Origin of the sequence: Paraburkholderia sp. J12, from assembly GCF_905220215.1 — a bacterium.
Taxonomy (GTDB): Bacteria; Pseudomonadota; Gammaproteobacteria; order Burkholderiales; family Burkholderiaceae; genus Paraburkholderia.
Genome location: NZ_CAJMZC010000002.1, coordinates 169,897 through 280,784, shown reverse-complemented (window position 1 = coordinate 280,784; position 110,888 = coordinate 169,897). Strand labels below are relative to the sequence as shown.

Sequence of the window (110,888 nt, the reverse complement as noted above, 5' to 3'; positions counted from 1 at the left end):
CCAGATCGGCGATGGTGCGCGCGACCTTGAGCACGCGGTAGTAGGCGCGTGCCGACCAGCCGAAACGCTCGCCTGCTTCGCGCAGCAGCGTTTCGCCCGCCGTGTCGGGGCAGCAGACGGCGTCGGTATCGCGACCGCTCAGTTCACGATTGGTTTTGCCCTGGCGCGCCAGTTGCCGTTCGCGCGCCGCGCGCACGCGTGCGGCGACGGCGGTGCTGCGTTCGCCGGGGGCCTGGGCGCGGGATGCGAGTTCGGCGGTCGGCAACGCGGGAATCTCGATCTGGATGTCGATGCGGTCGAGCAGGGGGCCGGAGAGCTTGCGCAGATAGCGCGCAGCGCTCTCGGGCGTGCATCGGCAGCGGCCCGATGGATCGCCGCGCCAGCCGCACGGACAGGGGTTCATGGCCGCCACCAGCTGGCACGCTGCCGGGAAGTCGGTTTGCCACGCGGCGCGCGAGATCGTGATGGCCCCCGCTTCGAGCGGTTCGCGCAAAGTCTCCAGCACGTGGCGGTCGAATTCCGGGAGCTCGTCGAGGAACAGCACGCCCAGATGCGCGAGGGTGATTTCGCCGGGCTGGGGCGGATTGCGTCCGCCGATCAGCGCTGCCGCGCTCGACGAATGATGGGGTGCGCGAAATGGCCGCTGCCGCCAGTGCTGCGGCGAGAACCCGATCGGGCTGGCGGAGAGGAGTGCGGCCGAGGCGAGCGCTTCGTCGTCGGTCATGGGCGGCAGGAGACCCGGCAGGCGCGCGGCGAGCATCGACTTGCCCGCGCCGGGCGGCCCGACCATCAGCAGGTGATGACCACCCGCGGCGGCGACTTCGAGTGCGCGCCGTGCGCCGCGCTGGCCAATGACATCGGCCATATCCGGTATAGATGCCGTGCCGCCGGCGGCGCCGGCGTCCAGCCCGCAGGCGCGCACCGGCGCGAGCCGGGCGCCTTCCTCGCCGGCGAGATGCGCGCACAGCGAGCGCAGGTCGGCGGCGCCGAACACATCGACGCCCGGCACGAGCGCCGCTTCGGCTGCGTTTTCCGCCGGCAGGTAGAGCTCGGGCGTGTGAGACCCCGGAGTAGCCGCATCGTGTTGTCCGCGGGCGGTGCCGCATGCCATCGCGAAGGCGCCGCGCATCGGCCGCACGGCGCCGGTGAGCGAGAGCTCGCCCGCGAATTCGCGCTGGCCGAGCGAGGCCACGGGAATCTGCCCGCTGGCGGCGAGGATGCCGAGCGCGATGGGCAGGTCGAATCGTCCGGACTCCTTGGGCAAGTCGGCGGGCGCGAGATTGACGGTGATGCGGCGCACGGGGAAATCGAAGCCGCAGTTCGAGAGCGCGGCGCGTACGCGCTCGCGGCTTTCGCGGACTTCGAGATCGGGCAGGCCGACGATGGAAAACGAAGGCAGCCCGTTGGCGAGATGAACTTCGACGGTGACTTCCGGCGCGCGGCCAGCAGCCGGCGCGCGGCTGCGCACCACGGCAAGCGACATGGGATTCTCCGAAGGACGGCGCCGTCGAACGTGAGCGTTCGTGATGCGCCAGGCTGGTGAGGCTCGTGCCCCTTTACGGTTCCATTGCGGTCGAGCTACGACTCGCTTGCAGTGGCTGCGCAGTCAATGATCAGGACGACTGGCCAGTCACGGGCAGCTTCTGCTCCAGTTCGGCCACGCGGCGCTCCAGTTCTTCGAGACGCTGGCGCGTGCGCACGAGCACCTGCGTCTGCGCGTCGAATTCCTCGCGCGTCACGAGTTCCAGCTTCGAAAAGCCTTGCGAGAGCATTGCGCGCACGTTGCGCTCGACGTCGCGCGCGGGCGAATTCTTGAGGAGTTCGCTCACGCGATTTTGCAGATCATTGAATACGTCGTTCGGTTGTTTCATTCGATTCCCCTTCTCTGCACAAAAAATGTGCATGTTTCGTTTCGTCTGTGCCTCGCACCCTGTCATGAACGAACTTGGTGCGTCGGCGTGGAGCCGCTGGCGCTCATGAGCGCATCTGGTGCGTGCTGTCATGAAGCGCACACCTGTGTTGCCCGGCGCACGGCGAAAAGCCGCGCGCCGCTTCACGGCCGCCCGTTGCGCGGTCTTCCGGCGATGCCTTCGGGCCACAGAGCCTGAAGACACTCTAGCAACCTTCCCTACGCCACGCCACCGCCCGCGCGCCGCGTTGGCCATCCGGCCAGGCCCCGCAGGCCGGGGCTGCCGGCTTGCGGACCGGCATTGTCTCCGCCGTGCGCGATTCCTGCATCGAAGCCGGCCGGCGTCGGCGTCATGCAGATTGGCACGGGTGTTGCTAATACTGCCCCGCGCACCGAACAGCGGTTGGCTCGCGGTGCGCCGGCTGCGCGTGACCCGTCCATCCGGCGCCCGTTGCATATGCGAATAAAGGGATGAAGCAACCACAGCGAGGACTACATGAAACTTATTACAGCAATCATCAAGCCGTTCAAGCTCGATGAGGCGCGCGAGGCGTTGTCGGCCATTGGCGTCTCGGGGATTACCGTGACCGAGGTGAAGGGGTTTGGTCGCCAGAAGGGCCACACGGAGCTGTACCGCGGCGCGGAGTATGTCGTCGATTTCCTCCCCAAGGTGAAGATCGAGGCCGCCGTGTCCGACGACATCGTGGAGCAGGCCATCGAGGCCATCGAACGCGCAGCCCGCACGGGCAAGATCGGCGACGGAAAGATTTTCGTCACGCCGATCGAACAAGTGATCCGCATCCGCACCGGCGAGACCGGCGCAGACGCCTTGTGATCGCCCTGTGACCATACCTTCAGTGCATGGGACCAGAGCAAGTCGCTAAAGCGACACCTCTGGCCGACAAAGAGAGACAAGAGGAAACCGAGATGCGCAAACTTTTGATGTCCTTGCTGATGGCCGGCTCGCTGCTGGCCGGCGGCGTCGGCGCCGCGCTGGCCGACGACGCGTCCGCGCCCGCCGCTGCGTCGGCGCCCACCGCCGCGGCGTCCGCTCCGGACGCTTCCGCGGCTGCCCCGGCAACGGCCGCCGCCGCCGACTCGTCGGCAGCCAGCGCCGCCGCGCCTGCGGCCAGCGCCCCCGCCGATGCATCGGCCGCCGCCGCACCGGCCGCGCCGACCGCACCGTTCTCCGTCGATGCCTCGAAGATCAACTCCGGCGACACCGCCTGGATGCTGACCTCCACCGCGCTCGTGCTGTTCATGACGATCCCGGGCCTCGCGCTCTTCTACGGCGGCATGGTCCGCAAGAAGAACGTGCTCGCGACGCTCATGCAGAGCTTCGCGATCACCTGCGTCGTCACGGTGATCTGGACGGTGGTGGGCTACTCGCTCGCGTTCACGCCGGGCGGCTCGTTCATCGGCGGCTTCTCGCGCGTCTTCCTCGCCGGCATGAACTACATCCACGGCGACAAGGGCGTGACGCTCACCGTGAGCCACCTCGCGCCGACCATTCCGGAGACCGTGTACTTCGTCTATCAGATGACGTTCGCGATCATCACGCCGGCGCTCATCACGGGTGCGTTCGCCGACCGCATGAAGTTCTCGTCGATGCTCGTGTTCATGTCGCTGTGGTCGATCATCGTCTACTCGCCGATCGCGCACATGGTCTGGGAACCGACCGGCTGGCTCGCCGCCGCAGGCATCCTCGACTTCGCAGGCGGCACGGTCGTGCACATCAACGCCGGTATCGCCGGTCTCATGTGCTGTCTCGTGCTCGGCAAGCGGGTCGGTTATGGCCGCGAAGTGATGGCTCCGCACAACCTCACGCTCACGCTGATCGGTGCTGCGATGCTGTGGGTGGGCTGGTTCGGCTTCAACGCGGGTTCGGCAGTCGCAGCTGACGGCCGTGCCGGCTTCGCGATGCTCACGACGCAAATCGCCACCGCCTGTGCCGCACTCGGCTGGATGTTCGCCGAATGGATCTTCAAGGGCAAGCCGTCGGTGCTCGGTATCGCTTCGGGCGCTGTCGCCGGCCTCGTGGCGATCACGCCGGCTTCCGGTTTCGTCGGTGTGTCGGGTTCGATCGTGATCGGCGTCGCGGCAGGCGTGATCTGCTTCTGGTCGGCCACGTGGCTCAAGGGCAAGCTCGGCTACGACGACTCGCTCGACTGCTTCGGCGTGCACGGCATCGGCGGCATCGTCGGCGCGATCCTGACCGGCGTGTTCGCGGTCAAGGACATCAGCGGCCAGGACGCCAGCATCATCCTGCAATGCAAGGGCGTCCTCACGACCCTCATCTACAGCGGCGTGGTGAGCTTCGTCCTTCTGAAGGTCATCGACATGGTGATGGGCCTGCGCGTCACGGAAGAGGAAGAGCGCGAAGGTCTCGACGTGATCCTGCACGGCGAGCGTGTCGAATAAGCAGCATGAATCCGGACGCTTCCGGCTGCAGCCGGAAGCGTCTCTACGGGGTAAGCAGTTTTACAGCAGCGCAGCGAGTTGGGCCCGCCTTCATGGCGGGCCTTTTTCTTTTGGGCGCCGGAAAGCGGCGCGAAGGCGGCCGGCGGCTTTGGGGCGGCGAGCTCCGGGCGCCCCCATTGCGCATGCGGGCTCGCGCGGTCCAGAATGGGACGAGAGGCGCAAAGGCGGCGAACGGGGTGGCGACACCCCGATTAACCCTGCGCCGCGTAAGGGAAAAGGCATCTTGTACCGCGCGGAATCGTCCCCAGATAGACTCCCGCTTTCCCTACAATCATTGCTTTAGTCCGCGAGTACGACTTTATGGTCCCGCATCTGGTTACGGCGTTGAACGGACCGCTCCTCGAACTGGAGCAGCGCATTCTCGACGCGACGCCGGCCATCGAACGCTGGTTCCGCCTGGAATGGCAGGAGCACACGCCGCCGTTCTACTGTTCGGTGGACCTGCGCAATGCCGGTTTCAAGCTCGCGCCGGTCGACACCAACCTCTTTCCCGGCGCCTTCAACTGTCTGCCGCAGGAGGTGCTGCCGCTCGCCGTGCAGGCCGCCATGGCCGCCATCGAGAAAATCTGTCCCGACGCCAAGAATCTGCTCGTGATTCCCGAGCAGCACACGCGCAACGCGTTCTATCTCGAAAATGTCGCGCGCCTCGCGACGATCATGCGCCAGGCGGGTCTGAACGTGCGCTTCGGCACGCTCGACGAGAACATCGCCGGGCCGGTCACGATCCCGCTCGCCGACGGCCAGAAGATCGTGCTCGAGCCGCTCGAGCGCTCGGCGCGCCGCGTGGGCCTGAAGAACTTCGACCCCTGCTCGATTCTTCTGAACAACGACCTGTCGGGCGGCATTCCGCCCGTGCTCGAAAACCTGCACGAGCAGTACGTGCTGCCGCCGCTGCATGCGGGTTGGGCGGTGCGCCGCAAGTCCACGCACTTCGCCTGTTATGACGACGTGGCGAAGAAGTTCGCGAAGATGGTCGGCGTGGATCCGTGGATGATCAACCCGTACTTCGCGCACGTGGAAGGCGTGGACTTCGAGGCGCGCACGGGCGAGGAAGCGCTCGCCACGGCCATCGACGCCGTGCTCAAGAAGATTGCGAAGAAGTACCGCGAGTACGGCATCACCGAAAAGCCCTACGTCGTCATCAAGTCCGACGCGGGCACCGACGGCCGCGGCGTGATGATGGTGCACGACGCTTCCGAGGTCGCCGCACTCACGCGGCGCGAACGTGCGAAGATGTCGGCGACGAAGGACGGCCTCGAAGTGCGCGACGTGATCGTGCAGGAGGGCGTCTATACGTTCGAGCGCATCGGCGAAGAGGTGGCCGAGCCCGTGGTGTACATGATCGACCGCTACGTGGTGGGCGGCTTCTACCGTGCGCACGGCAGCCGCGAGCGCGACCAGAACCTGAGCGCGCCCGGCATGCACTTCGTGCCGCTCGGCTTCGAGCACACGGCGCTCCCCGACACGCGCGCGAAGCCCGGCGCGGCGCCGCCCAACCGCTTCTACATGTACGGCGTGGTGGCGCGGCTCGGGCTGCTCGCGGCATCGGTCGAGCTGGAAAAGACCGATCCCGAGGCAATCCAGGTTTAATCGGGCTTAGTCAGGCTTAATCAGGCGGATCAGGCAGGCGGGGCAGGCAGCGCGCCTGCCTTTTTCACGCATTCTTCAGATAACGGATAACCCGCGCCCGCGAACCGGGCGCCGCAGGGACGACATGGACATTCTTTTCATCGCCGATCCGCTCGAGCGGTTCAAGATCTACAAGGACTCGACCTACGCGATGATGGCCGAGGCCGCGCGCCGCGGCCACACGCTCTACGCGTGCGAGCCGCAGCACCTTGCCTGGGTGAACGGCCGGGTGGAGGCGGACGTGCGGCGCTTCGAGATCGTCGGCGATCTGGCGGACCTGCATCGCGAGACGTGGTTCGTCGCGCAGAACGCATCGCGCGAGCTCACGGGTTTCGACGCGGTGGTGATGCGCAAGGATCCGCCCTTCGACATGGAGTACGTGACCTCCACCTGGCTGCTCGAGATTGCCGAGCGCGCGGGCGCGAAGATCTTCAACCGCCCGCAGTCGATCCGCGATCATTCGGAGAAGCTCGCGATCGGCGAATTCCCGCAGTTCGTGGCGCCCACGCTCGTCACGCGCAGCGCCGCGCGCCTGCGCGCGTTCCACGACGAGCACAAGGACGTGATTCTCAAGCCGCTCGACGGCATGGGCGGCATGGGCGTGTTCCGCGTGAAAGCGGACGGCATGAATCTCGGCTCCATCATCGAGATGCTGAGCCACGACGGCGCGCGCAGCGTGATGGCGCAGAAGTTCATCCCCGAGATCAAGGACGGCGACAAGCGCATTCTGCTGATCGGCGGCGAGCCGGTGCCGTTCTCGCTCGCGCGTATTCCGCAGGGCAACGAGGTGCGCGGCAACCTGGCCGCCGGGGGGCTCGGCCGCGCCCAGCCGCTCACCGCGCGCGACCTCGAGATCGCGCAGACGCTCGGGCCCGTGCTCGCCGCGCGCGGCCTGCTGCTGGTGGGGCTCGATGCGATCGGCGACTGGCTCACCGAGGTGAACGTCACCAGTCCGACGTGTTTTCGCGAGATCATGGAGCAGACGGGTTTCGACGTGGCGGCGATGTTCGTCGATGCGCTGGAGCGCGCGGCGGCTTGAATCGGCGCCGGGCGCCTGCATGTAAGGTACTGAAAGGCGTAGCAGGGGCGAGACAGTGCGGTCGCGGCGCGAGCAAAAGCTCCTCGCCCGCGCGAAAATGACCCTGCTACAATGCCGCGAGCCCGCGTTCCGGGCAGGCCGGCGGGCGCTCGACACGGCGTCTGCACGACGGCTACGCGGCGTGTGTTCCGACCCTGAAGGCTCGCGGCTGGCCTCGGGATCGGCCTTGCCGGACGCGATCTACAGGATCGGCCGGGCATTTAACCCGAGCCGTTTTTTGGCAGTCAAGCTGAAATGGCAGGCATTCTGATCATCGCGCACGCACCGCTGGCCACCGCGCTACGCGACTGCATCGCGCACATCTATGGCGGTTGTCCGGCGCGTGTCGGCGCGCTCGACGTCCTTCCCGACAGCGATCCCACCGAGGTCGTCCGACAGGCCAATGCGGAAATCGAGCGGCTGCGCGAGGAAAACGGCGCGCTGGTGCTCACCGACATGTTCGGCGCGACGCCTTCGAACATCGCTTCGCGCCTCGCGACGCAGCCCCAGGTGCGGGTGCTGGCGGGCGTGAACCTGCCGATGCTGGTGCGCGCCGTCTGCTATCGCACGACGCCGCTCGACACGCTCGTCGAGAAAGCGCTGGCCGGCGCGAGCAAGGGCATCCAGGCGATCGGCCCGGCCACGCCGCCCCCGTCGACCGAGTGTGCCTGCGCGCCCACGCCTTGCGCCGAAGCGGCCTCGGATTTCGCGGCAGGCAAGCTGAAACCGGCAGGGGTCTAGGCGTTGCGCTCACTGCGAAAGACCGACGCCCGAACCCGCCACCGTCCACGTCTCATTCCAACACCTAGATAGCGCCCGGATCGAACCTATGCTGCAACAAGAAACGACCATCGTGAACAAACTCGGCCTGCACGCGCGGGCGTCGGCGAAACTGACCCAGCTGGCCGGCAACTATCAGTCTGAAATCTGGATGAGCCGCAACGGCCGCCGCATCAACGCGAAGAGCATCATGGGCGTGATGATGCTGGCCGCGGGCATCGGCAGTACGGTGGTGATCGAAACGGAAGGCCCGGACGAGGCCGATGCCATGAGCGCACTCCTGAAGCTGATCGCCGACAAGTTCGGCGAAGGGCAGTGACCGGCGCGTTTCGTCGCCGTCGTCACCGGATGCAGGAACGCCGCGGCTCGCCCGCGGCGTTTTTTTTAGCGCGTGCATAAGAGCAACGGAGAGCCCCGGCACGGCGATATTTCCCGCGCATTAAAAGGGCTTAACGCAGGGTCGGAATGAAGCATGAGGGGCGCACGGAATTTATAATTGCGTTCGGGGTCTGAGAGAGCGCATTGCAGCGGTTTGCCGCGGCATTACATAACCAGAGGAGGTGCGCGTGCCGTTCACGCTGCATGGAATTCCCGTGTCACGCGGTATTGCCATCGGGCGAGCCTATCTGATCGCCCCGGCCGCACTCGACGTCGACCACTACCTGATCGAGCCCGACAGGATCGAAGCCGAGATCGAGCGCTTTCGCGCGGGCCTCGTCGCGGTCGAACAGGAGCTCGATACGCTGCGCTCCGACCTCGCCGCCGATGCGCCCACGGAGATGGGCGCCTTCATCGGCGTGCACCTGATGATCCTCAAGGACGTGATGCTCGTCCAGGAGACCATCGACCTCATCCGCACGCGGCGCTTCAACGTGGAATGGGCGCTCACCGAGCAGCTCGAACGCCTCACGCGCCACTTCGACGACGTCGAAGACGAATACCTGCGCGAGCGCAAGGCCGACATCGAGCAGGTCGTGGAGCGCGTGCTCAAGGCGCTGGCGGGCGCGTCGCCGGCAGTGCTGCACGGCGGCTGCGACGAGATGATCGTGGTGGCGCACGACATCGCGCCCGCCGACATGCTGCAGTTCAAGACCCAGACCTTCCAGGGCTTCGTCACCGATCTGGGCGGCCGCACCTCGCACACGGCCATCGTCGCGCGCAGCCTCGGCATTCCGGCGGCGGTGGGCGTGCAGCAGGCGAGCGCGCTGATCCGCCAGGACGATCTCATCATCGTCGATGGCGATCATGGCGTCGTGATCGTCGATCCCGCACCGATCGTGCTGGAGGAGTACACGTATCGCCAGAGCGAGATGGCGCTCGAGCGGCGCAAGCTCCAGCGCCTGAAGTTCTCGCCCACGCAGACGCTGTGCGGCACCAAGATCCAGCTCTACGCGAACATCGAGCTGCCCGAGGATGCCCAGGCCGCGCTCGACGCGGGCGCGACCGGCGTGGGTCTCTTTCGCACCGAGTTCCTGTTCATGAATCACAAGGACCAGTTGCCGGAAGAGGAGGAGCAGTTCTTCGCCTACCGCCGCGCGGCCGAGCTGATGAACGGGCTGCCGGTGACGATCCGCACGATCGACGTGGGCGCGGACAAGCCGCTCGAGGCGATGACCGCGGCCGACGGCTACGAGACGGCGGCGAACCCGGCGCTCGGCCTGCGCGCGATCCGCTGGAGCCTGTCCGAGCCGCAGATGTTTCTCACGCAGCTGCGCGCGATTTTGCGCGCTTCGGCGTTCGGCACGGTCAAGATCCTGATTCCGATGCTGGCCCACGCGCAGCAGATCGACCAGACGCTCGACCTGATCCGCGAAGCGAAGCGCCAGCTCGACGACGCAGGCCTTGTCTACGATCCGAACGTGCAGGTGGGCGCGATGATCGAAATCCCGGCGGCGGCGCTTTCGCTGCCGATGTTCCTGCGGCGTCTCGACTTCCTCTCCATCGGCACGAACGACCTGATCCAGTACACGCTCGCGATCGACCGCGCCGACAACGCCGTGGCCGATCTCTACGACCCGCTGCACCCGGCCGTGCTGCAGCTGATCTCGCTCACGCTGCGCGAGGCGAAGCGCGCGGGCGTGCCGGTCTCGGTCTGCGGCGAGATGGCGGGCGACCCGGCGCTCACGCGGCTTTTGCTGGGCATGGGGCTCACCGAGTTTTCCATGCACCCGAGCCAGTTGCTGGTGGTGAAGCAGGAGATCCTGCGCTCGCAGCTGAAGACGCTGGAGAAGCCCGTGGCCGACGTGCTGGCCGCCTACGAGCCCGAGGAACTGCATGCGGCGCTCAAGCGCGTGGGTGAGGCCTGAGCTTGCCTCGAAATGCGGCATCGTCTTTCTACGTATCGCCGCGAAGTATCAAGAACAACGCCCCGGCATGCCGGGGCGTTTTCGTCAGGGGTGCGGGTGACGCCTGCCGCAGACCGGGCAATCCGGCTGCCGCGCGATGCGCATGGTGTTCCATTCCATGCGCAGCGAGTCGAGCATCATGAGCCGGCCCACGAGCGTCTCGCCGATGCCGCCGATCACGCGCAGCGCCTCGGCCGCCTGCATCGCCCCGACGATGCCCACCGTGGGTGCGAACACACCCATCGTCGAGCACGCCACTTCCTCGAACGGCTGGTCTTCGGGAAAGACGCACGCGTAGCAGGGCGAGGCGGGATCGCGGAAATCGAAGGTGCTGATCTGGCCGTCGAAGCGCAGCGCCGCGCCGGAGACGAGCGGCACGCCGTGCTTCACGCAGGCGCGGTTGATCGCATGGCGGGTCGCGAAGTTGTCGGTGCAGTCGAGCACCACGCTCGCGCCCGGCACGTGCGCATCGAGCCACGCGTCGTCGATGCGGGCGGCCACGGCGTTCACCTTCACCTCGGGATTCAGGCGCGCAATCGCTTCGCGGCCCGACTCCACCTTCGCGCGGCCGACCGAAGCCGTCTCGTGCATGATTTGCCGCTGGAGGTTGGTGAGATCGACGGTGTCGTTATCGACGAGCGTGAGCGTGCCCACGCCCGCGGCCGCCAGATACATCGCCGCCGGGGAGCCCAGACCACCCGCGCCCACTACGATCGCATGGGCGTCGAGAAAGCGCTGTTGCGCCTCGATGCCGATCTCGTCGACGAGGATATGGCGGGAATAGCGGAGGAGTTGATCGTCGTTCATCGCGAAGCGCGGGGAGTAGGGCGCGGCGACAAACCAGAACCGGGGGAGCGCGCGCCGTGAATGCGGAATCGTTATTGTAGTCGCGCTAAGGGATTCGCCGCCGGGGCCCGCATCGTGCGGGCCCCGGCGGCGAGTGACACTACAGCCGTAACTTCGGAGGTTACTTCGCCTGCGAGGCCGGAGCCGGAGCCGACGCCGGCGCGGACGTCGCATCCGGTGCCGAGGCGCCCGGCACCGCCGAGGCGGCCGGCTTCACCGCGATCGGCGCGGAAGCCGACTGCTCCGGCTTCTCCTGCGCGAGGCGGCGCTCCATCGGCGACTTCGACTCGATCACCGGCTTGCCCTGCAGCTTGTTCACGGCCTGCTGGAGCATGAAGTCGTCGGGCGAGCCGAAGTCCACCGGCTTGCGGTTGCGATCCTTCTCGCGCTGCTCCGGCGTCTTCTTGTCGTTCTGCTCTTCGAGCTGGCGCAGCATGTCCATGCGTTCCTGCTCGCGCAGATCCTGCTCCTTCTTCTCGTCCGGATCCTGCGTGTTGGCGAGGTGGTTCGAGTAATCCACTTCGCGCGTCACGAGCGCGTCGTCCGGATCGCCGTCGGCGTACTGGTCGACCGGATAGTCAGGACGGATGCCCTTGTTCTGGATCGAGCGGCCGGTCGGCGTGTAGTAGTACGCCGTCGTGAGACGCAGCGCCGTGTCGGCCGTGAGCGGGCGCACCGTCTGCACCGAGCCCTTGCCGAAGGTCGTCTTGCCGACGATCAGCGCACGCTTCTGGTCTTGCAGCGCACCGGCCACGATTTCCGAGGCCGACGCCGAGTACGCGTTGGTCAGCACGATCATCGGCACCGTCTTGAACTCGGCGGCTTCGTTCTTCAGCGGGTCGCCGTCGAACGAGGGCAGGCGGTAGTTCTCGTAGGTGTCGCGATAGACCTGCTTCGAGTCCGCGATCTGGCCGTTGGTCGAAACGACGACCGAATCCGGCGGCAGGAACGCGCCCGCTACGCCGACCGCGCTTTGCAGGAGGCCGCCGCCGTTGTTGCGCAGGTCGAGAATCAGGCCCTTCAGGTTCGGTTCCTGGCGCGCGATGTCCTGGAGCTTCTGGGCGAGGTCCGGCACCGTGCGCTCCTGGAAGCTCGTGATGCGGATGTACGCGTAGCCCGGCTGCAGGATCTTCGACTTCACGCTCTGCACCTTGATGATGGCGCGCGTGATGGTGAGCGGGAAGGTGCGGTCGTCGGTCTTGCGGAAGATCGTGAGCGTGACCTTCGTGCCCGGGTCGCCGCGCATCTGCTTGACGGCCTGGTCGAGCGTCATGCCGCGCACGGGCTTGTCGTTGATGCGCGTGATCAGGTCGCCCGGACGGATGCCGGCGCGGAACGCAGGCGTGTCTTCGATCGGCGAGATCACCTTGATCAGGCCGTCTTCCGCCGAAATCTCGATGCCGAGGCCGGCGAAGCGGCCCTTGGTCTGCTCCTGGAGCTCCGCGTAGTCGGTCTTGTCGAGATACGACGAGTGCGGGTCGAGGCTCGACACCATGCCCTTGATCGCGGAGATGAGCAGCTTCTTGTCGTCGACCGGCACGACGTAATCATGCTTGATCTGACCGAACACTTCGGCGAAGAGCCGCAACTGGTCGAGCGGCAACGGCTCGGTGGTGGTCTGCTGGGCCGAGGCGGACATCTGCAGGGTGGCCAGGACGCCGGTCGCGAGGCCAGCGGCAATCAGTCCGATGTTTTTCAGGTTCTTTCGCATAGAGATTGTTGCGTGCGGTCGAAAGGCGCGTGGCAGCGTCTAATGGAAAAGCGACGGACAAGTATAACTGCACACCTGCCGGGGCTGTGCATCATGAACGGAAGATGGCCATTCGACAGCGAAGCGTGTGCCCAGTTCGCATGAAATCGGCCGCAAAGCCTTGCCAGGCATGGCGCTGGCACCGGGCTGGCAGTTTTGACAGGCAGGCATGCCGGAAGACCGCCGGGTGTTTCGCCCGGCGATCTTCCGGCAAGGCAACGGTAAGGAGCGGTCAATGAAGCGGCTAATGGAGCCGTCCATGCCGTCCCGACGTGCCGTCAAGGCGAGGAGGCGCTCAGCCCGCCTTGCCCTGGTTCGCGACGGCGGCCTGGGCCTTCGCGACGGCGTCGGCGTCGCCCAGGTAGTAGTGCGTGATGGGCTTGAGGTTCTCGTCCAGTTCATAGACGAGCGGCACGCCGTTCGGGATGTTCAGGCCGACGATGTCGTCGTCGGAGATGTTGTCGAGGTACTTCACCAGCGCGCGGATCGAGTTGCCGTGAGCGGCGATCACGACCTTCTTGCCCGACTTGATGGCCGGGGCGATCGACTCGTTCCAGATGGGCAGCACGCGCGCGACGGTGTCCTTCAGGCACTCGGCCAGCGGCAACTGTTCGCGCGGCACGCGGGCATAACGCGGGTCGTTGTAAGCGGTGCGCGGGTCGGCCGGATCGAGCGCGGGCGGCGGCGTGTCGTAGCTGCGGCGCCAGACGAGAACCTGCTCGTCGCCGTATTTCGCGGCGGTTTCGGCCTTGTTCAGGCCCGAAAGCGCGCCGTAGTGGCGCTCGTTCAGGCGCCACGAGTGGACGACCGGCAGGTACATCTCGTCCATCTGGTCCTGGACGTGCCACAGCGTGCGGATGGCGCGCTTGAGCACCGAGGTGTAGGCGATGTCGAACGTATAGCCCGATTCCTTGAGCAGGCGGCCGGCCTGCTGGGCTTCGCGGACGCCCTGCTCGGTGAGGTCAACGTCGACCCAGCCGGTGAAGCGGTTTTCCTTGTTCCACGTCGATTCGCCGTGGCGGATGAGTACGAGTTTGTACATGGGATGCCGGTCGGTAGTGAGGAAGCAGTAATCGGGGACGGGAGAAAACCAGACCCGTCCGGGTGGCCTCGCGGGGGGATCCTTCGAGCCGGCCCGCGGCGTCACGGAAGCGACCCTCGGGCCCGGGCAGGGGCGCGCCACCCTCGCGACAAACGGTTATTTTATAATGAGCGGATTGTCTGATCTGGATTTCCCACGATTTCTCTGATTTCTCTTTTTTCCGGCGGATTTTCCGTGACGTTCTTTACCAATTACATCAACCTTGTACTCATCGCGATCGTCCTCATCTCAGGAGGGTTGCTTCTGTGGCCGACCTTGCAGCGCGGCGGCCGGGGCGGCGTGTCCGCCGCCGAGGCGACGCAGCTCATCAACCGCCGCAATGCGGTGGTGATCGACTTGCGTTCCGCAGAGGACTTCGCGAAGGGGCACCTGCCCTCGGCCCGTCATCTCGAGTTTGCCGAGCTTCAGGCCAAGGCGGGCCAGTTCGTGAAGAACAAGAGCAATCCGGTGCTGCTGGTCTGCCAGACGGGCCAGCAGTCGCACAAGGCGCAGCGCCTCGTGAAAGATGCCGGTTTTGCCGAAGTCCACGTGCTGGACGGCGGCGTGAACGCCTGGCAACAGGCCGGCATGCCGGTCGTGAAACAAGGAGGTTCGAAGTGAGCAAAGTGGTCATGTACAGCACCCAGGTGTGCCCGTATTGCCAGATGGCCGAACGTCTTTTAAAGTCGCGCGGCGTCGAGCATATCGAGAAGGTGCTGATCGACCGGGACCCGGCTCGTCGCGAGGAAATGATGACCCGCACCGGCCGCCGGACCGTGCCGCAGGTTTTCATCGGCGAGACGCACGTGGGCGGTTATGACGACCTGTCCGCGCTCGACCGCGCCGGCGGCCTGATGCCGCTGCTCGAAAAGGCGGCTTGACGCCGCTGCCCGAAGGGCGGCTCGATGTCGCTCGTCGAAACGGCGGCCTGAAGTCCCGAACGAGAAGCCGCGGCGCCGCACCCGCAGGTGCGATGCCGCAGGGCTTCGAGCCCGCGCAGACCTGGCTCGTGTCAGGCCTGCGCGGGCTTGTTCGCATGCAGGGCCGCCGCTGTGCGCGGGATCCGTCCGCGCTGTAACGCAATTTGCTGCTGCAATCCATTTAATCAGGGAAGCCATTCACCATGTCTGACGAGAACAACCAGCCGTTCTTCAATATCCAGCGCATCTACCTCAAGGACATGTCGCTCGAGCAGCCGAATTCGCCGGCCATCTTCCTTGAGCAGGACATGCCTTCGGTTGAAGTGGAAGTCGATGTCAAGGCCGAGCGCCTCGCCGAATCCGTGTTCGAAATTCTCGTCACCGGCACCGTCACGGCGAAGGTGAAGGACAAGGTCGCGTTCCTGATCGAAGCCAAGCAGGCCGGTATTTTCGACATCCGCAACATTCCCGCCGAGCAGCTCGACCCGCTCGTCGGCATCGCGTGCCCGACGATCCTGTTCCCGTACCTGCGCTCGAATATCGCCGACGCGATCACGCGCGCCGGTTTCCCGCCGATCCACCTTGCCGAGATCAACTTCCAGGCGCTCTACGAGCAACGCCTGCAGCAGCTCGCGCAGCAAGACGGCGGCGCGCAAAGCACGGCCACGCACTAACCCCAACCGCCGGTGCGGAGTATCGCAATGAAAGTCGCCGTTCTCGGCGCCGGCGCGTGGGGCACCGCGCTGGCCGGCCATCTGGCCCGCGCCCATGACGATACGGTGCTGTGGGCGCGCGATGCCGCGCTCATCGGCACCCTCGCCAGCACGCACGAGAATGCCCGTTATCTGGCGGGCGTCTCGCTGCCGCACAATCTTCACTACGAAACGGATCTCGCCGCCGCGCTCGACCATGCTTCGGGCGAGGCGGCGCTCGTCGTCGTCGCCACGCCCGTGGCCGGTTTGCGCGGACTGCTGCGCACGATGCGCGATCTCGGTCGCGTGCCGGCTCACTTCGTCTGGCTCTGCAAGGGCTTCGAAGCGCAGACCCAGCTCATGCCGCATCAGGTCGTGGCGGCCGAGCTGCCCGAGCATGCCGGCAACGGCGTGCTCTCGGGACCGAGCTTTGCGCGCGAAGTGGCCGCGGGGCTGCCCGTTGCGTTGACGGTGGCGAGCACCTCGGCGGCTTGCCGCGAGCGCACGCTGGCGGCGTTCCATCATCGCGCGATGCGCATCTATACCGGCGACGACGTGGTCGGCGTCGAGGTGGGCGGTGCGGTCAAGAACGTGCTCGCAATCGCAACCGGCATCGCGGACGGACTCGGGCTCGGCCTGAACGCGCGCGCCGCGCTCATTACGCGCGGGCTCGCCGAGATGTCGCGCCTTGGCGTGACGCTGGGCGGGCGCGCGGAGACGTTCACGGGCCTCACCGGTCTTGGCGACCTGATCCTGACGGCCACGGGCGACCTGTCGCGCAACCGCACCGTGGGCATGCAGCTCGCGAGCGGCCGCACGCTCGACGACATCCTCGGCGCGCTCGGACACGTCGCCGAAGGCGTGCGCTGCGCCCAGGCGGTGCTCGCAATCGCGCGCGAGCATGGCATCGATATGCCGATCACCGAGGCGGTTTGCGCCGTCCTGTTCGACGGCGTGGCGCCGCGCGACGCCGTGAGCGCGCTGCTCAAGCGCGACGCCAAGGCGGAATAGACAACGTTGGGTCTGGCGGGGGCACACGGGAAGGAGCTCGACATGCTGACCATCGGAAACTGCCGGATCGAGTCGCGCGTGGTGGATATCACCACGCTTCCCGTCGATGCGATCGTCAACGCCGCGAATACCTCGCTGCTGGGCGGGGGCGGCGTGGACGGCGCGATCCACCGTGCGGCCGGCCCCGACCTGCTGCGCGAGTGCGAAACCCTGAACGGCTGCCCGACCGGCGAAGCCAGAATCACCGCCGCCTACCGGCTTCCGGCGCGCCATGTGATTCACACCGTCGGCCCCATCTGGCACGGCGGCGGCCATGACGAGGCGCGGCTCCTCGCCTCGTGCTACCGCCGCTCGCTCGAGTGCGCGCGGGCCGCCGGCGTGCGCAGCATCGCGTTTCCCGCAATCAGTTGCGGTGTCTACCATTTCCCCGCCGACGATGCCGTCGCCATCGCCACGCAAACGGTGATCGACGCGCTGCCGGACTATCCCGAACTCGTACACGTGATCTTCGCGTGTTTCGACAATGCAATGGACGCGCGTTACCAGCGCGAACTGGCCACGCGCTGAGCAGGCGCCACGCTTATTCCCCGCCTTCGAACCCTGCCTGACGCCACGCTTCGAACACAACGACGGCCACCGTGTTCGAGAGGTTCAGGCTGCGATTGCCCGGACGCATCGGCAGACGCACGCGCTGCTCGTTGGGAAAGCGCGCGAGCAGGGCATCGGGCAGCCCGCGCGTTTCGGCGCCGAACACGAACCAGTCGCCGGGCAGGAACGCATGCGCGTGAAAGCGCCCCGAGCCGCGCGTGGTGAACGCGAACATGCGTGATGGATCGGGCGACTCGGCGGCGAGCAAGGCGTCCCAGTCGCGATGCACGTGCATTTGCGCGTATTCGTGATAGTCGAGGCCGGCGCGGCGCATCTTCGCGTCGTCGAGCGGAAAGCCGAGCGGCTCGATCAGGTGCAGCCGGGCGCCCGTGTTCGCGCACAGGCGGATCACGTTGCCGGTGTTCGGCGGAATTTCCGGTTCGACGAGAACGACGTTGAACATGATGAACAAGACTCGTAGCAGTTAAAGCAAAAAGGCAAAAAGCGGTATCAGTCTCGCGGCGTGCGCAGCGCGACGAAGTTCGTCACGCGCCGCGCACCGGCGGCTTTCAGCGTACGCGCGAGCGCATCGAGCGTGGCGCCCGAGGTCATCACGTCGTCCACCACGCCCACATGCAGGCCGCGCACCGGCTTCGTCAGCACGAATGCGCGCGCCACGTTGCGGCGGCGCCTCGCGCGGTCGAGCCGCGACTGCGCCGGCGTGTGGAGCACGCGGCGCACGAGTGTCGCGTCGGTGCGCGTACCCAGCGTGCGTCCGAGCGGCCGTGCGATCTGCCACGCCTGGTTGTAGCCGCGCTCGATCAGCCGCTCGCGCGAGAGCGGCACCGGCACGAGCACGTCGGGCCGGTCGGCGGGGTCGAGCGCGTCTTCGGCCGCGTGTGCGAGCTGTTCTGCGAACGTCTTGCCGAGTGCCAGGCGCGCGCGGAACTTCAGGCCGCGCGCGAGCAGATCGAGCGGCGCGCGATAGTCGCCGAGCGCGAGCGTCGCGTCGAACGCAGGCGGCGCTTCACGGCACGCGCTGCAGCGGTAGCGCCGGTCTGCCGCCCCGCGCCGCGCACCAGAGAGCGGCAGCGCACAGACGAAGCAGCGCAGGCGCGACTCGTTCCAGCAGGCCGCATCGCAAGCCACGCACAGCGTCGTGCGCGACAAATTGCCGCATAATGAGCACAGATTGGGCAGCACGAACTGGGCGAGCCGGGGCCGGACGAGTGTCATGACGGTCCGCAGGCTCTGACAGACGCGCAGACGAATCTGACGGCTTGCGCGACGGGCAGCGGGCGGCGGGACGGACGGCGGCATCGGCGGACGGCGGGCTCGCGAAACTGAAAGGATGGGAGTGAGCGAGTATACTTCGCAGACTTCGCCAATACGACCGACATGTCCCCGTCTCCCTCCAGACCCGGCCGTCCGGCCTATGATTCCCGCCTTCTGCGGCGCATTTTCGACCGCCGCGCGGCGACTTTCGACGAGGTCGCCTTCCTGCCGCGCGAGATCGCCCAGCGCATGCGCGAGCGGCTCGACTACATCAAGATGAATCCCGCGAGCGTGCTCGACGTGGGTTGCGGCCCGGGCGATGACCTGCCCGGCCTGCGTCAGCGTTTTCCCGAGGCGCCCGTCTTCGGCACCGATCTCTCGTACGCCATGCTGCAACGCGCGCTGCACCACGACGCGGGCGACACCAGCTGGCGGCGCTTCCTGCCCGCTTCCATCGGCCGTGCGCTCGGTGCGCGCGGACCGCGCTTCGCCCAGGCCGACTTCGCCGCGCTGCCGTTCGCGCACGGCGCGTTCGAACTGCTGTGGTCGAACCTCGCGCTGCACTGGCATCCGCGCCCGGACCTCGTGTTCGGCGAATGGCAGCGCGTGCTCAAGGTGAACGGCCTCCTCATGTTCAGCACGCTCGGTCCCGACACGCTCAAGGAATTGCGCGGCGCATGGGCCGAAGTGGAGGCCGCTCACGGCGTGCCGGCGCGCAAGCACGTGATCGACTTCGTCGACATGCACGACCTCGGCGACATGCTCGTCGAAAACGGTTTCGAGATTCCGGTGATGGACCAGGAGACGATCACCGTCACCTATCGTTCCGCCGCGAAGCTGCTCGCGGACGTGCGCCGCTGGGGCGCCTATCCGTTCGAGCGCGAAGGGGACGCGAGCCCGCTCTCGCGGCGCCTCTATCGCGCGCTGGTCGCGGCGCTCGAAGCGCGCCGGCGCAAGGACCCGGGCGACGAAGGAACTGAAGGCGGCACTGAAGGCGGCACGATCCCGCTCACCTTCGAAATCATCTACGGACACGCATGGAAAGCCGTGCCGCGCACGACGGCCGAAGGGCACGGCATCGTCAGGATCGAGGACATCGGGCGCGGCCCGGCAAGGAATCGATGAGGTGGGAAGGGGGCTTTCGTTATGCTTGGAATTAGCGACCGAAAAGCGCTCGAAAAGGCCTCTGAAAATCGCACAAAGCCTTGCCCGGCGTGGGTTTGCGGCCGATCCTGGCTTGCTTGTGGGGGCTGGCGGTTCGTGCCTATAATGCGTCAGTTTGTCGCATGGCTGAGCCCCAGTCCATTGCGTCAAGCCCGAACGCCTACAGTGTTATGCGAGGTTGTGCGCAGCGCCGGGCAGCGCTAGTCTCGGGTTGTTGCAGTGGTGAGAGGCAGGAGGCAGCAATGCAGACGTCCGATCTGCTGGCGAGTCCCGAGCCGGTCATCAAGGACTGGCTGATGAAGCGCAACTGTTCGGTCTCGCCCAGGCAATTCGTGTACTTCTATGTGTCGCTGGCTTTCGTTTCCGTCGCGATCGCCGTCCTGCTGTTGATCAACGGCGCCTGGCTGGTACTGCCGTTCACAGGTATCGATTTGTTGGTGGTGGGTGGCGCCTTCGCCGTCTATGCGCGCCATGCAGTCGATTACGAACGTATCAGGCTGTATCCGAACCGGCTGGTGATCGAACAGGTGAGCGCCGACACGCTCTCTCAGTTCGAACTCAATCCCCGCTGGGTCCGGGTCGAACCGGGCGCGACCCCACGCGACCCGGTCCGCCTCGTGTCCCGCGGCCAGACAGTCGCGGTCGGCTTGCATCTGCCGCAATACCGGCGTGCGCAGTTCGCGCGGGAACTGCGGACGTGGCTCGCGCGCGGCGCCTGAGCGGCTCTTGCCGCATCAGGCGTGTGCCTGGCTTCTTTGGCACTCGTCCGTTCGTGCACGATGCGAAACCTTCCTGCGGGGTCGAGGGTTTGAATGGAAATCATGGGTAAGGAAGCGATGAAAACAATCAAGCGAGCCCTTTCGGGCGTGCTGGCAGGTAGCGGACTCCTGTTCGCCGGCGCGGCCCTTGCGGTAGGAGACAGCCCCGGCGGCCCGGCGGTGAACGAGATCAATTTCCAGCCGCCAGTCACGAAGATCGCCGAGGAACTCTACAACCTCCACATGTTCATGCTGCTGCTGTGCACCGTGATCTTCATCGGTGTCTTCGGCGTCATGTTCTATTCGATCTACGCGCACCGTAAATCGAAAGGCCACCAGGCCGCCCACTTCCACGAAAGCACCACGGTCGAAATCATCTGGACGATCGTGCCGTTCGTCATCGTCGTGCTGATGGCGCTGCCCGCCACCCGGGCCGTCGTCGCGATGAAGGACACCTCCAACGCCGACCTCACCATCAAGGTCACGGGCTACCAGTGGAAATGGGGCTACGACTACGTGAAGGGGCCGGGCGAGGGCATCAACTTCTACTCCACGCTCTCGACGCCGCGCGCCGAAGTGGACGGCGAGCAGCCGATCACCGACACGTATCTGCAGGAGGTCGACAACCCGCTCGTCGTGCCCGTCAACAAGAAGATCCGCATCATCACCACGGCCAACGACGTCGTGCACTCGTGGTACGTGCCCGCGTTCGGCGTGAAGCAGGATGCGATTCCGGGCTTCGTGCGCGACACGTGGTTCAAGGCCGACAAGGTGGGGACCTTCCGCGGCTTCTGTACCGAACTGTGCGGCAAGGAGCACGCGTTCATGCCGGTCGTGGTCGAGGTGCTCTCCGACGACGACTACGCGAAGTGGGTCGATACGCAGAAGGCGAAGATGGCCGCGGCCAGCGACGATCCGAACAAGACCTACACGCTGGCCGAGCTCAAGGAGCGCGGCGAGAAGGTCTACCTGTCGAACTGCGCGGTGTGCCACCAGCCGACCGGCAAGGGCGCAGGCGCCTTCCCGGCGCTCGACGGCAGCAAGATCGCCAACGGTCCGATCGCCGAACACGTGAGCATCGTCCTGCACGGCAAGAACGCGATGCCTTCGTGGGCGCCGACGCTCAGCGACGTCGAGATCGCCTCGGTCATCACCTTCGAGCGCAACTCGTGGGGCAACCATACGGGCGACGTGCTGCAGCCGCGCCAGGTGGCCGACGCGCGCAACGGCAAGATGCCCGAAGGCGGCGGCCAGACGGCCGGCGCGGGCGCGGCGGCAGGCGGGGCGCAAGCGGCTGCGGGCGCGAGCGGTGCAGCCGCAGCGAGCGGTGCCGATCAGGCGAGCGGCGGTGGCGAAGCATCGGGCTCTGCATCGGGCGCAGCCGCAAGTGCATCGGCGCTCCCGGCCAGCATCTATTTCGACATCGGCAAGAGCACGCTGCCCGACGACGCGAAAGACGCGATCGCGGCCGCCGCCGACTATGAGAAGGCGCACCCCGACGCGAAGTTCACGCTCTCGGGCTACACCGACGCGAGCGGCAACGCCGCCACCAACGCGGAACTCGCAAAGCATCGCGCGCAGGCGGTGCGCGACGCGCTGAAGGCGGCGGGCATTGCCGAAGACCGCATCATCTTGAAGAAGCCGGAAACGATCACGGGCGGCAGCGATGCCAAAGAAGCCCGGCGCGTGGAAATCGGCCCGTCAGCCTGAGTCGCGGATGCGCTGCCATTGAGGGGACGCGAGAGCCGTCGTTGCTTTCGCAACTATTTGCATGGGGTCGCGTGAGGTGCCGGGCACCGCGGGCGGCCGGAGCTTTGCAAGGGATCGGAGCAAGCGCTTCAGCGCCCACTCCGATCGACAAAGGAGAGAGTCATGTCGAGCATCGGACACGATGTAGCAGGCCACGGTCACGTCCACGGCGAACACGCGCACGAGACGCCCCACGGCTGGCGGCGCTGGCTATTGGCCACCAACCACAAGGACATCGGGACGCTGTACCTGATCTTCTCGTTCGTGATGTTCCTTTCCGGCGGCGTGATGGCGCTCGCGATCCGCGCCGAGCTGTTCGAACCCGGTCTGCAGATCATGCGGCCCGAGTTCTTCAACCAGCTCACCACCATGCACGGCCTCATCATGGTGTTCGGCGCGATCATGCCGGCCTTCGTGGGTTTTGCGAACTGGATGATTCCGCTCCAGATCGGCGCCCCGGACATGGCCTTCGCGCGCATGAACAACCTCAGCTTCTGGCTGCTGCCTGCCGCCGCGTGCCTGCTGGTCGGCTCGTTCTTCGCGCCGGGCGGCGCGACTGCCGCGGGCTGGACGCTCTACGCGCCGCTCTCCACGCAGATGGGCCCGGGCATGGACTTCGCGATCTTCGCGCTGCACATCATGGGCGCCTCGTCGATCATGGGCGGCATCAACATCGTCGTGACGATCCTGAACCTGCGCGCGCCGGGCATGACGCTCATGAAGATGCCGATGTTCGTGTGGACGTGGCTCATCACCGCCTACCTGCTGATCGCCGTGATGCCGGTGCTCGCGGGCGCGATCACGATGCTGCTGTTCGACCGCCACTTCGGCACGAGCTTCTTCAACGCCGCGGGCGGCGGCGACCCGGTGATGTACCAGCACATCTTCTGGTTCTTCGGGCACCCCGAGGTGTACATCATGATCTTGCCGGCGTTCGGGATCGTTTCGCAGGTGATCCCGGCGTTCTCGCGCAAGCCGCTCTTCGGCTATAGCTCGATGGTGTACGCCACGGCCTCGATCGCCATTCTCTCCTTCATGGTCTGGGCGCACCACATGTTCGCGACCGGCATGCCGGTCACGGGCCAGTTGTTCTTCATGTACGCGACCATGCTGATCGCCGTGCCGACAGGCGTGAAGGTGTTCAACTGGGTGGCCACCATGTGGCGCGGCTCGCTCAGCTTCGAAACGCCGATGCTGTGGGCGGTGGGCTTCCTGATCGTGTTCACGTTCGGCGGCCTCTCTGGCCTGATGCTCGCCATGGCGCCGCTCGACATCCAGTACCACGGCACCTACTTCGTGGTGGCGCACTTCCACTACGTGCTGGTGGCGGGGTCTCTGTTCGCGCTCTTTTCCGGGTGGTACTACTGGTCGCCCAAATGGACCGGCTGGATGTACAACGAGACGCGCGGCAAGATCCACTTCTGGTGCTCGCTGATCTTCTTCAACCTGGCGTTCCTGCCGATGCACTTCGTCGGTCTCGCCGGCATGCCGCGACGCTACGCGGACTATCCGGCCCAGTTCACCGACTGGAACCAGGTGATCTCGATCGGCGCATTCGGCTTTGGACTTTCTCAGGTGTACTTCCTGTTCTTCGTGGCGCTGCCGGCGTATCGCGGCGGCGGCGAACTGGAGAAGGCGGGCGACAAGCCGTGGGACGGCGCGACGGGCCTCGAATGGACCGTGCCGAGCCCGGCGCCGTTCCACACCTTCGAAAATCCGCCGACGGTCGAGTAACGCGCCGCCGGAAGGCAGAAACGAAAGCGTGCAAGACAGAAGTGCAAAACAAGGGTGCAACACAAGAGTGCAACACGACGCGATACGAGCATGACCCGGAACTCACCTGAAAGACGAACGCCCGCGCAGATTCGCGCGGGCAATCTGCGGCTCGGCCTGATTCTCTTTGCCGTGGTTGCCTTTTTCTTTGCGAGTGCCGTCGTCAAGCAGATGTATTTCAGTGGTCGATAGCAGTACGGCTTGCAGTAAAAGACCGTTCGAGGACGTTCGATGTCAACGCATGAAGCGGGCGACCGCGCGCTCAACCGTTCGATGCTCATCAAGCTCGTCGTCGTGGCGATCCTGATGTTCGGCTTCGGTTTTGCGCTGGTGCCGATGTACCGGGCGATCTGCGAGGTCACGGGCATCAACAACCTCGTGCAGCGCGATGCAACGGAACGCGAGGCGCGCAACACGCAGGTGGACATGAGCCGCACGGTGTCGGTGGAGTTCGACGCGAATGCGCGCGGGCTCCTCGGCTTCAGGCCGGAGCAGTCGAGTCTCGACGTGCATCCCGGCGAAGTGATGACGGTGATGTACGAGTTGTCGAATCACGAAGGGCGCGCGGTGACCGCGCAGGCGATTCCGAGCTATGCGCCGAAGCAGGCGACCGAGTACTTCCGCAAGATCGAGTGCTTCTGCTTCACGCAGCAGACGCTCAAGGCGGGCGAGGCGCGGCGCATGCCGGTGGTGTTCGTGATCGACCCGAAGCTGCCGAAGGACGTGAAGACGATTACGCTGTCCTACACGTTTTTCGAGCTGAACACACCGGCGGCGGCGCAGGGCGCACCGGGCCGGACATGACGCAGGAACGAGTGCACGGAAAGGCGAAGCCCATGAACGGTGCGGGCGCGAACGGCGAAGGCGGCAAGAAGAAGAGCGGAGTGTTGCAGCTCTTCAAGGCGGTGGCGTGGTCGTTTTTCGGCGTGCGCAAGCGCGCGGACCTCGAAGCGGATGCCGCGCAGCTGCACCCCGTCGCGCTGATCGCGGCGGCGCTGATCGGCGCGGCGCTCTTCATCGGCGTGCTGCTGCTGGTCGTGCATCTCGTGGTGGGATAAGGCGCGTGGGGATTCGGTAACGGCAGGCAGCGACAGAGAAGCGATAGAGAAGCAATAGCGAAGCGACAGGCAGCGGCAAGCAGCGAGCGATAACGAAGATAGACAGCCGGAAACGTTCCGGAGCTACTGGAAACTGGAGAATCAGGCATGAGTGGCCAAAACGATAGCCCGTACTACTTCATTCCGCATCCGTCGCGGCATCCGATCAGCGCGGCCGTCGGTCTTCTCGTCATGCTCTCGTCGCTCGGGTCGTGGATCAACGGCGAGTCGTGGGGGCCGATCGGCGTGCTGGCGGGCCTGCTCTGGCTGCTCTTCACGCTGTGGCACTGGTTCGGCGACGCGATCTCCGAATCCGAAGGCGGCATGTACGGCAAACGCGTGGACGTGTCGTACCGCTGGAGCATGAGCTGGTTCATCTTCTCCGAGGTGATGTTCTTCGGCGCATTCTTCGGCGCGCTCTTCTACGCCCGCGAGATCGCGCTGCATCAGCTCGGCAGCCTCGACTACAAGCTGATCTGGCCGGACTTCAGCGCCGTCTGGCCGAACACGGGGCCGGCGCAGCTCGTCTCGCACTTCGCATCGATGAAGCCCTATCCGGTGCCGACGATCAATACCGCGCTGCTGCTTTCCTCAGGCGCGACGCTCACCGTGTCGCACCATGCGCTGCGCGACAACCATCGCAACAAGGCCATCGCCTGGCTCGCGGCCACGATCGTGCTGGGGCTGTGTTTCCTCTGCCTGCAGGCGTTCGAGTACATCCATGCTTATGGCGAGCTGAACCTCACGCTCGCCTCGGGCGTGTACGGTTCCACGTTCTTCCTGCTCACGGGTTTCCACGGCTTTCACGTGTTCCTCGGCGGCACGATGCTGACCGTGGTGCTGATCCGGCTGATCCGCGGACACTTCACGGCCGAGCATCACTTCGCGTTCGAAGGCGCGGCGTGGTACTGGCACTTCGTGGACGTGGTGTGGCTCGGTCTCTATGTCGTCGTGTACTGGCTGTAGCTTGTGCAGCACTTGCAGCAGCGGGCACGCAGGACGGAATCCAACCGGGATCAGGCGCCGCGGCCGACTCTGTCGGCGCGGCGTTTTGCTTATGGGGGCGAGCGTCTAGCGCCCGTAGGGAATGCCGGTGGACTGGATCCAGCCCATCCAGTGCGCGAACAGGATGAAGAGGAACAGCGAAATGGACAGTCCCACGCGCGTGGCGAGCGACCAGACCATCCGCTTCGTGCGGCCGCGATCGTGCATCATGAAATAGAGCGCGGAAAACAGGCTCGCGATGATCAGCGCGAACGCAATGGGAACGAGAATGTGCATGAAGTTCACGGAATCGGGCATGCCTGAAATCGCCTGTCTCATTATGGCACCGGTTTTCGCGCCGCAGTGGGGTGCCGGGGGGAGGATCGGCGATATCGCCTCGGTCGGCGCGCCCCGCGCTATCCGCCGCATTGGACGTGCCCGATGAAGTTTCGTCTCGTTCCCGCTCTGCTGATTCTCGTCGTGATGGCGGTGACGATCCGCCTCGGCTTCTGGCAGCGCGATCGCGCCCATCAGAAAGAAGCGCTCGAGGCGCAGATCGAGCGCTACGAAGCGGCGCCGCCGCAAACCGTCGGCGCTGCGCCGCTGGCGTTCGAAGGCATTCAGTTCCATCGCGTGCGCGCGACCGGGACCTTCATGCCCGATCTCGCCGTCTATCTGGACAACCGGCCTTACGACGACCAGCCGGGCTTTTACGTCGTGATGCCGCTCAAGCTGCAAGACGGCGGCTACGTGCTGGTCAATCGCGGCTGGCTGCCGCGCAACATCGCCGAGCGCGACACGATCGCCCCCTACGACACGCCCGCAGGACCCGTGACCGTGGAAGGCATCGCCCGGGCGGATGCCTCGCGCGCCTACGAGCTCGGTGCGGGCGGCTCGGCGCCGCATCAGAAGATACGGCAAAATCTCGGCGTCGCGTCCTACGCCACGGAAACCGGGCTGCCGCTGCAGCCCTTCGTGATCCAGCAGACCGGCTTCGTGCCGGCCGCGAAAGACGGCCTCGTGCGCGACTGGCCCGCGCCGACCACCGGCGTCGAACGCAACTACGGCTACATGCTCCAGTGGTGGGGCATGGCCGCTGCGGCCCTCGGCTTCGGCCTTTACGCGGCCCGCCGGGCTGCGACAAAAGAGCGCACCAAAGCACTGGAAGATCCGGCACAACAGATTCAGGCGGCGGACAGTCAAGCACAAGGAAATCAGGCTCCAAAGGACGCCTGACGATCAATCGGCGCAGCCACGCGTTCAACGAGACAAAGAGGTTCGAGCAGTGTCCACGCAAACTCCTCCTACACCGCAAACCGGCCGCAGCGGCGCGCCCGTGCGCGCGTCCCGTCCGTCCACGCCGGCGGGCGGCCGTCCGAAGGGCTCGTGGCAGCGCGGGCGCTGGACGCTACTGCTCATCGCGATCGTCTGCGCGGCGCCCATCGCACTCTCGTACTTCACGTATTACGTGATCAAGCCGAAGGGCGGCACGACCAGCTACGGCACGCTGATCGAGCCGCAGCGCCCGATTCCCGCCGGCCTCATGGTCACGGGCGACGACGGCCGCAGCGTGCCGCTCGCCACGCTGCGCGGGCACTGGCTGATGATTTCGGTGGACGGCGGCGCCTGTGGCGAGCCGTGCGTGACCAAGCTGTATTTCATGCGCCAGGTGCGCGCGACCCAGGGCGCGGAGCGCGGGCGCGTCGTCACGGTCTGGCTGCGCACCGACGATGCGCCGGTCTCCGGCGTCATCAAGGCGGCCTACCCCGATACGCGCATGCTGCGCACCGACCCGGCGGCGCTCGCTCAATGGCTGCCCGCCACGGACGCGACGCAGGACACCGATCACATCTACCTCGTCGATCCGAACGGCAACCTGATGATGCGTTTTCCCGAGCACGCCGACCCGTCGAAGATCAAGAGCGACATTTCGAAGCTCCTCAAATGGTCGAGCATCGGGTAAGGTGCCGCGCAGGGATTCATTGGCTGACAGATTCGCTGGAAGATAGGGAATGTTCGTACTGGAACTCGGCCTGATCGGCCTGTGCATTGCGCTACTGCCGCTCTCGTGGGTGTGGGTGAAGGCCGACGACAACAAGTTCCGCAAGCTCGTCTGGCTCACGACCTTCATGACGCTCGACCTCGTGATGTTCGGCGGCTTCACGCGCCTCACCGATTCGGGCCTCGGCTGCCCGGACTGGCCGGGCTGCTACGGCACGTCCTCGCCGTTCATCGCGCACGCGCAGATCGCGGCCGCGCACGCGCTGATGCCCACGGGCCCCGTCAGCATGTCGAAGGCATGGATCGAGATGATTCACCGCTACTTCGCGATGGCGATCGGCGTGCTGATCATCGCGCAGATGGCCATTGCCTGGCGCGCGCGCGTGAAGCGCCTGCCGCTGCACGTCTCGCCCTGGTGGCCCACGGCGCTCTTCGGGCTGATCGTGGTGCAGGGCATTTTCGGCGCGTGGACCGTGACCATGAAGCTGCAGCCGATCATCGTCACCACGCACCTGCTGCTCGGCCTCACGCTGCTCGGCACGCTCGGCTGGCTCGCGGCGCGTCTCACGCCGCTGCCCGCATGGGAGCCCGAAGTCGCGCGCTGGCGCCCGGCCGCGCTCGCGGCGCTGGCGCTGCTCGTCGTGCAGATCGCGCTCGGCGGCTGGGTCAGCACCAATTACGCCGTGCTCGCCTGCACCGACTTTCCCACCTGCAACGGCGCCTGGATTCCGCCGATGGATTTCCAGCACGGCTTTCATCTGTGGCGCGCGCTCGGCATGGACGGCAACGGCGACGTCATCACCCAGGACGCGCTGGTGGCGATCCACTGGACGCACCGCACGTTTGCGCTCGTGGTCATCGCATATCTGGTATGGTTCGCCCTCACGCTTCGGCGCTACGAGTCGCTGCGGCGTCCCGCCAACGGGGTCCTGATCGTGGTGCTGATCCAGTTCCTCACCGGGCTCTCGAACATCGTGCTGCAGTGGCCGCTGGCCATCGCGGTGGCGCATAACGGCGGGGCCGCGATCCTGCTGCTTCTCGTCGTCATGCTAAACTTTCGAATTGCTTATAGCCGCCCCGGCCGCGCCGTTGTTCCCGCGCGCGACGCCGCGCCGGCGTGATCCGTCCCTATGGAAAGTACAACCCTCTCCCATCCCCCGGGCAGCCGGATTTCCCAGTACGTCGCGCTCACGAAGCCGCGCGTTACCCAGCTGGCGGTGTTTTGCGCAGTGATCGGCATGTTCCTCGCCGTGCCGGGCATGGTGCCCTGGAAGGTGCTGGTCGGCGGCACGGTCGGCATCTGGCTCACGGCCGGCGCCGCCTTCGCCATCAACTGCCTCGTCGAGCAGAAAATCGATGCGAAGATGCGCCGCACCGCCTGGCGCCCGTCCGCGCGCGGCGAGATCACGAGCATCCAGATCCTGCTGTTTTCGCTCGTGCTGGGCGGCGTGGGCATGTGGACGCTCTATACGTTCACCAATGCGCTCACGATGTGGCTCACCTTTGCCACGTTCATCGGCTACGCGATCATCTACACGCTGCTGCTCAAGCCCAACACGCCGCAGAACATCGTGATCGGCGGCGCGTCGGGCGCCATGCCGCCCGCACTCGGCTGGGCCGCCGTAACCGGCCACGTGCCCGGCGACGCCTGGATCCTCGTGCTGATCATCTTCGTCTGGACGCCGCCGCACTTCTGGTCGCTCGCGCTGTATCGCCGCGAGGACTACAAGAAGGCCGGCCTGCCGATGCTGCCGAACACGCACGGCGAAGCCTATACGCGCCTGTGCATCCTGCTCTATACGGTGGTGCTCTTCGTCGTCACGCTCATGCCGTTCATCTCGGGCATGAGCGGCCTGCTCTATCTCGTGACGGCGGTGGTGCTCGGCGCGGTGTTCCTCGCCTACGCGTGGAAGATCTATCGCGAATACTCCGATGAGCTCGCGCGCAAGACCTTCCGCTACTCGATCGTGTACCTCTCGCTGCTCTTCGCGGCGCTGCTCGTCGATCACTACGTCCACGCCCTGATCGGGGCCTGAAAAGCCCTGCCCGGCAACCCTTAAGCGCCGTGACCCTCATGACCCGTCAAATGCTTGCGCGCATCGGGCGTACCACGCTCGTTGCGCTCGCCACGGTTTGCGCCCTCGGCGGCACCGCGCTCGTCGCGGGCTGCGGTCAGCAGGCGCCGTCGTTCACGAACCTCGACATCACCGGCAACACGCAGTTCGGCAAGGACTTTTCGCTGCCCGACACGAACGGCACGATGCGCTCGCTCGCCGACTACAAGGGCAAGGTGGTGGTGCTGTTCTTCGGCTACACGCACTGCCCGGACGTGTGCCCGACCACGATGGCGGAGCTCTCGCAGGCGCTCCAGCAGCTAGGTCCCGATGCTGCGAAGCGCGTCCAGGTGGTGTTCGTCACCGTCGATCCCGAGCGCGATACGGCGCAGATCCTGAGCCAGTACGTGGGCGCGTTCAACCCGACCTTCATCGCACTGCGCCCCGCCGACGAGGCCCAGCTCAAGCAGGTCACGAAGGACTTCCGCGTCTATTACGCGAAGGTGCCCGGCAGCACGCCCGACAACTACACGATGGATCACACCGCCGCGAGCTACGTGTTCGACACGACCGGCAAGCTGCGGCTCTTCGCCCGCGACGGGCAGGGCGTGACGCCCTGGGTTCACGACCTGAAGCTGCTGCTCGGCTAATCCGCGCACTGGGCGCGAGCGGCATACCGGTATGCGATTTCAGTATTTCGCACCGCCGGTGCCGTGTGAGAGCATTCATCCCCCCGGCAAACGGCACACAATGCCATGCGAGCCGGCGATATCGAAATAACAGGCAGGAACATCACCTCCATGCAGCGCAGAAATCTCATCAAGGCTCTCCTCGCCGGCTTTGCCGCCACCACGCTTTTCGCCAGCTTCGGCGCCCGCGCCGACGACCCGGTTATCAAGGTCGGCACCGTCTCGGGTCCGGACGCCCAGGTCTGGGCCGTCGTGCAGAAGGTCGCGAAACGCGAAGGCCTGAACGTCAAGGTCATCGAATTCAACGATTACGTGCAGCCGAACGCCGCGCTCGACGCAGGCGACCTCGACGCCAACAGCTTCCAGCACCAGCCCTACCTCGACAGTCAGGTCAAACAGCGCGGCTACAAGATCGTGAGCGTGGGCCTCACCTACATCTCGCCGATCGGCGTGTACTCGAAGAAGCTGAAGTCGCTGAACGACCTGCCGCAAGGCGCGAAGGTCGCCGTGCCGAACGATCCCTCGAACGAGAACCGCGCGTTCCTGCTGCTGCAGTCGAAGGGTCTCGTCAAGCTGCGCGCCGGTGCGGGCGTGGACGGCAACAACGCGACGCCGCTCGACGTCGTGGAGAATCCGAAGAAGATCAAGTTCGTCGAACTCGATGCGGCGCAACTACCGCGCGCGCTCGGCGACGTGGATGCCGCCGTCATCAACACGAACTACGCGCTGGCCGCCGGCATGCAGCCGACCAAGGACGCCATCGCGCTCGAAGACATCCGCAGCCCGTACGCGAACGTGATCGTCGTGCGCACCCAGGACAAGGACAAGCCGTGGGTGAAGAAGCTGGTGGCGGCGTATCAGTCGGAAGACGTGCGCCAGTTCATCAAGAACCAGTTCAAGGGTTCGATGGTGCCGTCGTTCTGATCGACGCACCGGCATGCGGCACCTTGCCGCATGCTGCTGAACAAGCCTAAACCGCGGCCTTGCGCCGCGGTTTTTTTACGCCTGCTTGAGGAGCGGCCAGGTCGTATCCTGGAGGCTGCGCGACCAGCATTCGGTGAGCGGGCCCACTCCGGCGCCGCTTTCTCCGGGCGGCATCGGCGCGAAACCGGCGCGCCGGGCCATGCGGCGGGCGTCTTCCAGTTCGGGCGCGAGGTCGATGGCGAGCGTGACATAGCCCGCGCGGCGCGCAAAGCGCGCGCACTCGTCGAGCAGTTGCGAGCCGATGCCGAGCCGCCGCACGTGGCGTTCGACGAACAGCATCTGCACGCGCGCGTCGTCTTCGCCGGCTGCAATCAGCATGGCGCCCCCCACCACGAGACCTTCCTGCTCGACGATCCACGCCGCTTCGCGCGCCGGATCGTGACCGAGCGCAAACGCGCCGATCCGGTGCGCGGCCAGCGCTTCGAACCGCCCGCCCCAGCCCGGCTCGTGCGCGAAGGACTGGGTGAGCCGGTGCACGATCCAGCTGAAGTCGCCCGGCCGCGGGCCTCGTATGGTGACGATGCCCTGCGAGGTACGTCCGCCGAGCAGGTGCTGCACCGTGCGCAGCGCGCCGATCAGCTGCTCCTGCTCAGCCGGCGCGAGTTGCGCGAGCGCCGCCGCCATGCTGCCCACCGCGGCGGCGTCGAGCGGCGCGTATTCGGCCCGGCCTTCGTCGGTGAGGCTCAGCAGCGACTGGCGGGCGTCGCTTGCGCTCGGGCGCCGCGAGATCAGCTTGCGCTGCTCGAACCCCGCGAGAATGCGGCTCAGGTAACCGGTGTCGAGCGCAAGGTTGCGGGCGAGCGCGGCGGCCGTGTCGGCCTTGCCGGTGGCCAGCTCCTGCAGGATGCGGACTTCGGTGAGCGAAAAAGCGCTGCGCGGCAGCCGCTCATGCTGCGCGACCAGGTACTTCGCGTAGAAGCGGTTGAATTGCAGCACGGCTTGTGCGCGCCGCATCGCATCGGATTCGGTCGACAAATGGGGGCCCTCTCGATGTTGTTTTGTGTTGATCGTTATCAAACATGACTATAGGGGAACTCTGTGACGCGCGTCAGGGTTCGCCCAGCCCGCGACGGCAACTTCCGTCCACTGGCTTCCATCATGCGGTCCAGTTCGAGCTGTCCAGGGTAAATCCTGATGTCCAGTGGGCTCAGGAAAAAGTCGAGTGTAGTCGCCTAAACTATTGATAGAAAATAAATTTGTTCGATTTCAGCAGTGTGAAACCACTCGGTTGACTGGTCTTATTGTGGTTATATAATGGGCTCGCTTTCGAAGCCGTCCTCCCCACGATCCCAGAACCCAGGCATAAGTCCCATGGAAACCCGTTGGTCTGCCCTGATGCCCGACGCGCGCAACGTGACGCCGCTCTATCTGCAGCTCGCGCGCAACCTTGCCACGGCGATTCATTGCGGCGTGTGGTCGGCCGGCGAGGCACTGCCTTCGGAGCGCACGTTGTCGGACGCCATCGGCGTTTCGCGCATCACGGCGCGCAAGGCAATCGAGCTGCTCGTGGAGCAGGGGCTGATCCGGCGCGCACGCGGGGCGGGCAGTTTCATCACGCCGCGCGTGGAAGATCCGCTTTCGCGCCTGACCGGCTTCACGAAGAAGATGGAGCAGCGCGGCTTCACGCCCGACTCGGTGTGGCTCGCGCGCGAAGTGCGCCCGGCGCACCGCGAGGAGATCGTGCAGCTCGGTCTTTCGCCGGGCGCCTCGGTCACGAGCCTGCGGCGGCTGCGCCGCGCGGACGGCATCGTGATGGCCGTGGAGCATTCGGCGCTGCCGGTGTCGATCGTGCCGAACCCGGCGTCCATCGATACCTCGCTCTACGCGTATCTCGAAGCGCGCGGCATGCCGGTGGTGCGGGCCCTGCAGCATTTCCGCGCGGTGAACGCGACGGGCGAGATCGCGGCGCTGATGGGCGTCGAGCCGCGCGCGGCGCTGCTCGTCATCACGCGGGTCGGCTTTTCGGCCGACCAGCACGCCATCGAATTGACCGACACCTATTGCCGCGACGGCTATTACGACTTCGTCGCGGAGCTGCGCCAGTGAGCGGGCGGGTCCAGACATGATGAACGCCCGGCCACGGAACGAATCACTCCAGCACGACCCTGACATGACGCCTCGTGCCTCGTCGCAACCCATCGGAAAACTTTCATGCTGAGCGGAAACATACTCACTCCTGAAGGCTGGATCCACGGCTCGCTGTCGTTCGAGAACGGGCGCATCACGTCGATCTCGGGCAACGCGGCCGATCCGGCGAAGAACGACGCGCCGTACATCCTGCCGGGCTTCATCGACCTGCACGTGCACGGCGGCGGCGGCGCCGACGTGATGGAAGGCGACGACGCCATCGAGACCATCACGCGCACGCATGCGCGCTTCGGCACGACGAGCCTGCTCGCCACCACCATGACCGCGCCGCGCGAAGAGCTCATGCGCGTGGTCGCGGGCCTCGGCGACGTGGCGCGCGTGCGCACGGCCGGCGGCTCGCGGGTGCTCGGTGTGCACCTCGAAGGCCCGTACATCAACCCGGGCAAGCTCGGCGCGCAGCCGGACGCGGCGGTGTCGGCGGTGCTCGACGAGGTGCTCAAGTACCTCTCGATCGCGCCCATTCGCGTCGTGACCGTGGCGCCCGAGATCGCGGGCCACATCGAGATCATTTCGGAGATGGCCGCGCGCGGCGTGCGCGTGCAGCTCGGCCACTCGCTCGCCACCTACGACGACGGCGTGGCCGCGCTCAAGCACGGTGCGTGCGGCTTCACGCACCTTTTCAACGCGATGTCGCCGCTGCATCACCGCAACCCGGGCCTCGTCGGCGCGGCGCTCGCGCATGCCGAGTACGCGGAGATCATCCCCGATCTGCTGCACGTGCATCCGGGCGCGATCCGCGCGGCGATGCGCGCCATTCCGCGCCTCTACGTGGTCACCGACAGCACCTCGGCGACCGGCATGCCCGACGGCGAATACCGCCTCGGCAGCCAGCACGTGACCAAGTGCCTGGGCGGCGTGCGCCTCGCCGACGGCACCCTCGCCGGCAGCACGCTGACCATGGACCAGGCGCTGCGCAACCTCGTTTCGCTCGGCTTTCCCATCGCCGACGTTTCGGCGCGCCTGTCGCGCTACGCTGCCGACTATCTCGGCATCGAGGACCGTGGCCGCCTCGCGCGCGGCGCATGGGCCGACGTCGTCGTGTTCGATCGCGAGCTGGCCCTTACCGCGACCTACGTCGAAGGAGAATCGATTGTCGAATATGCTTAAAGAAGCGCTGGCCTCGGCCGGCGTCGTCGCCGCGCAGCTCGCGGACACCGCGAGTGTCGAAGCGCTCGCGCGCCGGCTCGAGGCCCTGCCGCCGCAGGTCGCGCTGACCGTCGCGCGCGGCAGCTCCGACCATGCGGCGAGCTACTTCGCTGCGCTCACCATGAGCCGCATCGGCGTGCCGGTGGCCTCGATCCCCATGTCGATCGCCACGCTCCAGCAGGCGCCGTTGCGCGTGCGCGGCCAGTTCGCCCTTGCTTTTTCCCAATCAGGCAGGAGTCCTGATCTCGTCGCCACGATGCGCGTGCTGCGCGAAGCGGGCGCGCTCACGGCGGCTGCGGTCAACGTGCCGGGTTCGCCGCTGGCCGAAGCCGCGGGCGTGGAGCTGCCGCTCCTCGCCGGGCCGGAGCTCAGCGTGGCGGCCACCAAGAGCTATATCGCGATGCTCTCGCTTTCGGCGCAACTGGTTGCGTTCTGGCAGCGCGACGCCGCTCTCGTCGATGCGCTGCGCGCGCTGCCCGACGCGTTGCACGCCGCGGGCTCGCTCGACTGGTCGAAGGCCGTGGACGAACTGCGCGAGGTTTCGCAGATGATCGTGATCGGCCGCGGCGCAGGTCTTGCGATTGCGCAGGAGGCGGCGCTCAAGCTCAAGGAGACCTCGGGCATCCAGGCCGAGGCGTTCTCGAGCGCGGAAGTGCGTCACGGCCCGATGGAGCTGATCGACCGCGACTATCCGCTGCTCGTGTTCGCGCCGCGCGGACCGGAGCAGGCGGGCCTGATCGACTTCGCGCGCGACATGGTCAAGCGCGGCGCACGCGTGCTGCTGGCCGCGCCCGCCGACGTGCCCGACGCGACGCTGCCGCTCGTGAGCACCGCCGACGCGGCGCTCGACCCCGTTGCCGCGATTCTCTCGTTCTACGTCATGGCGGCGGACCTCGCCGCCGCGCGCGGGCGCAATCCCGACGAGCCGCGCTACCTGAACAAAGTCACCGAAACACACTAGATTGGAAAGCTGATGGAACGCATCCAGGAGTCCCGCCTGATGAACCCGGTTCAATCCGCCGCCGGCGACATCGCTATCGTCGCGCCGCTCACAGGCCCGGTCGTGCCGCTCGCCGCGGTGCCCGATCCGGTGTTTTCGGAAGGCCTGTTCGGTGACGGTATCGGTATCGATCCGCTTGTCGGCCGGCTCGTCGCGCCGTGCGACGGCGTCGTCATGCATCTCGCGCGCACCGGCCACGCCGTCACGCTCCAGACCGCGGAAGGCGCGCAGGTGCTGGTGCATGTCGGCATCGACACGGTCGAGCTGAACGGCAAAGGTTTCGCGCCGAAGGTCGAGCAGGGCGCGCAGGTGCGCCGCGGCGACCTCCTGATCGAGTTCGATCTCGACGTGGTGGCCTGCGAAGCGCCGAGTCTCGTTTCGGTGGTCGCGATCGCGAACTCGGATGCGTTCGAGGTGATTTCCCGCGCGCAAGGCGGCAAGGTCGAAGCCGGCGTGTCGCCGCTTCTCGTGCTGCGTGCGCGCGAAGGTGTGGCGGCCGCTGCTGCTGCGGCGGCGGTGAGCCCGGTGGAAAACGAAGCGCGCCGCACGGTGACGCTCACGCACGCTGGCGGCCTGCATGCGCGGCCCGCGGCGCGGGCGCGCGAGGCCGTGCGCGGCTTCGAGGCGCGTGTGGAAGTGCGTCACGGCGAGCGCCGTGCGGCGATCGAAAGTGTGGTCGGCCTGCTGGCGCTCGGCGCGGGCGAAGGCGCCACCGTCGAACTCGTCGGCACGGGCCGCGACGCGCAACAGGCCGTCGAGGCCGTCGCCAACGAACTGAATCGCGAAGCGCCGGGCGAGGGCGGTGAAGCGCCGGCTCGGCAGCTTTCGCCGGCACCGCGCACGGCGGCGACTGCGGTGGCGACTGAAGTGTCGACTGCGGCTGCCCAGCCGGCGGCCGGCGCGGCGGGGCCCAATACGCTTGCGGGCGTGTGCGCGGCGCCGGGCGTGGCCGTCGGCAAGCTGGTGCGCTGGGACGATGCCGAGATCGTGCCGCCGGAAGCCGCGAGCGGTACTTCGGCCGCCGAAAGCCGCGCGCTCGACAAGGCGATTGCGGCCGTGGACGCCGAACTGAACAACGCCGTGCGCGCCGCGTCGCAGCGCAGCGCGATCAGCGAGGCCGGCATTTTCACGATGCATCGCGTGCTGCTCGAAGACCCGACGCTCGTCGATGCCGCGCGCGACCTCATCAGCCTCGGCAAGAGCGCGGGCTTCGCGTGGCGCGAGGCGATCCGCGCGCAGATCGCGGTGCTTGGCCAGATCGACGATCCGCTGCTTGCCGAGCGGGCCGCGGATCTGCGCGACCTCGAAAAGCGCGTGCTGCGCGCGCTCGGGCTCTCGAATACCGCGGCGCGCACGCTGCCTGAGGAGGCCGTGCTGGCCGCCGACGAATTCACGCCCTCCGATCTCGCCACGCTCGACCGTGCGCGCGTGACGGCGCTCGTGATGGCACGCGGCGGCGCGACCTCGCACGCGGCCATCATCGCGCGCCAGGCCGGCATTCCGGCGCTGGTCGCGCTCGGCGACACGCTGCACACGATTGCCGAAGGCACCGAGGTGATCGTGAGCGCGAGCGAAGGGCGCTTCGCCTACGCACCCAGCGCGCTCGACATCGAGCGTGCCCGCACGGAGCGCGCCCGCCTCGCGGGCATGCGCGAAGCGAACCGTCGCACCTCGCAGCAGGCGGCCACCACGCGGGACGGCCGCGCGATCGAAGTGGCGGCGAACATCGCCACGCTCGAAGACGCGACCACGGCCGTGGACAACGGCGCCGACGCCGTGGGCCTCCTGCGCACCGAACTGATGTTCATCCACCGGCCGACTGCGCCGACGCTCGAAGAGCACCGCCAGAGCTATCAGGCGATCGTCGAGGCGCTGGCGGGCCGCACGGCCATCATCCGCACGCTCGACGTGGGCGCGGACAAGGAAGTCGATTACCTGACGCTGCCGCCCGAGCCGAATCCGGCGCTGGGTCTGCGCGGCATCCGCCTCGCCCAGGTGCGCCCCGATCTACTCGACGACCAGCTGCGGGCGCTTCTCGCGGTGAAGCCCGCGGGCGCCGTGCGCATCCTGCTGCCGATGGTGACCGATGCGGGCGAGCTCGTGCGCCTGCGCGAACGCATCGAAACCTTCGCCGAAGAAGCGGGCCGCACCGAGCCGATCGAAATCGGCGTGATGATCGAGGTGCCTTCGGCTGCGCTGCTGGCCGATCAGCTCGCGCAACACGCGGACTTCCTCTCGATCGGCACGAACGACCTCACCCAGTACACGCTCGCGATGGACCGCTGCCAGCCCGATCTCGCCGCCCAGGCGGACGGCCTGCATCCGGCCGTGCTGCGTCTCGTCGCAGCGGCCGTGCAGGGGGCGGGGAAGCACGGCAAGTGGGTCGGCGTTTGCGGCGCGCTCGCGGGCGATCCGGTTGCGGTGCCTTTGCTGGTGGGGCTCGGCGTGACGGAGCTGTCCGTCGATCCGGTGTCGGTGCCTTCCATCAAGGCGCGGGTGCGCAATCTGGACTGGCAACTGTGCCGCCAGCGCGCGCAGGACGCACTCGCTCTCGAATCGGCCCAGGCGGTGCGGGCAGTCAGCCGCTCGATCTGGCCGCTCGAATGACGCGTGGCTACGCGCACCCGCTCGAACTAATTCGTACTACAAAAAACGCGCCGGCATACGCAAGTCAGCCGGCGACTCTCATCACCCACTGACGTCACGAAAAAGACAGGGACTGGAGGCAGTTCAATGGATGGCAATCCGTTTCTCAAGATTCAGAGCCTCGGCCGCGCGCTGATGCTCCCGATCGCAGTGCTGCCGGTCGCCGGCCTGCTGCTGCGCTTCGGCCAGAGCGACATGCTCAACATCAAGATCATTGCCGACGCGGGCGGCGCGATCTTCGACAATCTGCCGCTCCTCTTCGCTATCGGCATCGCCGTCGGCTTCGCGAAGGACAACAACGGCGTCGCCGCGCTCGCGGGCGCGCTCGGCTATCTCGTCGAGACGGCCGTGATGAAGGACATCAACGACAAGCTCAACATGGGCGTCCTCTCGGGCGTCGTGGCGGGTATCGTCGCGGGCCTGCTGTACAACCGCTTCAAGGACATCAAGCTACCCGAGTTCCTCGCGTTCTTCGGCGGCAAGCGTTTCGTGCCGATCATCACCGGGCTCGTGTGCGTGGTGCTCGGCATCGCGTTCGGCTACGGCTGGGCGCCGGTGCAGGCCGTGATCGACGCCGCGGGACACTGGCTCACCACGGCGGGCGCGATCGGCACCTTCGTGTACGGCTTCCTGAACCGGCTGCTGCTCGTGACGGGCCTGCACCACATCCTCAACTCGCTCGTGTGGTTCGTGTTCGGCACGTTCACGCCGGCTGGCGGCGCGCCCGTGACCGGCGACCTGCACCGCTTCTTCGCGGGGGACCCCACCGCGGGCAGCTTCATGGCGGGCTTTTTCCCGGTCATGATGTTCGGCCTGCCGGCAGCATGCCTCGCGATGCTGCACGAGGCACCGAAGGAGCGCCGCTCGATGGTCGCGGGCCTCCTGCTCTCGATGGCGCTCACCTCGTTCCTCACGGGCGTGACCGAGCCGATCGAGTTCACGTTCATGTTCCTCGCGCCGGTGCTCTACGGGATCCACGCGCTGCTCACGGGCCTCTCGCTCGCGATCTGTTCGCTCCTCGGCATCAAGCTCGGCTTCACGTTCTCGGCGGGCGCGATCGACTACGTGCTGAACTACGGCCTCTCGACGCATGGCTGGGAAGCGATTCCGCTCGGCGTGGCCTACGCCGTGGTCTATTACGTGCTGTTCCGCTTCTTCATTCGCCGCTTCAATCTGCCGACGCCGGGCCGCGAGGCCTCGACGGGCGACACGGCGCTCGCTTCGTCGATGGCGGGTGCTGCCGTGCCGGCGGGCGCAGCCGGCACGTCGCGCGCCGCACGCTATATCGATGCGCTGGGCGGTGCCGCCAACCTCAAGGTGGTCGATGCCTGCACGACGCGTCTGCGTCTTTCGGTGGCGGATCCGGCGAAGGTGTCGGAGCCGGCGCTCAAGGTGATCGGCGCGCGGGGTGTGCTCAAGCGCGGTGGCGACAGCGTGCAGGTGATCATCGGACCGGAAGCGGACATCATTGCCGACGAGATCCGCAGCGAGATCAAGCGCGGCCCCGCTGCGGCGCCGCAAGCACCGGTGCAGGCCGCGGCGACGGCTGCCGTGCCCGCTCAGGCGGCTGGCAATGGTGGAGCAGGGAGTGTAGGGAATGCAGGCGATGCCGGCCCGCTCGACCCGGACCCGGCACGCTGGCTCGCGGCATTCGGCGGATCGGCGAACATCGCCACGCTCGACGCCGTGGCGGCGACGCGCCTGCGCGTGGTCGTGCGCAACGCGGCGGCGGTCGATCGCCAGAAGCTCGCGGCGCTCGACGTGGTGTGGGTGTCGGACAATACGCTGCACATCGTGGTGGGATCCGCCGCGCAGCGCTATGCGCAGGCGCTGGCTCCGCAACCGGCTTGACGTTTTCCACGCGGCGCCTGGTGCGTAACCTTGGCTGCGTAACCGTATGACCCAAAAAAATCGGCGCCCCGGCGCCGATTTTTTTGTCGATTAATTTCGTCGACCCGCCGCGAGGCTTCAGTCCTTGCGAACCGCCGCGCCGACCTTCTGCCGCTGCGAATCGAGCCACATCACGTTGATGATCCCAAAGCCGAGCGCGACGCCGATGCCCAGGATCCAGCTGAAATACCACATCGTTTCCACTCCTTCGAAATTCGTCAGTACAACGAGTTGTGCTGTTCCTTGATGGCCGCGGCGGTCACCTTGCCGCGCATCACGCGATACGCCCACGTGGTATAGGCGAGCACGATGGGCAGGAAAATGATCACGGCCACGAGCATGATCTCGAGCGTCGTCTTGCTGGAGGTCGAGTCCCACACGGTCAGGCTGCTGCGCGGATCGAGCGACGAAGGCATGATGAACGGGAACATCGAGAAACCCGCCGTGAGGATCACGCCGACGATCATGAGCCCGGTGGCGATGAACGCCGTTTTTTCCAGCCGCGAGCCCGCGAGCGCACACGCCACGAGGCCGCCCAGGATGCCGAGCAAGGGCGCGACCGTCATCCACGGATAGAGGCCATAGTTGGTGAGCCACAGCCCCTGGCCGGCTTCGACGCTCTTGAGCAGCGGATTCGAAACCGAATCGAGCGGGGGCGCCGACGTGATGGTGTAGCCGCCGATCAGCGTCGCGACGATCGCGCCCGCCAGCACGAAGAGCACGACCGCGAGGAGCGAGGTGATCCGCAGCGCCTTGCTCGCGCGGGCGGCAACCACGCCGTCGCTCTTGAGCTTCACGAAGGCGGCGCCGTGCGCGGTGAGCATCGTGAGGCTCACGAGTCCGCAGATGAGCGCGAATGGATTGAGGAGTGCCCAGAAGCTGCCGTGGTAGGTCACGCGCAGGTCGGTGTCGTAGGCGAACGGCACGCCTTCGAGCAGGTTGCCGAAGGCCACGCCGAACACGAGCGCCGGCACGAAGCCGCCGATGAACAGCGCCCAGTCCCACGCGCTGCGCCACTTCGGGTTGTCGCGCTTGCCGCGGTAGTCGAAGCCCACCGGGCGGAAGAAAAGCGCGAAGAGCACCAGCAGCATCGCGAAGTAAAAGCCCGAGAACGAGGCGGCATACACGAGCGGCCAGGCGGCGAACATCGCGCCGCCCGCGGTGATGAGCCAGACCTGGTTGCCTTCCCACGTCGCGCCGACCGTGTTGATGACGATGCGCCGCTCCGCATCGGTCTTGCCGATGAAGGGCAGCAGTACGGCGGCGCCCATGTCGAAGCCGTCGGTGAGCGAGAAGCCGATCAGGAGCACTCCGATCAGCACCCACCAGATGAGCTTGAGGGTTGCGTAGTCCATGGTTGTCGGTTCCTTGCGTGGGGCGGGGCGTCAGGCGGCGCTGCCGCTGCCGGCTGCCGGGGCGGTGCCCTGTTCGTGGAAGTAGCGTCCCGTGTGCAGCGCCGACGGGCCGAGTCGCGCGTACTTGAACATCAGCGTGATCTCGATGATGAAGAGCGCCGTGTAGAACACCACGAAGCCGGCGATGCTCAGCATCACGTCGCCGGGCGCGAGGCTCGACGCGGAAAGATGCGTGGGCAGCACTTCGGCGATGGTCCACGGCTGGCGGCCCACCTCGGCGACGATCCAGCCGAATTCGGCGGCGATCCACGGCAGCGGGATCGCCCACACGGCCCAGCGCAGGAACCACGCGCGGCTCGGCTTGAGCAGCGAGCGCTGGGCGCAGAACCAGAACGCCAGCACGAAGGTCAGCAGGAACAGGATGCCGAGGCCCACCATCAGGCGGAACGACCAGAACACCGGCGCGACGGGCGGAATCGAGCTCTTCGCGGCGGCTTCGATCTGGTCGGGCGTCGCATCCACCACGTTCGGCGCGAACTGCTTCACGAGCAGGCCGTAGCCGAGGTCGGCCTTGTGCGCGTCGAACACGTCGCGCGTTTCGGTATCGGCGCTGCCTTCCTTCATCTTCTGCAGCGCGGCATACGCGAGCATGCCGTTGCGGATGCGCACCTCGGCGCGGCCAATGTGATCCTTCAGGCCGATCACGGGCTCGTCGATCGAGCGCGTCGCGATGATGCCCATCAGGTAAGGAATCCGGATCGCGTAGTCGGTGCGCTCTTCCTTCTGGTTCGGCATGCCGAACAACGTGAACGGCGCGGGCGCGGGGGCGGTATCCCACTCGGCTTCGATGGCGGCGAGCTTGACCTGCTGCACTTCGCCCGTGGTGTAGCCCGACTCGTCGCCGAGCACCAGCACGCACAGCGTCGAGGCGAGGCCGAAGCCCGCGGCGATGGCGAACGAGCGCAGCGCGAAATCGACGTCGCGGCGGCGGATCAGATACCACGACGAGATGCCGAGCACGAACATCGACGCGGTCACGTAACCGGCCGAGACGGTGTGCACGAACTTCACCTGCGCCACCGGATTGAAGATCACCTGGAAGAGGCTGGTGAGCTCCATGCGCATGGTTTCGTAGTTGAACTCGGCGCCCACGGGGTTCTGCATCCAGCCGTTGGCCACCAGAATCCAGAGCGCGGAGAGGTTCGAGCCGAGCGCCACGAAGAACGTGGTGATGAGGTGCTGGCCCTTCGAGAGCCGGTCCCAGCCGAAGAAGAAGAGACCGACGAAGGTCGACTCGAGGAAGAACGCGGCGAGCCCTTCCACGGCGAGCGGCACGCCGAAGATGTCGCCCACGTAGTGCGAGTAGTACGACCAGTTGGTGCCGAACTGGAACTCCATGGTGAGGCCGGTGGTGACGCCCATCACGAAGTTGATCGCGAAGAGCTTGCCCCAGAACTGCGTCATGTCCTTGTAGATCTGCTTGCCGGTCATGACATAGACGGACTCCATGATGACGAGCAGCCACGAGAGGCCGAGCGTGAGCGGCACGAACAGGAAGTGATAGAGCGCGGTGATCGCGAACTGCAGCCGCGAGAGATCGACGGTTTCGCTAATGGGCATGAGGGTCCCCTTGGGTCGGGTTCGTCGCCGATTGCATCGATGGCACCGATTGCACCGATGGTACGGAGGGCGCGGTTGGCACGGACACCGAAAGAATGGCGCGAGCAACATCGGCGGGCGGCATGTTCATGTTTTCCGCCTGCGGATGATTGAAGAATGCGTATTTGAGCGCCATCAGCAACACGAGCTTGAAGGCGAGAACGAAGACGATGTCGCGTGCGAAGGTCGGGCCGCGTGCCCAGCGCAGGAATCGCGCGTGGAGCGCGAGGCGAGGCCGGGGAGGATGATCGGATGTCGAGATCATGGTGGATCGGTTGACTGCCCTTAAAACTCGTTTCCCGACCGGGCCTGCTGGCCGCCCGGCGCCTGGCACATCGTGTGTACGAAGAATTTTAAGATTGAGGTCCCGGGCATGCGACAGTCCGCCCGCGACATCCCGTCGCGAACGCAGGCCCGTCTAATCAGTATTGCGACTTAATTTGTCTCAAGTCAATAAATTGGGGGCGCATTGGAATGCGTGCCGCATCAGGCTGCGCATTTATCTTAGGGAAAAATCGGGGAACATGAGATGAGGGTGACTACCGGGGCGGTCACGGGCCGGGCCACTGCAAGGCCCAAAAAGAAAAAGCCCCGCCGTGAGAGGGCGGGGCTATGTCAGCGTCTGACAGACCGGCGCGGACTGGCCGGCGAGATACCGGGTTGCCTAGCTGTAATCGGCCAATGCCGTGCGCATTTTCTTCATCGCGCTCGCTTCGATCTGACGGATACGCTCGGCCGAGACGCCGAATTCGTCGGCCAGTTCGTGCAGGGTCGAACCGCCCGAACCGTCGTCGGCCACGTTCAGCCAGCGCGCCTCGATGATGCGGCGGCTGCGCGCGTCGAGCGCTTCCAGCGCGCTCGCGATACCGTCCGACTGCAGGCGGTCGCGCTGGCGCGCGGCCAGCACGGCGGTCGGCTCGCTATGCGAATCGGCCAGCCAGGCGATGGGCGCGAACGACTCTTCGCCGTCGTCGGTCTGGCCTTCGAGGGCGATGTCAGCGCCGGACAGGCGCGTTTCCATCTCCACGACTTCTTCGCGCTTGACGTTCAGTTCCTGCGCGAGACCGTCGATTTCCTCGGGCGTGAACGACTGCAGGCCCTGCTTGTGGCTGCGCAGGTTGAAGAACAGCTTGCGCTGCGCCTTGGTCGTGGCGACCTTCACCATGCGCCAGTTGCGCAGGATGTATTCGTGGATCTCGGCCTTGATCCAGTGCATGGCGTACGACACGAGCCGCACGTTCTGCTCCGGGTCGAAGCGCTTCACGGCCTTCATCAGGCCGATGTTGCCTTCCTGGATCAGGTCGGCGTGCGGCAGGCCATAGCCGAGGTAGTTACGGGCGATCGAAACCACGAGGCGCAGGTGCGACAGCACGAGGCGACGGGCGGACTCGAGGTTGTTTTGTTCGCGGAACTCGGTCGCGAACTGGCGCTCCTCTTGAGGCGTCAACATGGGGATCCGGTTGACGGCCTGAATGTACGCGTCGATATTGCCCAGCTGGCCGGGCAACATGGACTGGTTCGCGAGCGCCAGCATGCCTGCCCCCGCCGCCTTGGCCGGCGTCGGGCTCAGCGTACCAGGAAGGGTCATTGCCATTGCGTTGCTCACGTAGTGAACTCCTCTATATCTTGCAAAAGTCGGACTGCGACTCCACGGTGGATGTTAGCACTCTGCTCCACCGAGTGCTAATACTTGGAGTCTGTAGGGGCTTCAAGGTTCCGCTGCTGCTATCGAAATAGTTGTTTCGATAGATTTCGCTGGAAGCCCGACAGGATGGGGCTGACAGCCGGTGAGGGCGTGCCGCGGTCGAGGTTGGCGAGTAAACCCTCTAGATCCGGATGGGACGGGGAGAGGGGAGATAACCAGGGGACGGCCTGTTTTGCCACAGTGCCTGGAAACGCCGGATATCGCTGGACGCGCTGGACGAACGAGTCATTGAGCATATGACCGGGGCGGCCGTCGAAAGTGCTTTCCTGCGTCGATCGGGCGCGCCTATCTCTTGGCGTCGAGTCGATCCCGGCGAGTGCAAAGGGACGGATTGACGGCCATTGCGCTATGCGTGCTGAATCGCGCGGCCTTTTGATTGCAAGTATCCACGCGACGAAACCTGGTATAAATTTCAGCGAAGCGCGTGCGGTACATCTTCAGCGTCGGTCTGCGGCCAACGGCGGGACGGGCGCGCAAGGGGCAAGGGCGATGGCGGCGAAAGTGATCGATGCGATTCGCGGGCTGGAGCGCGAACGTTTCCGGGCGATGGTGGACGGAGACGGTTCGTCGCTGGACGCTTTGCTGTCGGACAACGTGATCTACGTGCACACGAACGGCAAGCGCGAAACCAAGCAGCAATTCATCGACGCCATTACGGCGGGCCGCCGCCGCTACCGCCAGATCGAGATCCAGACCCAGGACGTGCTGCCCGTGGGGCGCGAGACCTGCGTGGTGTCCGGGCGTGCGCTGATCGAGATGGAAGCCAACAACGGCGCGCTGCTTTTTCCCATCGCCTATACGGCGATCCAGACTCAGGAGGACGGGCAGTGGCGCCTGCTTGCATGGCAGGCGACGCGTTGTGCGCTCGAATAAGGCCGGTAGGCCCCTTCTTCCGGCGCGTCTTCTGGACGCTCCGGGCTAACGCCGGCGGCCCGTTTTGCCGCCGACGCCCAACGCTGTCTGTCGACCAGAGCTGGTGCCTGCTCTGGTTTCACGCAGGGCACCTGCCTCTGCTCCGCGCTGCCTTCGCTGCTGAACTGCTTCGCTGACCGACGGCCGAACCTCAGGCCGCGGCGCGCCGATCGACGCGAGGCCAGTCCGCCCGATTCACCCCGCTCACGACCGCGGCGACCGTCGCGTGCGCGCCGTCTTCGGCCACGCCCACGCCGTGGCGAATCGCCTGCCCGCCCACGCGGCAACCCACGAACACGGCGGTGGCGCCGCGCTCCGTGCGCGCGCTCTCGAACGACGTGATTTCCACCGTGACGCCCGCCGCCGCAGCGATGGCGGCAGCGACGGCCCGAGCCTGCGCTTCCTGGCCGTCGGCGGCCGAGGGCGCCGCGATGTCGCGGCCGTCCCAGCGCACGCGGCCTGCGCCGGCATGCATCGCCGGGCCATCGGTTTCGAAGTACTCGCGCTCGAAGAGGGCGCAGATCGCATCGCCCGTGACTTCTTCGCCCGACGCATCCGAGACCGTCTGCACGGCGTGGCTGAATTCGATCTGCACGCGGCGCGGCGGCGTGAAACCCATGCCGCGCTCGAGCAGCCAGGTCGCGCCGCCCTTGCCCGACTGGCTGTTCACGCGGATCACGGCGTCGTAGCTGCGGCCGAGATCGGCGGGATCGATCGGAAGATACGGCACTTCCCAGAGCGCGTCGGCCTTTTGCTGGGCGAAGCCCTTGCGGATCGCGTCCTGGTGCGAGCCCGAGAATGCCGTGAAGACGAGGTCGCCCGCGTACGGATGGCGCGGATGCACGGGCAGTTGATTGCAGCGTTCGACCATGCGGCGCACGGCGTCGATATCGGAGAAGTCGAGGCCCGGATCGATGCCCTGGGTGTAGAGGTTCATCGCGAGCGTGACGAGATCGACGTTGCCGGTGCGCTCGCCATTGCCGAAGAGACAGCCTTCGATGCGGTCCGCGCCCGCGAGCAGCGCCATTTCCGCGGCGGCGACGGCCGTGCCGCGATCGTTGTGCGGGTGCACCGAAAGCACGATGCTGTCGCGGTACGCGAGATTGCGGTCCATCCACTCGATCTGGTCGGCGTAGACGTTGGGCATCGCCGCTTCGACCGTGGCCGGCAGATTCACGATCATCTTGTGATCGCGCGTCGGACGCCAGGTTTGCGCCACGGCGTCGCACACTTCGCGCGCGAACGTGAGCTCGGTCATGCTGAAGGTTTCGGGGGAGTACTGATAGATCCAGTGCGTCTGCGGACGCGCATCGGCGTGTTCGCGGATCATGCGCGTGCCGTCCACGGCGAGCGCCTTCACCTCGTCTTTCGACTGGCCGAACACGATCTTGCGGAACGACGGGCAGATCGCGTTGTAGAGGTGCACGATCGCGCGCGGCACGCCTTCGAGCGCATCGAACGTGCGCGCAATCAGATCTTCGCGCGACTGCACGAGCACTTCGATGGTCACGTCCTCGGGAATGCGCTTTTCCTCGATCAGCTTGCGCACGAAATCGAAGTCGGTCTGCGAAGCGGACGGAAAGCCGACTTCGATTTCCTTGAAACCGATCGCGACCAGCATCTCGAAGAATTCGGTCTTCTGCTCGATGCTCATCGGCTCGATCAGCGACTGGTTGCCGTCGCGCAAATCGGTGCTCATCCAGATGGGCGCGCGCTCGACGGTGCGCGTGGGCCATCGGCGGCCGTTCAGGCGGATGGCGGGAAAGGGGCGGTACTTCTCGGCGGGATTACGCAACATGACGGGCCTCGTTCTTCATGGTGTCGTTTGCGATGGCGGTCGACAGCGGGCGGCTGGCGGGCTGGCGACGAAGCACGATGCGCGAAACTTCCGGCGTCCGGGCGGAAACCACGGATGCGAAGAAGACGGCCACGGTGGCGGCGGTAACCGGCGCGGCAAAAAAGGACGTGAACGATGCCCATGCAACGTGCATTTTGACCCTCGCGATTCGTCCGAACGGTAAACGGACGAATAGAGACGACAAGTTGTAAAGGGAACTGCTGTTTGGGGTACTGCGAGAAACTGCTTGGGAGGACTGCCGACCGGGGAGGAGGTCGCGCAGCGCTACGCCTGGCTTACGCTAGACGTAGCGATAGGGCCGCTAGGCGGCCGGAGGTAATTCGGAGGGTGTTCGGGAAGGAACGCATTAGGCCAATGTAAGGCAGGACGACCTTGCGTGTCAACCATCGGGTTGCCGACCCGCGGCTGCGTGAGCCGCTGGGTAAGCGATTAAATGAGCGACTAAACGAGCGGCGCGGTCAGATTCCGGCAATCCGCCTGATCGTTTCCACCTGGCGCGCGATCGCCTCCGGCACGGGCGCCTCGCCGCGCAGCACGGCGCCGATCCAGGCGGCGGTCGTGGCGGCGTCGCGGCCTTCCGGCAGCGCGACTTCCGGGGCGTCGGGCGACGAGCGTTCCGGTGCGATCAGCGTTTCGCACATCCCGTCGTGCAGCCAGTCCACCTGGACCTGGCGGCGCGTGTCGGCAACGGCTTCGCCTTCGGTGCCGCGCGCGAGCAGCGCGCCGCCTGCCGCGGCCTCCGGGTGCGCGACGAAGAGGGCACTCAGGCTCTCGCGATAGGGCGGATGCGTGTAGTTCACGAGCCGCAGGCCCGGTTCTGCAAAAGGCTGCAGAAGTTTTACGAGCGTATGCGTGGAGTTGCGCACGCCCATCCGCCGGCGCAGCACGAGCAGCCGGGCGAGTTCGGGCGCGAGTGCTTCGATCGGCGCGAAGGCGACATGCTTTTCGGCAAGCTGCGCCTCGATTTCGGCGTGATTGCGGGCGACGGGCAGGTCGAGCGCGGCGAAGATTTCGGCGCTCGTGACGCGGCCCGGGTCGGTGCTCACGCCGTGAACCAGCACCGGCACGCCCTCGCGCGCGAGCAAGAGCGCGAGCAGCGGCACGAGATTCGGCTGCTTGCGCGCGCCGTTGTAACTCGGGATCGAGACAGCGCGATAGTCACCAGCCGGTGCGCGCAGCGGCGCGAACGAGGCCTGCGCGGCGGCCAGCATGGCGGCCAGTTCCGCGGCGGTTTCCCCCTTCAGGCGATACGCGAGCAGTACCGCGCCGAGCTCGAGGTCCGGCACGCGGCCGTCGAGCATGGCGGCGTAGAGCGCGTACGTGTCTTCGGGCGACAGCGCGCGCGCGCCGTTCGGGCCGCGGCCGATCTCCTTGATGAAGCGGGCGCAGGAAAACGTGTCGGAGGCGTCGGGGGCGTTCATGGCGTGCGGCAGTCTCTGGGCCCGGAATGCGTGTGGCGCGCCCGGGCGGCAGTTATCTCGAATTAGCGGGGATGCGTGCAGTATCGCATGAGGCAGCTTTGCGGACGGCGGCTGGCAAACCGACGAGCAATACGGAAGAGAAACCGAAGCGATGCGCGCGACGCTCACATGACGGCCAACCGCCGCCTGCGTGCGCCGCCACGCAGTGCGGGCCGCGCGCGTTACACTCGGCATTTGCGCCGCCGCCTGGGTCCGCGCGCGGCTCTTCACGCAGACGGAGAACTCCATGACTTACGTTTTCGAACCGGCGCCGCCCGTATCGGTACCGGTGGCGGGCAGCGACCAGCGCTTCCCCGTGCGCCGCATCTATTGCGTCGGCCGCAACTACGAAGCGCACGCGCGCGAAATGGGCCACGATCCCGACCGCGAGCCGCCGTTCTTCTTCGCCAAGCCCGCCGACGCGATCCTCTACGTCGCGCCCGGCTCGACCGGCGAATTCCCGTATCCGACGCAGTCGAAGAACGTGCACTTCGAAATGGAACTCGTCGCGGCCATCGGCAAGGGCGGCAAGGACATTCCCGCCGCGAGCGCGCTCGACCATGTGTACGGCTACGCACTCGGCCTCGACATGACGCGCCGCGATCTGCAGGCCGAAGCGAAGAAGCTGGGCCGCCCCTGGGATATCGCGAAGGGTTTCGACCACTCGGCGCCTATCGGCCCGATTTATCCGGTCGCGCAGGCGGGGCAGGTTGCGAAAGGAGCGATCTGGCTCTCCGTGAACGGCGAGGACAAGCAGCGCGCCGACGTCTCGCAGATGATCTGGCCGGTGGCCGACACCATCGCTTTCCTCTCCACGCTCTTCGAACTGAAGGCCGGCGACCTGATTTACACGGGCACGCCCGAAGGCGTGGGCGCCGTGGTGAAGGGCGACCTGATGCGCGGCGGCGTGGACGGCCTGGGCGAGATCGCGGTGCGCGTGGTCTAGGAGCGGCGTGCGGCGCTGCAATTCATCGAGAACAAGAGAGACGAGAGGAGCATGAAGCTTTACAGCTATTTCCGCAGTTCCGCTTCGTACCGCGTGCGTATCGCGCTGAACCTGAAGGGCCTGTCGTACGACTACGTGCCGGTGCACCTCGTGCGCGAGGGCGGCGAGCAACTGAAATCCGCCTACCGGCAGGTCAATCCGGACGGCATCGTGCCGACGCTGGTCGACGACGAGCAGCATGCGATCCAGCAGTCGCTCGCGATCATCGAGTATCTGGAGGAGACCCACCCGGAGCCGCCGCTCTTGCCGAAGTCGCCGGCCGATCGCGCGCACGCGCGCTCGCTCGGTCTTCAGGTGGCGTGCGAGATTCATCCGGTGAACAACCTGCGGATATTGAAGTACCTCAAAGACACGCTCGGCGTGGACGATGCCGCGAAGGACGCGTGGTATCGGCACTGGATCGAGCTGGGGTTCGGGACGCTCGAAGCGCGTCTCGCGGCCGATCCGCGCACGGGCAAGCTATGTGTCGGCGACACGCCGACTCTCGCCGATCTGTGCCTGATTCCGCAGGTCTTCAACGCAAAACGCTTCAATATCGACAGCACGCGTTATCCGACCATCCAGCGCATCTACGACTACGCGATGCAGCTCGATGCGTTCGCGAAGGCGGCACCGGGCGTGCAGCCGGACTCGGAGTGAATGGCCGCGCCGCCGGCGGTGCGCGCATGAAAAAAGGGCGTCGTTCCTGCGAACGACGCCCTTTTGCTTTACGTACCCGGGCTCTGGCGCAACAGCAACTGGGTGCGCAAGTGCCGCCTAGCTGCCGAGCAGCGCGTCGGCGAACTCTTCGGCATCGAACGGCTGCAGGTCCTCCACCTTCTCGCCCACGCCGATGAAATACACGGGAATCGGGCGCTGGCGCGCGATCGCCGCGAGGATGCCGCCCTTCGCCGTGCCGTCGAGCTTCGTGACGATGAGGCCGGTGAGGCCGAGCGCATCGTCGAAGGCCTTCACCTGGGTAAGCGCGTTCTGGCCGGTGTTCGCGTCGATCACGAGCAGCACTTCGTGCGGCGCGCCTTCGAATGCCTTGCCGATCACGCGCTTGACCTTCTTGAGCTCGTCCATCAGATGCAGCTGCGTGGGCAGGCGCCCGGCCGTGTCGGCCATCACCACGTCGATGCCGCGGGCGCGGGCCGCGCTCACGGCGTCGAAAATCACGGCGGCCGGGTCGCCGCTTTCCTGCTGCACGACCGTCACGTTGTTGCGCTCGCCCCAGATGGCGAGCTGCTCGCGCGCGGCGGCGCGGAAGGTGTCGCCGGCGGCCAGCAGCACCTTCTGGTCGAAGTGCTGCAGGTGCTTGGCGAGCTTGCCGATGCTCGTGGTCTTGCCCGCGCCGTTCACGCCGGCAATCATCATCACGAGCGGCTGCGCGCGGCCGAGCATCAGCGACTTCTGCAGCGGCGCGAGCAGGTCGATCAGCAACTGGCGCAGCGCTTCCTTCACCTGAACGGCTTCCGTGAGGCGTTCGGTGCGCACTTTCTGGCGCAGCGTTTCCAGCAGGTACTCGGTCGCGTCCACGCCGGCATCCGACATCAGGAGCGCCGTTTCCAGTTCTTCGTACAGATCGTCGTCGATCTTCGCGTTGACGAAGATGCTCGTGAGGTTCGAGCTCGTCTTCGCGAGGCCCGACTTCAGGCGGGTGAGCCACGATTGCTTCGCGGCGGGTTCGGGCGCGGGCGGCGGGACGATCTCGTCTGCCAGGGATGCCTGCGCGTCTGCGGGTCGTGCGGGCGCGGCGGCCGGCAGCGGGGCGGATACCGCCGGTGCGGTCGGCGCAGCCGGTACGGCCGATGCCGCGGGTGCCATGGGTGCCGCGGTCGCGTCTTCGCTTTCGGGCGCCGGCGTGGCTTCGGCGGCTTCTTCAGCCTGGGCGTTCTCGTCGGCCTTGGTGCCCCGGAGTCGTTTAAAGAAACTGAACATGATCTGGCGTCGTGGAGGCGCGTTGCGGATTGGGGCGGGATGGGCCGCGCCACGCCGGAGAACAGGCGGCAACGTGCGGAAAAGACGGCATTTTATCAGGCGCCCCCGGGCGCGTCGTTGCAGCGGGCGTGCGGCGCGCGTCCGGGCCTGTGGTAACGTTCGCGCATCAGGGGTGCGGCGCTGCCAAGGCGCGCCGCGCAGATCTTCGCCAGCCGTTCAGAAAAAAGCATGACCCGTTCTTCTTCCCCGCGCCCGCAGGGCGCCCGGTCCGGTGCGCCCGCCGCCGCTTCACGCGGTACAGGCGGTCGCGCAGGCGCTGGCCCGAGCCGCGGCAAAGCCGGCGGCTCGGGCGCCCACACGATCCGCATCATCGGCGGCGACTGGAAGCGCACGCCGCTGCCGGTGCTCGACCTCGAAGGGCTGCGCCCCACGCCCGACCGCGTGCGCGAAACGCTCTTCAACTGGCTCGGCCAGCAGCTCGACGGCCTGCGCTGCCTCGACCTGTTCGCGGGCAGCGGGGCGCTCGGCTTCGAAGCGGCTTCGCGCGGCGCCGCGCGCGTCGTGATGGTCGAGCGCAACGCGCGGGCCGCCGCGCAATTGCGCGCCAACCAGGCGCGCCTCTCGGCCCGCAGCATCGAAATCGCCGAAGCCGACGCGCTGCGCCTCGCCGCCGGTCTCGCACCGGGCTCGTTCGACGTGGTATTCCTCGACCCGCCGTTCGGCGACGCCGCGCTTTTCGCGCGTTCGCTGGACGTTGCCGTGCCGCTCGTCGCGCCCTTCGGCTGGCTCTACGTCGAGTCCGGCGAGCCGCTCGACCCGGCCGCGCGGCCTGCTCTCGCGGGCTGGAGCGTCGTGCGGGAGGGCAAGGCGGGTGCGGTCTTCTATCATTTGCTGCGGCGCGAAAATGAGGAATAATGCGCGTTCCATAACAAGCGGCGGACGGTTTTGCCGTCACGCGCGTGCTTGCGCCTGCCAGGCAGTAATCGGGGCCGGCGTGGCCCGGCGGCGGCTCGCAGCATTCGCGCCCCATTTCTGTTGAGAGAGGAGAAGCCTCATGGTAGTCGCCGTGTACCCCGGTACCTTCGATCCGCTCACGCGCGGTCACGAAGATCTCGTGCGGCGTGCGTCGAGCATTTTCGACACGCTGGTGGTGGGTGTTGCCGACAGCCGCAACAAGAAGCCGTTCTTCTCGCTCGACGAGCGTCTCGAGATTGCCCACGAGGTGCTCGGCCATTACCCGAACGTGCAGGTCATGAGCTTCACGGGGCTGCTCAAGGATTTCGTGCGCAGCAATAACGCGCGCGTGATCGTGCGCGGCCTGCGCGCCGTGTCGGACTTCGAATACGAGTTCCAGATGGCCGGCATGAACCGCTATCTGCTGCCGGATGTCGAAACGATGTTCATGACGCCTTCGGATCAGTATCAGTTCATTTCGGGCACCATCGTGCGCGAAATTGCCCAGCTGGGCGGCGATGTGAGCAAGTTCGTGTTTCCGTCGGTGGAAAAGCGCCTGCAGGACAAAGTGGCTTCGCTGGGCGGCGCTGTCGCGAAGTCCTGAGCGCTGCGGCAAACCGGCCTGAACCAGCGTAAACTACGGGGCTCTGCAATGAATGACGCCGGCCCGCGCGCCGGCATGAAGTGAGAACAGCATGGCCCTGATGATTACCGACGAGTGCATCAATTGCGACGTGTGCGAGCCCGAGTGCCCGAACGACGCGATTTCGATGGGCCCGGACATCTACGTGATCGATCCGAAGAAGTGCACGGAGTGCGTCGGCCACTTCGACGAGCCGCAGTGCGTGCAGGTGTGTCCGGTGGAGTGCATTCCGCGCAATCCGGAGCACCTGGAGTCGCCCGATCAGTTGATGGAGAAATACCGCGCGCTGATGGCGGCGAAGAACGGCTGATCTGTCTTGCCTCGGCAGCATGAAAAACGCGCCTCACGGGCGCGTTTTTTTCGTCGGCAATCCGGCAGCGCAGCTTATTTCACGATGCCGTTTAGCGCGGCCACGAGCGTATCGCATTCGTCATCGGTGCCGATCGTGATGCGCAGATGCTGGTCGATACGCGCGGCGTTGAAGTGCCGCACGAAGATCTCCTGCTCGCGCAGTTTCGCGCTGATGGCCGCTGCATCGTGTACGGGATGGCGCGCGAATACGAAGTTCGCCGCCGACGGCACGACCTCGAATCCGAGTTCCGCGAGCGCGGCGGTGAGCCGCGCACGGCTTGCCATGACGCGTTCGCGAGTCGCGCGCAGCCATTCGACGTCTTCGTAAGCGGCGATGGCCGCGGCCTGCGCCAGGCGATCGAGCGGATACGAATTGAAGCTGTCCTTCACGCGATTGAGCGCGTCGATCAGATCGGCGTGGCCGAACGCGAAGCCCACGCGCATGCCCGCGAGAGAGCGCGACTTCGACGTGGTGTGCACGACGAGCAGGTTCGGATAGCGGTCGATCAGCGCGATGGCCGATTCGGCGCCGAAATCGACATAGGCCTCGTCGACGATCACGACCGAGTTCGCGTTCGCCGCCACGAGCTTTTCGATCTGCGCGAGCGGCAGCGCGTGGCCCGTGGGCGCGTTCGGGTTCGGGAAGATCACGCCGCCGTTGGGCTGCGCGTAGTCCTCGATGCGGATCGCGAAGGCGGCGTCGAGCGGCACCGTGCGGTATTGCACGTCGTAGAGCCGCGCGTAGGTCGGGTAGAAGCTGTAAGAGATATCGGGGAAAAAGATCGGCAGGTCGTGCTTGAGCAGCGCCTGGAAGGCGTGTGCGAGCACCTCGTCCGAGCCGTTGCCGACGAACACCTGGTCGGCGCACAGGCCGTGATGCGCGGCCACCGTCGCGCGCAGGCGCTTCGCGACCGGATCCGGATAACGGCGCAGCGACTCGGCATGCTCGCCCAGCTCGGCGCGGATCGCATCCAGCACGCGCGGCGAGGGGGGATAGGGGTTCTCGTTGGTGTTCAGCTTCACCGGCTTCGCCAGTGCGGGCTGTTCGCCCGGCACGTAGGGTACGAGACGGTGGACGATGTCGCTCCAGTAACGGCTCAAGACTTCTCTCCTTCAGGGCATCGCTTCAGGTGGTCTGCGGCGGTTTGCGGGCTCAATCGTTGTTAGCCGTTGCGGTGCAGCTGCATGACTGCGCGGTCGGTTTCGCCTTTCACGAAAGTCGGCATGACGGCGAGCGCGCGCTCGATCGAGGCGTCGATCACGTCCTGCTCCTCGCGGCGCGGCGGCTTGAGCACGAAGTTCGCGACGTCGGGTTTCGCGCCGGCGCGTGCGCTTTCGGGAATCAGATCGCGCGGATGGCCGATGCCGATGCGCAGACGCCAGTACTGCTGCGTCGTGAGATGGGCGGCAATGTCCTTCAGGCCGTTATGACCGCCGCTGCCGCCGCCCAGCTTGAGCTTGACCGTGCCGGGCGGCAGGTCGAGCTCGTCGTGCGCGACGAGAATCTCGTCCGGCAGGATCTTGAAGAAGTGAGCGAGCGCGACGACCGACTGGCCCGAGCGATTCATGTAGGTCTGCGGCTCGAGCAGATGCACTTCCTCGCCGTAGAGGCGCGCCTTCGCGTAATGGCCGTGGAAGCGCCGCTCGTCGCGCAGCGTCGTGCCGGCTTCGCGCGCGAGCTGGTCCACGAACCAGAAGCCGGCGTTGTGCCGCGTCGCGGCGTATTCGGCGCCGGGATTGCCGAGTCCGACGATCAACCTGATCATGTGCTGTTGCCCGAGTCTGAAAACTGCGCTGGAAAACGCGCGGAAAAAACGCGAAAAAAAACCCGCCGGGGCGAACCGCGGCGGGTTACGTCGACCGTTTCAGAGAAACGGATCGAGAGGATATCGGTTCTATCCTGCAGCTTACTCGGCTGCGGCTTCACCTTCGGCTGCCGCCACGGCACCGGCCGGAACCGTCGCCGAGACGATCACCGGGTTTTCCGTTTCCACGTGCGGGACGAGCGTCACGCCGTTCGGCAGCGTGATGTCCTTGGCGTGCAGCGATTGGCCGGCTTCGATCTTCGCGAGGTCGACTTCGAGGAATTCCGGCAGCGAGCCCGGCAGGCACACCACTTCGATTTCGTTCAGGACGTGCGAGATGATCGCGCTCGCCAGCTTCACAGCCGGGTTGCTTTCCTGGTTCAGGAAGTGGAGCGGCACCTTCGTGTGGATCTTCTTGTTCGGATCGACGCGCTGGAAGTCCACGTGCAGCACGAGCTGACGGAACGGGTGGTATTGCACGTCGCGCAGCAGGACTTGTTGCGACTTGCCGGCCACTTCGATCTCGAGGATCGACGAATGGAAAGCTTCCTTCTTCAGGGCGTGCCACAGCGCATTGTGATCGAGCTCGATCAGTTGCGGTTCGGCGCCGACACCGTACACGATGCCCGGCGTCTTGCCAGCGTTGCGCAGGCGGCGGCTCGCACCCGTACCTTGCAGATTGCGTTCGAAAGCGATGACTTTCATGGTTTTCTCTTTTCAGTACACTGCCCGCGACCAGGCAGTAAAACGGGGCCTTTTCGGCCGATCTTGCTCAGATCGTCAGCCTGAAGGCCCCCGACAAGGCGGTGCGAAGCTACGTCCGCTCGCACCGATTACACCGGAGCGCGGCATCCTTGCGAATGCCGCGCTCCGGCGCGAATTGCTTAGCTCTCTGCGAAGAGCGACATCACCGAATCGCCACGGCGAATACGCGAGAACGTTTCGGCGAGAAGACCGGCGCTCGTGAGCGAGCGGATCTTCGCGCACGAACGCGCTTCGGCGCCGAGCGGAATCGTGTCGGTCACGACCAGTTCGTCGAGCGCGGAGGCGGCGATACGCTCGCCCGCGCCACCCGAAAGCACCGGGTGCGTGGCGTAGGCGAACACCTTCTTCGCGCCGCGCTCCTTGAGGACCTGAGCGGCCTTGCAGAGCGTGCCGGCGGTGTCGACCATGTCGTCCATGATGACGCACGTGCGGCCTTCGACTTCACCGATGATGTTCATCACTTCGGCGACGTTCGCCTTCGGGCGACGCTTGTCGATGATCGCGAGATCGCAGTTGAGCTGCTTGGCGAGCGCACGGGCGCGCACCACGCCGCCGACGTCCGGCGAAACGACCAGCAGGTTCTCGTAGTTCTGCTTGCGCAGATCGCCGAGCAGCACGGGCGTTGCGTAGATGTTGTCGACGGGAATGTCGAAAAAGCCCTGAATCTGGTCGGCGTGCAGATCCATCGTGATGATCCGCTCGACACCGGCGATTTCCAGCATGTTCGCCACGACCTTCGCCGAGATGGCGACGCGCGCCGAACGCGGGCGGCGGTCCTGACGGGCATAACCGAAGTAGGGGATGGCGGCGGTGATCCGGCCGGCGGATGCGCGCTTGAGCGCATCGACCATGATCATCAGTTCCATCAGGTTGTCGTTGGTCGGCGCGCAGGTGGACTGCAGGACGAAGACGTCCTTGCCACGCACGTTTTCCTGGATTTCGACCTGGATTTCACCGTCGGAGAAGCGGCTAACCATCGCCTTGCCGAGGGGAATACCGAGGATATTGACGACTTCCTGGGCAAGCGCGGGATTTGCGTTGCCAGTAAAAACCATCAGGCCGTCATGGCTGCTCATCATGCACCTGCTGCGGACTTGGGAGGGCGAGAGGAACTACAAGCGTTTCGCGACGCGCTGCATCGTAACCGCTGGAATTTTTGGCAGGGGAGGAAGGACTCGAACCCTCGCATGCCGGAATCAAAATCCGGTGCCTTAACCAACTTGGCGACTCCCCTACACTTAACTTTGCGCTTCGCTGAACGGGTAGGACGCTCAGTGAGGCTAAAACTTATGCCGCGAAAGCGAAGAGTGGATGCGTGTCCAGACTCGAGGTTACCGCGCTGCGCCAGTTCGCCCCAGTCCTTGCCGAATACTCATGCAGCTGCGATTGTGCCGCTTCTGCTTCGGCCCGGCTGGCGAACGCTGCAAATACGCTTGCGCCCGATCCGGTCATCCGCGCCGGTGCGATGTTGTTCGAGATGCACTCGAACCATTCCAGCACCTGCGCTACTTCCGCGTATTTTCCTGCGACAACCGCTTGCATATCGTTCTGGCCGAAGCTGTCTGGCCATCCGCTTTGCTGCTTGCCGTCTGCAAATTGCTGTGCAAGAAAGACTGCTATTGTGCAAGGCTTTGTGTCCCTTGTCAACGATTTTTCAGAGAAAATCGCGGCGGTTGGAACATGCACCTGCGGCGTCACGACCAAAAAATGACGCGGGGGCAATTGTACAGCCTCCAGCGCCTCGCCGACACCTTCGGCGAAGCCATTTTTGCCGAACACGAAGAACGGTACATCGGCGCCCAGTTTCAGTGCGAGCGCCTGCAATTCGGCGCGCGTCAGATTGAGCTTCCAGAGACGGTTGAGCGCGAGCAGCGTGGTCGCCGCGTCCGAGCTGCCGCCGCCGAGGCCTGCCCCCATCGGCAGGCGCTTTTCGATGTCGATCTCCACGCCTTCGTGCGTGCCCGTGTGCTGCTTGAGCAGCATCGCCGCACGCACGGTGAGGTCCTGTTCGGCGGGCACGCCTTCCACTTCGGTCGTGCGCATGATGCGGCCGTCGTTGCGGCGGTTGAAGTGCAGCGTGTCGCCCCAGTCGAGCAGCTGGAACACCGATTGAAGGTTGTGATAGCCGTCTGCGCGGCGGCCGGTGATATGCAGGAACAGATTGAGTTTCGCGGGCGCGAGACAGTCGCGCAGCGAGTCTTGGGTTTCGGTCATGATGCGTTGGGCGTGCGGGCCGCTTTTACTGGTCGAGCACGAGCTTGATCTGGAGCGGCGGGTCGTCGCGCGTGAGGTTCACGCGCTTGACGCCGGTGGCGGGTGCGTCGGCGTAGGCAACGTAGTCGATGGTCCAGCCATCTTGCTCGATCTGCCCGAGACGCGCCGGATCCTGCGGATCGGCCTTCGTATGCGCACGCGAAGTCGGTGCCACCGAAGGCTGCAGCCAGTAGCGCAGGCCTTCCACCGGCAGCGCGAAGCCGAGCGCCTGCTGCATCAGCGTCGAGACATTGTCCGCGGTGAGCGGCTGGCGGTTCGGCAGTTCGAGCGTCGCCTGCGCCGGCGACGAGGTGATGACCGCGAGCGTTTGCCCAAGCGGATTGAGCAGTTGCAGCGTCACCGTGGAGTCGGTCTCGCGCCAGTCGAAGTTGCCGTAGGCGTTGCGCTGCTGGCCGTTCTGGTCGACGTACTGCACCGCGAAGCGACCCTGGTAGGCGCGGCTCGTCTGCGTGGTGAGCGACGTCGTGGCGTTCGCGGTAGAGGGTTGACCGGCGGGAGGATGCGGCGTCGTGGCGCAGCCTGCGAGCGCGAACAGAGCGGCCGCCGCCATGCCGAGCGCCGGGCGCCGCAGAAAGCGGGCGCGATACGAAACCGGCGAGGCGGGGCGGAAAGTCGTTCGGTTATCTGCCATCAGCGAGAACCAGCGAGAGTCGGGGGCGGGGATCAAAGATCGTTGACCTGAAAGCGCTTGAGCGTTTTCAGGAGCGTGTCGTTGTCGGGCTCGAGCTTGCGCGCTTCGCGCCAGGCGTCGCGTGCGCCGTCCTGGTCGCCGTTCTTCCACAGCACTTCGCCCAGATGCGCGCCGATCTCGGCGTTCGGCTGCAGGCTGTAGGCCTTGCGCAGCAGCTTGATGGCGTCGGCGTTATCGCCCATCCGGTACTTCACCCAGCCCACGCTGTCCATGATGAACGCGTCGTCCGGGGCGAGCGCCGAGGCTTTCTCGACCAGCTTGTCCGCTTCCTGCAGGCGCAGGTTGCGGTCGGCGAGCGAGTAGCCGAGCGCGTTGTACGCCTGCGGATTGTCGGGCTGCGTCTTCATGAGCCTGCGCAACTGCGTTTCCATGACGTCGTAGTGGCCGGTTTTCTCGGCGGCCATCGCGTAGTCGTAGGCGAGATCGGGATCGTCCGGGAAGTCGGATACGGCCTTCGCGAGGCGCGCTTCCGCTTCCGGATAGCGCTTCGCGTCGAACAGGATCGCAGCGTCCGTGCGGGCGATCAGTGCCTGGTCGCGCGGATCGTCGGCCTGGATGCTCGCGAGCTGGCGGCGCGCGTCGTCGACCTTGCCTTCCTTGTCGAGCAGCTGCGCGCGCGTGATCTGCGCCGGAATGTACTGCTGGCTGTCCGGGCCGATCTTGTCGAGCCACTTCTGCGCCGTGGCGTCGTCCTTCTGCTCGGCGGCGAGTTGCGCGAGGTAGATGTAGCCCTGGCCCGGATCCGCGCCCGGGGTCTTTTCCGCGAGCTGCGTGTACTGGACCAGGTACTTTTGCGCGGCGTCGTAGTTCTTCTGCTGCACGGCGATCAGCGCGAGCGCCATCACCGGCATCAGGTCGTTCGCGTTGTCCTTGTGCAGCATCTCGAACTGCTTCTGCGCGTCGTCGAGGCGGTCGGCCGCGAGGTAGGTTTGTGCGAGCGCCAGACGCCCTTCATGCGACTTCGGGTTCTGCTGCACGTACTTTTCGATCGCCGCGATCCCTTCCTTGCGCTCTTCCGGACCCATCTGCGCGAGCATCAGCGCTGCGGGCAGATAGTCGGGCTTGATCGCGAGCGCCTGCTCGAACGATTTGCGCGCGCCGGGCACGTCGTCGGCCAGCAACTGCTGACGGCCGATCGCGAGCTGTGCCTCGGGACGGTTCATGTCGTCCTTGAGCAGATCCTTCAGCACGTTCAGCCCGCCCACGCGGTTCGGGCCCCGCGAGATCAGGAGCTGCAGCGAGACCAGCGCGGGGCCGCGCTGGTCGGCCGGCACGCGCGCCAGTTCGCGCGCGAGCAGCGGCCCGGCGTCGTCGGGGCGGCCGGAAAGCACGAGGAGCGAGGCGTCGAGCTGCGCAGCGCGCTCCGAATCCGGCGCGTACTGCTGCCACAGCTGGACCGCGTTCAGCGCGTCGGACGGACTCTGGGCCGCGAGCGCGATCTCGGTCGCGCGCTGCGCCATGCGCGGGTCGTGCGTGTCGCGCGCAAGCGCGAGATAGGTCTGGTAGGCGGGCGCCGGCTGGTCGCGTTGCAGCGCGATTTCCGCGGCGAGCACCTGGAAGACGATCTGGCTATTCAGGGCGACGTCGGGCAGATCCTTCTTCTCGTCGGCCGTTTCTGGGCCGAAGACATCAGGGATCGAGACGGAAGTGTCGTCGGTGTCGGGGGCCGGATCCTGCGCATACGCGCTCGATGTGGTCAGCGCCCAGGCTGCGAGCACCGCCGCGCCAAGAAGGCGGCGGGCACCGATGGCCACGGGCAGGCGCTGCGCCACGATGGACGGGCGCTTCGCAAACAGCTTTACGAAAGACAGTTCCATGGAATTCCGTCGAATGTTTCGGTCGATTGTAACGCGCTGGCTACAATACGCGCACAACGCGCACAAACGATTATGCAAGTTGCAGACCAACCCGGATCCGTCATCGGACCCGGGTATGACGAGGCCCTACGTTAGACATGCCAGAACTGCCAGAAGTTGAGGTTACCCGCCGGGGCATCGAGCCCTGGGTCGCCGGCCGCCGGGTCGAACGCGTGGACGTGCGCAACCCGGCGCTGCGCTGGCCCGTGCCCGCCGCGCTCGCGCGTACGCTGCGCGGCAGGACCGTGCGCTCGGTAGGACGGCGCGGCAAGTATCTGCTGTTCGAGGTCGAGGACGGCTGGTTCATCGTCCATCTCGGCATGACGGGCACGCTGCGCGTGATACGTAACATGCCGCGCCCGCCCGCCGCCGAAAAGCACGACCACGTCGACTGGCTCTTCGACGACTTCACGCTGCGCTTTCGCGATCCGCGCCGCTTCGGCGCCGTGCTCTGGCATCCGCGCGAGGCGGGCGACGTGCTGGGCCATCCGCTGCTCGCGGGGCTCGGCATCGAGCCGTTCACGCCGGCTTTCGACGGCGCGCTGCTCTATCGCGAAACGCGCGGCCGCAAGGTTTCTGTCAAGCAGGCGCTGCTCGCGGGGGATATCGTCGTGGGCGTGGGCAATATTTACGCATCGGAAAGCCTCTTTCGCGCCGGCATCCGGCCCACTACGCCCGCGGGCCGCGTCTCGCTCGCGCGCTACGAACTGCTGGCGGACGCGGTGCGCGCGGTGCTCGCTTCGGCGATCGAGAAGGGCGGCAGCACGTTGCGCGATTTCGTCGGCAGCAACGGCGAAAGCGGTTATTTCCAGCTCGAATATTTCGTTTATGACCGCGCCGGTGCACCGTGCCGCGTGTGCGGCACGCCGATCAAGCAGATCGTGCAGGGCCAGCGGTCCACTTATTTCTGTCCGCGCTGCCAGCGCTGAACTTCCGGTTCCTCCATGTATCGTTCTTCGTCCTCTTCCCGCGCGCTGCCTGCCGGAACATATCCGCCCGAACTCATCGCGAGCTTCGCGCCGCGTCTCATCGCATGGCAGCGCGAGCACGGCCGGCACGGCCTGCCGTGGCAGAACACGCGCGATGCCTATCGAATCTGGTTATCGGAAATCATGCTCCAGCAGACGCAGGTGGGCACCGTGATTCCGTATTACGCGCGTTTTCTCGAGCGTTTTCCGACGGTGGAAGCGCTTGCCGCCGCGCCGCTCGACGATGTGATGGCGTTGTGGGCCGGGCTCGGTTACTACACGCGGGCGCGCAATCTGCACCGCTGCGCGCAGGTCGTCGCGCAGGAGCACGGCGGGCGCTTTCCGGAGACCGTCGAAGGGCTCGCCGAACTGCCCGGCATCGGCCGCTCGACGGCGGCCGCGATTGCGTCGTTCGCCTTCGGCGCGCGCGAGACGATACTCGACGGCAACGTGAAGCGCGTGCTCGCGCGCGTGTTCGGCGTGGAGGGTTTTCCGGGCGAAAAACGCGTGGAAAACGCGATGTGGACGCTCGCCGAATCGATCGTTCCCGGCGCGGGCGCGAGCGATGCGGACGTGAGCGCCTACACGCAGGGGCTCATGGACCTCGGCGCCACGTTATGCGGGCGCGGCAAGCCCGATTGCGCGCGCTGCCCGTTCGCCGTGGACTGCGTCGCCAATACGACGGGGCGCCAGCGCGAACTGCCCGCCGCGCGCCCGAAAAAGGCCGTGCCGACGCGCCGCACGTGGATGCTCGTGCTGCTCGACGGCGATGCCGTGATGCTCGAGAAGCGTCCGCCCACGGGCATCTGGGGCGGCCTGTGGAGCCTGCCCGAAGCCGCCGACGAAGCGGCGCTCGCCGAGCGCGCGCAGACGTTCGGCGCTGCAAGCAAGGTCTCCCCGCTTGCGCCGTTCTCGCATACCTTCACGCACTTCAAGCTCGACATCGAGCCGCGCGTGGTCGAACTCGCGCGCGGGGCGCAGTCGGGCGCATCGGCCATCGAATTCGGCGATGGGCAGACCGCATGGGTGGACTTGCGCGAGATCGACGCGTTCGGCGTGCCCGCGCCGGTGCGCAAGCTGCTCGACGGCTTGCGCGGCTCGCTGATCTGAGGCCCGCGCTTGACCGCGAAGCCAGCGCGTCAGAGCAACTGATGCTGCTGCATGTAGTGATGCACAACGTCGATACGTGCGCCCGCATCGGGTAACTCCATGAGCTTCTGGCGCGCGCGCAAGGGGATCGGCAGCACTTCGGCAAGGCGGTTGGAGACCCACGATGGGTCGTCGAAGCGGAACGGCTCCGCGAACGGCACGCTCGCCGGATCGCGTTCGCGGATGGTCGCGATGATGCGTTCGAGCACCTCCGCGCACGCGCCGCAGCGCGCAAGCTGCTCGGTGCCTTCCAGCGGGATATCTTCGGGCAGCGGTTCGGCCATGCCGACGACGAGACCGTCGCTCTCCACCCGGTACGACAGCAGCCGGAAGCGCTGCGTGCCGTGCGCGCGGATCAGCAGCATGCCGAACGATTCGGCGTCGCACTGCTCGATTTGCGCGAGACAGCCGATGCCTTCGGGCACCGAGGGCTCGTCGGGCTGCGCCACCTCGCCGCCGCTCTTGAGCATGCACACGCCGAACGGCGTTTTCTCTCGCAGACAACGGCTGACCATGTCCAGATAACGCGCTTCGAAGATCTTCAGCGGCAACAAGCCGCCGGGGAAGAGCACCGTATGCAGCGGGAAAAGCGGCAAATCGGCAAGCACGGCAGGGGACGAGGACATGGCGCAACGCTTCCGGTTAAGGCCGCGCGCGCGGCCGGTTAGGCGATTAGCCGGGACGACTCTCCAACGTCGAGGGGCGCGTCGCGGTGGCGCACGATGACGTTCGTTTGGCCCGCGAAGCGCGTGGCCAGCGTCTGGGCAATGAAGACCGAGCGATGCTGGCCGCCGGTGCAGCCGATCGCGACGGTGAGATAGCTGCGGTTGTCCGCACGGAAATGCGGCAGCCACTTCGCGACGAACGCGTAGATGTCGTCGATCATTTCGTGGACGGCGGGCTGCGCGCGCAGGAAGTCGATCACCGGCTGATCGAGGCCCGTGAGCGGACGCAGGCGGCTGTCGTAATGCGGATTGGGCAGCGTGCGGACGTCGAACACGAGGTCCGCGTCGAGCGGCACGCCGCGCTTGAAGCCGAACGATTCGAAGGTGAGCATGAGCGAGCCGCGCTCGCCCTCGACGAAGGCCTTGACCCACGCGCGCAGCGCATTGGCGCTGAGGCTGCTCGTATCGACTTGATGACCGAACTCGGCGAGATTCGAGACGAGTTCGCGCTCGTGCTCGATGGCCTCTTCGAGCGACTTCAGCATGCCCACGTTGGCGTCGTGCGCGGCCGAGCCCGAGAGCGGGTGGCGGCGGCGCGTTTCCGAGAAGCGCTGGATCAGCGACTGCGTGCTCGCGTTGAGGAACAGCACGCGCACGTCGTGTTCGTGCGCGAGGTCGCGGATCATTTGCGGCATGTCGTCGAACGACGAGCTCGAACGCGCGTCGATCGCGACCGCAAGGCGGTCGTAGCCGTCTTCGGCGAGATATTGGGCGAGTTGCGGCAGAAAGCGCGGAGGCAGATTGTCGACGCAGAAATAGCCGACGTCTTCGAGCGCGGTCAACGCGACCGACTTGCCGGAACCCGAGATACCGGTGATCAGGATGATACGCATGGGAAAGTCGATGGACCTGATTGGGTCATCATAGCATCGGACCCGGGCTCCCGCGATGACACTCCGGGCGCTTCGGCGCCCCGCTTAAGGCCATGCCAGAAGCGTGCCCGGCGGCTCGGTCAGATCAGCTTGCCGGGAAACTGGCTGTCCGGGTCCTGCATGGCGAGACGCTGGCGGTCCATGAAGTCGCGCAGCGTGTCGATGCCGCGCAGCTGCAGGATCGTATTGCGCACGGCGGCTTCCACCAGCACGGCGAGGTTGCGGCCCGCCGCCACCTGGATCGTGACCTTGCTGATGGGCAGCCCCAGCACATCCACCGTCTGGCTTTCCAGCGGCAGGCGCTGGAACTCGCCGTCCGGGCGGCGCACGAGCTGCACGATGAGCTTGAGCTTCATCTTCCGGCGCACGGCCGTTTCACCGAAGATCGTCTTGATGTCGAGGAGGCCGAGGCCGCGCACTTCGAGCAGGTTTTGCAGCAGCGGCGGGCAGCGGCCTTCGACGAAATCGGGGCCGAGGCGCACGAAATCGACGGCGTCGTCGGCGACGAGGCCGTGGCCGCGGCTGATCAGTTCGAGGCCCAGTTCGCTCTTGCCGAGGCCCGAGTCGCCGGTGAGCAGCACGCCCATGCCGAGAATGTCGAGGAACACGCCGTGCAGCGTGGCGCGGGGCGCCAGGATACGCGACATGTAGAGGCGCAGGCTGTCGATGACGGTGGCCGCCGACATGGGCGTCGTGAAGAGCGGCGTGGACGAGCGCGTGCAGCGCAGGACCAGTTCGGGCGGCGCGGTCATGCCGTCCGCGACCACGAGGAACGGCGGTTCGAGGGCGATCAGCTCGGCCATGTGGCGCGAGCGGTCTTCGTCGGTCTGGCGCTGGTAGTAGTGGATCTCGGCGTCGCCGAGCACCTGGATGCGGTTCGGGTGGATCAGGTTCAGGTGGCCGACGAGGTCGGCGCTCGCCGTGGCCGTCGCCACCGTCTCGGCCGAAAAGCCGCGCTCCCAGCCTTCGTGCCCCGTCAGCCAGCTGAGCTTAAGCGTAGTGGCGTTGTCGTCGAAGATGCTTTGGGCGTTGATGCTGGACGTGTCCATGAGTCGGTGACTCCGCGAAGACTCGGGTTTAGGGCCGCGACGGTTCGAACCGGGCGCCGCCGCGTGGGCCCGGCGCCGCTTGCTCGCCGCTTTCGGCGGCGCGTTACATCAAGGTTGCCACTGGGTGAGCAGGCGATGCAACGTTTCGCGGTCCTGTTCCGTATGGAGGCGCTCGCGCGTCTCGCGATCCGACAGTAGTTGCGCGATCTCGGACAGGATTTCAAGGTGCTGCTGCGTAGCCTGTTCGGGCACGAGCAGGAAGATGAGGAGCGAGACGGGCTGGCCGTCCGGGGCTTCGAAGGCGATGGGTTCCGCGAGGCGCACGAAGGCGGCGAGCGGCTGCTTCAAGCCCTTGATGCGGCCGTGCGGAATGGCAACGCCTTCGCCGAGACCGGTGGAACCGAGGCGCTCGCGCGCGAACAGGTTGTCGGTAACGGTGCTGCGGGCGATGCCGTTCTGGTTTTCGAAGATCAGGCCAGCTTGTTCGAAGACGCGCTTCTTGCTGGTGACGGACAGGCCGAGGACGACGTTCTCGATGGGAAGTATTTTGGCTAAACGATTCATGTTGGCAGGCGAAAACGTGGCCTGAATGCTCCTCACCCCGGCAGAAAAGCGCGAAATCCGACACGCTGCTGCACGCCCCGATGGCGCGCGACTCTCGCGGCGAAGCCGGTGCCGGGACCGTGGGGACGTCACGCCCCGAAAACGACTGGACCATTATAGAACAAGCGTACGAACCGATGGTGCGATGCGCCATGCATTAGTGCAACCGTTCATGCGTGGTTGCACCAGTTCAGATCGTTCGATGTCCTCTACTCATGAAAAAGCCGCCCGTGCAGGGCGGCTTGTCTCTGGGGCCGGATCTCGAGTCGTCTCGTCGGACCCGCGGGGAATCACTGCGGAGGGATTTCGAGCGGCGGAGCGCTCTGATACTTCAGCGACTCATGCTGGTGGCCCTGCACGCGATCCTTGTGGCGCACGACCTGGCGATCGAGCTTGTCGACCACGAGATCGATGGCGGCGTACATGTCGCCGTTCGCGCTCTCCACGAAAATATCCTTGCCCTTCAGATGAAGGTTCACTTCAACCTTCTGTCTCCTATCCTTTTCCTTGTAGTTGTCGACCGAGAGGACCACATTGCCATCGATTACCTGATCGAAATGTCTTAGCACCCTGTCCAGCTTGGTGATCACGTATTCTCGCAACGCTGGCGTTACTTCGAGATGGTGTCCACTGATCTTCAAGTTCATAGTGCTTCTCCAGGCTAATAGCCGCCTGACGCGTCATGCGCGGCGATGCCGGTCGACTGGTGGGACCGCGTGAGGCTTCCCCGAAAAGGCCTGCGCGACGGACTACCTCGGCCGGCCATCGCCGCCAGAACTGGCGCCGCGGCCGGAAAGTGCCCGTGCCGGAGCAAACCGGCAACAGGCTAAAGAGACTTGCGCAGATTGACTGCCGGGATCTTCAATGCCTCGCGATATTTCGCGACGGTGCGCCGCGCGACCACGAAGCCTTGTTCCGCCAGCAGTTCGGCTATGCGGCTGTCTGAAAGAGGAGATTTGGTGTTCTCGGCTCCTATCAGTTGCTTGATGAGGGCGCGAATGGCGGTGGATGACGCCGCGCCCCCGGTGTCGGTTGATACGTGCGATCCGAAGAAGTACTTAAATTCAAGTGTCCCGAATGGAGTCAACATGTATTTACCAGTTGTCACACGCGAGACAGTTGATTCGTGTAGGCCCAGCGTATCAGCAATCTCCCTCAAAACCAAGGGGCGCATGGCGATTTCGCCATGCACAAAAAAGTTCTTCTGCCGCTCGACGATGGCCTGCGAGACACGCAGGATCGTCTCGAAGCGCTGCTGGATGTTCTTGATGAGCCAGCGCGCTTCCTGCAACTGCTGACGCAGCGAACCGCTGCCCGGGTCGCCCCGGTTGTTGCGCAGGATGTTCGCGTAGAGATGGTTGATGCGCAGCTTCGGCACCACCTCCGGGTTCAGTTCCGCGTGCCAGTTCTGGCCCGTCTTCTTGACGATGATGTCTGGCACCACGTAATCGGCTTCGGCCTTGCCGTAAGCGGCGCCCGGAAACGGCTCCAGCGAGCGGATCAGCGCATGCGCTTCGCGCAGTTCGTCGTCGCCGGTCTTCAGTTGCTTGCGCAACCGCGTGAAGTCCCGTGCGGCGAGCAGTTCCAGATGGTTCGACACGATCTCGAGTGCAAGCGTGCGCGTAGGCGACGATTCGACGCGCAGCAGCTGGAGCCTGAGACATTCCGACGCGGAGCGCGCGCCCACGCCTGCAGGATCGAAGCTGTGCAGCAGCGCGAGTGCGGCGTTCAGTTCGTCGCCGTCGACTTCGAGCTCTTCCGGGATATCGGCAAGAATTTCCTCGCACGTGGCGCTCAGATAGCCGTCGTCGTCGAGCGATTCGATGAGGAACGTGATGAGCGCGCGATCGCGCGGGCTCGCCTGGGTCACGCGCAACTGCGCCATCAGGTGGTCGCGCAGCGTGGTGGTGGATTCGTGGATCTGCAGCGGGGGCAGGTCGTCGTCGTCGGAGGCGCTGCCGGGGCGGCCGTAGTCGTCGAGATTCCACTGGCTCGCGTCGCCGTTCGCATCGGACGCGAGGCCGTTGTATTCGTCGACGCCCTGCGGCTCGCCGTCACCGTTCTCGCTGCCGTTCGAAGAGGACGTCGAAGACGGGGACGAGCCCGACACCATCTCGGCGCCGGATGTCGGCGGTTGCGCGATCAGCGAGCCGTCGGCGGCCACGCGCAGCGGGCTCGCGATCCAGTCGTCGTCGTTCTCGAGCAGGGGGTTTTGCGAGATCGCCGTCGCCACTTCCTGCTGCAGTTCGAGCGTCGACAGCTGAAGCAGCCGGATGGACTGCTGCAGTTGCGGGGTCAGCGCAAGATGCTGCGAGAGGCGGAGTTGGAGGCTGGCTTTCATGGCAGTGTGCGATTCATTGTAAAGAGTTTGCCACGCCCGCGATACCACGCAACATCCACGAAAATACGCGTGCCACACAATGGTGTGGCCCTCAAACCGGCGGGCAGCGCGGCGCTGGGAAGCGGGCGCGAGGACAGCCTGCGGGGATGGCGGGACAGGGCACGCGCACGGCGCGTTTTGTGCACCGTTCGGCGCGCATCGTCGCCTTTTGGGCGTGGATGCGACCTGGAAACGCGACAGCGGGAAGTCGGGGAAGGACGGCGCGCGAAGCGTGCCGCCGGACAGGCGAGAGGCAAGTCGAACTGCGCGGCGAGCGGCGTAGCGGCCGGCGATCCTGCTGCCGGCCGCTACGCTGCCCGACCGTATTACATGCGGAAATGTTCGCCGAGATAGACGCGGCGCACGCTTTCGTTCTCGATGATGTCGCTGGGCGCGCCGGCGGCGAGCACCGAGCCGTCGCTGATGATGTACGCGTGATCGCAGATGCCGAGCGTTTCGCGCACGTTGTGGTCTGTAATCAGCACGCCGATGTTGCGCTGCTTCAGGAACTTCACGATCTTCTGGATTTCCAGCACGGCGATCGGATCCACGCCCGCGAACGGTTCGTCGAGCAGGATGAAGCTCGGATCGGTGGCGAGCGCCCGGGCGATTTCCACCCGGCGGCGCTCGCCGCCCGAGAGCGAGAGGGCCGCGTTTTCGCGCAGGTGGGCGATCTGCAGTTCGTCGAGCAGGGCTTCGGCGCGCTCGGTAATCACGTCTTTCGAGAGGCGCTTGCCGTGCATGTCCACTTGCAGCTCGAGCACGGCGCGAATGTTCTCTTCGACGGTGAGCTTACGGAACACCGACGCTTCCTGCGGCAGATACGACAGGCCGAGCGAGGCGCGCTTGTGGATCGGCAGCAGGCTGATGGACTGGCCGTCGAGGTCGATCTCGCCCGCATCGAGCGGCACGAGGCCGACGATCATGTAGAACGAGGTGGTTTTGCCGGCGCCGTTGGGGCCGAGCAGTCCGACCACCTCGCCGCTTTTCACGTCGAGCGATACATCCTTGACGACCGTGCGCGAGCCGTAGCGCTTCTTGAGATTGCGCACGACGAGCGAACTGGTCTTGCCGGCCAGTTGCCGGCCGTGGCTTTGCGGAACCGTTACGGTATTCATTGCTGCGGCGCCCCCTGCATCGTGGCCGAAGGGGCCAGCGTGGCCGGAGCGCCCGTGAGCGGCTGTGCTCCGCCGTTGCGCGGCGAGAGCGTGGCGCGCACGCGCCCCGTGGGGTTGCCCGGGCCGGCGACGTCCTTGCCGGACTTCGCCGTGTAGAAGTCGTTCTGGCCGTCGTAGGTGATCACGCTGCCGTGGACCGTGTCCATGATGGTGGAGAGGCCCTGCAGGCGGTGCACCGTGGCGCGCGTGGTGAGCGTGGTGAGGTCCTGCTTGCCGTCGTAGTCGATGCGCTCGGCCGTGCCTTCCACGTACTCGTCCACGCCTTCGCGCTTCTGGCGGAAGTAGGCGAGGTTCGCGTCGGGCGTGCCCGGCGCCACCGTGCCGGTGGCGTACTGGTAGCCCTGCGGATCCTGGGTCACGACGACCTTGTCGGCCTTGATCAGGATCGTGCCTTTCGTGGCGACCACGTGGCCGGTGAAGACGGTCTCCTGCTTGAGATCGTCGTACGTCATGTTGTCCGCTTCGATGTTGAGCGGTTTGTCCTTGTCGGCGCGCTCGGCATGCGCGGCGGGCGCGAAGCCCGCAAGCGGCAGCGCCGCGGCGAGCACGGCCAGCGCGCCGAACACGGCACGGCGCACGCGCGCGGCACGGTGTGCGCGCAGGACGCCGGACGGAGGACGGGGAAGCGATTCGTTCATGCAATCGTGCCTTGGGTGGACGGCCCGGCGTTCAGGACGAGCCGCCGGAGTCAGCCGGGGCGATCGCGCCACGGACGTTGCCGTAGAGCTGGATGACCCGGGTGACGTTGTTGTAGTTCATGCCGTTGGTGGCCGTCATGACCGACTGGCCGCGACGAAGTTTAACCGGCTTTTCGGTCAGGATCACATCGTCGTTCACCAGCACGCGGAAATGTTCGGAATCAGCCTGCATTTCCGGGTCGCCGTAGCCGGCGGCGCGCAGGATACGCGCGTTGTCGTACAGATTGACGATCGAAGCATCGCTGTTCACGGTGCCGCGCAGGCCTGTGGCCGTGACGATCGGCTTGCCGGGCTGGAACGCGCGCACGGCGGGCAAGGTGAGGTCGCTGTTCTCGTCGTCCTCGTAGTGAACCATGTGCGTCGCGGTGAGGCGGTACTGCGTCGCGCCGGACTGGTCGAGCTCGGACACCGAGAAGTTGTCGGCGAAATAGTCGGGCGTATGCGTGAGCGCGCGCGGCGCCTCTTCCTTCTCGTGGGGCTTGACGGCCTGCAGCAGCCACCACGTGAAGAGCGCGAGCGCCGCCACGCAGACGAGCGGCACGAGCGAGGTGAGGCGGAACTTCTGCGCGTTCATCGCGGCTGTCCGGCGTGCGGCGCGCAGGCCGCGGCGAGCAGGGCGTCGTAGCGGTTCTGCGCGCGCAGGATCAGGTCGGTGGCTTCGCGTACCGCACCGTAGCCGCCGCGCGCGCTGGCGATCCAGTGGGCGCGCTGGAGCACCTCGGGGTGCGAGTTTGCCGGCGCCGCCGCGAAGCCGCACTGGAGCATCACCGCGAGGTCGGGCCAGTCGTCGCCCATGTAGCCGCACTGGTCGGGCGTCATGCCGGTGGCCGCGAGCAGTTCCGCGAAGGCCACGCGCTTGTCTTCCACGCCCTGATACAGGTGCGTGATGCGCAGTTCCTTCGCGCGCACCGCCACGATCTCCGAGCGGCGGCCCGTGATGATCGCCGTGTCGATGCCGGCTTCGCGCAGGAGCTTCGCGCCGTGGCCGTCGAGCGAATTGAACGCCTTCATGGTGTCGCCGGCGCCCGTGAACAGGAGGCCGCCGTCGGTCAGCACGCCGTCGACGTCGAAAATCATCAGACGCACGCGCGCGGCGCGCTCAGTGGCGTCGAGTTCGGGGGTAGCGGCCATCAGATCACCTTCTTTGAAAACAGGTCGTGCATGTTGAGCGCGCCGATCAGCTTGCCTGCTGCATCGACGACCAGCATCTGATTGATGCGGTGGCGCTCCATCAGTTCCACGGCTTCGACCGCCAGATGATCGGGACCGATCGTGCGCGGGCCGCGCGTCATGACCGAGGAGATCGGCAGGTCGCGGAAGTCGCCCGCGCGCTCCAGCACGCGGCGCAGGTCGCCGTCGGTGAAGATGCCGGTCACGCGGCCTTCCGGGTCGACGATCGCCGTCATGCCCATGCGCTTGGCCGTGAGCTGGAAGAGGGCGTCGCGCACCGTGGCGTCTTCGCGCACGAGCGGCATTTGCTCGCCGGTGCGCATCACGTCGTGCACGTAGGTGAGCAGGCGCCGGCCGAGCGCGCCGCCCGGGTGCGAGCGCGCGAAGTCGTCGGCGCCGAAGCCGCGTGCGTCGAGCACCGCGACCGCGAGGGCGTCGCCGAGCGCGAGCGCCGCCGTCGTGCTGGCGGTGGGCGCGAGATTGAGCGGGCAGGCTTCCTTTTCCACGCCGGCATAGAGGTGCACGTCGGCGAGCTGGCCGAGCGTTGAACCGGGGCGGCCCGTCATGGCGACGAGCTTCGCGCCGATGCGCTTCACGAGCGGCAGGATCGCCACCAGCTCTTCCGACTCGCCGGAGTTCGAGAGGGCGACGAACACGTCTTCGGCCGTGACCATGCCGAGGTCGCCGTGACTGGCTTCGGCGGGGTGGACGAAGAAGGCCGGGGTGCCCGTGGACGCCAGCGTGGCGGCGAGCTTGCGGGCAATGTGGCCCGATTTGCCGATGCCGGAAACGACCACGCGGCCACGGCAGCCAAGGATAAGATCGACCGCGCCGACGAAGCTGTCGTCGAGCCGGTCGCGAAGCCCGCGCACGGCGTCAGCTTCGATGTCGAGCACGTCGCGAGCGAGCTTGAGCGCCCGGTCGCCATTGATTTTCGCTATCATTCGCGGAGTATAGCAAAGGCGTCTGATCGCCGCGCCGCCGGGCCTGTCAGGCAAGCCCCGGGCGGCCGGGCCGCCGGACGCCTCGCGCCGCCGCCGCCGCGCCAACCTCGCCGTGCTCCCTCGCAGCACTTCCTTTTAGTCCCGCTTTGCGCCGATCATGGACCGGGCCGGCGCAAGGTCCGATGCATCCCGGGCAGTTCCTGCCCGGCAAGCCAGCTGTACACGCCACGCACGAGGACGCTTCACACGATGATCTCCCCGCTGGAAATGACGCTGTTTCTGCTGCTCGCCTCGGTGGTCGGCGTCGTGCTGTTCCGTTACCTGAACCTGCCGCCGATGCTCGGTTATCTGACCGTGGGCATCCTCGTCGGCCCGCGCTCGCTCGGCATCGTGCCGGACACGCATGGCGCGCAGAATCTCGCCGAGTTCGGCGTGGTGTTCCTGATGTTCTCGATCGGGCTCGAGTTTTCGCTCTCGAAGCTGCGCGCGATGCGCCACGCGGTGTTCGGGCTCGGTCTTTCGCAGGTGCTCGGGACCATTGCCGTCGCGCTGCTCGTCGGGCTCTCGCTCGAGCACTGGGTGCACATCACCTGGCAGGCGTGCGTGGCGCTGGGCGGCGCGCTCGCCATGTCGTCCACGGCCATCGTTAGCAAGATGCTGGCGGAGCGGCTCGAGATCGAGTCCGGGCATGGGCGCAACATTCTCGGCGTGCTGCTGTTCCAGGACCTGGCCGTCGTGCCGCTTCTCATTGTGATCGCGGCGTTCGGCGGCGATTCGAAGTCGCTCGTGGAGGCGCTCGGCCTCGCGGGCCTGAAGATCGTGTTCGCGCTTGGGCTGCTGCTTTTCGTCGGGCAGAAGTTCATGACGCGCTGGTTCAACGTGGTCGCGCGGCGCCGCTCGCAGGAGCTGTTCGTGCTGAACGTGCTGCTCGTCACGCTGGGCGCCGCATTCATCACCGACAAGTTCGGTTTGTCGCTCGCGCTCGGTGCGTTCATCGCGGGCATGCTGATCGCCGAAACGCCGTACAAGCATCAGGTGGAAGAGGACATCAAGCCGTTTCGCGACGTGCTGCTGGGCCTCTTCTTCGTGACGACGGGCATGCTGCTCAATCCGCACGTGATCTGGCAGCACCCGCTGATGGTGCTGGCCTTCCTGATCGGCCCGGTCGTGCTCAAGGCCGTGATGATCACGGCGCTCGCGCGCCTGTTCGGCGCCTCGCCGGGCGTCGCCATGCGCACGGGCCTCGGGCTCGCGCAGGCGGGCGAATTCGGCTTCGTGCTGCTCAACCTGATTCTGGACAAGCACCTCGTCGACCCCACGCTCCTGCAGGCGATCCTCGCCGCCATGCTGCTCTCGATGCTCGCCGCGCCGTTCCTGATCCAGAACGCCGACCGCATCGTGCTGCGCCTTTCCTCGACCGAGTGGATGCAGCAGTCGCTCATGATGACGCGCATCGCCACGCAGAGCATCAAGCAAAGCGGCCACGTGATCATCTGCGGCTATGGCCGCGCCGGGCAGAACCTCGCGCGCATGCTCGAATACGAGGGGCTTTCGTATGTGGCGCTCGACCTCGACCCGGACCGCGTGGCGGCGGCCGCGGCGGCGGGCGAGTCGGTGGTGTTCGGCGACGCGGCGCGGCGCGAGTCGCTCGTCGCCGCCGGCATCCATCGCGCGGCGGCCGTGGCGATCACCTACGCGAACACGCCCTCGGCGTTTCGCGTGCTGCGCCACGTCCACGAACTGGAGCCCACGCTGCCCGTGATCGTGCGCACGGTGGACGACGCCGATCTCGAACGGCTGCTGGAGGCGGGCGCGACCGAGGTGATTCCGGAGATCGTGGAAGGCAGCCTCATGCTTGCCTCGCACATGCTGGTGCTGATGGGTGTGCCGATGCGGCGCGTGGTGCGCCGCGTGGAAGAATTGCGCGACGAGCGCTACAGCCTGCTGCGCGGCTACTTCCACGGCACCGACGATGTGGGCGAGGACGGTCACGAGCAGGTGCGGCTACAATCCGTACCGGTCGACGAGCGCGCCGATGCCGTGGGTCGCACGCTGGCCGAACTGGGGCTGGCCGATATCGGCGTGGAGGTCACGGCGATCCGTCGGCACGGGATTCGCGGCGTGGAGCCGGATCCTTCGACCAAACTGCGCGAGAACGACATCGTCGTGTTGCGCGGGCTGCCCGAGCAACTGGCCGAAGCCGAGGAACGGCTTTCGCGGCACCGCAAGGCGGGCGCGGGTGCGCCGGCGGTCTGAGCGAGGGATAAGCGCGGCGTGCGCATCGCGGGCCGGCCCTGCACCGAGGTTATTGGCCTGCAACCTGGCCCCAGAATCAGCTTTCCTGTTCCTTATTCCTGATGCAACCCGGAGAAATCATGTCCAACGCACCTGCGAACGCGCCTGTCGAAGCCGCGCAGTTCGTGAAGAGTCTGATCCGCACGGTGCCCGACTGGCCTCAGCCGGGGGTGCAGTTCCGCGACATTACGCCGCTCATCGGCGACGCGAAGGGGCTGCGGGTTCTGATCGACCTGTTCGTCGAGCGTTACGTGGACGCGAAGCTCGACTACATCGCGGGCCTCGACGCGCGCGGCTTCATCATCGGGCCGATCGTGGCGTACGAGCTGGGCGTCGGTTTCATTCCGATCCGCAAGATCGGCAAGCTGCCGTACAAGACCGTTTCCGAGACCTACACGCTCGAATACGGCACCGCGACCGTCGAGATTCACGAGGACGCCTGCGGCAAGGGCGACCGCGTCGTGATCGTGGACGACCTGATCGCCACCGGCGGCACCATGCTGGCGGGCAAGCGCCTGCTGGAGCGCCTCGGCGCGACCGTGGTGGAAGGCGCGGCGATCATCGACCTGCCGGACCTGGGCGGCTCGAAGCTGCTCACCGATGCGGGCCTCTCACTCTTCGCCGTGACCTCCTTCGGCGGCCACTGATCGCGGACCTCGATTCCATGCCCAATTTCGCTCTCTTTCTCGCGACCTCGATCGCCATTACCTTCGCGCCCGGACCGGACAACCTTCAGGTGCTCGCACGCGGCATCTCGCAGGGCCGCGCGGCCGGCCTCGTCGCCGCGCTCGGCTTTGCCGCGGGCATCACGTTCCATACGACGCTCGCCGCGCTCGGCATTGCCGCCGTACTGCGCTCGTCGCCGGTGGCCTTCGAGATCCTCAAGCTCGCGGGTGCCGCGTACCTGATCTGGATCGGCGTGAAGGCGCTGCGCAGCCAGGGTCTCGCCGCCGCCGGCGACCGCCCGCGCCAGCCGCTCTCCACGGTCTTTCGCCAGAGCGTGCTCGGCAACGTCATGAACCCGAAGGTCACGCTCTTTTTCGTGGTGTTCCTGCCGCAGTTCGTCGATCCGCACGGCACGCAGGCCGTGACGCTGCAGATGCTCGAACTGGGTCTCCTGTTCATGCTGCAGACCGTGGTGGTGTTCTCGATCTTCGGCCTGTGCGCGGGCACCATCGGCGGCTGGCTCAAGCGCCGGCCGCGCGCGGGTGTGTGGCTCGACCGCCTCGCGGGCGTGACTTTCATTGCCATCGGCATTCGCGTCGCGTTGCGCGACTGACCTGCGGGAGCGTTGCACGATGACCTTGCCCTGTATCAGCGCCGCGCGCCGCTTCGATGTGCGTGCCCATCTGCCGTTCTGGATCGGCGGCGAGCGGGTCGGCTGGATACGCGTGGCCGACGCCGTGTTGCTCGCGCGCTGGCCCGACGTGTTCGAGATCGATGGCGCGCGCGTGACCTTGTCCGCGAAATTCGACAATGCGACGGCGCGCAGCGCGGCGCTGGGCGCCGTGATCGGCGCGCTGGCCGCAGAGGGCCGCATTCCGGGCTGGCGCGACGAAACCTACGCGATCCGCAACGCCTTCGACGCGCCGCCGCTCGCCTATATCGAGCGCGCCGCCTCGCGCTTCTTCGGCACCATGACGTACGCGGTGCATCTGAACGGCGTCGTAGAATATGGCGGCCCGGCCGGCTCCGGGTCGGCGCCGCGCGCGCCGCAGTTGTGGATCGCGCGCCGCAGCGAGACCAAGGCCACCGACCCCGGCATGCTCGACAACGTCGTGGCGGGCGGCATCGGCTGGGGTTTCGGCGTCGAGGCCACGATCGTCAAGGAGTGCTGGGAAGAGGCGGGCATCGACGAGTCCATTGCCTCGCGCGCCACGCCGGGCCGCACGGCCCACGTGCTGCAATCGTTGCCCGAGGGCACCCAGGCCGAGCAGATTTTCATCTACGATCTCGCGCTGCCCGAGGATTTCGTGCCGCACAACCAGGACGGCGAAGTCGGCGAGCATCGTCTTGCGCGCATCGACGAAGCGGCGCGCTGGATCGAGGAAGGCGCCATGACCGTGGATGCGAGCCTCGCGACGCTCGACTGTCTGCTGCGCCGCCGCTGGATAGACGAGGACGCGTGCGAGGGCATCGCCGCGATCTTCGAACCGCCGACGCTGTGAAAGGGCTCGGTTTTACACAGGCTAGGCAAGTAAGCCCTGTTGAAGCACCAGGAAGGGAGTTACCCAGGTCATGTCGACCGATCACAGCTTTATTCTGAAACTGTCGTGCGCCGATCGGCCCGGCATCGTCCACGCCGTCTCGGGCTTTCTGTTCGAGCGCGGCAGCAACATTCTGGACTCGGCGCAGTTCGGCGACGACCACACGGGCGAGTTCTTCATGCGCGTCCACTTCCAGCAAGTGGGCGGCGACCCGGGCCTCGCGGGCCTGCGCGACGCGTTCGCGCCGCTCGCGCAGGAGTTCGGCATGCGCTGGGAGCTGCACGACGCGAACGTGAAGCCGCGCGTCGTCATCATGGTTTCGAAGATCGGCCACTGCCTGAACGACCTGCTGTTCCGTTACCGCACGGGCCAGCTCGCGATCGAGATTCCGGCGATCATTTCGAATCACAAGGACTTCTATCAGCTTGCCGCGAGCTACAACATTCCGTTCCATCACTTCCCGCTCCTGAACGCCACCGACGAAGGCAAGGCCGCGCAGGAAGCGCGCGTGCTGGAAGTGGTCGAGAACGAGCGCGCCGATCTGGTGGTGCTCGCGCGCTACATGCAGATTCTTTCGCCGCAGCTGTGCGACACGCTGGCGGGCCGCGCGATCAACATCCATCACTCGTTCCTGCCGAGCTTCAAGGGTGCGAAGCCGTACTACCAGGCGTTCGACCGCGGCGTGAAGCTGATTGGCGCGACGGCGCACTACGTGACGAGCCATCTGGACGAAGGCCCGATCATCGAGCAGGAAGTGGAGCGCGTGGATCACAGCATGACGCCGGACCAGCTCACGGCGATCGGCCGCGACGTGGAATGCGTGACGCTCGCGCGCGCGGTGAAGTGGCATACCGAGCATCGCATCGTGCTCAACGGCAGCAAGACGGTGGTGTTCCGGTAAGCGTTCGCGAAGCGCTCACGCGAAAAAAAGCCGGCTGCCCGTAAAAGGGCGCCGGCTTTTTGCCTGGCGCGCTACGAAGCGTTCAAACGAGCCGCAGATAGATCAGCTCGCGCTTGATGTACGCATAGAAGATGGGCGCGGCGATCACGCCCTGCAGGCCGAACGCGGCTTCCATCACGAGCATCGCCACGAGCAGCTCCCACGTGCGCGCCTCGATCTGTCCGCCGACGATGCGCGCGTTCAGGAAGTATTCGAGCTTGTGAATCACGATCAGGAACACGAGCGCGGTGACGGCGGCGGGCAGGCTCACGGTCAGCGCGATCGCGACGATCAGCGTGTTCGAAATCAGATTGCCGATCACGGGCAGAAGGCCCACCACGAAGGTGACCACCACGAGCATCTTCGCGAGCGGCAGCGGCGCGTGAAAGAGCGGCAGCGCGAGCAGCAGGAAGAGGCCCGTGAACACCGTGTTGATGGCCGAAATCTTCACCTGCGCAAACACGATGCGGCGGAACGCATCGGCAAAACGCGCAACGCGCGTGACGAAGGCGGTAGAGAGCGGCAGGCGCTGCGCATTCTTCTGCGCGCCGATGGCGATGATGGCGCCGATGATCATGCCGATCACGATATGCCCGAAGATGCGCGCGGCGTTCTTGCCGCCTTGCTGAAGCTGGTTGGCGTGCTCGTGCATGAGCGCGAACGCCTTGAGTTTCATCTGGTCGACGTCCACCGGCAGATACGCGGCCACGGCCTCGGGAATGCGGCCGCGCGCCTGGTCGACGAACGCCATCATCTGCGCCATGACCTTCTGCACGCTCGGGACGTCGTCCTCGAAGTGCTCGATGATGCCGACCGTGAGGCCCGTCAGCACGCCGACGATCAGAATGGACAGCAGCACCACCACCGCCCAGCGCGCCCGCTGGCTCGACATGCGCCGCTCGACGAGCGGCGAGATCGTGTGGACGAGCTGGAAGACAAGCATGCCCGCGAGCAGCGCGCCGAGCAGATTCAGCTCCAGCACGGCCCACATGCCAACAATGGCCGCGATGTAGCTGCCGATCTCGACGGCCGAGAGCTTCGGCAGGCTCATGTCGCTCGTCAGCCTGACCGGACGCGGCCTGAGGTCGCGCACCTGCTTGTCGTCGGTGGCTTCGTTGCGCTTGACCATAATTCGGAATACCCGTTTTCAGACCCAGGAAGAACGCCAGGTTCTCCCCTCGATTGACTGCCTTGTTCTTGCTGCCCGCGCGCGTGTCGTTGCTGCCTCGCTGCCATTTTGTGCAGCCGACTTCCGCGCGTTCCCCCGGGCAGTCCTGCTTGTGCCGCGGTGCTGGCCCCGGCCCGTTGCTGTCCTGCTACTGTCCCGCCGAAGCCGCCACGGCGTCCGACTGGCGCTTGAGCAGCGGCGCCAGATAGCGGCCCGTGAAGCTCGCCTTCGACTTCGCCACCTGCTCGGGCGTGCCCTGGGCGACGATCTGGCCGCCGCCGGCACCGCCCTCCGGACCCATGTCGACGACCCAGTCGGCGGTTTTGATGACATCGAGATTATGCTCGATGATCACCACCGTATTGCCCTGGTCGCGAAGCCGGTGGATCACCTCCAGCAGCAGTGCGATGTCGTGGAAATGCAGACCCGTGGTTGGCTCGTCGAGTATATACAGCGTTCGGCCGGTGTCGCGCTTGGACAATTCCAGCGAGAGCTTCACGCGCTGCGCCTCGCCGCCCGAGAGCGTCGTGGCCGACTGACCGAGCCGGATGTAGCCCAACCCCACGTCCAGCAGCGTCTTCAGCTTGCGCGCCACGACGGGCACCGCCTTGAAGAACTCGTAGGCGGCCTCGACCGTCATGTCGAGCACTTCGCTGATGTTCTTGCCCTTGTATTGCACCTCCAGCGTCTCGCGGTTGTAGCGCTTGCCGTGGCAGACGTCGCAGGGCACGTAGACGTCGGGCAGGAAGTGCATCTCCACCTTCAGCACGCCGTCGCCCTGGCAAGTCTCGCAGCGGCCGCCCTTCACGTTGAACGAGAAGCGGCCCGACTCGTAGCCGCGCTCCTTGGCCGCCGGCACGCCCGCGAACAGCTCGCGGATCGGCGTGAAGAGGCCCGTGTAGGTGGCCGGGTTCGAGCGCGGCGTGCGGCCGATGGGCGACTGGTCGACGTTGATGACCTTGTCGAAGTGCTCCATGCCCTCGATCGCCTCGAACGGCGCCGGCTCGGCCGACGAACCGTACAGGTGCTGCGCGACGGCGTGGTAGAGCGTGTCGTTGATGAGCGTCGACTTGCCCGAGCCCGACACGCCCGTCACGCAGGTGAGGAGGCCCACCGGCAGGTCGAGCGTCACGCGCTTGAGGTTGTTGCCGTAGGCCTCGACGATGCGCAGGTGGCGCTCGTCGGGCTCCTTGCGCTCGTCGGGGTACTCGATGCGGCGCGCGCCGGACAGGTACTGGCCCGTCATCGAGGCCGGATCGCTTTCCACCTCGCCCGGCGTGCCTTGCGCAATCACCATGCCGCCGTGCTCGCCGGCGCCCGGCCCCATGTCGACCACGTAGTCGGCCATGCGGATCATGTCCTCGTCGTGCTCGACGACGATCACCGAGTTGCCGAGGTCGCGCAGATGCTTGAGCGTGGAAATGAGGCGGTCGTTGTCGCGCTGATGCAGGCCGATGGAGGGCTCGTCGAGCACGTACATCACGCCCGTGAGGCCCGAACCGATCTGCGAGGCGAGCCGGATGCGCTGGGCTTCGCCGCCCGAGAGCGTTTCGGCGCTGCGTTCGAGCGAAAGATAGTCGAGGCCCACGTTGTTCAGGAACATGAGGCGCGCAACGATTTCCTTGACCACCTTGTCGGCGATCTCGCGCTTGGAGCCTTCGAGGCGCAGCGTCTGGAAGTAGCCGAGCGCGTCGCGCAGCGGCCAGCCGCTCACCTCGTAGATGGCGCGCGCCATGTCGCCCGAACCGATGCGCACGAAACGGGCTTCGCGGCGCAGGCGCGTGCCGTCGCAATGCGGGCAGGGCTGGTTGTTCTGATATTTCGCGAGTTCCTCGCGCACGGCCACCGAATCGGTTTCGCGATAGCGGCGCTCGAGGTTCGGGATGATGCCTTCGAACACGTGCTCGCGAATCGACGTGCGGCCGCGCTCGTTGATGTACGAAAACGGGATCTGCTGCTTGCCCGAGCCGTACAGCAGGATCTTGCGCACCTTCTCGGGCAGGTCCTCGAACGCGACGTCGATGTCGAATTCGTAGAACGCCGCGAGGCTTTGCAGCATCTGGAAGTAGAACTGGTTGCGCCGGTCCCAGCCTTTCACCGCGCCCGCGGCGAGCGAGAGGGACGGGTGCGCCACCACGCGCTTCGGGTCGAAGAACGTGATCTGGCCGAGGCCGTCGCACTCGGGGCACGCGCCCATCGGGTTGTTGAACGAGAAAAGGCGCGGTTCGAGCTCCGGAATCGAGTACGAGCAGATCGGGCAGGCGAACTTGGAGCTGAAGAGATGCTCCTTGTCCGTGTCCATTTCCAGCGCGATCGCGCGGCCCTCGGCGAGGCGCAGCGCCGTTTCGAACGATTCGGCGAGACGCTGCTTCATGTCGGGACGCACCTTCAGGCGGTCCACCACCACGTCGATCGTATGGCGCTCGCTCTTCTTGAGCTTGGGCAGCGCATCCACCTCGTAGATCTTCGCCTCGCCTTCGTTGGCCGTGCCGCCGCCCGAGCGCACGCGAAAGCGCACGAAACCCTGGGCCTGCATGTCGTCGAAGAGTTCGGCGTGCTCGCCCTTGCGGTCGGTGACCACGGGCGCGAGGATCATGAGCCGGGTTTCCTCGGGCAGCGCGAGCGCGGCGTCCACCATCTGCGAGACGCTTTGCGCCTGCAGCGGGATCTCGTGGTCGGGGCAGTAGGGCGTGCCCACGCGTGCGTACAAAAGACGCAGGTAGTCGTGGATTTCCGTGACCGTGCCGACCGTGGAGCGCGGATTGTGCGAGGTCGCCTTCTGCTCGATGGAAATAGCGGGTGACAGACCCTCGATCAGATCGACGTCGGGCTTCTCCATCAACTGCAGGAACTGGCGTGCGTAGGCGGAGAGGCTCTCCACATAGCGCCGCTGGCCTTCCGCGTAAAGGGTGTCGAACGCCAGCGAGGACTTGCCCGAGCCGGAGAGCCCGGTGATCACCACGAGCTTGTGGCGCGGCAGGTCCAGGTTGACGTTCTTCAGGTTGTGGGTTCGGGCCCCACGGATACGGATTTGTTCCATGAACCTGCGGGAGAGAGGGAAACCAAACCTGCTACTATAACGACTTTTCCAGACCGCCGTTACAGCTTGCTGACGGTCTTCGGCGGGCAGCGGCGGCCCCATAGAATACGTTCCCCCGATGTCCAATCCGTCCGCCACCTCTTCACGCATGAGCGCACCCGAAATGCGCGCGACCGTATCGCTTGCTGCGATCTTCGCGCTGCGCATGCTCGGTCTCTTCATGATCATGCCGGTGTTTTCCGTCTACGCGAAAACGATTCCCGGCGGCGACAACGTCCTGCTCGTGGGCGTTGCGCTCGGCGCCTATGGCGTCACGCAATCGCTCCTCTACATCTTCTACGGCTGGCTCTCCGACCAGGTGGGCCGCAAGCCCGTGATCGTGGCGGGCCTCGTGATCTTCGCAATCGGCAGCTTCGTGGCCGCGTTCGCCCACGACATCACCTGGATCATCGTCGGCCGGGTGATTCAGGGTATGGGCGCCGTGTCGTCGGCCGTGCTCGCGTTCATTGCCGACCTCACCGCCGAGGAGCACCGCACCAAGGCCATGGCGATGGTAGGCGGCTCGATCGGCATGTCGTTCGCCGTCGCCATCGTGGGCGCACCCATCGTGTTTCACTGGGTGGGCATGAGCGGGCTCTTCACGCTGGTCGGCGTGTTCTCGATTCTCGCCGTAGGCGTGGTGCTGTGGGTCGTGCCCGATGCGCCTAAACCCGTGCACGTGAAGGCGCCCTTCGCCGAGGTGCTGCACAACACCGAACTGCTGCGCCTGAACTTCGGCGTGCTGGTGCTGCACGCCACGCAGACCGCGCTCTTTCTCGTCGTGCCGCGCCTGCTGGTGGATGCGGGCCTGCCGGTCGCCTCGCACTGGAAGATCTATCTGCCGGTGATGGGCCTCGCGTTCGTGCTGATGGTGCCGGCCATCATCGCCGCCGAAAAACGGGGCAAGATGAAGGCGGTGGTGCTCTCGGCCATCACGCTTATCCTGATCGGACAGCTGTTGCTCGGCTCGCTGGCGCATACCATAGCGATAGTGGCGGCCGTGCTGTTCGTCTATTTCCTCGGCTTCAATATCCTGGAAGCGTCGCAGCCCTCGCTCGTCTCGAAGCTCGCGCCCGGCGCGCGCAAGGGGGCGGCCACGGGCGTGTACAACACGACGCAGTCCATCGGCCTGGCGGCAGGCGGCATCCTGGGCGGCTGGCTGCTCCAGCACGAGGGGGCGAGCACGGTGTTTTACGCATGCTCGGGGCTGGTCTTTTGCTGGCTTATAATCGCGGCCAGTATGAAGGCGCCCGTCAAGCGCGCCTGATATCGGTCGAACAGTTTTCGCGGAGGCGGTCCGCGCGCGGCGAGAACGCCCGCACGCGCGCCGCGCGGCCGCTCCTCGCAACGGAATACACAGGAGATTTGTATGGCATCCGTGAACAAGGTGATTCTCGTCGGCAACCTCGGCGCCGATCCGGAAGTGCGTTATCTGCCGAGCGGCGACGCGGTGGCCAACATCCGCCTCGCCACGACCGACCGCTACAAGGACAAGGCATCGGGCGAGTTCAAGGAAATGACCGAGTGGCACCGCGTGTCGTTCTTCGGCCGCCTGGCCGAGATCGTCTCGGAGTACCTCAAGAAGGGTTCGTCGGTCTACATCGAAGGCCGTATCCGCACGCGCAAGTGGCAGGCGCAGGACGGCACCGATCGCTATTCGACGGAAATCGTCGCTGACCAGATGCAGATGCTGGGCGGCCGCAGCGGCGGCGCCTCGATGGGCGGCGGCGACATGGGCGACGACGGCGGCTACAGCCGTCAACCGGCCGAGCAGCGCGGCGGCGGCCGTGCGGCGGGCGGTGGTGGCGGCGGCGCATCGCGTGCGGGCGGCGGTGGTGCCGGTGCCGGCGGTGGTCGTTCGAATGCGCCGGCTGGCGGCGGGTTCGACGAGATGGACGACGATATTCCGTTCTAAGCGCGCTAGCGCCCGCGGAGGGATCGAAGCCCGCGACCCTGGTGGTCGCGGGCTTTTTTATTACCTGCCGCAGCCCACCACCCCCATCCAGGAATTGACATTTTGTCGTAAACCGTCAAAATGTCATGCATGGCCAAGCCCGTCCCCTCCCATCCGTCCGCCCGCGAAAACCAGCTCCTCCTGCGCGAGGGGCGCAAGATCGTCGAGGCGCTTGGCCAGACGCTCGCGCCGCTCGTCGAGGTGGTGCTGCACGATCTCACGAAGCCTGAGCATTCCGTTGTCGCGATCGCGAACAATCTCTCCGGCCGCCAGGTCGGCGAAGCCGCCACGGAACTGGGCCTCGCGCGCATGACCGACCCCGGCTTTCCCGAGGTCGTGCCGAACTATCCCAATACGTTTCCCGATGGCCGTCCGGTCAAGAGCACCTCGATCGGCCTGAAGAACAGCGCGGGCGATTACGTCGCGGCGATCTGCCTGAACATGGATGTCTCGTTGCTCGGCGCGGTGACGGCGGGCCTCGGCCAGCTGATGCGCACCGGCGCGGCGGCGCCCGTTGCCGAAACGCTCGGTCCGCGCGCGAGCGACGATGTACGCGCCGCGCTCGAACGCTTTGCCGCCGCGCGCAACACCACGCCCATCGGCATGACGCTCGCCCAGCGCCGCGATGCGGTGCGCGAGCTTGCCGAAAGCGGCCATCTCAACCTGCGCCATGCGCTGGCCGAAGTGGCGCGCACGCTCGGCGTCGCGCGTTCGACCGTCTACACCTACCTGCCTACGGAAGACCGATCATGAGTACCTTGCCGATTTCCTTCGAAGACGTCGCCGCCGCGCACGAGCGCATTCGCGGCATCGCGCATCGCACGCCGGTGCTGACCTCGACCACGGCCAACGAGCGCACGGGCGCCGAGCTCTTCTTCAAATGCGAGAGTTTCCAGCGCATGGGCGCGTTCAAGTTCCGCGGCGCCTACAACGCCATCGCGCAGTTCACGCCCGAGCAGAAGGCGGGCGGCGTGATCACCTTTTCGTCGGGCAATCACGCTCAGGCCATCGCGCTTTCAGCGAAGCTGCTGGGCGTGAAGGCCGTGATCGTGATGCCGGGCGACGCGCCGGCCATCAAGGTCGAGGCCACGCGCGGCTACGGCGGCGAGGTGATTTTCTACGACCGTTATACGGAAGACCGCGAGGCGCTCGGCAAGCGTCTTGCGGCGGAGCGCGGGCTCACGCTCATTCCGCCCTACGATCATCCGCACGTGATGGCCGGGCAGGGCACCGCCGCAAAGGAACTCTTCGAGGAGGTGGGCGCGCTCGACATGCTGTTCGTGCCGCTGGGCGGCGGCGGGCTGCTGTCCGGCTGCGCGACTGCGGCACATGCGCTCGCGCCGGCCTGCACGGTGATCGGCGTGGAGCCCGAGGCGGGCAACGACGGTCAACGCAGTCTGCAGACGGGCTCGATCGTGCATATCGAAACGCCGAAAACGCTCGCCGACGGCGCGCAGACGCAGCATCTGGGCGACTACACCTTTGCGGTGATCCGCGAGCGCGTGCGCGAGATCGTCACGGTGAGCGATGCCGAACTCGTCGAGGCGATGAAGTTCTTCGCGAGCCGCATGAAGATCGTGGTCGAGCCCACGGGTTGTCTCGCGGCGGCCGCGGTGCTCTCGCAAAAGCTGGATGTGCGCGGCAAGCGCGTGGGGATCGTCATTTCGGGCGGCAACGTCGATCTGCAGCGCTTCGCGCAGCTCACCGGCAACTGACCGGGCATGATTGGGCCTGACCAGGCCTGACCGGGCGATGGCGCGAGAGCCGTCGTCCACGGCCGGTTTGCCCATCTCCCGCGGCGCTCAGCCGAGCAGATCGGCGAGCGCCGCGCGTGCGTTGGTGACGTGCTCGGCTTCGCCCGGGCGCGCGGGCAGCAGATGGAATTCGGCGGCGGGCAGCGCGGGCAACCCGAGCGACGCCGGACACGGAATCAACCCCGCCCCCAGCGACGATTCGTTCAGGCACGAAATCCCGAGCCCCGCCTTCAGCGCGAGTTGCAGCCCGGCCACGCCCGACGCCGAGTGCGAGATCAGGTAGGGAATCCGCTTCGCGTCGAGCAGCTTCACGACATAACGTTGCAACTGGCACGTGGAGGGCAGCAGCACGAGCGGAAACGGCGGCGTGGGCGGTCCATCTTCGCGCAGCGTCGGCGTGGCGCCCACCCACACGAGCTTTTCCCGGCGGACCACCGTGCTGCGCCCCGTCGTGCCGCTCGCGTCGGAGTTGCCGTTGGCGCGCTTCGCGGAGTCGTCCACGATGCGCAGCGACAGGCCGATGTCGTAGGCGTTGTCGTCGGCGCTGCCGTCGATCACGGCGCTCGGCAGGACCGTCACGTGCAGCCGCAGCCGCGGATGCTGGCTGGCGAAGCGCCGCAGGATCTCCGCCACGTCGTGCGGCCGGTAGTAGTCGGTGATGGCAAGGCGCAGCTCGCCGTCGAGCGAGCGGCCGAGCATGTCGTCGTAGGCGGCGTCGCAGAGCGCGACGATGCGGCGCGCGTGCTCGAGCAGCTTCGCGCCGGCCGGCGTGGCGGCGACGCCTTGCTTGCTGCGCGTGAAGAGCGGTTGCCCGATGCGGTCTTCGAGCTTTTTCAACTGCTCGCTCACCGACGACTGCGAGAGGAACACGCGCTCCGCCCCGCCCGACACGCTGCCCGCTTCCGTGACGGCGATGAAGGTCCGAAGCTGCGCCAGATCGAAACCACGTGCATTCATGATTCGGAATTTCCGATTTGATCGATTGGAATTTCCTGCTTTTCCGATAGATGCTGCGCTCGTACGATGCCTTCAGTCAATCTTTTTCTGGAGGCTGTCATGAAGCGCATTACGGCTCGCGGTGCAGGTCACCGCTGGAAGGTACTGGGCATCGGCGTTGCCGCCAATGCCAGCTTTGCCGCGGCATTCGCCGGCATTCCCGCGACGGCGGTTCTGCTGCGCTCGGACTACCGCATCGGCAATGGCGAACTGGGTTTCGTGCTCGGCATGCTGGGTCTTGGCATCGTGTTGAGCGAATTGCCGTGGGGGCTGCTCACCGATCGCTGGGGCGATCGCCGCGTGCTGCTCACGGGACTGGGCGCGACGGCCGCGGCGCTGCTCGCGATGGCCTGCTGGGGATCGCCCGAGGGTGCGCGGGTGCCCGCTGTCGCGACGCTGGCGGCGGGTTTTCTCGCCATCGGGCTGCTGGGCGGCAGCGTCAACGGTTCGAGCGGGCGGGCGGTGATGGCGTGGTTCAGTGCCGGCGAGCGCGGCCTGGCCATGAGCATTCGCCAGACCGCGGTGCCGACGGGCGCGGGCATCGGCGCGCTGCTGCTGCCGGTCGTCGCGATGCACGTGGGGTTCGCGTGGGTGTACGTCGTACTGGCCGCCATGTGTCTGCTGTCTGCATTCCTCACCATTATCTGGTTGCACGAACCCGAAGCGGCGGCCCAGGCCGGCGGCGCGGCGAATCCGGCCATCGAGGCAACGCGCGCCATCTCGCCCTTGCGTAGCGTGCCCGTGTGGCGCGTGGTCCTCGGCATTGCGGCGCTGTGCATGCCGCAGGTCGCGGTGCTCTCGTTTGCCAGCATCTTCCTGCATGACGTGGGACACGCGGGCACGGTGGCGGTCGGTGCGACCCTCGCGACGGTGCAGGGCGGCGCCGCGATCATGCGCGTGTGGAGCGGCCGCTGGACCGACCGGCACGGCAACCGTCACGCCTACTTGCGTGCCTGTGCGGCGCTCACCGTCGTGCTGTTCGCGCTGCTCGCCGCGCTCACTGCATGGACCGGGCACGGTACGCGTGACGCCGCGGCGTTTGTCGTGCCGCTGGCGGTGGTGCTGGTGCTGGGCGGCATAAGCGCGTCGGCCTGGCACGGCGTCGCATTTACCGAGCTCGCGACACTCGCCGGCAACGGGCGCGTCGGCACGGCGCTCGCGATGGGCAACACCGGCGCGTTCATCGCTTTCTGGCTGGCGCCTTCTGCGATTCCGCTGCTGCTGTCCGTGTTTGCATGGCCCTCGGTGTGGGTGGCCGCCGCCGCATGTGCCGCGCTGGCCTGGCCGGCGTTTCCTCAGGCGGGTGCCTCGCCGGTTGCGCGCACGACGGCTGCACGGGAACGGACGCGCTCGCGGGCGGCGGTATGAATGCGGATCGCGCTTCGCGCTGATCGGGCGGTTCCGAAATCCGGCGGCGCATTGAATCGCATAACTTATTAAATCGATGAATCAACGTGGCGCTTTGAAAACCGCCGATTCATACCGTCGTCATTCGAGGCGCATAAAAGAGGCCGGTGCCACGAGACTTGCCGCCGTCATAGCCGTCATGGAACAGTCACACGGCGGCACCGTGGCGCAAAGGCAAGCTGCAATGCTTGCCTGAGCAGTGGATTCGCTGACACTACCGCATCTGGATTGCCGGCGACAGGCGAAAAAAAACGCGGCCGAAGCCGCGTTCAAGCTTGGAGACCCTTCGATGAAGAGTCACTTCTCGCATGTCGTAGCTTAATTACTGTCTCGAAAAAAATCGAGACAAAAACCATCAATTAACTATTACGAGAAATATCGGTAATCGACGGGGAAAGGCGCGTCCAACGTTCGAAATCGGTCTACCGCGAAATCCACGGACGACCGTGTCTTTGCCGGGATCTGACGCTGCCCGGGAATCGCGATGATTATCTGTACCAGGGCCCCGTGACGCCGCATGGCCGCGTCGGCCGGTTCGATGGAGATCGCCCCTGCGCGCCATGCTCCGCGCAACTGCATCCGGGCGCAGCGGAAAGCATCGGACGCTGTCCCGAAATTTGCTCTAGCATGTGGGTGCGCTGCGTCGGCCAGACGATGCGGCGTACCACAACAACGGAGAATTTTCATGATTGCGCTTCGTCCGCTGCAGTTCGCTCTCGCCCTGTGTGTCCTTGCTTCGAGTGCCGCATTCGCCGACACCGTCGCGCTCAAGGCCGATCTCCAGCCGTCCAGCGAGGTCCCGCCGCGCGTGAGCCACGGCCACGGCGAGCTCGACGCCAGCTACGACACGTCCACGAAGTCGCTGCAGTGGACGGTGACTTACGCCGACCTGTCGAGCCCCATCACGGCCGCTCACTTCCACGGTCCTGCGCCCGTCGGGCAGAACGCCAAGGTGCAGGTGCCGATCGCCAAGTCCGATCTGCCGAGCCCGATCAAGGGATCGGCGACGCTCGACGACAAGCAGGCCGCCGACCTCATGGCCGGCCAGTGGTACTTCAATATCCATACGCAGCAGAATCCGGCCGGCGAAATTCGCGGCCAGGTGTTGCCGGCCAACTGATGGGGCAGCGCGGGCGTCTTGCTCGATGCGCGTGAGAGGGCGGGCCGATGAGCTGGCAAAACAGGCTGATCTGCTGGTATTTGCGGCGCCACTTCCTGCCCGCCACGCGCGAACCGGTCGACGTCGCGCGCGTGCGGGCGCGTACGGCGCGGCGGGTGTGGTCGCCGCAGGCGCCCGCCGGTTTCGATCTGCGCGAGCATTACGCCGCCGGCGATGCACCTTTGCGCGGCGAGTGGCTCGTGCGCCAGGCGCCAAAGAGCGGCGATGTGCCCGGTGACGGGGACCGTGAAGCGCGCACCCTCCTCTATCTGCACGGCGGCGGGTACTACTTCTGCTCGCCGCAAACACACCGGGCAATCACGTTTGGCCTCGCGCTCCGGACCGGGGCCGACGTGTTCTCGCTCGACTATCGTCTTGCGCCCGAACATCCGTTCCCGGCCGCGATCGACGATGCGCTGGCCGCCTATCGTCAACTGGTGGCGAGCGGACGCCGGCCGGAATCGATCGTGATCGCCGGGGATTCGGCGGGCGGCGGTCTCGCGCTCGCCACGCTCGTTGCACTGCGTGACCTCGGCGACGCGTTGCCCGCCGGCGCGGTGCTCTACTCGCCGTGGACCGATCTGGCGTCGACGGGCGCCTCGATCCGGACCAACGACGGACGCGATCCCATGTTCTGCGGCGAGGTGTTTGCCCGCGTCGCGCCGCTTTATCTCGGCGCGGAGCGTGCGACGCATCCCTATGCGTCGCCGGTGTATGCCGATCTGCACGGCCTGCCGCCGCTTTTCATGCGGGCGGGCAGCACGGAAACGCTGCTCGACGACACGCTGCGCGTGGCGGCTCGGGCGCGCGCCGCCGGCGTGAGCGTGGAGTGCGAGATCGGTTCCGGCCTGCCGCACGTCTGGCCCATCTTCGCGCCTTTCCTGCCCGAAGCCCGGCGCGCACTCGACGACACCGCGCGCTTCGTGCGCCGCGTCACAAGCGCGGCAAGCGGCGCCGCTGCGCAGCCCGGCCCTCAGTCGAGCGAGACGTCGATCGCATCGTAGGCCGCGTGCACGGCGGCCTCGCCGTATCGGCGTTCGAGCCGGCGCACGGTGAAGTGGCCGTGGGCGACGTGCTGGAAGTGGTCGATGAATACCGTGTTGACCATCGCGCCCAGCACCGCGCCAATTGCTGGAATCGACTTGGCGGCCACCTGTTCGCTCACCTGCACGGAGAAGCGCGCGGCGATGGTTTGCATGAGCTTGAGCAGTGCCGTCGATCCGTGCGCGGCGAAGCCCTTCGTCGCCATTTCCGACGACGCCTTCGACACGGCCTGCGCGAGCGCGCCGCGCACGATGAAGTAACCGAAGTCGGCTTCGTCGTCGGCCGTCGAGCGGCCGCCCATGCCGAAGACGGTCAGGCATTGCAGCTGCGCGTCCGGATGGGCGAGATCCTCGCCTTCGCTGCGCGCAATGTCGCAGATCGAGCGGAACATCAGCGTGGTGGTCACCGGCAGCTCCACCGGCAGCGCGAAGAAGCCGAAGGCGCCGCCGGCGGCGCCCGTGGTCGCCACGGCGAACTTGTGCAGCAGGTTATTCGGCTTCGCCACCGGCGCACCGGTTTCGCCGGCAGCGCCGTTGCCGCCCTTGCCGAGCGTTTTCAGCGCGATCTGCAGGCATTTGCGCAAGGCCGCCTGGGTGGCCTCGTTCACCTTGTCGCTGGCGAGCGTGGGCAGCCGCTCGATCATCTTCTCCACGGGCGCGCCGACGATGGCGGCCAGCTTCATGCCGAGCGGCGGGCTTTCGAGTTCGTGCCTGGCGCGCCGCAGCGCGGCCAGATCGGCTTCGGAGAGGGTCCCGGCGAGGTCCGGGATGCCGGTGGTGTCGGGCTGTGTCCCCATAAATCTCCCGATGGTGGTGCGTGGATGGTGCGTGGACGGCGGGCGGGGCGACGACGCGCCGGCCGTCCACGAGCACCCAGTGTAGAGGATTGCGCCGTGCTATGATGCTAATTCTTTGACGCGTCAACTGTTGCTGGATCAAAAAATGGCCGTTCATACTGCCGCCCACCATTCAAGCGGGCAGGTTCTGCCGTTCCGGGAGTCGCTGCTCGCGATGCTCGGCGTTTCTTTCGTGACCATGCTGGTCGCGCTCGATCAAACCGTCGTCGGCACCGCGCTGCCCACCATCGTCGCCGAACTGCGCGGCTTCGAGCTTTACGCCTGGGTCGCCACGTCGTATCTGCTGACTTCGGTCATCACCGTCCCCATCTTCGGCCGGCTCGGCGACTACTACGGGCGCAAGCCGTTCGTGATCGCCTCGATCGTCGTCTTCACGCTCGCCTCGGTCCTGTGCGGCGCGGCCAACAGCATGTTGTTCCTCGTGATCGCGCGCGGCCTGCAAGGCATCGGCGGCGGCATGCTGGTCGGCACCGCGTTCGCCTGCATTCCCGATCTTTTTCCCGATTCCGTGGTGCGGCTGCGCTGGCAGGTATTGATGAGTTCCGCGTTCGGCATCGCCAACGCGATCGGGCCGTCGCTGGGCGGTTTTCTCACGCAGTACTGCGGCTGGCGTTCCGTCTTCTACGTGAATCTGCCGGTCGGGCTCATCTCGCTTTTCTTCGTCTGGCGCTATCTGCCGCACTTGCGTCATGTCGTCCACGAGACGCGCATGCGCCTCGACTGGCCCGGCGCGCTCCTGATCGCCGTCGCGCTCGGCTGCCTGCAGCTCTTCGTCGAAATGCTGCCGAAACACGGCGTGACGTTCTCCGCGCTGGCTCTGCTCGCGGCGGCCGTCGCGGCCGCCTGGGCGCTGTGGCACTGGGAGCGCCGCTGTCCGCAAGCGATCCTGCCCGTCGACATGTTCCGCAATCCGAGTCTGAACGCGCTCTTCACGCTGGCCGTGCTCGGCGGCTTCTCGATGTTCTCGCTGCTGTTCTACGCGCCGCTCCTGTTCCAGGGCGGTTTCGGCATGTCGCCGAAGGAGGCGGGCGTCGTCATCACGCCGCTCGTGGTGTTCATCACCATCGGCAGCATTGCGAACGGCCGCATCGTTTCGCGCATCCGCAATCCGAATCTCATGCTCTACATCGGCTTCGCGATGATCGCGGCCGCGTGTTTCGCCGTGGTGATCGCAACGCGCAGCACGCCGCGCTCGCTCCTGATGACACTGATGATCGTGGGCGGTCTCGGCCTTGGCTTCGTGATGCCCAATCTCACCGTGTTCGCGCAGCAGACGGCGGGGCGCGAGCACCTGGGCATTGCCACGGCGCTGCTGCAATCGCTGCGCATGATCGGTGGGATGATCGGCACGGCGCTCACCGGCACGCTCGTCACGCACCTGTACGCGCGCGGCGTGCAAAGCGCGCTCGACGCCGATCACGCCAGCCACTGGCTGCCGCAACTGGCCGATCCGCAGATCCTCATCAATCGCGACGCGCAGACCACGCTGCTCGGCGACCTCGCGCACGCGGGGCACAACGGCGCGGCGCTGCTGGAGGCGGCGCGCGAGGCGCTAGTCGGCGCGATTCATCTGGGCATTGCGATGGCGGCGGCGATTGCGCTGGTGTCGATCTGGCAGACTCGCCGGGTGCCGCCCATCAAGCTGCACCGCAAGGTCGAACCCGTCGTCCACGCGGACTGACGGCGCGGCCCGCGCGCGACGGCTCTCACTCGAAACACGATATGGATACACAGGATCGCATCGCCATCGTCCAGCAGTTCGGCCGGACCTACCGCACCTTCATGGCGGCGTTCGAGGCCCAGGTGGGCATGCCGATGCCGCGCTGGCGCATCCTGCTGGCGCTCTACGACCAGGCGGGCGAGTCGTCGCAAAAGCGCCTCGTCGAGCGCCTGCGCGTGGACCCGGGCGCGCTCACGCGGCAGTTGAAGGCGCTGGAATCGCTCGGCTGGATCACGCGCAGCGCGGATCTGCGCGACAACCGCATCACGAACGTGAGACTGACCGGGACCGGGCGCGCGGCCACCGAAGCGTGCCTGCCGCGCCGCAACGCGTTTCTGAACCTGACGATGTCGCTGCCCGACGACACCCTGGCCGCGCTCTCAGGCGCGCTGCGCATGATGGAGGAGCGGATTGGCCAGGCGGCCGTCGCGCAGCCTGTCGTGCAGCCTGAAGCGCAGGAGAGCGGCGGCGCCTGAGCGGGCGCCTGGGGCCAGGCAGAAGAATCAGAAGAACGTTTCGATCACTTCCTTCACGCGATACGACGGATCGACCAGCAGCACCTGGCGCCACTTGTCGAACGTGAGGCAGGGGTGCGAGATGTCGAAGCCGATCATGTCGCCCACCTCGATATCGGCGCCTGCGGGAATCTGCAGGTAGGCGTGCTGGTCCATCATCTGGAACACTTCCCAGCCTTCGCTTGCCGCGATCTCGCGCGGTGCTGCGCCGACCTTGCCGTCGCGCGAAGGGCGGTAGTGACGCGACGGCTCGGGGAAGCCGGCATCGAAGGCCGCATCGCGCTTGCCGAAGCCGACGATCGCGCGGCCCGGCTCCGGAATCGACTGCACATAGGCCCAGAGCTGCAGCGCGGGCAGCAGCGCGACGCCCATTTCGCGCGCCACCGGATTGCGCGTGAGGATCTGCGACTGCGCCTGCTTGTACACGCCCACGTCGTGCGTCACGTAGCAGCCGGGGCGCAGCACCACGTCGATCACGCCGGCTTCGGAGGCCGGCGCGAACTCTTCCGCCACCACGTCGTACCAGGCCGATCCCGCGCCCGAAAGCAGCGCGGGCGTGCGCGCGAAGCGGCCCTGTGCGGCCAGTTCCTTCGTCACGTTGATCGCGTCGCGCAGGAAGGTGCGCACTTCGCTTTCTTCCTTGAGGATACCTTCGTAAATTTCGACGCCCGCGAGCTTGAGCGAATCGGGATAACGGCCGATCGCCTCGACCACGGCGCGGCGCGTTTCGGCGTCGCGCACGCCGGTGCGCCCGCGCGGCACGCCCAGTTCGAGCAGCACGTTTAGCGTGCGCCGCGCCGAGCGGAAGAATTCACCCAGTTGTTCGACGCCTGCCACCGAATCGACGAGACAGAAGAACTCGAAGTCGGGATCAGAGAGCAGCTCGGCGATCATCGTCATGTTCTGGCGGCCCACCAGCTGGTTGGCCATCAGCACGCGCGAGATGCCGCCGCGATAGGCGGCGCGCGTCTGGTGCGCGGTCGCGAGCGTGATGCCCCAGGCGCCCGTGTCGATCTGGCGGCGAAAGAGCTGCGGCGCCATGGTCGTCTTGCCGTGCGGCGCGAGCTTCACGCCATAGCGGGCGACGAAATCCTGCATCCATTTCAGGTTGTGCTCGACGCGGTCTTCGTAGAGCACGGCGGCGGGCAGGCTCACGTCTTCGTTCAGCAGGTTCCATTCGAACCGCCCGGCATCGACGAGCTGCACGCTCGTGCCGGGCACGTTGCCGAGACCCTTGCTGTTCGGGTCGATCGTCGCCCCCTGATAGTTTGTAACTTTCATTTCCATTCGCTCCGTTGCGCTGCTGGCTGATTATCCGGCATTGGTCCGGCATTGACCGGGAGATAGTACACAAAGTACCATCTCCGCGTGAATTGTTATTTACTAACAAAGCCCGGCCGTGTTTTCGTCAGAGTTTTTGTCGGATTCGCGGCCGGTCCGGTGAACGTCTTTCGTCCGTCCCCATGAATTCAGCCGCCGAACCCGGCGCATTTGCCGGCCGATTCGATATCGTGGCACGCATTGCGGGCTGTGTGCCGGCGCTGCGCCCGGCCGAGCGCGAAGTCGCCGCGCTGATTCTCGACGACCTCGCGGGCGCCGCGCGTGCGAGCATCGGCGAACTCGCGCAGCGCGCTGGCGTGAGCGTGGCATCGGTTACGCGTTTTGCCAAGGCGGTGGGCTGCGCGGACGTGCGCGAACTGAAGCTGCGCATCGCGCAGGCCGCGGCGGTGGGCGAGCGTTTCCTGCGCGGCGGGGCAGCGGGCCAGGCGCGCGGCGCCGGCCGGCGCAGTGCAGCAAAACGCAGCGCGGAAGCCGCGCCCCGGTCGCTCGCCACGCGCGTCTACGACGAAATCGAGGAGGCGCTCGCGCGCAATCACGAATTGCTGCGCCAGGCGCCGCTTGCCGAGGCCGCCGCCGCGCTTTCGTCCGCCCGCATGATCTACGTGTTCGGCATGGGCGGCGGCTCGACGGCGCTGGCCGACGAAATGCGCTTTCGCCTCGTGCGCCTCGGCCGGCCGGTCGCGTCGTATCAGGACAGCCTGCTGCAGCGCATGGTGGCGAGCACGATGTCGCCCGAGTGCGTGGTGGTCGCGCTTTCCGTGACGGGGCGCGTGCCCGAACTGCTCGACAGCTGCCGGGTCGCGCGCGACTACGGCGCGAAGGTGATCGCGCTCACGGCGCCCGCCTCGCCGCTCGCTGCGCTCGCCGACTGGCTCGTGCCGATCGTTGCGAGCGAAACCGATTTCATCTACAAGCCGTCGTCGTCGCGCTACGCGATGATGATGGCGCTCGACGTGCTCGTGACCGAACTCGCGCTTACGCAGCCCGAGGCCACCCGCGAGCTGCTGCGCCGCATGAAACATACGCTCGATGCGCACCGCGGCGGCGGCGAGCGCCAGCCGCTCGGCGATTGAGTTCCAGAGGAGGAGATATCCATGCATTCGCACCCTGAAGCCGCAGATACGCTGATCGTCGGCGCCATGCTCTACGACGGCGCCGGCGCGCCGCCCGTCGAACGCGACGTGGCGCTGCGCGACGGCCGCATCGCGGCGATCGGCAACCTCTCGAACTGGCTGGCCGAGGAGGTGATCGAGGCGAACGGGCGCGCGCTCGCGCCGGGCTTCATCGACGTCCACACCCACGACGACACGCACGTGATCCGCTCGCCGCAAATGCTGCCGAAGATCAGCCAGGGCGTGACGACGGTGATCGTCGGCAACTGCGGCATCAGTGCGTCGCCGGTGACGCTCAAGGGCGATCCGCCCGATCCGATGAATCTGCTGGGCGAGCGCGACGCGTTTCGTTATCCCACCTTCGCCGCTTATGTCGACGCGGTGAATGCGGCGCAGCCGGCCGTAAACGTCGGCGCGCTGATCGGCCATACCGCGCTGCGCAACAACCACATGGACAACCTCAAGCGCGCGGCCACGGCGGACGAAGTCGCCGGGATGCGCGTGCAGCTCGAAGAGGCGCTCGCGCACGGCGCGCTGGGGTTGTCGACGGGGCTCGCCTATGGTTCCGCCTACGAAGCCTCGACGGAAGAGGTCGCGACGCTCGCCGAGCCGCTCGCGGCAGCGGGCGCGCTCTACACGACGCACATGCGCACCGAGTTCGACGCGATCCTCGACGCCATGAACGAGGCGTATCACGTCGGCCGCCATGCGCGCGTGCCGGTGATCATCTCGCACCTCAAATGCGCGGGGCCTTCGAACTGGGGGCGCAGCGCCGAAGTGCTGGCGTCGCTCGACGGCGCGCGCAAGTATCAGCCGGTCGGCTGCGACTGCTACCCGTACAGCCGCAGCTCGTCGACGCTCGACCTCAAGCAGGTGACGGGCGACATCGACATCACGATCACCTGGTCCACTCCGCACCCGGAGCAGGCGGGCAAGCTCATCAAGGACATCGCCGCCGAATGGGGCGTCTCGCAGCAGGAAGCGGGCAAACGCCTGCAGCCGGCGGGCGCGGTCTATCACAACATGTCCGAAGACGACGTGCGGCGCATCCTCTCGCATCCGGCGACGATGGTGGGATCGGATGGCCTGCCGAACGACCCGCTGCCGCATCCGCGCCTGTGGGGTGCGTTTCCGCGTGTCCTCGGGCACTACGCGCGCGACGCGGCGCTGATTCCGCTCGAAGAGGCGGTGCGCAAGATGACGAGCCTGTCCGCGCGACGCTTCGGTCTCGCGCAGCGCGGCGAAGTGCACGTGGGCTGGCACGCCGACCTCGTGCTGTTCGATCCGGCGACGGTGCGCGACACCGCGACGTTCGACAAGCCGCAGCAGGTGGCGGACGGCATCGACGCGGTGTGGGTGAACGGCGTGCTGTCGTATCGCGACGGCACGCCTACCGGCGAGCGTGCGGGCCACTTCGTGGCGCGTGGCGCGCGCAGCGCGGCAGCGGCGAATGCGGAAGCCGCGGCATTCTGAATGAAGCAAACCCGAATTTTGACCCTCGGCGTGCCAGTCGCGTGCTGCGCGCCGAACGATCTGCAAGGAGCAAGACGATGAAACGAATTGGAGCGGAAGGCGGCAAGGGCCAGGGCGGACAACATCTGCCGTTCGCGCGTGCCGTGGAAGCGGACGGCTGGCTGTATGTCTCCGGCCAGACGCCGATGGAAGGCGGCGAGGTGATCAACGGCGGCATCGTCGAGCAGTCGCACAAGGCCATCCAGAATCTGTTCTCTATCCTGAAGGAAGCCGGTTACGGCGCGGAGCACGTGGTGCGCTGCGGCGTCTGGCTGGACGACGCGCGCGACTTCCAGTCGTTCAACAAGGTCTTCCGCGAATACTTCGGCGAGCATCCGCCGGCGCGCGCCTGCGTGCAGTCGAGCATGGTGGTGGACTGCAAGGTCGAGGTGGATTGCGTGGCCTACAAGGCGCCCGCGGGCAAGTAAGCGCGTGGCCCCCGGCTGGGGGTGACGCGAGGCGGTACGCGAAGGCGGTTCTCGAAAGAGGACCGCCTTTTTGTTTGGTGGGTGTTTGGTGGGCGGCCCGGCACAATATTCCCAATATTTGAGCACCACATTCACATATTGGAGATCTCGAAAAAACGGACCTACAATCCAGACCAACCGGAAGGCGTCTTCATCGCTGCGCCCCGGTTACCGACAAAGACGAGCCTGCCGCCTGCGGCAAGGCACACAAGATTCGGAGACATCGCCATGAACCTGCCAGCGTTGGGCGCTGCGCCGCCCCGGACGATCCGCCGCGCTTTCGCGCCCCGCCGTGCCATGTGCCTGGGCTCCCGCAGCGTCTGACGACGCGCGGTCCGTTTCCCGAATCCGACCCTGACCTTTTCGCTCATTCATCGCCCCGCCATGACCAAAGCGATGCCCACCTCACTCGCCGCGAGCCTGTCCGACGCCGAGGCTGCCGATGCCGCCGATGCCAGTCACGACGACGTCAAGCCCGCCGCGCAAAAGCCGCGCGCCGGCAACGACGAGATCGGACTCGCGGGGACGCTCCTCGACGGTTCCTCGCAGGCCGGCACGCAAACTTTGTTGCGCGGCCTCGCCATCCTCGAAGCCGCCGCGGCCGGCGTGCGCGACCTGCGCTCGTTCGGCGCGGTGCTCGGCACCACGCGCAGCACGACCCATCGTCTCGTTTCCAGCCTCGTGCAGGCGCGCTACCTGCGCCAGGTCCAGGGCGGCTACCTGCTCGGTCCGAAGCTGATCGAACTCGGCACCATTGCGCTTGAGCAGATGCCGCTCACGGCCGTCGCCCGCACTCATCTGGAGGCGCTTGCCGAAGCGACGCTCGACACGATTCACCTGGGCGTGCGCGACGGCGACGACGTGCTCTACATCGACAAGATTCCCGGCCAGCGCGGCCTCGAAATGCGTTCGCGCGTGGGGCACCGCATGCCGCTCGCCTCGACGGGCATCGGCAAGGCCATGATGCTGGACCTCGAACCGCCTTCGTGGCGCGCCTTGTTCGACGCGTCGCGCCGCACGCTCGCGGGCGTGAGCTTTCGCCCCGATCACAGTCTCGACCCGGATACCTTCATGAGGCGCATGGCGACCTATTCGGCCGGCGGGTACACCTTCGATCTGGAGGAGAACGAAATTTCCATCCGCTGCGTGGCCGCGCCGGTGCGCGACGCGTCGGGGGCGATCGTTGCGGCGCTTTCGGTGGCGAGCACGATTCCGTATATGCCGCTCGAACGCATGGACGAGCTGATTCCCGTCGTGCAGCGCGAAGCGCGCGCGATTTCCCAGGAGCTCGGCTGGCGCGCTCCGCAACCGGCTACGCGCAGGATTCGCCGATGAAGGCACAGGAGAAAGGCGCCACGGCCGCTCAGGATGCGCCGGACGTGGCCGCGCGCGCCGCGCTGATCGCGCTCGACTGGGGCACGACGTCGTTGCGCGCCTACTTGTTCGACGCAGCAGGCGAGGTGCTGGCAACCCGCGTTTCCACGGCCGGGATCATGAACCTGCCGATTCCTGCCGAAGCAGGCGGATTCGATACGGCGTTCGAGGAAGCGTGCGGCGTCTGGCTCGCCGCGGCCCCCTCGCTGCCGGTGCTCGCGGCGGGCATGGTGGGCAGCGCGCAGGGCTGGGTGCAGGCGCCCTATGTCGAAACGCCCGCGAGCGCTGATGCGCTGGTTGCGGGCATTGTGCGCGTGCGCACGGCGGGCGGCGTCGAACTCGCAGTCGTGCCGGGCGTGCTGGAGCAGGGCGCGTTGCCGAACGTGATGCGCGGCGAGGAAACCCAGGTTTTCGGCGCATTGCGCGGTGCCGCGACGCCCGAAGACGCGCAGACCGCGCTGATCGGCCTGCCTGGCACGCACGCGAAATGGGTGGTGGTGGAGGGCGGGCGTATCGCGCGCTTCTATACCTTCATGACGGGCGAGGTGTATGCGGCGCTCACGGCGCACACGATTCTGGGCCGCACGATGAAGCATCCCGTCGATCCGGATACGCCCGCGTTCGTGCGCGGCGTGAACGTGGCGCGCGAGCATGGCAGCGCGGGGCTGCTTGCGACGGCGTTCAGCGCGCGCACGCTGGGCCTGACCGGCCAGCTCGCCGCCGACGAGCAGCCCGACTATCTCTCGGGCCTCGTGATCGGCCATGAACTGCTGGGCCTGGAAGCTTCGCTGGCGCGACGGGATGTGTCGCTGGCCGCGTGCGCGCCGCAGCTGATCGGCACGGATGCGCTTTGCGAGCGCTATCGGCTCGCGCTGGAGCAGTTCGGCTGCAAGGGCGCGCGGCTCGCGCATCAGGCTACCGAGCGCGGACTGTGGCACATCGCGGTGAAGGCGGGTCTGGTTGTGCCGGACGCGCCCCCGGCGTCGATATCGCCCGTACCGCAATGAGCGCGCTCGAGCCGATATGAGCCGATATGAGCCAACACGAACCGACATGAGCCGAGCAACCGAATCCCGGAACACGATATGGAACCCGAACTGAATCTGCCCGCTCCCTACACGCCGCACCCGGGGTTCGTAGCTGCGTTCGCCGCTTGCCGGATGGTCGCCATCGTGCGCGGCATCACGCCCGCCGAAGCCGCCGATCACGGCCGCGCGCTCTATGAAGCGGGCTTTCGCCTGATCGAGGTGCCGCTGAATTCGCCGGATCCGCTCGACAGCATCGCGGCGTTGCGCGCGGCGCTGCCCGCCGATGCGATGGTGGGCGCCGGCACCGTCCTCTCCACGGCGCGCGTGCGCGACGTGAAGTGCGCGGGCGGCGAACTGATCGTGATGCCGCACGCCGATACCGACGTGATCCTCGCCGCGAAGCTGCAAGGCATGGCGTGCGTGCCGGGCGTCGCCACGCCGACGGAAGCCTTCGCCGCGCTCACGCACGGCGCCGACGCGCTGAAGATGTTCCCGGCCGAACAACTGGGGCCGGCTGTGACGAAGGCATGGCGCGCGGTGATTCCGGCTGTAGTGCCGCTCCTGCCGGTGGGCGGCGTGACGCCCGGGAACATGGGGCCGCAGCTTGCTGCGGGCGCGAGCGGGTTCGGGCTCGGCTCGGCCCTCTACAAGCCGGGGCAGGACGTGGCCGCCACGCGGGCGAACGCACAGGCTTTCGTGGCCGGCTGGCGCGCGACGCAAGAGGCGTTGGTGAATGCAAAGAACGCGCCGGCCGCGGGAGCGGGAGCGAAGGCATGAACCGTCTGGCGGGCAAGGTCGCACTCGTGACCGGCGCCGGCCGCGGCATCGGTGCGGCGATCGCGCGTGCGTTCGCGGCCGAAGGCGCGGCGGTGGTGCTCGCGGAACTCGACGGCGAAACGGCGCAGGGAACGGCCCGCGAAATCGCCGCGCAGCATGAGGCAGCGAAGCTGCTGGCGGTGCAGACCGACGTGACCCAGGCGGCTTCGGTGCGCGCCGCCGTGGACGAGGCCGCGCGCGCTTTCGGCCCGGTGGACGTGCTCGTGAACAACGCCGGCATCAACGTGTTCGCCGACCCGCTCACGATGACCGACGACGACTGGCGCCGCTGCTTCGCCGTCGATCTGGACGGCGTGTGGAACGGCTGCCGCGCGGTGCTGCCGGGCATGGTCGAGCGCGGCGCGGGCAGCATCGTGAACATCGCGTCCACGCACGCGTTCCAGATCATTCCGGGCTGCTTTCCCTACCCGGTCGCCAAGCATGGCGTGCTGGGCCTCACGCGCGCGCTCGGCATCGAATACGCGCCGAAGAACGTGCGGGTGAACGCCATCGCGCCGGGCTACATCGAAACGCAGCTCACGCGCGACTGGTGGGATTCGCAGCAGGACCCGAAAGCCGCGCGCGCAGAGACGCTGGCGCTTTCGCCGATGAAGCGCATCGGCCGCCCGGATGAGGTGGCGATGACAGCGGTGTTCCTCGCCTCGGACGAGGCGCCGTTCATCAATGCGAGCTGCATCACGATTGACGGTGGGCGCACGGCGCTCTACCACGACTGAAGAAGCATGCTCAGACGAGCAGGAATCCGAAGCAATAGCCAGGTAAAAAGCAGGAAAAGCAGGAATCCGCCGGAGCGCTGGCCGCGCGCATCGACGGGGAGAAGAAGAGGCGGCCTACCCTTCCAGTGAATGAAGAAGACAGGAGACTGACACCATGCAACGACGCATCTTTCTGACGCTGATGGCTGCCGCGGTTGCCACGAGCGCCTCGCTCGTCCAGGCGCCCATCGCGCAGGCCGCCGACCAGGTCAAGATCGGCTTTCTCGTGAAGCAACCCGAGGAACCGTGGTTCCAGGACGAGTGGAAGTTCGCCGAAATGGCGGCCAAGCAGGACGGCTTCACGCTCGTGAAGATCGGCGCGCCCTCGGGCGAGAAGGTGATGAGCGCAATCGACAACCTCGCTGCGCAGAAGGCCCAGGGCTTCATCATCTGCACGCCCGACGTCAAGCTCGGACCGGGCATCGTCGCCAAGGCCAAGGCCGACGGCCTCAAGATGATGACGGTGGACGACCGTCTCGTCGACGGCGCGGGCAAGCCGATCGAGTCGGTACCGCACATGGGCATCTCGGCGTACAACATCGGCAAGCAGGTCGGTGACGGCATCGCCGCCGAAATCAAGAAGCGCGGCTGGGACATGAAGGACGTGGGCGCCATCGACGTGACCTACGAACAGCTGCCGACGGCGCATGACCGCACGAGCGGCGCGACCGACGCGCTCGTGGCCGCCGGCTTCCCGAAGGCGAACGTGATCGAAGCGCCGCAGGCGAAGACCGACACGGAAAACGCCTTCAACGCCGCCAACATCGCGCTCACGAAGAACCCGCAATTCAAGCACTGGGTCGCCTACGGCCTGAACGACGAAGCCGTGCTGGGCGCCGTGCGCGCAGCGGAAGGCCGCGGCTTCAAGGCCGACAACATGATCGGCATCGGCATCGGCGGTTCGGATTCGGCGCTCAACGAGTTCAAGAAGCCGCAGCCCACGGGCTTCTACGGCACCGTGATCATCAGCCCGAAGCGCCACGGCGAGGAAACCTCGAACCTGATGTACGCGTGGATCACGCAGGGCAAGGAGCCGCCGCTCCTCACGCTGACGACGGGCATGCTGGCCACGCGCGACAACGTGAACCAGGTGCGCGAGCAGATGGGTCTCGCGGCGAAGTAAGCGTTCGAACCTGATTCGAACCGGGCCCGGACCGACGTTTGCGCGTGACCGGGTCGAGTGTTTCCTGCCGCCCGCTGCCGGTGTCGTAGGTGAGGCGCACCGGCAGCGCGGCGAGGCAGAACGGGTGGTTGGGCTGTATCGATCGAGAGGAAACCGAAGTGTCAGCGACACTGCGTTTTGACAATATCGGCAAGGTGTTTCCGGGCGTGCGCGCGCTGGACGGCGTGGCGTTCGACGTGCACGCGGGCCAGGTGCACGGCCTGATGGGCGAAAACGGCGCCGGCAAGTCCACCCTGCTCAAGATCCTGGGCGGCGAGTACCAGCCGGACTCGGGCCGCATCCTCGTGGACGGCAACGAAGTGCGGTTTGCCGATGCCGCCGCGTCGATCGGCGCGGGCATTGCCGTGATCCACCAGGAACTGCAGTACGTGCCGGACCTGACCGTGGCCGAAAACCTGCTGCTCGGCGCGCTGCCGAATACGCTCGGCTGGGTCAAGCGCAGCGAGGCGCGCCGCTTCGTGCGCGAGCGGCTCGCAGCGATGGGCGTGGACCTCGATCCCGCCGCGAAGCTGCGCAAGCTCTCCATCGCGCAGCGCCAGATGGTGGAAATCTGCAAGGCGCTCTTGCGCAATGCGCGCGTGATCGCGCTCGACGAGCCCACCAGCTCGCTCTCGCACCGCGAGACCGAAGTGCTCTTCAAGCTCGTGCGCGAACTGCGTGCCGACAACCGCGCGCTCATCTACATCTCGCACCGCATGGACGAGATCTACGAGCTGTGCGACGCCTGCACGATCTTCCGCGACGGCCGCAAGGTGGCCTCGCACGAAACGCTCGACGGCGTGAAGCGCGAAACCATCGTCGCCGAAATGGTGGGGCGCGAGATCAGCGACATCTACAACTACACGCCGCGCGAACTGGGCGACGTGCGCTTCGCGGTGCGCGGCGTGACAGGCCATCCGCTTACCGAACCCGCGAACTTCGAGGTGAAGGCGGGCGAGATCGTCGGCTTCTTCGGCCTCGTGGGCGCCGGGCGCAGCGAGCTCATGCAGCTCGTGTACGGCACGCACAAGCGCGGCGCCGGCGAGATCGTGCTCGACGGCAAGACGGTCAAGGTGAAGAGCGCGGGCGACGCGATCCGCCACGGCATCGTGCTGTGTCCCGAGGACCGCAAGGAACAGGGCATCGTCGCGATTGCTTCGGTTTCGGAGAACATCAACATCAGCTGCCGCCGGCACTTCCTGCGTGCGGGCATGTTCCTCGACCGCAAGAAGGAAGCCGAAACGGCGGACCGCTTCATCAAGCTGCTGAAGATCAAGACGCCGAGCCGCCGCCAGAAGATCCGCTTCCTGTCGGGCGGCAACCAGCAGAAGGCGATTCTTTCGCGCTGGCTCGCGGAGCCGGACCTGAAAGTCGTGATTCTGGACGAGCCCACGCGCGGTATCGACGTGGGGGCGAAGCACGAAATCTATAACGTGATCTACCAGCTCGCGGCACGCGGCTGCGCGATCGTGATGGTGTCATCGGAGTTGCCTGAGGTGCTTGGCGTGTCGGATCGCATCGTCGTGATGCGCGAAGGCCGTATTTCGGGCGAGTTGCCGCGCAGCGCGGCGAGCGAACACGCGGTGCTGGATCTCGCGCTGCCCAAGCGCGCGCCGGCGTTGGCCGCATGAGTGGACGGGGAGGAGTGACTGAAATGCAAGCGAGAGAAAACCTGGCGGCCGAGGCTGCCAAAACCGTCGCCGACGCGCTGATCCCGCAGACGAGCGACAAGCAGAAGTGGTGGCAGCAGATCACCGAGTACAGCCTGATCGTGATCTTCGTGGTCATGTTCATCGTGATGTCGCTGACCGTCGATCACTTCTTTTCGATCGAGAACATGCTGGGCCTCGCGCTCTCGGTCTCGCAGATCGGCATGGTGGCCTGCACGATGATGTTCTGTCTTGCCTCGCGCGACTTCGACCTCTCCGTGGGCTCCACGGTGGCGTTCGCGGGCGTGCTGTGCGCGATGGTGCTCAACGCGACCAACAGCACTTTCATCGCGATCGTCGCCGCCGTGGCGGCGGGCGCCGCGATCGGCTTCGTGAACGGCGCCGTGATCGCGTATCTGCGCATCAACGCGCTGATCACCACGCTCGCCACCATGGAAATCGTGCGCGGCCTCGGCTTCATCGTCTCGCACGGCCAGGCGGTGGGGGTTTCGTCGGATGCGTTCATCGCGCTCGGCACGATGGCGTTCTTCGGCGTTTCGCTGCCCATCTGGGTCACGCTCCTGTGCTTCATCGTGTTCGGCGTGATGCTCAATCACACCGTGTATGGGCGCAATACGCTCGCCATCGGCGGCAATCCGGAAGCTTCGCGCCTGGCGGGTATCAACGTCGAGCGCACGCGCGTCTGGATTTTCCTGATCCAGGGCGCCGTTACCGCGCTCGCCGGCGTGATCCTCGCCTCGCGCATCACCTCGGGCCAGCCGAATGCGGCCGAAGGCTTCGAGCTGAACGTGATTTCGGCCTGCGTGCTGGGCGGCGTGTCGCTGCTGGGCGGGCGCGCGACGATCTCGGGCGTGGTGATCGGCGTGCTCATCATGGGCACGGTCGAAAACGTGATGAACCTGCTCAACATCGATGCGTTCTACCAGTACCTCGTGCGCGGCGCGATCCTGCTCGCGGCGGTGCTGCTCGACCAGTTGAAGAACCGCGGCGCACGCGACTAACTATCAAGGAATCCGAACGATGTCGTCTCCCGCCAATGCCGTCGCGCGCCACGCGCACGAGCCTTACGCGCGCTATCCGAGCCTCGTCGATCGCGTCGTCCTCGTGACGGGCGGCGCGACCGGCATCGGCGCCGCTTTCGTCGAGCACTTCGCCGCGCAGGGCGCGCGCGTGGGCTTTCTCGACATCGACACGAGCGCGGGCGCAGCGCTTGCGGATTCGCTCGGCGACTCGCGGCACAAGCCGCTTTTCGTCACCTGCGACCTCACCGATATCGGCGCGCTGCGCGCGGCGATTGTCGACGTGAAAGCGGCGTTCGGCCCCATCGAAGTGCTGCTGAACAATGCGGCGAACGACCGCCGCCATGCGCTCGCGGACGTCACGCCCGAGTCGTTCGACGAAGGCATCGCCGTGAACGTGCGGCATCAGTTGTTCGCCACGCAGGCCGTGGCAGAGGACATGAAGGCCGCGCGCGCAGGCTCGATCATCAACATGGGGTCGATCAGCTGGATGCTGAAGAACAGCGACTATCCCGTGTACGTGATGAGCAAGTCGGCGGTGCAGGGCCTCACGCGCGGTCTCGCGAAAGAACTCGGGCCCTACGGCATACGCGTGAACACGCTCGCCCCCGGCTGGGCGATGACCGACAAGCAGCGGCGCCTGTGGCTCACCGACGCGGGCCGCGAGGCCATCAAGCGCGGCCAGTGCATCGACGCCGAACTGCTGCCCGACGATCTCGCGCGCATGGCGCTTTTCCTCGCCGCCGACGACAGCCGCATGATCACCTCGCAGGACATCGTCGTGGATGGAGGCTGGGCATGAGCGCAAACGCAGCCGCCACGGCGGCCCTGGTGGTGGATGCCCGCAATCTGCTGGGCGAAGGCGCGACCTGGTGCGCGCGCAGCGGCCGTCTTTACTGGACCGATATCGAAGGCGCGAGCCTGTCACGCTACGACCCGCGCGACGGTTCGCATGTGACGTGGGAGATGCCGGAGCGGCTGGGCTGCTTCTCTCTGTGCGAGGACGAGAGCACGTTGCTGCTGGGGCTCGCCTCGCGGCTGGCGTTCTTCGATCTGCAAACGGGCGATCTGCAACCGATCGTCGCAATCGAGCCGGACCTGAATACACGCGTGAACGACGGCCGCTGCGACCGCCAGGGGCGCTTCGTGTTCGGCACGAAGGACGAAGCGGCGCCGGTGCAGCCGATCGGCGGCTTTTACCGCCTCAACCGCGATTTGACGCTGGAGCGCCTGCCGCTCCCGGCGCCGGCCATTTCGAACAGCATCGCGTTCAGCCCGGACGGCGCGACGATGTACTACTGCGATTCCCCCACGCGCCAAATCCGTGCATGCGATTACGGCGCCGATGGGACGATTGCAAACGATCGGGTGTTCGTCGCGCTTGCGGACGAAACCGGCGTGCCGGACGGCTCGACCGTCGATGCCGATGGCGGTCTGTGGAACGCGCAATGGGGCGGCGAGCGCGTGGTGCGCTACGACGCGGATGGCAGGGAAACCGCGCGTGTAAAGATTCCCACAGCGCAGCCAAGCTGCGTTACGCTCGGCGGTGCGTTGCTGGACACGCTTTATGTCACGAGCGCGCGCGTGGATCTCACGGCCGAGGCGCTCGCTCGCGACCTGCATGCCGGCGGCGTGTACGCCGCGCCGGCGGGCCGCACGGGCGTTGCCGAGCCGCTCTTCCAGGGCAGCTGGCGGCGAGTGTGAATGGGGCGATGCGCCTTTGTGGTGCATCGTCGGCGCCTCGTCGCGTGCGGCTTCGCGCATGACGCGCTTTGCCGGTTAAGGAATGGACGTTGCAGTCCGGCAACAGTTGCAGCAGATGGCGGGTTTGCAGTCGGCCTCGCCAGTACGAGCAAAAAGAAGAGCGTAAGAAGACGGTAAAAAGAGCACTAGAAGGGCACAAGAAGGGTGAACACAAGAAGCGGCCGCCCGCGCCATGAAATCGCGCATCGGCAGACCGCCCGTGAGCCGCCTTTACCGGCGGCGAGAATCCATGCCTCTCGAGGAGCATCCTATGAGCGTCCCGAATTCCGCCTTGCGTCAATCTCTCCGTTCTACCGGCGCGCCGGCCGCTGCGCGCCGCGCGCGGCTGGAAGCCGCCACCCACCCTGTCATCCCCGGTCCCAGCACGTCGGCCGTTGCCATTGGCGCGGCCGGAACCGGCGAAGTGGACTGCGTAACGCTCGCGAATGCGTACCTGAGGCTCGATGTCGCCCCGCAACTCGGTGCGGGCATCACGCGCTTCGACTGGCGCAGCGAAGGGGCGCTCGAGCCCGTGTTCCGCCGCTGCGAGCACGTGAGTGCACGCATGGATCCGAACGAACTCGCGTGTTATCCGCTGCTGCCGTGGTCGAATCGCATTGCGGCCGGGCGCTTTCACTTCGGCGGTCGCGATATCGAAGTGCCCTGCAATCGCGCCGGCGAACCGCTGCCGATTCACGGCGACGGCTGGCTCGTGCCCTGGCAGGTGGAAGAAGCCGACCACGAGCGCGTGCGGCTCGTGCTCGATCACAGCCGCGGCGAGCCCTATGCCTATCGCGCGGCAATCACCTATGCGCTCGATGGCGCGACGCTCGCCATGAAGCTCGAAGTCGAGAACACGGGGCGGGACGCGCTGCCGTTCGGGCTGGGCGTGCATCCGTTCCTCGCGCGCGACGCGAGCACCGAGCTTTCGGCGCCGGCGAGCGGCCTGTGGCTTTCGGGCGAGGACTGGCTGCCCGTGCGGCACGTGCCGGCGCCGCCCGCGTGGCAATTCGGCGTGGCGTACCCGCTGCCCGAAACCCTCGTGAATCATGCCTTCAGCGGCTGGAGCGGACGGGCGGCCGTGGTGTGGGAGCGCCGGCGGCTGTCGCTGTCGATCTGCGCGAACACGGACTACTACGTGCTCTACACGCCGCCGGGCCAGGACTTTTTCTGCTTCGAGCCCGTCGATCATCCGATCAACGCGGTGAATCTCTCGGGCGGCGGCGGCGCGCACGGCATGACCGTGCTTGCGCGCGGCGAGCGGCTCGTGCGCGAGTTCAGCTTCACCGTCGAGCGCATGGACATGCGGGCGTCGGCCGGTGCGCACCGCAAGGCCACGCGCGGCCGGGGGCGGGCGGCTGGCGCGCGCGACGGCAAGGGCGCGCGCTTGCGCGCGTAAGCGCGTTGAGAGCCTCGGGCGGGCGCGCCGGAGCGCGCGCCTGAATGCATCTGAGGATCGCGGCGGCCGCGCGCCGTTCCGGCGACGGCGCGCGGGCCGGTTGCGCAAGCCGGGTAAAATACGCGCCGTTTTCTCCTCAACGGCTCGCCGCGAGCATCCACCATGACCTCTTTCTCCCAAAGCCTCGACGCCGCCTGGCAGCGTACCGGCTCGCTGCTGTGCGTCGGCCTCGATCCCGAGCCCACGAAATTCCCGGCCGCACTGGCCGGCCGCAGCGACGCGATTTTCGAGTTCTGCCGCGATATCGTGGATGCCACGGCGCCTTACGCCTGCTCGTTCAAGCCGCAGATTGCGTACTTCGCCGCGCATCGCGCCGAAGACCAGCTCGAAGCGCTGATTGCCCACGTTCACGCAAAGCATCCTGGCCTGCCGGTCATTCTCGACGCCAAGCGCGGCGACATCGGCAGCACTGCCGAGCAGTACGCGCGCGAAGCCTTCGAGCGCTTCAAGGCAGATGCGGTGACGGTCAATCCCTATATGGGATTCGATTCGATCGAGCCGTGGCTCGCGCACCAGGGCCGGGGCGTGATCGTGCTTTGCCGCACGTCGAATCCCGGCGGGTCCGATCTGCAGTTCCTCACTACCGACGGCCGGCCGCTCTATCAGGTCGTGGCCGATCTCGCCGCGAACAAGTGGAACGCCAGCGGCGATCTGGGTCTCGTTGTGGGTGCAACGTTCCCGCGGGAGATCGAGGTCGTGCGCGGCATCGTGGGCGACATGCCGCTCCTGATTCCGGGCATCGGCGCGCAGGGCGGCGATGTCGAGGCGACCGTGCGCGCGGGCCGCACGGCTAACGGTACGGGCATGCTCATCAATTCCTCGCGCGCCATCATCTATGCAAGCAAGGGTGAGGACTACGCGCAGGCGGCTGCCACGGCGGCCAAAGAGACGCGCGAC

General features: G+C 66.4%; 109 protein-coding genes and 1 tRNA gene (2 of these 110 only partly in view). 68 read left to right on the top strand and 42 right to left on the bottom strand.

Annotated features, from left to right (window positions below; all coding sequences use genetic code 11):
* Positions 1-1,483, bottom strand: the 5' portion of a protein-coding gene (locus U5760_RS06225) for a YifB family Mg chelatase-like AAA ATPase (protein ID WP_322010417.1). The gene continues 74 nt to the left of window position 1, outside the view; 1,483 of the gene's 1,557 nt are visible here — the first part of the coding sequence; the start codon lies at positions 1,481-1,483; its stop codon lies off the left edge, out of view.
* 130 nt (positions 1,484-1,613) lie between these two features.
* Complete coding sequence (locus tag U5760_RS06220; protein WP_028227733.1) at positions 1,614-1,871, bottom strand: accessory factor UbiK family protein; 258 nt, start codon at positions 1,869-1,871, stop codon at positions 1,614-1,616.
* Between the two features lie 534 nt (positions 1,872-2,405).
* On the opposite strand from U5760_RS06220, the gene U5760_RS06215 reads away from it, so the two are divergent.
* From U5760_RS06215 to ptsP (U5760_RS06180), 8 genes are all read left to right on the top strand, one after another.
* Positions 2,406-2,744 carry a P-II family nitrogen regulator gene (locus tag U5760_RS06215; RefSeq protein WP_027795982.1) on the top strand — a complete coding sequence of 113 codons (339 nt, stop codon included), beginning with the start codon at positions 2,406-2,408 and terminating at the stop codon, positions 2,742-2,744.
* 92 nt (positions 2,745-2,836) lie between these two features.
* Positions 2,837-4,330 carry an ammonium transporter gene (locus tag U5760_RS06210; RefSeq protein WP_322010414.1) on the top strand — a complete coding sequence of 498 codons (1,494 nt, stop codon included), beginning with the start codon at positions 2,837-2,839 and terminating at the stop codon, positions 4,328-4,330.
* A gap of 360 nt (positions 4,331-4,690) precedes the next feature.
* Entirely contained in the window at positions 4,691-5,980 is a 1,290-nt protein-coding gene (gene gshA / locus U5760_RS06205) for a glutamate--cysteine ligase (RefSeq protein WP_322010412.1), read from the top strand.
* Positions 5,981-6,104: 124 nt separating this feature from the next.
* Positions 6,105-7,058, top strand: coding sequence for a glutathione synthase (gene gshB, locus U5760_RS06200; protein ID WP_322010410.1), 954 nt, complete (start codon positions 6,105-6,107; stop codon positions 7,056-7,058).
* 97 nt (positions 7,059-7,155) lie between these two features.
* Positions 7,156-7,368, top strand: coding sequence for a hypothetical protein (locus U5760_RS06195; RefSeq protein WP_322010408.1), 213 nt, complete (start codon positions 7,156-7,158; stop codon positions 7,366-7,368).
* A complete protein-coding gene (locus U5760_RS06190) occupies positions 7,353-7,838 on the top strand; it encodes a PTS sugar transporter subunit IIA (protein ID WP_322010406.1) in 486 nt (161 codons plus the stop codon). Before U5760_RS06195 ends, U5760_RS06190 begins: the two co-directional genes overlap by 16 nt.
* An 88-nt stretch (positions 7,839-7,926) precedes the next feature.
* Positions 7,927-8,196, top strand: coding sequence for an HPr family phosphocarrier protein (locus U5760_RS06185; protein ID WP_028227727.1), 270 nt, complete (start codon positions 7,927-7,929; stop codon positions 8,194-8,196).
* A gap of 247 nt (positions 8,197-8,443) precedes the next feature.
* Complete coding sequence (gene ptsP, locus U5760_RS06180) at positions 8,444-10,183, top strand: phosphoenolpyruvate--protein phosphotransferase (RefSeq protein WP_322010402.1); 1,740 nt, start codon at positions 8,444-8,446, stop codon at positions 10,181-10,183.
* Positions 10,184-10,267: 84 nt separating this feature from the next.
* Here the strand turns inward: ptsP (U5760_RS06180) and U5760_RS06175 are convergent, their stop codons facing one another.
* From U5760_RS06175 to gpmA, 3 genes are all read right to left on the bottom strand, one after another.
* A complete protein-coding gene (locus tag U5760_RS06175) occupies positions 10,268-11,029 on the bottom strand; it encodes a molybdopterin-synthase adenylyltransferase MoeB (RefSeq protein ID WP_322010401.1) in 762 nt (253 codons plus the stop codon).
* Positions 11,030-11,189: 160 nt separating this feature from the next.
* Positions 11,190-12,779 carry a S41 family peptidase gene (locus U5760_RS06170; RefSeq protein ID WP_322010400.1) on the bottom strand — a complete coding sequence of 530 codons (1,590 nt, stop codon included), beginning with the start codon at positions 12,777-12,779 and terminating at the stop codon, positions 11,190-11,192.
* A gap of 334 nt (positions 12,780-13,113) precedes the next feature.
* A complete protein-coding gene (gpmA, locus tag U5760_RS06165; protein WP_322010398.1) occupies positions 13,114-13,860 on the bottom strand; it encodes a 2,3-diphosphoglycerate-dependent phosphoglycerate mutase in 747 nt (248 codons plus the stop codon).
* Between the two features lie 234 nt (positions 13,861-14,094).
* On the opposite strand from gpmA, the gene U5760_RS06160 reads away from it, so the two are divergent.
* From U5760_RS06160 to U5760_RS06140, 5 genes are all read left to right on the top strand, one after another.
* Positions 14,095-14,520: a rhodanese-like domain-containing protein gene (locus U5760_RS06160; protein ID WP_322010395.1), complete on the top strand. Its 426-nt coding sequence runs from the start codon at positions 14,095-14,097 to the stop codon at positions 14,518-14,520.
* Positions 14,517-14,780 carry a glutaredoxin 3 gene (gene grxC, locus U5760_RS06155; protein WP_028227721.1) on the top strand — a complete coding sequence of 88 codons (264 nt, stop codon included), beginning with the start codon at positions 14,517-14,519 and terminating at the stop codon, positions 14,778-14,780. The genes U5760_RS06160 and grxC overlap by 4 nt, the downstream gene beginning before the upstream one ends.
* Before the next feature lie 242 nt (positions 14,781-15,022).
* On the top strand, positions 15,023-15,493 hold the full coding sequence (gene secB, locus U5760_RS06150; protein WP_322010393.1) for a protein-export chaperone SecB: 471 nt from the start codon (positions 15,023-15,025) through the stop codon (positions 15,491-15,493).
* Positions 15,494-15,520: 27 nt separating this feature from the next.
* A complete protein-coding gene (locus U5760_RS06145; RefSeq protein WP_322010391.1) occupies positions 15,521-16,522 on the top strand; it encodes an NAD(P)H-dependent glycerol-3-phosphate dehydrogenase in 1,002 nt (333 codons plus the stop codon).
* A gap of 42 nt (positions 16,523-16,564) precedes the next feature.
* Positions 16,565-17,089: an O-acetyl-ADP-ribose deacetylase gene (locus tag U5760_RS06140; protein WP_322010390.1), complete on the top strand. Its 525-nt coding sequence runs from the start codon at positions 16,565-16,567 to the stop codon at positions 17,087-17,089.
* Between the two features lie 13 nt (positions 17,090-17,102).
* On the opposite strand, the gene trmL is transcribed toward U5760_RS06140, so the two are convergent.
* Positions 17,103-17,573, bottom strand: coding sequence for a tRNA (uridine(34)/cytosine(34)/5-carboxymethylaminomethyluridine(34)-2'-O)-methyltransferase TrmL (gene trmL / locus U5760_RS06135; protein WP_322010388.1), 471 nt, complete (start codon positions 17,571-17,573; stop codon positions 17,103-17,105).
* Positions 17,574-17,620: 47 nt separating this feature from the next.
* Entirely contained in the window at positions 17,621-18,346 is a 726-nt protein-coding gene (locus U5760_RS06130; protein WP_322010387.1) for a ComF family protein, read from the bottom strand.
* A 162-nt stretch (positions 18,347-18,508) separates the two neighbouring features.
* Here U5760_RS06130 and U5760_RS06125 point away from each other — a divergent pair, with 162 nt between their 5' ends.
* The 8 genes from U5760_RS06125 (at position 18,509) to U5760_RS06090 (ending at position 25,892) form a co-directional block, all read left to right on the top strand.
* A complete protein-coding gene (locus U5760_RS06125; protein ID WP_322010384.1) occupies positions 18,509-19,510 on the top strand; it encodes a methyltransferase domain-containing protein in 1,002 nt (333 codons plus the stop codon).
* 281 nt (positions 19,511-19,791) lie between these two features.
* On the top strand, positions 19,792-20,268 hold the full coding sequence (locus tag U5760_RS06120; RefSeq protein ID WP_322010383.1) for a DUF2244 domain-containing protein: 477 nt from the start codon (positions 19,792-19,794) through the stop codon (positions 20,266-20,268).
* A 93-nt stretch (positions 20,269-20,361) separates the two neighbouring features.
* Positions 20,362-22,017, top strand: coding sequence for a cytochrome c oxidase subunit II (gene coxB / locus U5760_RS06115; RefSeq protein WP_322010381.1), 1,656 nt, complete (start codon positions 20,362-20,364; stop codon positions 22,015-22,017).
* A gap of 162 nt (positions 22,018-22,179) precedes the next feature.
* Entirely contained in the window at positions 22,180-23,790 is a 1,611-nt protein-coding gene (gene ctaD / locus U5760_RS06110) for a cytochrome c oxidase subunit I (RefSeq protein ID WP_322010379.1), read from the top strand.
* Positions 23,791-23,880: 90 nt separating this feature from the next.
* Positions 23,881-24,021 carry a cytochrome oxidase small assembly protein gene (locus tag U5760_RS06105; RefSeq protein WP_322010377.1) on the top strand — a complete coding sequence of 47 codons (141 nt, stop codon included), beginning with the start codon at positions 23,881-23,883 and terminating at the stop codon, positions 24,019-24,021.
* Positions 24,022-24,060: 39 nt separating this feature from the next.
* On the top strand, positions 24,061-24,633 hold the full coding sequence (locus tag U5760_RS06100) for a cytochrome c oxidase assembly protein (RefSeq protein ID WP_322010374.1): 573 nt from the start codon (positions 24,061-24,063) through the stop codon (positions 24,631-24,633).
* Between the two features lie 32 nt (positions 24,634-24,665).
* Entirely contained in the window at positions 24,666-24,887 is a 222-nt protein-coding gene (locus U5760_RS06095; protein ID WP_322011070.1) for a DUF2970 domain-containing protein, read from the top strand.
* A 147-nt stretch (positions 24,888-25,034) separates the two neighbouring features.
* Positions 25,035-25,892: a cytochrome c oxidase subunit 3 gene (locus tag U5760_RS06090; RefSeq protein ID WP_322010372.1), complete on the top strand. Its 858-nt coding sequence runs from the start codon at positions 25,035-25,037 to the stop codon at positions 25,890-25,892.
* 105 nt (positions 25,893-25,997) lie between these two features.
* Here U5760_RS06090 and U5760_RS06085 read toward each other — a convergent pair whose 3' ends face one another.
* The gene (locus U5760_RS06085) at positions 25,998-26,207 is read right to left on the bottom strand and encodes a twin transmembrane helix small protein (protein WP_027795959.1); all 210 of its coding nucleotides are present in this window, start codon (positions 26,205-26,207) and stop codon (positions 25,998-26,000) included.
* Between the two features lie 144 nt (positions 26,208-26,351).
* Between U5760_RS06085 and U5760_RS06080 the strand changes: the two genes are divergently transcribed.
* The 6 genes from U5760_RS06080 to U5760_RS06055 all read left to right on the top strand — a co-directional run bounded on the left by U5760_RS06080 (position 26,352) and on the right by U5760_RS06055 (position 31,578).
* Entirely contained in the window at positions 26,352-27,146 is a 795-nt protein-coding gene (locus U5760_RS06080; RefSeq protein WP_322010370.1) for an SURF1 family protein, read from the top strand.
* Between the two features lie 49 nt (positions 27,147-27,195).
* Complete coding sequence (locus U5760_RS06075) at positions 27,196-27,873, top strand: SCO family protein (RefSeq protein ID WP_415914049.1); 678 nt, start codon at positions 27,196-27,198, stop codon at positions 27,871-27,873.
* Between the two features lie 49 nt (positions 27,874-27,922).
* Positions 27,923-29,032, top strand: coding sequence for a COX15/CtaA family protein (locus U5760_RS06070; RefSeq protein WP_322010369.1), 1,110 nt, complete (start codon positions 27,923-27,925; stop codon positions 29,030-29,032).
* A gap of 9 nt (positions 29,033-29,041) precedes the next feature.
* On the top strand, positions 29,042-29,947 hold the full coding sequence (gene cyoE / locus U5760_RS06065; protein ID WP_322010367.1) for a heme o synthase: 906 nt from the start codon (positions 29,042-29,044) through the stop codon (positions 29,945-29,947).
* 38 nt (positions 29,948-29,985) lie between these two features.
* The gene (locus U5760_RS06060) at positions 29,986-30,615 is read left to right on the top strand and encodes an SCO family protein (RefSeq protein ID WP_322010365.1); all 630 of its coding nucleotides are present in this window, start codon (positions 29,986-29,988) and stop codon (positions 30,613-30,615) included.
* Positions 30,616-30,765: 150 nt separating this feature from the next.
* A complete protein-coding gene (locus U5760_RS06055) occupies positions 30,766-31,578 on the top strand; it encodes a MetQ/NlpA family ABC transporter substrate-binding protein (protein WP_322010362.1) in 813 nt (270 codons plus the stop codon).
* Between the two features lie 75 nt (positions 31,579-31,653).
* Here the strand turns inward: U5760_RS06055 and U5760_RS06050 are convergent, their stop codons facing one another.
* Entirely contained in the window at positions 31,654-32,613 is a 960-nt protein-coding gene (locus U5760_RS06050) for a helix-turn-helix domain-containing GNAT family N-acetyltransferase (RefSeq protein WP_322010360.1), read from the bottom strand.
* A gap of 336 nt (positions 32,614-32,949) precedes the next feature.
* On the opposite strand from U5760_RS06050, the gene U5760_RS06045 reads away from it, so the two are divergent.
* The 5 genes from U5760_RS06045 to nagE all read left to right on the top strand — a co-directional run bounded on the left by U5760_RS06045 (position 32,950) and on the right by nagE (position 40,429).
* On the top strand, positions 32,950-33,684 hold the full coding sequence (locus U5760_RS06045; protein WP_322010358.1) for a GntR family transcriptional regulator: 735 nt from the start codon (positions 32,950-32,952) through the stop codon (positions 33,682-33,684).
* 105 nt (positions 33,685-33,789) lie between these two features.
* On the top strand, positions 33,790-34,893 hold the full coding sequence (nagA, locus tag U5760_RS06040) for an N-acetylglucosamine-6-phosphate deacetylase (protein WP_322010357.1): 1,104 nt from the start codon (positions 33,790-33,792) through the stop codon (positions 34,891-34,893).
* Positions 34,886-35,893 (top strand): SIS domain-containing protein, encoded by a 1,008-nt coding sequence (locus tag U5760_RS06035; RefSeq protein ID WP_322011067.1) that lies wholly within the window; start codon positions 34,886-34,888, stop codon positions 35,891-35,893. Before nagA ends, U5760_RS06035 begins: the two co-directional genes overlap by 8 nt.
* A 39-nt stretch (positions 35,894-35,932) precedes the next feature.
* Positions 35,933-38,539 (top strand): phosphoenolpyruvate--protein phosphotransferase, encoded by a 2,607-nt coding sequence (gene ptsP, locus U5760_RS06030; protein WP_322010355.1) that lies wholly within the window; start codon positions 35,933-35,935, stop codon positions 38,537-38,539.
* A 126-nt stretch (positions 38,540-38,665) separates the two neighbouring features.
* Positions 38,666-40,429: an N-acetylglucosamine-specific PTS transporter subunit IIBC gene (nagE, locus tag U5760_RS06025; RefSeq protein ID WP_322010354.1), complete on the top strand. Its 1,764-nt coding sequence runs from the start codon at positions 38,666-38,668 to the stop codon at positions 40,427-40,429.
* A gap of 117 nt (positions 40,430-40,546) precedes the next feature.
* Here nagE and cydX read toward each other — a convergent pair whose 3' ends face one another.
* The 5 genes from cydX to rpoH all read right to left on the bottom strand — a co-directional run bounded on the left by cydX (position 40,547) and on the right by rpoH (position 45,076).
* Positions 40,547-40,663: a cytochrome bd-I oxidase subunit CydX gene (gene cydX, locus U5760_RS06020; RefSeq protein WP_322010353.1), complete on the bottom strand. Its 117-nt coding sequence runs from the start codon at positions 40,661-40,663 to the stop codon at positions 40,547-40,549.
* A gap of 23 nt (positions 40,664-40,686) precedes the next feature.
* Positions 40,687-41,823, bottom strand: a complete 1,137-nt coding sequence (gene cydB, locus U5760_RS06015) for a cytochrome d ubiquinol oxidase subunit II (protein WP_322010352.1) — start codon at positions 41,821-41,823, stop codon at positions 40,687-40,689.
* A 30-nt stretch (positions 41,824-41,853) separates the two neighbouring features.
* Complete coding sequence (locus tag U5760_RS06010) at positions 41,854-43,443, bottom strand: cytochrome ubiquinol oxidase subunit I (RefSeq protein WP_322010351.1); 1,590 nt, start codon at positions 43,441-43,443, stop codon at positions 41,854-41,856.
* Entirely contained in the window at positions 43,433-43,747 is a 315-nt protein-coding gene (gene cydP / locus U5760_RS06005) for a cytochrome oxidase putative small subunit CydP (protein ID WP_322010349.1), read from the bottom strand. Before cydP ends, U5760_RS06010 begins: the two co-directional genes overlap by 11 nt.
* Positions 43,748-44,146: 399 nt before the next feature.
* Entirely contained in the window at positions 44,147-45,076 is a 930-nt protein-coding gene (gene rpoH / locus U5760_RS06000; protein WP_415914048.1) for an RNA polymerase sigma factor RpoH, read from the bottom strand.
* 600 nt (positions 45,077-45,676) lie between these two features.
* Between rpoH and U5760_RS05995 the strand changes: the two genes are divergently transcribed.
* Positions 45,677-46,060 (top strand): nuclear transport factor 2 family protein, encoded by a 384-nt coding sequence (locus U5760_RS05995; protein WP_028227694.1) that lies wholly within the window; start codon positions 45,677-45,679, stop codon positions 46,058-46,060.
* Between the two features lie 190 nt (positions 46,061-46,250).
* On the opposite strand, the gene leuA is transcribed toward U5760_RS05995, so the two are convergent.
* The 3 genes from leuA to ybiB form a co-directional block, all read right to left on the bottom strand.
* Positions 46,251-47,897 (bottom strand): 2-isopropylmalate synthase, encoded by a 1,647-nt coding sequence (gene leuA, locus U5760_RS05990; RefSeq protein ID WP_322010347.1) that lies wholly within the window; start codon positions 47,895-47,897, stop codon positions 46,251-46,253.
* A complete protein-coding gene (locus U5760_RS05985) occupies positions 47,887-48,090 on the bottom strand; it encodes a hypothetical protein (protein ID WP_322010346.1) in 204 nt (67 codons plus the stop codon). Before U5760_RS05985 ends, leuA begins: the two co-directional genes overlap by 11 nt.
* Positions 48,091-48,415: 325 nt before the next feature.
* Positions 48,416-49,378: a DNA-binding protein YbiB gene (ybiB, locus tag U5760_RS05980; protein WP_322010345.1), complete on the bottom strand. Its 963-nt coding sequence runs from the start codon at positions 49,376-49,378 to the stop codon at positions 48,416-48,418.
* 286 nt (positions 49,379-49,664) lie between these two features.
* On the opposite strand from ybiB, the gene U5760_RS05975 reads away from it, so the two are divergent.
* Both U5760_RS05975 and maiA read left to right on the top strand, forming a co-directional pair.
* Positions 49,665-50,363 carry a fumarylacetoacetate hydrolase family protein gene (locus tag U5760_RS05975; protein ID WP_322010344.1) on the top strand — a complete coding sequence of 233 codons (699 nt, stop codon included), beginning with the start codon at positions 49,665-49,667 and terminating at the stop codon, positions 50,361-50,363.
* A gap of 51 nt (positions 50,364-50,414) precedes the next feature.
* Positions 50,415-51,062, top strand: coding sequence for a maleylacetoacetate isomerase (gene maiA, locus U5760_RS05970; protein ID WP_322010343.1), 648 nt, complete (start codon positions 50,415-50,417; stop codon positions 51,060-51,062).
* 117 nt (positions 51,063-51,179) lie between these two features.
* Here the strand turns inward: maiA and ftsY are convergent, their stop codons facing one another.
* A complete protein-coding gene (gene ftsY, locus U5760_RS05965) occupies positions 51,180-52,343 on the bottom strand; it encodes a signal recognition particle-docking protein FtsY (protein WP_322010341.1) in 1,164 nt (387 codons plus the stop codon).
* Between the two features lie 228 nt (positions 52,344-52,571).
* Here ftsY and rsmD point away from each other — a divergent pair, with 228 nt between their 5' ends.
* From rsmD to U5760_RS05950, 3 genes are all read left to right on the top strand, one after another.
* Positions 52,572-53,258, top strand: a complete 687-nt coding sequence (gene rsmD / locus U5760_RS05960) for a 16S rRNA (guanine(966)-N(2))-methyltransferase RsmD (protein WP_322010337.1) — start codon at positions 52,572-52,574, stop codon at positions 53,256-53,258.
* Between the two features lie 139 nt (positions 53,259-53,397).
* A complete protein-coding gene (gene coaD, locus U5760_RS05955) occupies positions 53,398-53,901 on the top strand; it encodes a pantetheine-phosphate adenylyltransferase (protein WP_322010335.1) in 504 nt (167 codons plus the stop codon).
* A 91-nt stretch (positions 53,902-53,992) separates the two neighbouring features.
* Positions 53,993-54,250, top strand: coding sequence for a YfhL family 4Fe-4S dicluster ferredoxin (locus U5760_RS05950; protein WP_322010333.1), 258 nt, complete (start codon positions 53,993-53,995; stop codon positions 54,248-54,250).
* Between the two features lie 74 nt (positions 54,251-54,324).
* Here U5760_RS05950 and hisC read toward each other — a convergent pair whose 3' ends face one another.
* From hisC to U5760_RS05910, 8 genes are all read right to left on the bottom strand, one after another.
* On the bottom strand, positions 54,325-55,392 hold the full coding sequence (gene hisC / locus U5760_RS05945; RefSeq protein ID WP_322010331.1) for a histidinol-phosphate transaminase: 1,068 nt from the start codon (positions 55,390-55,392) through the stop codon (positions 54,325-54,327).
* 62 nt (positions 55,393-55,454) lie between these two features.
* Complete coding sequence (gene pth / locus U5760_RS05940; RefSeq protein ID WP_322010329.1) at positions 55,455-56,057, bottom strand: aminoacyl-tRNA hydrolase; 603 nt, start codon at positions 56,055-56,057, stop codon at positions 55,455-55,457.
* 141 nt (positions 56,058-56,198) lie between these two features.
* Positions 56,199-56,801, bottom strand: a complete 603-nt coding sequence (locus tag U5760_RS05935) for a 50S ribosomal protein L25/general stress protein Ctc (RefSeq protein ID WP_322010327.1) — start codon at positions 56,799-56,801, stop codon at positions 56,199-56,201.
* 179 nt (positions 56,802-56,980) lie between these two features.
* Positions 56,981-57,937 (bottom strand): ribose-phosphate pyrophosphokinase, encoded by a 957-nt coding sequence (locus U5760_RS05930; protein ID WP_322011065.1) that lies wholly within the window; start codon positions 57,935-57,937, stop codon positions 56,981-56,983.
* Between the two features lie 81 nt (positions 57,938-58,018).
* Positions 58,019-58,095, bottom strand: a tRNA-Gln gene (locus tag U5760_RS05925).
* Positions 58,096-58,148: 53 nt separating this feature from the next.
* A complete protein-coding gene (ispE, locus tag U5760_RS05920) occupies positions 58,149-59,075 on the bottom strand; it encodes a 4-(cytidine 5'-diphospho)-2-C-methyl-D-erythritol kinase (RefSeq protein ID WP_322010326.1) in 927 nt (308 codons plus the stop codon).
* Between the two features lie 25 nt (positions 59,076-59,100).
* Complete coding sequence (gene lolB / locus U5760_RS05915; protein ID WP_322011063.1) at positions 59,101-59,685, bottom strand: lipoprotein insertase outer membrane protein LolB; 585 nt, start codon at positions 59,683-59,685, stop codon at positions 59,101-59,103.
* 113 nt (positions 59,686-59,798) lie between these two features.
* Entirely contained in the window at positions 59,799-61,643 is a 1,845-nt protein-coding gene (locus tag U5760_RS05910) for a tetratricopeptide repeat protein (protein WP_322010324.1), read from the bottom strand.
* A 137-nt stretch (positions 61,644-61,780) separates the two neighbouring features.
* Between U5760_RS05910 and mutM the strand changes: the two genes are divergently transcribed.
* Both mutM and mutY read left to right on the top strand, forming a co-directional pair.
* On the top strand, positions 61,781-62,611 hold the full coding sequence (gene mutM / locus U5760_RS05905) for a bifunctional DNA-formamidopyrimidine glycosylase/DNA-(apurinic or apyrimidinic site) lyase (RefSeq protein ID WP_322010323.1): 831 nt from the start codon (positions 61,781-61,783) through the stop codon (positions 62,609-62,611).
* A 15-nt stretch (positions 62,612-62,626) separates the two neighbouring features.
* The gene (mutY, locus tag U5760_RS05900) at positions 62,627-63,760 is read left to right on the top strand and encodes an A/G-specific adenine glycosylase (protein ID WP_415914047.1); all 1,134 of its coding nucleotides are present in this window, start codon (positions 62,627-62,629) and stop codon (positions 63,758-63,760) included.
* 29 nt (positions 63,761-63,789) lie between these two features.
* Here the strand turns inward: mutY and U5760_RS05895 are convergent, their stop codons facing one another.
* The 11 genes from U5760_RS05895 to kdsD form a co-directional block, all read right to left on the bottom strand.
* The gene (locus U5760_RS05895; RefSeq protein ID WP_322010321.1) at positions 63,790-64,425 is read right to left on the bottom strand and encodes an LON peptidase substrate-binding domain-containing protein; all 636 of its coding nucleotides are present in this window, start codon (positions 64,423-64,425) and stop codon (positions 63,790-63,792) included.
* Positions 64,426-64,463: 38 nt separating this feature from the next.
* The gene (rapZ, locus tag U5760_RS05890) at positions 64,464-65,357 is read right to left on the bottom strand and encodes an RNase adapter RapZ (protein ID WP_322010318.1); all 894 of its coding nucleotides are present in this window, start codon (positions 65,355-65,357) and stop codon (positions 64,464-64,466) included.
* 119 nt (positions 65,358-65,476) lie between these two features.
* Positions 65,477-66,445 (bottom strand): HPr(Ser) kinase/phosphatase, encoded by a 969-nt coding sequence (gene hprK, locus U5760_RS05885; RefSeq protein ID WP_027795920.1) that lies wholly within the window; start codon positions 66,443-66,445, stop codon positions 65,477-65,479.
* Between the two features lie 108 nt (positions 66,446-66,553).
* Complete coding sequence (gene ptsN / locus U5760_RS05880; protein ID WP_028227674.1) at positions 66,554-67,009, bottom strand: PTS IIA-like nitrogen regulatory protein PtsN; 456 nt, start codon at positions 67,007-67,009, stop codon at positions 66,554-66,556.
* A 329-nt stretch (positions 67,010-67,338) separates the two neighbouring features.
* Positions 67,339-67,695, bottom strand: coding sequence for a ribosome hibernation-promoting factor, HPF/YfiA family (hpf, locus tag U5760_RS05875; RefSeq protein WP_028227673.1), 357 nt, complete (start codon positions 67,693-67,695; stop codon positions 67,339-67,341).
* Between the two features lie 179 nt (positions 67,696-67,874).
* A complete protein-coding gene (locus U5760_RS05870; RefSeq protein ID WP_322010315.1) occupies positions 67,875-69,389 on the bottom strand; it encodes an RNA polymerase factor sigma-54 in 1,515 nt (504 codons plus the stop codon).
* A 365-nt stretch (positions 69,390-69,754) separates the two neighbouring features.
* Entirely contained in the window at positions 69,755-70,546 is a 792-nt protein-coding gene (lptB, locus tag U5760_RS05865) for an LPS export ABC transporter ATP-binding protein (RefSeq protein WP_322010313.1), read from the bottom strand.
* Positions 70,543-71,244, bottom strand: a complete 702-nt coding sequence (gene lptA / locus U5760_RS05860) for a lipopolysaccharide transport periplasmic protein LptA (RefSeq protein ID WP_322010312.1) — start codon at positions 71,242-71,244, stop codon at positions 70,543-70,545. Before lptA ends, lptB begins: the two co-directional genes overlap by 4 nt.
* 31 nt (positions 71,245-71,275) lie before the next feature.
* Positions 71,276-71,878, bottom strand: coding sequence for an LPS export ABC transporter periplasmic protein LptC (gene lptC / locus U5760_RS05855; RefSeq protein WP_322010311.1), 603 nt, complete (start codon positions 71,876-71,878; stop codon positions 71,276-71,278).
* A complete protein-coding gene (locus U5760_RS05850) occupies positions 71,875-72,435 on the bottom strand; it encodes an HAD family hydrolase (RefSeq protein ID WP_322010309.1) in 561 nt (186 codons plus the stop codon). Before U5760_RS05850 ends, lptC begins: the two co-directional genes overlap by 4 nt.
* Positions 72,435-73,418 (bottom strand): arabinose 5-phosphate isomerase KdsD, encoded by a 984-nt coding sequence (gene kdsD, locus U5760_RS05845; protein ID WP_322010308.1) that lies wholly within the window; start codon positions 73,416-73,418, stop codon positions 72,435-72,437. The genes U5760_RS05850 and kdsD overlap by 1 nt, the downstream gene beginning before the upstream one ends.
* A 249-nt stretch (positions 73,419-73,667) precedes the next feature.
* Between kdsD and U5760_RS05840 the strand changes: the two genes are divergently transcribed.
* From U5760_RS05840 to purU, 5 genes are all read left to right on the top strand, one after another.
* Positions 73,668-75,674 (top strand): cation:proton antiporter, encoded by a 2,007-nt coding sequence (locus U5760_RS05840; protein ID WP_322010306.1) that lies wholly within the window; start codon positions 73,668-73,670, stop codon positions 75,672-75,674.
* 119 nt (positions 75,675-75,793) lie between these two features.
* On the top strand, positions 75,794-76,360 hold the full coding sequence (locus tag U5760_RS05835) for an adenine phosphoribosyltransferase (RefSeq protein ID WP_322010304.1): 567 nt from the start codon (positions 75,794-75,796) through the stop codon (positions 76,358-76,360).
* A gap of 17 nt (positions 76,361-76,377) precedes the next feature.
* Entirely contained in the window at positions 76,378-76,992 is a 615-nt protein-coding gene (locus tag U5760_RS05830) for a LysE family translocator (RefSeq protein WP_322010303.1), read from the top strand.
* Between the two features lie 19 nt (positions 76,993-77,011).
* Positions 77,012-77,881 carry an NUDIX hydrolase gene (locus U5760_RS05825; RefSeq protein ID WP_322010302.1) on the top strand — a complete coding sequence of 290 codons (870 nt, stop codon included), beginning with the start codon at positions 77,012-77,014 and terminating at the stop codon, positions 77,879-77,881.
* A 70-nt stretch (positions 77,882-77,951) separates the two neighbouring features.
* The gene (purU, locus tag U5760_RS05820) at positions 77,952-78,821 is read left to right on the top strand and encodes a formyltetrahydrofolate deformylase (RefSeq protein WP_322010301.1); all 870 of its coding nucleotides are present in this window, start codon (positions 77,952-77,954) and stop codon (positions 78,819-78,821) included.
* Between the two features lie 82 nt (positions 78,822-78,903).
* On the opposite strand, the gene U5760_RS05815 is transcribed toward purU, so the two are convergent.
* Positions 78,904-79,989, bottom strand: a complete 1,086-nt coding sequence (locus U5760_RS05815) for an AI-2E family transporter (protein WP_322010299.1) — start codon at positions 79,987-79,989, stop codon at positions 78,904-78,906.
* 187 nt (positions 79,990-80,176) lie between these two features.
* Complete coding sequence (gene uvrA, locus U5760_RS05810) at positions 80,177-83,068, bottom strand: excinuclease ABC subunit UvrA (protein ID WP_322010298.1); 2,892 nt, start codon at positions 83,066-83,068, stop codon at positions 80,177-80,179.
* A 118-nt stretch (positions 83,069-83,186) separates the two neighbouring features.
* Here uvrA and U5760_RS05805 point away from each other — a divergent pair, with 118 nt between their 5' ends.
* From U5760_RS05805 to U5760_RS05790, 4 genes are all read left to right on the top strand, one after another.
* The gene (locus tag U5760_RS05805; RefSeq protein ID WP_322010297.1) at positions 83,187-84,374 is read left to right on the top strand and encodes an MFS transporter; all 1,188 of its coding nucleotides are present in this window, start codon (positions 83,187-83,189) and stop codon (positions 84,372-84,374) included.
* A gap of 102 nt (positions 84,375-84,476) precedes the next feature.
* On the top strand, positions 84,477-85,022 hold the full coding sequence (locus U5760_RS05800) for a single-stranded DNA-binding protein (RefSeq protein ID WP_322010296.1): 546 nt from the start codon (positions 84,477-84,479) through the stop codon (positions 85,020-85,022).
* A gap of 129 nt (positions 85,023-85,151) precedes the next feature.
* A complete protein-coding gene (locus tag U5760_RS05795; protein WP_322010295.1) occupies positions 85,152-85,814 on the top strand; it encodes a transcriptional regulator in 663 nt (220 codons plus the stop codon).
* A complete protein-coding gene (locus U5760_RS05790) occupies positions 85,811-86,776 on the top strand; it encodes a threo-3-hydroxy-L-aspartate ammonia-lyase (RefSeq protein WP_322010293.1) in 966 nt (321 codons plus the stop codon). Before U5760_RS05795 ends, U5760_RS05790 begins: the two co-directional genes overlap by 4 nt.
* Before the next feature lie 87 nt (positions 86,777-86,863).
* On the opposite strand, the gene U5760_RS05785 is transcribed toward U5760_RS05790, so the two are convergent.
* Entirely contained in the window at positions 86,864-87,772 is a 909-nt protein-coding gene (locus U5760_RS05785) for a LysR family transcriptional regulator (RefSeq protein ID WP_322010291.1), read from the bottom strand.
* 99 nt (positions 87,773-87,871) lie between these two features.
* Here U5760_RS05785 and U5760_RS05780 point away from each other — a divergent pair, with 99 nt between their 5' ends.
* The 3 genes from U5760_RS05780 to U5760_RS05770 all read left to right on the top strand — a co-directional run bounded on the left by U5760_RS05780 (position 87,872) and on the right by U5760_RS05770 (position 91,381).
* The gene (locus U5760_RS05780) at positions 87,872-89,179 is read left to right on the top strand and encodes an MFS transporter (RefSeq protein WP_322010289.1); all 1,308 of its coding nucleotides are present in this window, start codon (positions 87,872-87,874) and stop codon (positions 89,177-89,179) included.
* A 724-nt stretch (positions 89,180-89,903) separates the two neighbouring features.
* Positions 89,904-90,338 (top strand): CHRD domain-containing protein, encoded by a 435-nt coding sequence (locus U5760_RS05775; protein ID WP_322010287.1) that lies wholly within the window; start codon positions 89,904-89,906, stop codon positions 90,336-90,338.
* A gap of 47 nt (positions 90,339-90,385) precedes the next feature.
* Positions 90,386-91,381, top strand: a complete 996-nt coding sequence (locus U5760_RS05770; RefSeq protein ID WP_322010285.1) for an alpha/beta hydrolase — start codon at positions 90,386-90,388, stop codon at positions 91,379-91,381.
* Here U5760_RS05770 and U5760_RS05765 read toward each other — a convergent pair.
* Positions 91,351-92,217 (bottom strand): EcsC family protein, encoded by an 867-nt coding sequence (locus tag U5760_RS05765; protein WP_322010284.1) that lies wholly within the window; start codon positions 92,215-92,217, stop codon positions 91,351-91,353. The two genes, U5760_RS05770 and U5760_RS05765, sit on opposite strands and share 31 nt — an antisense overlap.
* 145 nt (positions 92,218-92,362) lie before the next feature.
* On the opposite strand from U5760_RS05765, the gene U5760_RS05760 reads away from it, so the two are divergent.
* Both U5760_RS05760 and U5760_RS05755 read left to right on the top strand, forming a co-directional pair.
* A complete protein-coding gene (locus U5760_RS05760) occupies positions 92,363-93,958 on the top strand; it encodes an MDR family MFS transporter (protein ID WP_322010283.1) in 1,596 nt (531 codons plus the stop codon).
* A gap of 41 nt (positions 93,959-93,999) precedes the next feature.
* A complete protein-coding gene (locus U5760_RS05755) occupies positions 94,000-94,473 on the top strand; it encodes a MarR family winged helix-turn-helix transcriptional regulator (RefSeq protein WP_322010281.1) in 474 nt (157 codons plus the stop codon).
* Between the two features lie 27 nt (positions 94,474-94,500).
* On the opposite strand, the gene U5760_RS05750 is transcribed toward U5760_RS05755, so the two are convergent.
* Complete coding sequence (locus U5760_RS05750; protein ID WP_322010280.1) at positions 94,501-95,793, bottom strand: amino acid deaminase; 1,293 nt, start codon at positions 95,791-95,793, stop codon at positions 94,501-94,503.
* Between the two features lie 182 nt (positions 95,794-95,975).
* On the opposite strand from U5760_RS05750, the gene U5760_RS05745 reads away from it, so the two are divergent.
* From U5760_RS05745 to pyrF, 14 genes are all read left to right on the top strand, one after another.
* Positions 95,976-96,926 carry a MurR/RpiR family transcriptional regulator gene (locus U5760_RS05745; protein WP_322010278.1) on the top strand — a complete coding sequence of 317 codons (951 nt, stop codon included), beginning with the start codon at positions 95,976-95,978 and terminating at the stop codon, positions 96,924-96,926.
* A gap of 21 nt (positions 96,927-96,947) precedes the next feature.
* Positions 96,948-98,438, top strand: coding sequence for a D-aminoacylase (locus U5760_RS05740; RefSeq protein WP_322010276.1), 1,491 nt, complete (start codon positions 96,948-96,950; stop codon positions 98,436-98,438).
* 77 nt (positions 98,439-98,515) lie between these two features.
* On the top strand, positions 98,516-98,905 hold the full coding sequence (locus U5760_RS05735) for a RidA family protein (RefSeq protein WP_322010274.1): 390 nt from the start codon (positions 98,516-98,518) through the stop codon (positions 98,903-98,905).
* Between the two features lie 423 nt (positions 98,906-99,328).
* Complete coding sequence (locus tag U5760_RS05730; protein WP_322010272.1) at positions 99,329-100,279, top strand: IclR family transcriptional regulator; 951 nt, start codon at positions 99,329-99,331, stop codon at positions 100,277-100,279.
* Positions 100,276-101,325 (top strand): 2-dehydro-3-deoxygalactonokinase, encoded by a 1,050-nt coding sequence (locus tag U5760_RS05725; RefSeq protein WP_322010270.1) that lies wholly within the window; start codon positions 100,276-100,278, stop codon positions 101,323-101,325. The genes U5760_RS05730 and U5760_RS05725 overlap by 4 nt, the downstream gene beginning before the upstream one ends.
* A gap of 78 nt (positions 101,326-101,403) precedes the next feature.
* A complete protein-coding gene (locus U5760_RS05720) occupies positions 101,404-102,123 on the top strand; it encodes a 2-dehydro-3-deoxy-6-phosphogalactonate aldolase (RefSeq protein WP_322010268.1) in 720 nt (239 codons plus the stop codon).
* Positions 102,120-102,899, top strand: a complete 780-nt coding sequence (locus U5760_RS05715) for an SDR family oxidoreductase (protein WP_322010266.1) — start codon at positions 102,120-102,122, stop codon at positions 102,897-102,899. The genes U5760_RS05720 and U5760_RS05715 overlap by 4 nt, the downstream gene beginning before the upstream one ends.
* 154 nt (positions 102,900-103,053) lie before the next feature.
* Positions 103,054-104,061 (top strand): arabinose ABC transporter substrate-binding protein, encoded by a 1,008-nt coding sequence (locus U5760_RS05710; RefSeq protein WP_322010265.1) that lies wholly within the window; start codon positions 103,054-103,056, stop codon positions 104,059-104,061.
* Positions 104,062-104,219: 158 nt separating this feature from the next.
* A complete protein-coding gene (araG, locus tag U5760_RS05705; protein WP_322010264.1) occupies positions 104,220-105,731 on the top strand; it encodes an L-arabinose ABC transporter ATP-binding protein AraG in 1,512 nt (503 codons plus the stop codon).
* Positions 105,732-105,754: 23 nt separating this feature from the next.
* A complete protein-coding gene (araH, locus tag U5760_RS05700) occupies positions 105,755-106,771 on the top strand; it encodes an L-arabinose ABC transporter permease AraH (RefSeq protein WP_322010262.1) in 1,017 nt (338 codons plus the stop codon).
* 19 nt (positions 106,772-106,790) lie between these two features.
* Complete coding sequence (locus tag U5760_RS05695; RefSeq protein WP_322010260.1) at positions 106,791-107,591, top strand: SDR family NAD(P)-dependent oxidoreductase; 801 nt, start codon at positions 106,791-106,793, stop codon at positions 107,589-107,591.
* Positions 107,588-108,493: an SMP-30/gluconolactonase/LRE family protein gene (locus tag U5760_RS05690; RefSeq protein ID WP_322010259.1), complete on the top strand. Its 906-nt coding sequence runs from the start codon at positions 107,588-107,590 to the stop codon at positions 108,491-108,493. Before U5760_RS05695 ends, U5760_RS05690 begins: the two co-directional genes overlap by 4 nt.
* Positions 108,494-108,803: 310 nt before the next feature.
* Entirely contained in the window at positions 108,804-109,931 is a 1,128-nt protein-coding gene (locus tag U5760_RS05685) for an aldose 1-epimerase (protein ID WP_322010257.1), read from the top strand.
* 162 nt (positions 109,932-110,093) lie between these two features.
* A protein-coding gene (gene pyrF, locus U5760_RS05680) for an orotidine-5'-phosphate decarboxylase (protein ID WP_322010256.1) crosses the window boundary here: on the top strand, positions 110,094-110,888 show its 5' portion. The gene runs 21 nt beyond the window's last position; the window shows 795 of its 816 coding nt (coding positions 1-795); the start codon lies at positions 110,094-110,096; its stop codon lies off the right edge, out of view.

Coding starts and splice junctions, on each gene's coding strand:
- U5760_RS06220 (WP_028227733.1), bottom strand. CDS start 1,871: ATGAAACAACCGAACGACGTATTCAATGATCTGCAAAATCGCGTGAGC.
- U5760_RS06215 (WP_027795982.1), top strand. CDS start 2,406: ATGAAACTTATTACAGCAATCATCAAGCCGTTCAAGCTCGATGAGGCG.
- U5760_RS06210 (WP_322010414.1), top strand. CDS start 2,837: ATGCGCAAACTTTTGATGTCCTTGCTGATGGCCGGCTCGCTGCTGGCC.
- gshA (WP_322010412.1), top strand. CDS start 4,691: ATGGTCCCGCATCTGGTTACGGCGTTGAACGGACCGCTCCTCGAACTG.
- gshB (WP_322010410.1), top strand. CDS start 6,105: ATGGACATTCTTTTCATCGCCGATCCGCTCGAGCGGTTCAAGATCTAC.
- U5760_RS06195 (WP_322010408.1), top strand. CDS start 7,156: ATGACCCTGCTACAATGCCGCGAGCCCGCGTTCCGGGCAGGCCGGCGG.
- U5760_RS06190 (WP_322010406.1), top strand. CDS start 7,353: ATGGCAGGCATTCTGATCATCGCGCACGCACCGCTGGCCACCGCGCTA.
- U5760_RS06185 (WP_028227727.1), top strand. CDS start 7,927: ATGCTGCAACAAGAAACGACCATCGTGAACAAACTCGGCCTGCACGCG.
- U5760_RS06175 (WP_322010401.1), bottom strand. CDS start 11,029: ATGAACGACGATCAACTCCTCCGCTATTCCCGCCATATCCTCGTCGAC.
- U5760_RS06170 (WP_322010400.1), bottom strand. CDS start 12,779: ATGCGAAAGAACCTGAAAAACATCGGACTGATTGCCGCTGGCCTCGCG.
- gpmA (WP_322010398.1), bottom strand. CDS start 13,860: ATGTACAAACTCGTACTCATCCGCCACGGCGAATCGACGTGGAACAAG.
- secB (WP_322010393.1), top strand. CDS start 15,023: ATGTCTGACGAGAACAACCAGCCGTTCTTCAATATCCAGCGCATCTAC.
- U5760_RS06145 (WP_322010391.1), top strand. CDS start 15,521: ATGAAAGTCGCCGTTCTCGGCGCCGGCGCGTGGGGCACCGCGCTGGCC.
- U5760_RS06140 (WP_322010390.1), top strand. CDS start 16,565: ATGCTGACCATCGGAAACTGCCGGATCGAGTCGCGCGTGGTGGATATC.
- trmL (WP_322010388.1), bottom strand. CDS start 17,573: ATGTTCAACGTCGTTCTCGTCGAACCGGAAATTCCGCCGAACACCGGC.
- U5760_RS06130 (WP_322010387.1), bottom strand. CDS start 18,346: ATGACACTCGTCCGGCCCCGGCTCGCCCAGTTCGTGCTGCCCAATCTG.
- U5760_RS06125 (WP_322010384.1), top strand. CDS start 18,509: ATGTCCCCGTCTCCCTCCAGACCCGGCCGTCCGGCCTATGATTCCCGC.
- U5760_RS06120 (WP_322010383.1), top strand. CDS start 19,792: ATGCAGACGTCCGATCTGCTGGCGAGTCCCGAGCCGGTCATCAAGGAC.
- coxB (WP_322010381.1), top strand. CDS start 20,362: ATGGAAATCATGGGTAAGGAAGCGATGAAAACAATCAAGCGAGCCCTT.
- ctaD (WP_322010379.1), top strand. CDS start 22,180: ATGTCGAGCATCGGACACGATGTAGCAGGCCACGGTCACGTCCACGGC.
- U5760_RS06105 (WP_322010377.1), top strand. CDS start 23,881: ATGACCCGGAACTCACCTGAAAGACGAACGCCCGCGCAGATTCGCGCG.
- U5760_RS06100 (WP_322010374.1), top strand. CDS start 24,061: ATGTCAACGCATGAAGCGGGCGACCGCGCGCTCAACCGTTCGATGCTC.
- U5760_RS06095 (WP_322011070.1), top strand. CDS start 24,666: ATGAACGGTGCGGGCGCGAACGGCGAAGGCGGCAAGAAGAAGAGCGGA.
- U5760_RS06090 (WP_322010372.1), top strand. CDS start 25,035: ATGAGTGGCCAAAACGATAGCCCGTACTACTTCATTCCGCATCCGTCG.
- U5760_RS06085 (WP_027795959.1), bottom strand. CDS start 26,207: ATGCACATTCTCGTTCCCATTGCGTTCGCGCTGATCATCGCGAGCCTG.
- U5760_RS06080 (WP_322010370.1), top strand. CDS start 26,352: ATGAAGTTTCGTCTCGTTCCCGCTCTGCTGATTCTCGTCGTGATGGCG.
- U5760_RS06070 (WP_322010369.1), top strand. CDS start 27,923: ATGTTCGTACTGGAACTCGGCCTGATCGGCCTGTGCATTGCGCTACTG.
- cyoE (WP_322010367.1), top strand. CDS start 29,042: ATGGAAAGTACAACCCTCTCCCATCCCCCGGGCAGCCGGATTTCCCAG.
- U5760_RS06060 (WP_322010365.1), top strand. CDS start 29,986: ATGACCCGTCAAATGCTTGCGCGCATCGGGCGTACCACGCTCGTTGCG.
- U5760_RS06055 (WP_322010362.1), top strand. CDS start 30,766: ATGCAGCGCAGAAATCTCATCAAGGCTCTCCTCGCCGGCTTTGCCGCC.
- U5760_RS06045 (WP_322010358.1), top strand. CDS start 32,950: ATGGAAACCCGTTGGTCTGCCCTGATGCCCGACGCGCGCAACGTGACG.
- nagA (WP_322010357.1), top strand. CDS start 33,790: ATGCTGAGCGGAAACATACTCACTCCTGAAGGCTGGATCCACGGCTCG.
- U5760_RS06035 (WP_322011067.1), top strand. CDS start 34,886: ATGCTTAAAGAAGCGCTGGCCTCGGCCGGCGTCGTCGCCGCGCAGCTC.
- ptsP (WP_322010355.1), top strand. CDS start 35,933: ATGAACCCGGTTCAATCCGCCGCCGGCGACATCGCTATCGTCGCGCCG.
- nagE (WP_322010354.1), top strand. CDS start 38,666: ATGGATGGCAATCCGTTTCTCAAGATTCAGAGCCTCGGCCGCGCGCTG.
- cydX (WP_322010353.1), bottom strand. CDS start 40,663: ATGTGGTATTTCAGCTGGATCCTGGGCATCGGCGTCGCGCTCGGCTTT.
- cydB (WP_322010352.1), bottom strand. CDS start 41,823: ATGGACTACGCAACCCTCAAGCTCATCTGGTGGGTGCTGATCGGAGTG.
- U5760_RS06010 (WP_322010351.1), bottom strand. CDS start 43,443: ATGCCCATTAGCGAAACCGTCGATCTCTCGCGGCTGCAGTTCGCGATC.
- cydP (WP_322010349.1), bottom strand. CDS start 43,747: ATGATCTCGACATCCGATCATCCTCCCCGGCCTCGCCTCGCGCTCCAC.
- rpoH (WP_415914048.1), bottom strand. CDS start 45,076: ATGGCAATGACCCTTCCTGGTACGCTGAGCCCGACGCCGGCCAAGGCG.
- U5760_RS05995 (WP_028227694.1), top strand. CDS start 45,677: ATGGCGGCGAAAGTGATCGATGCGATTCGCGGGCTGGAGCGCGAACGT.
- leuA (WP_322010347.1), bottom strand. CDS start 47,897: ATGTTGCGTAATCCCGCCGAGAAGTACCGCCCCTTTCCCGCCATCCGC.
- U5760_RS05985 (WP_322010346.1), bottom strand. CDS start 48,090: ATGCACGTTGCATGGGCATCGTTCACGTCCTTTTTTGCCGCGCCGGTT.
- ybiB (WP_322010345.1), bottom strand. CDS start 49,378: ATGAACGCCCCCGACGCCTCCGACACGTTTTCCTGCGCCCGCTTCATC.
- U5760_RS05975 (WP_322010344.1), top strand. CDS start 49,665: ATGACTTACGTTTTCGAACCGGCGCCGCCCGTATCGGTACCGGTGGCG.
- maiA (WP_322010343.1), top strand. CDS start 50,415: ATGAAGCTTTACAGCTATTTCCGCAGTTCCGCTTCGTACCGCGTGCGT.
- ftsY (WP_322010341.1), bottom strand. CDS start 52,343: ATGTTCAGTTTCTTTAAACGACTCCGGGGCACCAAGGCCGACGAGAAC.
- rsmD (WP_322010337.1), top strand. CDS start 52,572: ATGACCCGTTCTTCTTCCCCGCGCCCGCAGGGCGCCCGGTCCGGTGCG.
- coaD (WP_322010335.1), top strand. CDS start 53,398: ATGGTAGTCGCCGTGTACCCCGGTACCTTCGATCCGCTCACGCGCGGT.
- U5760_RS05950 (WP_322010333.1), top strand. CDS start 53,993: ATGGCCCTGATGATTACCGACGAGTGCATCAATTGCGACGTGTGCGAG.
- pth (WP_322010329.1), bottom strand. CDS start 56,057: ATGATCAGGTTGATCGTCGGACTCGGCAATCCCGGCGCCGAATACGCC.
- U5760_RS05935 (WP_322010327.1), bottom strand. CDS start 56,801: ATGAAAGTCATCGCTTTCGAACGCAATCTGCAAGGTACGGGTGCGAGC.
- U5760_RS05930 (WP_322011065.1), bottom strand. CDS start 57,937: ATGAGCAGCCATGACGGCCTGATGGTTTTTACTGGCAACGCAAATCCC.
- ispE (WP_322010326.1), bottom strand. CDS start 59,075: ATGACCGAAACCCAAGACTCGCTGCGCGACTGTCTCGCGCCCGCGAAA.
- lolB (WP_322011063.1), bottom strand. CDS start 59,685: ATGGCGGCGGCCGCTCTGTTCGCGCTCGCAGGCTGCGCCACGACGCCG.
- U5760_RS05910 (WP_322010324.1), bottom strand. CDS start 61,643: ATGGAACTGTCTTTCGTAAAGCTGTTTGCGAAGCGCCCGTCCATCGTG.
- mutM (WP_322010323.1), top strand. CDS start 61,781: ATGCCAGAACTGCCAGAAGTTGAGGTTACCCGCCGGGGCATCGAGCCC.
- mutY (WP_415914047.1), top strand. CDS start 62,627: ATGTATCGTTCTTCGTCCTCTTCCCGCGCGCTGCCTGCCGGAACATAT.
- U5760_RS05895 (WP_322010321.1), bottom strand. CDS start 64,425: ATGTCCTCGTCCCCTGCCGTGCTTGCCGATTTGCCGCTTTTCCCGCTG.
- rapZ (WP_322010318.1), bottom strand. CDS start 65,357: ATGCGTATCATCCTGATCACCGGTATCTCGGGTTCCGGCAAGTCGGTC.
- hprK (WP_027795920.1), bottom strand. CDS start 66,445: ATGGACACGTCCAGCATCAACGCCCAAAGCATCTTCGACGACAACGCC.
- ptsN (WP_028227674.1), bottom strand. CDS start 67,009: ATGAATCGTTTAGCCAAAATACTTCCCATCGAGAACGTCGTCCTCGGC.
- hpf (WP_028227673.1), bottom strand. CDS start 67,695: ATGAACTTGAAGATCAGTGGACACCATCTCGAAGTAACGCCAGCGTTG.
- U5760_RS05870 (WP_322010315.1), bottom strand. CDS start 69,389: ATGAAAGCCAGCCTCCAACTCCGCCTCTCGCAGCATCTTGCGCTGACC.
- lptB (WP_322010313.1), bottom strand. CDS start 70,546: ATGAATACCGTAACGGTTCCGCAAAGCCACGGCCGGCAACTGGCCGGC.
- lptA (WP_322010312.1), bottom strand. CDS start 71,244: ATGAACGAATCGCTTCCCCGTCCTCCGTCCGGCGTCCTGCGCGCACAC.
- lptC (WP_322010311.1), bottom strand. CDS start 71,878: ATGAACGCGCAGAAGTTCCGCCTCACCTCGCTCGTGCCGCTCGTCTGC.
- U5760_RS05850 (WP_322010309.1), bottom strand. CDS start 72,435: ATGGCCGCTACCCCCGAACTCGACGCCACTGAGCGCGCCGCGCGCGTG.
- kdsD (WP_322010308.1), bottom strand. CDS start 73,418: ATGATAGCGAAAATCAATGGCGACCGGGCGCTCAAGCTCGCTCGCGAC.
- U5760_RS05840 (WP_322010306.1), top strand. CDS start 73,668: ATGATCTCCCCGCTGGAAATGACGCTGTTTCTGCTGCTCGCCTCGGTG.
- U5760_RS05835 (WP_322010304.1), top strand. CDS start 75,794: ATGTCCAACGCACCTGCGAACGCGCCTGTCGAAGCCGCGCAGTTCGTG.
- U5760_RS05830 (WP_322010303.1), top strand. CDS start 76,378: ATGCCCAATTTCGCTCTCTTTCTCGCGACCTCGATCGCCATTACCTTC.
- U5760_RS05825 (WP_322010302.1), top strand. CDS start 77,012: ATGACCTTGCCCTGTATCAGCGCCGCGCGCCGCTTCGATGTGCGTGCC.
- purU (WP_322010301.1), top strand. CDS start 77,952: ATGTCGACCGATCACAGCTTTATTCTGAAACTGTCGTGCGCCGATCGG.
- U5760_RS05815 (WP_322010299.1), bottom strand. CDS start 79,989: ATGGTCAAGCGCAACGAAGCCACCGACGACAAGCAGGTGCGCGACCTC.
- uvrA (WP_322010298.1), bottom strand. CDS start 83,068: ATGGAACAAATCCGTATCCGTGGGGCCCGAACCCACAACCTGAAGAAC.
- U5760_RS05805 (WP_322010297.1), top strand. CDS start 83,187: ATGTCCAATCCGTCCGCCACCTCTTCACGCATGAGCGCACCCGAAATG.
- U5760_RS05800 (WP_322010296.1), top strand. CDS start 84,477: ATGGCATCCGTGAACAAGGTGATTCTCGTCGGCAACCTCGGCGCCGAT.
- U5760_RS05795 (WP_322010295.1), top strand. CDS start 85,152: ATGGCCAAGCCCGTCCCCTCCCATCCGTCCGCCCGCGAAAACCAGCTC.
- U5760_RS05790 (WP_322010293.1), top strand. CDS start 85,811: ATGAGTACCTTGCCGATTTCCTTCGAAGACGTCGCCGCCGCGCACGAG.
- U5760_RS05785 (WP_322010291.1), bottom strand. CDS start 87,772: ATGAATGCACGTGGTTTCGATCTGGCGCAGCTTCGGACCTTCATCGCC.
- U5760_RS05780 (WP_322010289.1), top strand. CDS start 87,872: ATGAAGCGCATTACGGCTCGCGGTGCAGGTCACCGCTGGAAGGTACTG.
- U5760_RS05775 (WP_322010287.1), top strand. CDS start 89,904: ATGATTGCGCTTCGTCCGCTGCAGTTCGCTCTCGCCCTGTGTGTCCTT.
- U5760_RS05770 (WP_322010285.1), top strand. CDS start 90,386: ATGAGCTGGCAAAACAGGCTGATCTGCTGGTATTTGCGGCGCCACTTC.
- U5760_RS05765 (WP_322010284.1), bottom strand. CDS start 92,217: ATGGGGACACAGCCCGACACCACCGGCATCCCGGACCTCGCCGGGACC.
- U5760_RS05760 (WP_322010283.1), top strand. CDS start 92,363: ATGGCCGTTCATACTGCCGCCCACCATTCAAGCGGGCAGGTTCTGCCG.
- U5760_RS05755 (WP_322010281.1), top strand. CDS start 94,000: ATGGATACACAGGATCGCATCGCCATCGTCCAGCAGTTCGGCCGGACC.
- U5760_RS05750 (WP_322010280.1), bottom strand. CDS start 95,793: ATGAAAGTTACAAACTATCAGGGGGCGACGATCGACCCGAACAGCAAG.
- U5760_RS05745 (WP_322010278.1), top strand. CDS start 95,976: ATGAATTCAGCCGCCGAACCCGGCGCATTTGCCGGCCGATTCGATATC.
- U5760_RS05740 (WP_322010276.1), top strand. CDS start 96,948: ATGCATTCGCACCCTGAAGCCGCAGATACGCTGATCGTCGGCGCCATG.
- U5760_RS05735 (WP_322010274.1), top strand. CDS start 98,516: ATGAAACGAATTGGAGCGGAAGGCGGCAAGGGCCAGGGCGGACAACAT.
- U5760_RS05730 (WP_322010272.1), top strand. CDS start 99,329: ATGACCAAAGCGATGCCCACCTCACTCGCCGCGAGCCTGTCCGACGCC.
- U5760_RS05725 (WP_322010270.1), top strand. CDS start 100,276: ATGAAGGCACAGGAGAAAGGCGCCACGGCCGCTCAGGATGCGCCGGAC.
- U5760_RS05720 (WP_322010268.1), top strand. CDS start 101,404: ATGGAACCCGAACTGAATCTGCCCGCTCCCTACACGCCGCACCCGGGG.
- U5760_RS05715 (WP_322010266.1), top strand. CDS start 102,120: ATGAACCGTCTGGCGGGCAAGGTCGCACTCGTGACCGGCGCCGGCCGC.
- U5760_RS05710 (WP_322010265.1), top strand. CDS start 103,054: ATGCAACGACGCATCTTTCTGACGCTGATGGCTGCCGCGGTTGCCACG.
- araH (WP_322010262.1), top strand. CDS start 105,755: ATGCAAGCGAGAGAAAACCTGGCGGCCGAGGCTGCCAAAACCGTCGCC.
- U5760_RS05695 (WP_322010260.1), top strand. CDS start 106,791: ATGTCGTCTCCCGCCAATGCCGTCGCGCGCCACGCGCACGAGCCTTAC.
- U5760_RS05690 (WP_322010259.1), top strand. CDS start 107,588: ATGAGCGCAAACGCAGCCGCCACGGCGGCCCTGGTGGTGGATGCCCGC.
- U5760_RS05685 (WP_322010257.1), top strand. CDS start 108,804: ATGAGCGTCCCGAATTCCGCCTTGCGTCAATCTCTCCGTTCTACCGGC.